We start from the raw sequence: 101,179 nt of genomic DNA on the forward strand, positions 1-101,179 counted from the left end.
CGGTGGCGGCCGTGCGCCGCTTGGCGAGCAGGGGTCGGCACAAGCTGGCGCTTCTGTCGCCGCCGCCCGGGCTGACCTACTATGGCCACACGCTGAACGGCTTTGCCGATGGGCTGAGCGAGGTTGGCGCCAGCGAAATTCCGTTCAACACTGTTTCCATCGACCATACGATCGAGCAGATCAGGAGCCGGACCGCACAGGTGATGCGCCGCGAAAACCGGCCGGACGGCTTCGTCAGCAGCGCTGCCGCCGCGACACTCGCCATCGTCGCCGGCATCGAGGATGCCGGCCTCAAGCTCGGCCGCGACGTCGATGTGGTGTCCAAGCAGTCGTCGGACCTGCTGCACCTGTTCCGGCCGGAATTGCTGGTCGTCAACGAGAACTTCCGGCTGGCAGGCTCAGAGCTTGCTCGTTCCGTGCTGGGCTGGATCGGCGGCGCCGCACCCGGCTCGTTGCAGAGCCTGAGCGCAGCCAGTGACGTTCTTTCGCTCAGCCAGGCAATATCCTAGCCAGACGCACCACTTCCCCACGGCCCGTGGAACGCACCCGGTCCGTCGATGCGCTCGAAACCGTGGGCACCGAAGAAGTCGCGCTGCGCTTGGATCAGGTTGGAAGTGCCGCGGCCCTGGCGGTAGCTGTCGAAATAGGCAAGTGCCGAAGACAATGCCGGCACCGGCGAGCCGGCCTCCGATGCCCTTGCCACGACGCGCCGCAACGACGGGTGCGCCTCCTGCATCAACGAAATAAAGGCCGGCGCCATCAGAAGGTTGGTCGAGGCGCCGCCCTTGCTGAAGGCTTCCGCCATGGTGTCGAGCATCTGCGAGCGGATGATGCAGCCGGCCCGCCAGATCCTGGCGATGGTCGGCATCGGCAGGTTCCAGTTGAATTCCTTCGAGGCGCCGCTCATCACCGCGAAACCTTGCGCATAGGCGGCGATCTTGCCGGCGAACAGCGCCAGTTCGAGGTCTTTCAGCAGCGCGTCCCTGTCACCGGAAATCTTCGTCACGCCGATGCTGCCATAGGCTTTTTCCGCCGCCAGCCGCTCGTCCTTGATCGACGACAGGACGCGCGCCGCCACCGCTGCCTCGATGGCGGTCGCCGGAATGCCGAGTTGCTGCGCCTCGATGACCGACCATTTGCCGGTGCCTTTCTGGCCGGCGCGGTCGAGGATGATGTCGACCACCGGCTTGCCGGTCTTCGGGTCGTCTGATGCCAGCACCTTGGCGGTGATCTCGATCAGGTAGGAATTGAGCCTGCCCTTGTTCCAGTTGGAAAACACCGCGCCGATGTCCTTGGGCCCCATGCCGAGACCGTCGCGCAGGATGCCGTAGATTTCGGCGATCATCTGCATGTCGGCATATTCGATGCCGTTGTGGATGGTCTTGACGAAATGGCCGGCGCCGTCGGTTCCGAGCCACGCCGCGCAGGGCTCGTCATTGAATTTGGCGGAGATCGCGGTCAGCACTTTTTCGACACGCTTCCACGAGTCCTCGGTGCCGCCGACCATGATCGACGGCCCGTGGCGCGCGCCCTCCTCGCCGCCGGACACGCCCATGCCGATGAAAGTCAGGCCCGAGCCCGACAGTTCGGAGAAGCGCCGCATCGTGTCGCGGAAATTGGCGTTGCCGGCATCTATGACGATGTCGTTGGCCGACAGTACGCCGCGCAAGGCTTCGATCTGTTCGTCGACCGGCTTGCCGGCCAGCACCATGATGATGATCGGGCGTGGCGGCCGGATCGCGGCGGCGAGTTCCTCCAGGCTGTAGCACGGCACCACCATGTCCTTCAGCGCGCCCGCATTTTCGACGAAAGCGTCGGTGCGTGCCCTGGTGCGGTTGAAGACAGCGATGCGGTGCCCATGCTCGGCGATGTTGAGCGCCAGGTTGGAGCCCATCGTGCCAAGGCCGATCAGGCCGATTTCGGCTTTTTCCATCGTTTCTTCCCTGCTTTCGGATCTTGTTGGTTCGAGCTCGCGGTTTACCGGGATGCCCATTCTTCGGCGAGATGATTGACGGGCCTTTCGGGCCGCGTCAACCGCCTCGCCGAATTGTGTTGCATCGATTGTCGGTCGAGCTCGTACGAGGCGCTTGGCGGTCCTGCATTATGGCCTGATGTCTACGGGTGCTTCGATCTTCACCATCTCGAAGTCCGAGACAAGGATGTCGATGCGCACCGTCCAGCGGCCGGGCACCGGAATGACCAGATTGTCGACGCGCCAGCTCCCATCGCCGGGCTTGGTCGCGGTACGCTTGAGCGACTCGATGCCGGAATCGGGCTTCGACAGCACCAGCGTCACCTCCTTGGCGTCGAGCGGTCCGAAGTCGCCGGTCATGATGATCATCGAGGCGACGACCGGCCCGGCATGGCCGGGCGTGATGCTGAGATCGGCCATCGCTTGCGGCGCATGGATGTGGACCGAGACCGGTTGCGCCGCCGCGATCGCCAGTGCCCGTGGCGGCGGCGTGAAGCGCCAGCCCGCGGCAACGCCGAAGATTGCCAGCACGATCAGCATTTCGACGCCGATCGAGCGGGCGAGCCTGCGCTGCACTTCCGTCGCTCCGGCCTCGGCCAATGCGGTGAGTTTCCAGCGATTGACGGCGGCGAGCGTGAAGAGAAAGACCAGCAGCCCGAGCTTGATCAGCAACAGTCTGCCATAGGCAGTGCTGACCAGTGCTGCCGGCGTCTGCACCTGGATGATCGCCAGCACAATGCCGGCCACGGCAAGCACGGCCACGGCAGGCAGGATCATGCGTGAGAACCGCCGCAGGAATGGCGCGGCCTCCGCCGATTGACCTTTCAGCGCCAGGCCGAGCGGCATCAATGCACCGGCCCAGAAGGCGATGCCGACGCCGTGCAGGAACACCATCGGCCGTGTCAGCCATTGCGGTTCGGCGGCACTGGCGTGGCCGCTGGCGGCCAGCGCGACCCCCACGACGGCCAGTCCGGCCAGCGCAAATGGCTTGGCGATCGGGCGCGGTCCGGCCAGCGACAGCAGGCCGAGCCCCAGCGCGATCAGGGCGACCAGCACCGTCCAGCCGAAGCTGGTGCCGAGCCCGGTCCGCCAGATGACCGGTTGCGCCAGATGGGAGAGCGGTGCCCCGAGCGCATCCAGTCCCTGCAAGCCGAGCGACAGCGGTGCCGCGATCAGGCCGCCCAGGATTGCAGTTGTAACGAAGCGCTGTCCCGCGCGGCCACCCTGGGTCAGCCAGGCAAGGGTGAAGGCGCCGCCAACGCCGAGGAAAAGACCGATGTAGAGAAAGACCTTGCCGATCCAGATCGCCGACCGCTGCGGCCAGTCGACGGCCTCGGACACGACCGGCGGCTCGCTTGGCGCGCCGATGGAAAACAGCAGCGAGCCGCCGACCGGATGACCGTCGGCGGAAATGACGCGCCAGCTCAGCACATGCGTACCGGACTTGAGTCTCTGGGGATTGTCGATTTCGACCGTCTGGTCGGTGAGGCGGAAGGCGGTCAGCGGAACCGGCGTGCCGTCGGGCTTCACCAGTGTCAGCACCAGCGGCGAGATCGGCTCGCTGAAGGTCAATGAGAATTGTACCGGCGCTTCCGCCAGCACCGCGCCGTCGGCGGGGTCGGTCTTGATCAGCGCGGCATGGGCAAAGGCCGGACTTGTCGAGGCCAGGACGATGAGCAGCATGACCACGGCCAACAGGCCGCCGGCAAGCCGGCTGACGAGCTTGCCGGCCATATGAATCATCCGCCGTGTGGACATCGCGTTCTTGCCATTGCCATGAAATGGCGGCGCATTCCGCGAACGGAGCGCGCCGCCGAAAAGACATTACTATTTCTTCGGCAACAGCTTGATGCCGGGCGCCGGGTTCTCCAGTGCGTCTTCATCCTGCCCCGCTGCCGGGATCTCGATCCAGCGATCGGCGGCACCGTCGCATTCCTGCACCACCGGGAAGTAGAGCTTCTGGCCAACGGAGAGGTCCGCCGTCAACGTCGCGCGAAAGACGAACTCGTCATAGAATTCATCCGGCAGGCTGCCGCCGCTCCAGTCGACTTCCTTGACCCCGTCGGTCACCGGCTGACCGTAGAGCTGGTAGGATTTGTCGTATTTGCCCTTCTTGGTCTGCAGCGTCCAGCCGGGCTTCGGCATCGGCTTCACCGCGATCACCCCCTCCGGAATCTGCACGCGCACGGCGGTCGTCGCCTTGCCGTCGCAACCGTGCGGCACGCGCAGAACAGCCTTGTAGGTCGAGCCGACGGCCGCTTCCTGGGTTTCGAGCGTGATGTGCGCGAAAGCGGCACTTGTCCCGAGGACGAGAAACACGCCGGCCGACAAAAGATACTTGTTCATGATGGTCCCTCTGAGTCAGGAATTGCTGGCCGGATCAATTGGCGTGATCGTCCATGCCGCCACCCATGCCTTCGACGGCGAAGTCGACGCTGCCGGCGCCGGCCTTTTCGAAGGTCAGCGTGGCGGAGAATTTTTCGCCCTGCTTGGGTTGCCGCTTGAGGCCGATGAACATCAGATGATAGCCGCCAGGCGCCAGCGCCACCTTGCCGCCAGCCGGAATCTCCAGGCCGCCGACAACCGGCCGCATGGTCATGACACCGTCCTTGATGCCCATCTCGTGCAGCTCTGCCTTCTCGGAAACATCGGAGGAAATCGACAGCAGCCGGTCCGGCGCACTGCCCTTGTTGGTGATGGTGAAATAACCGCCGGCGACTTTGGCCCCGGCCGGCGTGGCGCGCGACCAAGGGTGGCCGATCTCGAGATCGCCGACCTTGAACTCATGCGCGAAGCCAGTCTGGGCGCCGGCGAACAGCAGCGCAAACGCCAGCATGGCAATGCCGAGACGCGCTTCGAAGCTGCGGAAAATGCCGCCGAGCGTAGGACGCGCGGCGATGCGGAAAAGTTGGGACATGGTTGCTCCATGAAGTGATGGTCGCGCCGTTGCCGGTCGCGAGCCGTTCTGTTCTTTGGATGGGTACGCCCGCGAAAGGTTCCGTCGGGCAAACAGGCTCAGGCCGTTCGCGGCGGCGCGCGTGGGTTCGACGGCGAGCGCTCGCGCGCGAAGTCGAGATGGATGGCTGTCGGAAAGACGAAGGCGACCGTTTCGAAGGAAAGGCTGCCAAGTGCGAGCCCCGCCTCGGACGGCGGCGCAAAGGCCGCCGAAAACATGCCGCAGCCAAGCACGCAGCATGCCGGCAGATGTGACGGCGGCGGGTTGCCGCCAGGAAGCTGGGCCGCACCCTCACGGGTACAGATGACGTTGCCGAAGGCATCGAGTTGCGACGCATTCGGCCCGGTGCCGAAGGCGAACGCACCGAGCGTCGACTGGAGCAACAGCAGATAGGCCGCGACAAGCGCGACCGACATGCTCCACCGTCTCCCCTTCTTGTTCAAATGACTTGCCTGTTCAAACGATCTGCCTCGTCAAGCAATCAACGACAGATACCTACCACGGCAGCCGGAGGTCGAAAATCGCCAAATCGACACTGCGGCAACGCGGCATATCAAGGTTTTTGTGACGCCCGGCTTTCAGGGATCGAGGTCAGCAACGTCTGGCGCGCCGACTTCAGGTGCTTGCGGCAGGCGGCATCCACCTTGCCGAGATCGCGCGATTTGAGTGCCTCGATATAGGCGAGATGCTCACCGATCGCGACCTCGTTGCGCTCGCGCTCCTGTGCCTTGTTCCACTGATAGTGGTAGTGGAAGATCATGGCGATGACGTCGTAGAAATCGACGATGAAGCGGTTGCGCGACGCTCGGTGGATGAGCCGGTGGAAGCGCTCGTCCAGCTCGGAGAATTCGTTGAAGCGGGTGGCGATCTCGCTTGCCAGCAGGCGATGCTCGCCTTCCAGGCGGTCGAGATCGGCCCAGACCGCGCTGTCCTGCGGCAGGGCGGCGAAGGCAGCCGCCGAGCGCAGTTCGAACATTTCGCGGATTTCGGTCAGTTCGAGCGCGAAGGCGCGCGTAAAACCCTTCAGCACCCAATGGCTGTTGCGGCGCTTCTCGATCAGGCCGAAGCGGGAGAAGCGGATCAGGAACTCGCGCACACTGGTGGTGCCGACGCCGATCTCGCGCGCCAGTTCGAGCTCGTTGATCTGCATGCCGGCCTCGGCACCGCCGGCGAGCAGCCGGCGCATGAACGACCGCTCGATGATCTCGGCCAATGTGTCGGTCTCTTCCTCGGGGAAGAAATCCTCGGGACGCGGTTCGCGCAGCACCGTCTTGGCGCGCTTGTTCCAGGCAATCAGCCCGGTCTCTTCCATGCGTGCAAGAATGGTGCGCACTGTGGTGCGGCTGACGCCGAGCAGCGTCCCTAGTTCCGGCTCCGAAGGCAGGCTGCGTGTTTCATCGAGCAGCCTGAGGCACCTGTTATAGGCATCCTTGTAGACGTTGTTGCTCTTCGACATTCCTGACCCGTTGCACGCCGTCGCTTGCGGCTGCTGGCTTGAAGCGCAGTATGACGTTCCCATGACCTCTGAAAAGCGAAATCGCTTTTCGGAACACCCAAGGACATGCGGAACTCCCCGGCGAAAAAACAATTGACGCAAAACTGTTTTTTCACGATAAAAGACATTATCTTTTAACCGGCGCGTGTCAATCCGCCCGCGCATCCCAGGATCACCCAGGAAACCGCCCGTGAACGCCTCCAACAGCATTCTTCTGTCCCCTGCGGACAATGTCGCCGTCGCCAACGGCCGCATCGAGATCGGCACCACACTGCCGGGCGGCGCCGTCGCCGCCGCACTGATCGAGCCTGGCCACAAGGTGGCGATCAAGCCGATTGCCGCCGGCGAGGCCGTGGTGAAATACGCTCAGGCAATCGGTCGCGCGACACAGGACATCGCACCGGGCGAGCACGTTCATTCGCACAATCTGGTCTTCGAATCCGGCCGCTTGCCGGTCGTGCCGCCGAGCGAGGCCGAGCACGCGACGGAGGCCGACCGCGCCCGCACCTTCATGGGCTATCGCCGCGCCGACGGCCGTGCGGGGACGCGCAATTTCATCGGCATCGTCGCCAGCGTCAACTGCTCGGCCACCGTCTGCCATGCCATTGCCGACCAGGCCAACCGCACGCTGCTGCCCAAATATCCAGGCATCGACGGCTTCGTCCCGATCGTCCACGGCCAGGGCTGCGGCATGAGCGGCACCGGCGACGGCATGATGGTTCTGCACCGCACGCTCGCCGGATATGCCCGCCATCCGAATTTCGGTGGCGTGCTGATGGTCGGGCTCGGCTGCGAGGTCAACCAGCTCACCCTCTATGGCCAGAAGGGTGTCGCTGCCGGCAAACGTCATTTCAACATCCAGGATGCCGGCGGTTCGCGCAAATCGGTGGAAAAGGCGATGCTGGTGCTGGCGGAAATCGCCGAGGAAGTCGGCCAGTTGCAGCGTGAGCCGATCCCGGTCAGCGAGATCGTCGTCGGCCTGCAATGCGGCGGCTCCGACGGCATGTCGGGCATTACGGCCAATCCGGCGCTCGGCGCCGCGGTCGATATCCTGGCCGGCGTCGGCGGCATCGGCATCCTTTCCGAAACGACGGAAATCTATGGCGCCGAACATCTGCTCGCTTATCGCGCGGCAACGCCGGAGATCGCGCAGAAGCTCGACGGTTTCGTCAAATGGTGGGAAGATCATGTCGCCAAGCATGGCGCCTCGATCGACAACAACCCGTCGCCCGGCAACAAGCGCGGCGGCCTCACCACCATCCTGGAGAAGTCGCTGGGTGCGGTCGCCAAGGGCGGCCAGACGCCGCTTAACGGCGTCTTCGGCTATGCAGAAAAAGTCACCGGCAGCGGATTGGTGTTCATGGACACCCCCGGCTACGACCCGGTCTCTGCCACCGGCCAGGTGGCGGGCGGCGCCAACGTCATCGTCTTCACCACCGGCCGCGGCTCATGCTTCGGCTGCCGGCCGACGCCGTCAATCAAGGTCGCCAGCAACTCGACCATGTATCACACCATGGAAGAGGATATGGACGTCAACTGCGGCGTCATCGCCTCTGGCGAGAAAACCATCGCCGGCATGGGCCGCGAGATCTTCGAACTGATCGTCGAGACGGCTTCCGGCCGCAAGACCAAGAGCGAGGATTTTGGCTACGGCGACAACGAGTTCGTGCCCTGGCATCTTGGCGCAACGCTCTAACTCTTTGTTTTTACGCAATTCCCAAGGGAGAGCGCTATGCGCTTTTCCTGGAATTGCTCTAGATTGAACTGATATCTGGTAGACTGCCGGGCCGGACAACGGTCGGCAACGGGGAGGTTTTCGCATGAACAAGCGCCGCATCGGTCAGACCGCGCTCGAGGTCACCGAGATCAGCTTTGGCGGCGCCGCGATCGGGGGGCTCTACCGCGCCTGTTCGCGCGAGGCGGCGATGGAGACGCTGCAAGGCGCCTGGGAGGCCGGTCTGCGTTATTTCGACACCGCGCCCTTCTACGGCTTCGGCCTGTCGGAACGCCGCTTCGGCGACTTCTTGCGCTACAAGCCGCGTGATTCCTATGTGCTGTCGACCAAGGTCGGCCGCCTGTTCCGCCCGGTGCCGGACGACCAGGTTCCCGATCACTCCTATGTCGATCCGCTGCCCTTCGCGCTGGACTACGACTATTCCTATGACGGCATCATGCGTTCGGTCGATTTCAGCTATGCGCGGCTTGGCCTGAACAAGATCGATATCCTGTTCGTCCATGACATCGGCGTCTATACGCATGGCGTCGAGAAGACCAAGCTACACTTTCGCGAGTTGATGGATGGCGGCCTCAAGGCACTCGAGGAGCTGAAGCGAGCCGGCGTCATTTCCGCCTACGGACTTGGTGTCAACGAGGTCCAGATCTGCCTCGACGTGATGCGCCGGGCGCCGCTCGATTGCATCCTGCTCGCCAGCCGCTATTCCTTGCTCGACCGCAGTGCCGAAGCGGAACTGCTGCCGCTGTGCCGGGCGCAACAGACGTCGCTGGTCATCGGCGGCGTGTTCAACTCCGGCATCCTGGCGACCGGGCCGGTGCAAGGCGCGCATTTCGACTACCTGCCCGCCAGCCACGATGTGCTCGACCGCGTCGGCGCGATGGAAAGGATCGCCACTGAGGCCGGCTATCCGCTGGCCGCTGCCGCGTTCCAGTTTCCCTTGCATGAACCGGCGGTCGCCACGGTGCTGACCGGCACCGCCAAGCTGGCAAACCTGACCCGCAATCTCGAACTGCTCGACGTCGACGTGCCGGAGACGGAATACGCCAGATACCGCCCCTATACGCTGGTGCAGGAGCTGGCGTGAACTCGCATCCACCGCGGTGTACGGGTGACCCGGGCTTCACATTCTTGCGATCCCATAAAAGAATGAACATTCCATATTGACGAATTTGTGGAATTAATATTCCATGCGTCGGCGGGACGGAGACGGGAGCGTTTGACGGCGGCAGGGGAGGAGCAGCGCGGTGCATCTGGCTCTGCCAGGCCCGCGAAGACTGGTCAAACACCGCTTGCATCGGCCGGGTCGATGCACTATCAAAACATGGCAACTGTTTTTTATTGATAAAGTTCTGTTTGGGCCACGCCTATCCGGACGGAGCTTCCGTAACGTTCACCGGGCGACTTAGGGAGGATTCCTAATGAAATTTGTGACCAGCATTCTCAACCGCCGCGCCGTCATGGCACTGGCAGCAGCGTCGATGCTCGCCGGCGTCATGCATTCGGCGCCGGTTTCGGCGGCGGACGTGACCATTCCGATCATCGTCAAGGACACCACGTCCTTCTACTGGCAGATCGTTCTGGCCGGCGCCCGCAAGGCCGGCAAGGATCTCGGCGTCAACGTGCCGGAGCTCGGCGCCCAGGCTGAAACCGACGTCAACGGCCAGGTCTCGATCCTCGAGAACGCCGTCGCCAGCAACCCGGCGGCCATCGTGATCGCCCCCACAGAGTTCAAGGCACTTGGCAAGCCGATCGATGAAGCCGCTGCCAAGGTCAAGGTAATCGGCATCGATTCCGGCGCCGACTCCAAGGCCTTCACCTCGTTCCTGACCACCGACAACGTGCAGGGCGGCCGCGTCGCCGCCGACGGTCTCGCAGCCGCCATCGGCGCCGCCAACGGCGGCAAGGTCGAGGGCGACGTCGCCCTGATCACCAACGCACCGGGCGCCGGCTCGCTCGAGCAGCGCAAGCAGGGCTTCACCGAACAGCTCAAGGCAAAATATCCGGGCCTCAAGCTGGTCGCCGACAAGTATGCCGACGGCCAGGCCACCACCGGCCTCAACATCGCCACCGACCTGATCACCGCCAACCCCAACCTCAAGGGTATCTTCGCCTCCAACCTGATCATGGCGCAGGGCGTCGGTCAGGCTGTCGCCGAAAACAACCTTGGCGGCAAGCTGGCGCTGGTCGGTTTCGACAGCGACGAGAAGCTGATCAAGTTCCTCAACGACGGCGTGATTTCCGCGCTCGTCGTCCAGGATCCGTACCGGATGGGTTATGACGGCATCAAGACCGCGCTCGCCGCCTCAAAGGGCGAGAAGGTCGAGGCCAATGTCGACACCGGCGCCAATCTGGTGACCAAGGACAACATGAAAGACCCGAAGATCGACGCACTGCTCAACCCGAAGCTCTGAGCCGTCGTATCCAATCGTTTCCGGGGCCTCGCGCCCCGGAAACATCCATTGCCGGCACAAACGGCTTGGCAATCCACAAGCTTAGGCTAGGCTGTTTTCCGGGGCATATCCTTGCCTCGCCGCGTGCCAATCGTGAGACCGATCTGGGAGGATTGTCATGACGTCGACGGCGCAGGAACTGCATCCCGCTCCCGTGCTGGAGCCAGGGCGGACCATCCTCGAATTGCGCGGGCTGGAGAAGCGCTATCCCGGTACCCACGCGCTGAAGCCGGTCAACCTCGCCTTCAAGTCCGGCGAGATCCACGCCATCGTCGGCGAGAACGGCGCCGGCAAATCGACGCTCATCAAGCTTCTGACCGGCGTCATGCCGCGCACCTCCGGAGAAGTGATCTGGGAGGGCCAGCCGGCAGCCTTGGCGACGCCGCATGAGGCAATGGCGCTCGGCATCAATGCCGTGCACCAGGAGGTCGTGCTCTGCCGTCATCTGACGGTCGCCGCCAACATGTTCCTCGGCGAGGAGAATTCGCGCTTCGGCATCCTTCAGCAGCGGGCCATGGTCAAGGAGGCGCAGAAGATCATCGATGATCTCGGCTTCGACCTGCCGGCGCATGTCACGCTGGGCGATCTGACCATCGGCCAGCAGCAGCTGATTGCTGCCGCCCGCGCCACCGTGCGCGGCACCAAATTCCTGATCTTCGACGAGCCGACCGCCTACCTGACCCGCAAGGAGGCCTACCAGCTTTTCACCCTGATCCGCCGGCTGAAGACCGAGGGCGTGACGATCATCTACATCAGCCACCGCATGGAGGAAGTCTTCGAGCTTGCCGACCGTGTTTCCGTGCTGCGCGACGGCACGCTGGTCGGCACCCGCAACATCGCCGAGACCAACGACGCCGAGCTGGTCAAGATGATGATCAACCGCTCGATCGAGCAGGTCTACCACAAGGAGCACTTCACCCCGGGTGCAGCGATCATCGAAGCACGCAACCTGTCGGGCAAGGGGTTTGAAAATGTCTCGATGACGGTCCGCGCCGGCGAGATCGTCGGACTCTACGGCCTGATCGGCGCCGGGCGCAGCGAATTCGTCACCACGCTTTACGGCCGCCACCGCAAATCGGCCGGCCAGGTACTCTGGGAAGGCAAGGACGTCCAGATCAATTCCGAGCACGACGCGATCAAGCTCGGCATGGCGCTGGCGCCGGAAAGCCGCCGTGACCAGGGTCTCTGCCTCAACCTGCCGGTCGGCCTCAATCTCAACCTGCCGATCTACAAGCGCATCTCGAACAATTTGCTGATTTCGAGTGCGCAGGAGAAGACGCAAGCCGATCGCCAGATCGCCGATCTTCGCATCAAGACACCGACGCGGAGCGCGCTGGCTTCCAGCCTGTCGGGCGGCAACCAGCAGAAGATCGTCATCGGCAAATGGCTGGCGCATGGCGCCAAGCTGTTCATCTTCGACGAGCCGACGGTTGGCGTCGATGTCGGCACCAAGGCCGAGATCTACCGACTGTTCGGCGCGCTGTTGTCGAAGGGCGCCGGCATCATCCTGATCTCGTCCTATCTGCCGGAAGTCTATGAGCTCGCCGACACGCTGCATGTGTTCCGGCGCGGCAAACTGGTGGCAAGCCATGGCTTTCGCGCCGCCAGCCACGAAGACGTGTTGACGCAGGCGCTCGCCGAGAAACAAGAAAAGCTGGGAGGACAGATATGAGCACCGAGGCGATTGCTGTCGAGAAACCGAAGCGCAACTATAACGTCCTGTTTGGGCTGACGCTTCTCGCGCTGCTGGTTCTGCTGTGGATCGTGCTTTCCGTGGCCACGCCAAGCTTCGCCTCGGGCAACAACATCGCCAATCTTTTGCGCCAGGGTTCGATGATCGCCATCATGGCGGTCGGCCAGACCTTCGTCATCATCACCGGCGGCATCGACCTGTCGGTCGGCGCCGTGGTCGGCTTCGCCACCGTCGTCGTCGCCATGATGATCAACGCCGGCTTCCCCATCTGGCTCGCCATTCTGGTGACGCTGCTGGTCGGTGTTGCCATCGGCATGTTCCACGGCTTCGGCATCGTCAAGATGGGCTTGCCGCCCTTCATCATCACCCTGGCGACGCTGACCTCGCTGCGCGGCATCGGGCTTTTGATGACCAACGGCAACTCGATCAACATCAACAGCGACACCTTCACGGCGTTCTCACGCAATTCCTTTATCGGCATTCCCAACCTGTTCTGGATGGTCATCCTGGTCGGTATTCCGGCCTATATTTTCCTGCATCACAGCCGCTGGGGCCGGTATTTGTTCTCGGTCGGCTCCAACGCCGAGGCCTCGCGCCTGTCCGGCGTCAACGTCCAGCGCACCATCTACATGGCCTACACGCTGTCCGGCCTGTGCGCGGCTTTCGTCGGCGTGCTGCTCGCCGCCCGCATCGGCATCGGCAACCCTACCCAGGCCGAGGGCTGGGAGCTGCAGGCGATCGCCTCGTCGGTGATTGGCGGCACCTCGCTGTTCGGCGCCGTCGGCTCGGTGCACGGGCCGCTGCTCGGCGCCTTCATCCTCGCCACCATCAACAACGGCGCCAATCTGCTCAACGTCAACTCGTTCTGGCAGCGCATCATCACCGGCGCGCTGATCATCATTATCGTCTACTTCGACGGGCTGCGCCGCCGGGGCAAGTAAGTCGACCTCAATTGACCGCCGGCCCGCCACACATGACGGGCCGGCGATTTCATGACAGATGGATTGAAGCATGAAAGCCGTCGTCTGCCGCTCGCCCGGCGATCTTGTTCTGGAAGACCGGCCCGCGCCGGACGCGCCCGCTCCCGGCTGGGCGCTGGTGGCTGTCAGCCATGTCGGCATCTGCGGCACCGACTATCATATCTTCGAAGGCAAGCACCCGTTCCTCGCCTATCCCCGCATCATGGGCCATGAAGTGTCGGGAACCGTGATCGAGACTGGCGACGGCGTCGATCTCGCCATTGGCGAACCGGTCGTCATCAACCCCTATCTGTCCTGCGGCAAATGCATTGCCTGCCGGCACGGCAAGCCGAATTGCTGCGTCAGGATCGAGGTGCTCGGCGTCCATCGCGACGGAGCGATGTGCGAACGGATCCTTGTGCCGGCACAGAATCTCTATCCGGCCAACGGCCTGTCGCTGGCCGACGCCGCCGCCGTCGAGTTCCTGGCCATCGGCGCGCATGCCGTGCGGCGCGCGCAGGGTCAGCCCGGCGCCCGCACACTGGTCATCGGCGCCGGCCCGATCGGGCTCGGCACCGCCATTTTCGCCCACATCGCCGGGCTTGACGTGACGCTGCTCGACATGAGCAGCGAAAGGCTCGGCTTCGCTGCGAGTGAACTCGGCTTCCAGACTCTCAACGGTTCGCGCGGCGCGGTGCCCGATCTGGTCAGGCAAGCAACCGCCGGCGAAGGCTTCGATGTGGTCTTCGACGCGACCGGCAACACCCAGTCGGTGCAGTCGGCCTTCGCCCATGTCGCGCATGGCGGAACACTGGTGCTGGTCAGCGTCGTCAAGGACGACATCGCTTTTTCCGATCCGGAATTCCACAAGCGCGAGATGACGCTGATCGGCAGCCGCAATGCCTTGCGCGCCGACTTCGACCACGTCGCCGCCTCGATCCGCAACGGCGCCGTGCCCCTGGCCAAGCTCGTCACCCACCGCACCACGCTGGCCGACACGCCACGCGATCTCGCCCGCTGGACACACGAGAAATCCGGTCTGATCAAGGCCGTGATCGAGGTCGGCTGACCCGACGCTCGTGCGAGCGGCGGTGTCTTGGCAGAGCCGCCGAAAGATAGGGGTGTGTTGAGATTCAGGTCAGGCCGGCATCCCCTGAATCTCAGTACACCCTAAAGCGCCGACAATTTGAGCTCGACCCGCTCGGCCGGGAACCGTGACTCTGAAAACTGGATCGGCTGGCCGTCGGGCGTGACGTTGACGGCGACCGTGACCAGCACGATGGCTCCGGGCTGGAGGTCGAGATCGGCAAGGTCGGCGGCATCGGCATGGCGCGCCGACAGCATGGTCGATTGCCGGAGATAATCGTCGATGCCGAAGCGTGCCAGCGATGCGGTGATCGAGCCGGTTTCCACCATGGCGGCATCGATGCCGGCAAAGCGCCTGGCCTCGAACCAGCCGGCAGCCCGCGACACCGGGCGGCCATCGGCTTCGCCGCGCGTTTCCAGCCGGATCACGTCAGTCCCCCTGGCAAGGCCAAGCCCCTCGGCGACGCGATGGCTGGCCGGCTCGACCGACGAGGCAAGCAGGACGGTATGCCGTTCCAACGCCTGCCCTTGCAGGCCTGCCGAAAAGCGTGTGCGCGCGCCGATCGGATAGGACAGCCGCTTGCGCGACAGCACGAAAGTGCCCCGCCCTTGCTCGGCCCGCAGCACCCCTTCCTGCACGAGGGCTGCTATGGCGCTGCGCACTGTATGCCGGTTGACGCCATAACGTTCGGCAAGTGCCACCTCCGGCGGCAGCGCTGCATTCTCGGCGAAATCTCCGATGGCGATCGCATGCAGGATCTTGTCGGCAATCTGCCGCCACAGCGACACACCGCTACGCCGCTCGATGCTGTCCGCTGCCAGTTGCCCGACCATTGATTGCCCCCAGCCGTTTATCCCTGTCATCCACACGTCATGGACTCGCGTTAGATAAAAGGTATAATTTGTATAGTTGTCTATATCAATAGACAAATTTAGACAAGAGGAATGTTGCTCATGCGAGGACAGGAAGCTCGTGACCAGGCCGAGCGCAAGGCCGCCATGGCAACACTGGCGCAATCCAGCGGCGATGACATCGTCCGGCTCTGGAATGAAGCCGGATTGCCTTCCGAAGCCGAGCTGCTGCGCGGCCCCGAGACCGGCCTGATCACCGTGCGCGGCCGCATCGGCGGTGGCGGCGCCCCCTTCAATGTCGGCGAGGCAACCGTCACCCGCGCGACAGTACGGCTGCCATCCGGACAGGTCGGCCATTGCTATGCGCTTGGCCGCGACAAGCAGAAGGCGAGGCTGGCGGCCATCGCCGACGCGCTGTGGCAGGACCCAGCCCGCCGCACCGAGGTCGAGACCGGGCTCATAGCGCCGCTGCGGTCTGCCCTGACCACGGCGCATGAACGGCGCCGCGCCGAGACGGCGGCAACGAAGGTGGATTTCTTCACAATGGTTCGCGGAGAAGACTGATGGACATCGCAGCGCGATCGATCGAGGGCGGCTTCGCCGATCCGGTCTTCAACGCCCAGACCGTGTTCCGCGCCGTCATGGACGCGATGGCGCGGCCGGGCAGCGTGCAGCCCCTGCCCGCCTTCGCCCGCCCGCCGGCGCCGCTCTCGGCAACCGCCGGCGCCGTAGCACTCGCGCTTTGCGACAATGACACGCCGCTGTGGCTCGACCCGGCGTTGCAAGCCTCCGCCGCAATCAAATCCTGGCTTGGCTTTCACCCTGGCGCGCCACTCGCCAACACGCCGGCCGATGCCCATTTCGCTTTGATCGCCACGCCGGCCGAGATGATGGCTCTGGACGGCTTTTCGCAAGGCACGCAGGACTATCCCGACCGCTCCACCACGCTGATCTTGCTGGTGAGTGATCTCGTCTCCGGCGCCCCGCTGCTGCTCGAAGGTCCCGGCATCGAAACCAGTGCCAAGATCGCGCCGGCGCAGATGCCGCGTCATTTCGTCGAGCAGTGGAAGCAGAATATCAAGCGCTTTCCGCGCGGCGTCGACATCATCCTCGCCACATCAGACGGGGTCGCCTGCCTGCCGCGCACCACGCGCATCAAGACGATGGAGGCTTAAAGCATGTATGTCGCGGTGAAAGGTGGCGAAGCCGCAATCGCCAACGCCCACAGCCTGCTTGCCGACCGCCGGCGCGGCGACCGTTCGGTGCCGGCGCTTCGCCTCGACCAGATCGTCGAGCAGCTGGCGCTTGGCGTTGACCGGGTGATGAGCGAAGGCTCGCTCTACGACCGGGAGCTGGCCGCCCTCGCCATCGTCCAGGCGCGCGGCGACCTGATCGAAGCGATCTTCCTGGTGCGCGCCTATCGCACCACCTTGCCGCGCTTCGGCTACTCCAAGGCGATCGACACCGCCACCATGCTGGTCGAGCGGCGCGTTTCGGCGACCTACAAGGACCTGCCCGGCGGCCAGCTGCTCGGCCCGACCTTCGACTATACGCACCGGCTGCTCGATCCCGAGCTTGCCGCCGGCGGCGATGTCGCCGAGCCGCAGCAGCGCGAGACGGAAACGCAAGCCATGCCGCGCGTCTCGGCCATCCTGGCCCGCGAAGGCCTGATCGAGCCGGATGGCGAGATGCCGCAAGACCATGTCCCCGGTGACATCACCCGCGAGCCGCTGGAATTCCCGATGGCGCGCGACATCCGCCTGCAGGCGCTGTCACGCGGCGACGAGGGCTTTCTGCTGGCGCTCGGTTATTCCACCCAGCGCGGCTATGCCCGCAACCATCCCTTCGTCGGCGAGATCCGCATCGGCGAGGTCGAGCTGGAGCTGGATGTGCCCGAACTGCCCTTCGCTGTCCCGCTCGGCAGCGTGCGGGTCACCGAATGCCAGATGGTCAACCAGTTCAAGGGGTCTGCCAAGGCGCCGCCGCAGTTCACTCGCGGCTACGGCCTCGTCTTTGGCCAGAGCGAGCGCAAGGCGATGGCGATGGCGCTCTGCGACCGGGCGCTGCGCGCCAGCGAGTTGGGCGAGGATGTCGTCGCCGCAGCGCAGGACGAGGAGTTCGTCATCTCGCATTCCGACAATGTTCAGGCGACCGGCTTCGTCGAGCATCTGAAGCTGCCGCACTATGTCGACTTCCAGGCCGAACTCGACCTCGTGCGCCGCATGCGCGCCGAATACGATGCCCGCGAGAATCCCGCAAAGGTCGAAGAGAAGCGGGAGGCCGCGGAATGATTCAAGGCCTGTCCCACATGACTTTCATCGTCCGCGATCTCGACCGGATGACCGCGATCCTGGCCGGGATTTTCGACGCGCGCGAGGTCTATGACAGCGGCGCCAGGCAATTCTCGCTGTCGCGTGAAAAATTCTTCATGATCGGCGACATCTGGATCGCCGTCATGGAAGGCGAGAAGCTGCCGGAGCGCAGCTACAACCACATCGCCTTCAAGATCGATGACGCCGATTTCGATCGCTACGCCGAGCGCATCGGCAAGCTAGGGCTCGACATGCGTCCGCCGCGCCCACGCGTCGAGGGCGAAGGCCGCTCGGTCTATTTCTACGACGACAACAACCACATGTTCGAATTGCATACCGGTACGCTCGCGGGGCGGTTGGCCCGCTACGCCAAGGGACTGGAGGCAGCGCAATGAAATCAGTGCACGCCACCCCCATGGCCACCATCACTGGAATGGCCGCCATACCCTCCGCCATAGCCACCACTGCTCCCGGCAACGGTCTCGCCGTGTGCGCTTTCCTTCGGTGCAGGAAGAACCATTCTTCGAAGGGCAAACGCCACTACGCCGGCAAACACCAGCAGCAGAATTCCAAGGTGCACCCATCCGGTTGCGGTCATCTGAGTTTGGCCCTGTTTCCGCGTCTTGGACGCCATTTCAATAGCACCATGTGGATGTGATCGCCATGACCGACATCGCCACCTACAACTTCGCCTATCTCGACGAGCAGACCAAGCGGATGATCCGCCGCGCGATCCTCAAGGGCATCGCCATTCCCGGCTATCAGGTGCCGTTCGCTTCACGCGAAATGCCGATGCCCTATGGCTGGGGTACTGGTGGCGTCCAGGTCACCGCCTCGATCATCGGCCCCGACGATGTCTTGAAGGTCATCGACCAGGGCGCCGACGACACCACCAACGCGGTCTCGATCCGCGCCTTCTTCAAGAAGGTCGCCAATGTCGCGGTGACGACTGATACCGCCAGCGCCACCATCATCCAGACCCGCCACCGCATTCCCGAGCATCCGCTGACCGCGGGACAGGTGCTGGTCTACCAGGTGCCGATCCCGGAACCCCTGCGCTTCCTCGAACCGCGCGAGACCGAGACGCGCAAGATGCACGCGCTGGAGGAATACGGCCTGATGCATGTCAAGCTCTACGAGGACATCGCCAGGCACGGCCGCATCGCCACCACCTACGCCTATCCGGTCAAGGTCGAGGGCCGCTACGTGATGGACCCGTCGCCGACGCCGAAATTCGACAATCCCAAGATGCATCGCTCGCCGGCCTTGCAGCTGTTCGGCGCCGGCCGCGAAAAGCGCATCTATGCGGTGCCGCCGTTCACCGAGGTCGTCAGCCTCGACTTCGAGGATCATCCGTTCGAGGTGCAGACCTTCGACCAGCCCTGCGCGCTGTGCGCGGCCGAGAATGTCTATCTCGACGAGGTCATCCTCGACGACCATGGCGGCCACATGTTCGCCTGCTCCGATACCGACCACTGCGAGAAGCGGCGTGCGGACGGCCACGGAGAGCGCCCAGCAAGGAATCTTGAGGAGCGGGCATAATGGGCACCTCATTCGTCGCGATTGGCGACAAAGGCTTCTGGATGCAGGACTCCGTCCTGTCCCTTTGGCTGCGACTGTTGGCTTTGAACCTGGAAAGCAAGCCAGATCGAGCAGATCCGGTTATGCTGCTGCGCGACGAATGGTTGTGGCAGTCAGAGACTGAGATTGTCGGAACAATGGACGCCCATCTCGACGGAGCCGCAGGCGACGCCGCAACGAAAGCTGCCGTCGTCGCCGCTATCGAGAGGCTGCTCAAAGCACTGTCCCGGCATGGCGACGAGCTCCCTGCATCCACCATGAACCTTCTTGGTTTCACGAACTCCTGGGGGCTGGATTACCAAACAAAGGGCCTGGTTGAGGTCGGGAATGCCTTCCTCGCACTCCTTGCCGGCAAGATCGACAGCGAAGCCAACAGCACTGAATTCATGCCAGGATCCCGCCCATGACCGACGAACCGCTGCTGCGCGTCTCGGCGCTGTCCAAATTCTACGGCTCGCGCGTCGGCTGTGACAACGTCTCCTTCGACCTGTGGCCGGGCGAGGTTCTGGCGGTGGTCGGCGAGTCCGGCTCCGGCAAGACGACACTGCTCAACTGCCTGTCGCCCCGGCTGCTGCCGAGCTCCGGCACCGCCAGCTACCGCATGCGCGACGGCCAGTTCCGCGAGCTCTACCGCATGAGCGAGGCCGAGCGCCGCTTCCTCATGCGCACCGACTGGGGTTTTGTTCACCAGAACCCGGCGGATGGGCTGCGCATGACTGTCTCGGCCGGCGCCAATGTCGGCGAGCGGCTGATGGCGGTCGGCGACCGCCACTACGGCAAGATCCGCGCCACCGCCGTCGACTGGCTGTCGCGCGTCGAGATCGACGAGGACCGCATCGACGACGAGCCGCGCGCCTTTTCCGGCGGCATGCGCCAGCGCCTGCAGATCGCCCGCAACCTCGTCACCGGGCCGCGGCTGGTGTTCATGGATGAGCCGACCGGCGGCCTCGACGTGTCGGTGCAGGCACGGCTACTCGACCTGCTGCGCGGCCTGGTCACCGATCTTGGTCTCGCGGCAATCGTCGTCACCCACGACCTCGCGGTGGCACGGCTTTTGTCGCAGCGCATGATGGTGATGAAGGACGGCCGCGTCGTCGAAAGCGGTCTCACCGACCGCGTGCTCGATGACCCGCGCGCGCCCTACACCCAGCTCCTCGTTTCCTCGATATTGCAGGTGTGACCATGCCGACGCCCCTTGTAGTCTCCGACGTCGCCAAGAGCTTCACCATGCATCTGCGCGACGGCATCAAACTGCCTGTCGTTGCCGGTGTCTCGTTCTCGATCAGGGCTGGCGAATGCACCGTGCTCGGCGGCCCGTCCGGTGCCGGCAAGAGTTCGATCCTGAAGATGCTCTACGGCAACTATGCCGTCGACGAAGGCCAGATCATCGTCAAGCACGACGACGGACTGATCGACCTCGCTACCGCCAGCCCGCGCACCGTGCTTGCCATACGCCGCCAGACCATCGGCTATGTCAGCCAGTTCCTGCGCACCGTGCCGCGCGTCTCGGCGCTGGATGTCGTCGCCGAACCGCTGGTCGAGCGCGGCGAGGAGCGCGAAAGCGCGCGCGGCAAGGCACGCGCCTTGCTGGCGCAGCTCAACCTGCCGGAAAAACTCTGGGCGTTGCCGCCGGCAACCTTCTCCGGCGGCGAGCAGCAGCGCGTCAACATCGCGCGCGGCTTCATCACCGAGCACCCGATCCTGCTGCTCGACGAGCCGACCGCCTCGCTCGATGCCAGGAATCGCGACGTGGTGATCGAACTCATCGCTGCCAAGAAAGCGGCGGGCGTCGCCCTGCTCGGCATCTTCCACGACCACGACGTGCGCGAGGCGGTCGCCGACCGCATCATCGACGTCACCGCTTTCGCCCCCGGAAAAATCGCCGCATGACGAAAAAAACTGTCGGAGACGCCGCTGGTACACCCGACGGCGGATGTACAGAACTCGACGCTCGGCCGCTGGACCGAGATCGCCGACCGCAGCCGGGTTTCGGAAAGCGAACTCGGCGACTATTCCTACATGATGCAGGACTGCGCCGTCTGGTGCGCGACGATCGGCAAGTTTTCCAACATTGCAGCCAGCGTGCGCATCAACGCCACCAACCACCCGACATGGCGGCCGACGCTGCACCATTTCACTTACCGCGCCTCCGACTATTGGGACGACGCCAAGCACGAGAGCGAATTCTTCGCCCAGCGACGCGCCAAGCGCGTCACCATCGGCCACGACACCTGGCTCGGTCACGGCTCGACCATCCTGCCCGGCGTCACCGTCGGCGATGGCGCCGCGGTTGGCGCCGGTGCCGTCGTGTCCAAGGATGTCGCGCCTTACACCATCGTCGGCGGCGTGCCGGCCAAGACGATCCGCGAGCGTTTCGACCGCCGCACCGCCGAACGCTACCAGGCGCTTGCCTGGTGGGACTGGGACCATGCAAGGCTGCGTGCTGCGCTCGATGATTTTCGTTCGCTTGAGGCTGACGCTTTTCTGGAAAAATACGGCGGATAAGCAATTCCAGGAAAAGTGTGGAACGGTTTTCCGTCCGGAATTGGCGGTGAAACCACCGCTCGTATCCATCACATCATTGTCATGGGGTGAGCCCGTTTCATATCCCTGACACAGCGCCGGGGCAGGACGCCATCTTACCTTGGAGATCGCAATGCCTGCTTCTGTCAAACCGTCGCTCGCCGGATTCTTTGCCGGCTCAAATCCGAAGCCGCCGGTGCATCTCGGCACGCGCTACGACACGTTAGGCAATTTCCTGATCGAGCCTGGCAACACGGTCGTCAGTCATCTGGTCGGCGGTTCGCCCTCCGAGGCCCTGGTGCTTGCGGTGCGCGAGAAGATGCTGGCGATGCCCGACGCCGACCGGCTGGCGTTCACGCCCGTCTCCAGCCTGCACATGACGCTGTTCCAGGGCATCATCGAATATCGCCGCCGGTTGCCTTACTGGCCGCATGACGTGCCGCTCGACACCAGCATCGACGCGATGACCCGCCTCTATCTGGAACGCCTGAAGGGTTTCGAGGGCTTCGGATCGTTCAACATCAAGGTGGTCGAGATCGTACCGACCGGCCTCACCGTTGCCGGTGCGACGGACGACGACGTGCGCATCATGCGCGCCTGGCGCGATGCACTGGCAGTGCCGTTGGGCTACCGCCATCCCGACCACGACAGCTATGTTTTCCACATCACCTTCGCCTATCAGATCCAGCGTCTTGCGGATGACAGGGCAGCAGCATGGCAGGACCTGTTCGATGACTCTCTTGCGCTTTTCGAGCAGCAGGCTCCCGCGATCGAGATCAGGGCTCCGGCCTTCTGCAGCTTCAGGGACATGGAGCATTTCGAGGAATTGCTTGTGCTGGGCTGATCGACGCCAACAGGCGCCTGACGCAGCGCCTGTGGGCAGTAACAAAACTGACATCAATCCGACACCGCAGGTTCATGGCGCTGCGCTAGCCAAGGCTAACAGACCCTCAACCGCGACTGGACTGGAAACCACCATGTCAGCCACGCTCGAAATCCGCGGTGTCACCCGACGATTTGGCAAGAACACTGCCGTCAGCGACATCAACATCTCGATCCCGCAGGGTGAGATGGTCGGCATTATCGGCCGTTCGGGTGCTGGCAAGTCGACCCTTCTACGCATGATCAACCGTCTCATCGATCCCAGCCAGGGGTCGATTTTTTTTGACGGCGCCGAGGTCTCCCAATTGCGCGGTTCGCCGCTGCGGCGCTGGCAGCGCGACTGCGCCATGATCTTCCAGCAGTTCAACCTAGTGCCGCGCCTCGACGTGCTGACCAATGTGCTGCTCGGCAAGCTGAACCACCGTTCGACCCTCACCAACATGTTCGGCATGTTCTCCCGCGCCGAATGCGCCGAGGCGGTCGCGGCACTCGAGCGGCTCGACATCGCCCGCACCGCATTGCAGCCCGCCGGCACCTTGTCGGGTGGCCAGCAACAGCGCGTCGCCATTGCCCGCGCCATGATGCAACAGCCCAAGGTGATCCTCGCCGACGAGCCGATCGCCTCGCTCGACCCACTCAATGCCAAGGTGGTGATGGATTCACTGCAGGACATCAATCTGCGCGAAGGCATCACCGTCGTCACCAATCTTCACACGCTGGACACCGCACGCACCTACTGCAACCGCATCATCGGCATGGCTGCCGGCAAGGTCGTCTTCGACGGCCCGCCGGAAGAGCTCAACCGCGAGGCGGTGCGTCTCGTCTATGGCGCCGACAGCAATGGCGGCGAAATCTCCGAGGCCATCACCTCGACCAGCGTTGCCTTCAAGCAAAAGATCGCCGCATCCGCCGGACCGCTCGAGCCCGCTTTCCCGGGATATTGAGAGCGACCTGGATCGCCAGCCCGCGTCAAGGGCACCCGTCAAGATAACGAACGCTACCGGCGCGGGGCCGGAACCTACAGGAGAGATGTCCAATGTTCAGGAAGATGGTTCTCAGCGCCATTTCGGTGCTCGCCATGGCGACGAGTGCGGCCCACGCCGCCGATATGAAGGAATTCCGCGTCGGCATTCTCGGCGGTGAAAACGAAACCGACCGGCTGCGCAACTACCAGTGCCTCGCCGACCATCTGAAGGCCGAATTCGGCTTCGAAAAGGTCTCGCTGTTCCCCGCCGCCGACTATGACGGCGTCATCCAGGGCCTGCTCGGCGGTACGCTCGACTTCGCCGAACTCGGCGCCTCCGGCTATGCCAGCGTCGTTCTCAAGGACCCGAAGGCGGTCACCCCGATCCTCACCACCCAGCAGACCGACGGCGCGACCGGCTACTATTCGATCGGCCTGGCGCTGAAGTCCTCCGGCATCACCGACATCAAGTCGGCCAAGGGCAAGAAGCTCGGCTACGCCGACCCGGATTCGACCTCCGGCTATCTGATCCCGCTGACCCAGATTCCGAAGGACACCGGCGCTTCGAACGAAACCTTCTTCGCTTCGACCCAGTTCAACGGCGGCCACGAGAACAACGTTCTGGCAGTGCGTGACGGCAAGGTTGACGTGGCGGTGGACGATTCCTCCGGCATCGGCGACTTCAAGGACGGCTACACCTCCGGCACCTTCCACAAGGAAGTCGCCAAGGGCGCCGTCGACGCCAACGACTTCGTCGAAGTCTGGCGCTCGGGCCTGATCCCGAACGGCCCGCTGGTCGTGCGCACCGCGCTCGGCGACGAGATGACCGCCAAACTTGCCGACTTCTTCACGCAACTGCCCAAGAAGGACAAGGCTTGCTTCGAAGGCTTCGAAGGCGGCGATTTTACCGGCTACGTCCCGGTGAAGCCGGACTTCTACAACGTCATCGTCGAAGCCCGTAAGGCAGCCATCGGCGGCTAACGGCAAATCAGCAAGGGCGGCGTCGAGAAAACGCTGCCCTTTCTGCATGCCCGATCATGACCCTTTCCGTGACAGTCCATTCAGACGCGACGCACCGGGCAGCCGACGCCTGGCGTCGCCAGACGTCCTTGCGCCGGCTCTACACCGCCATCGGTGTCGGCCTGCTGCTTGTCGCGCTCGGCGGCACCATGTGGTTCGCCGACGAAGCCAATGCCGGGCATTTCTTCGACAGGCTGCCGCACATACTGGATTTCCTGAGCTGGCTCGTCCCCAAGGACTGGAACGATGTCTGGCGGGCGATGTTCGACATCGCCTCCCCCCATGACACCGGCACCCAGGAATTCAACTTTCCGCTCGGCCGCTCCTACATCTGGGGCAGCTTCTATATTCCCGAATATTTCGAGCTGATGCTGACCACGCTGAATGTGGCCTTGGTCTCGACCTTCATCGGCTTCGTCTTTGCCGTGCCGTTTTCCTTCATCGCGGCGCGCAATCTGACACCGCATCCGCTATTGAGGCTTGTCGTCAAGCGCTTCATGGAACTGCTGCGCGCCTTTCCAGAGATCGTCATCGCCGGTCTGTTCGCGGCCATCGTCTCGATCGGCCCGATCGCCGCCATCATCGCCATCGGCCTGCATTCGATCGGCGCATTGGGCAAGCTGTTCTACGAGATCAACGAGAACATCGACATGCGCGCCGAGGAAGGCCTGAGGGCGGTCGGCGCCAACTGGTTCGAGCGCGTGCGCTTTGCCGGCCTGCCGCAGGTGCTGCCCAATTTCATGTCCTACACGCTGCTCCGCGTCGAGATAAACGTCCGCATTTCCACAATCATGGGCGCGGTCGGCGGCGGCGGCATCGGCGAGGAGTTGAAGCTGTCCATTTCGCGCGGCTTCGGCGCCAAGACGCTGGCGCTGGTGCTGCTCCTGTTCACGACGATCTTCATCGTCGATCAGTTCTCCGCCTGGCTGCGCCGCAAGCTGGTTGGCGAGCAGGCATTCGTGATGGGAGCATAGCCAATGGCTGCCATGACCGCCGATGAAATCCAGTCGATCGAGAAGCGCTTCCCGCAGGTGTTCCATCGACCGTTCTACAAGCGCTTCGGGCCGCTGCTGCTGCTTGGCGGCACCTTTCTCTACCTCCTCTACGCGCTGTGGTTCTTCAACCTGCCGCAGGTGATGCGGGAATCGCACTGGGAGCGCCTGCCGCTGTTCCTGACCCAGTGGATCAGCTACGACGTGCAGCCGATCTTCCGCCTCGACGAGCCACAGATCACCGCCAAATACCCGCGCTTTTCCGCGCTGGGCGAGGATCCGCATCCCGACTGGCAAAAGACCAATGCCGACGGTTCGGTGACGATTCTGATCGACGGCGCCGCCAAGTCGGTCACCTTCGACAAGACACAAGCCACGATCATTGCCAACGGTGAGGCCGTGCCGGTCTCGTTGGGTACCGGCAAGCCGCTGATCTCGGGCCCGGTTCCCGATTGGATCACCGCGCATGAGGACGAGGTCGTCGCCGACATGGGCTTTGCCGGCGAGGTCCGCGTCGCCGCCGACCGCGTCAAGATACGCAAGCGCTTTCTCGGCTGGGCGAATTTTGTCTTCGACACGCGCTCGCCCTTCTTCGGCAAGTCGGCAAGCGAAGTCGCTTCGCTGATCGTGTCCGGGCCAGAGCTCAAGCCGGGCACGTCCAATCTGGTGCTCGCCGGCGACAACATCTGGAACAACGCCCAGTGGCAGCATGGCGACGTCTGGACCAAGCTTTTGCAGACCATCGTCATGGCCTTTCTCGGTACCATGCTTGGCGGCATCGTCGCCTTCCCGCTGGCCTTCTTCGCCGCCCGCAACATCACGCCGAGCCGCCTGGTCAACCAGGTGCTCAAGCGCTTCTTCGACTTCATGCGCTCCATCGACATGCTGATCTGGGCGCTGTTCTTCACCCGCGCCTTCGGCCCGGGACCGCTGGCGGGCAGTGCCGCGATCTTCTTCACCGAGATCGGCACGCTCGGCAAAACCTATTCCGAGGCGCTGGAAAACATCGACGACAAGCCGCCCGAGGGTGTCATCTCGACCGGCGCCAATGGCCTTCTGGTGCAGCGCTACGGCGTGTTGCCGGAAGTGGTGCCGGTGTTCATCAGCCAGACGCTCTACCAGTGGGAATCCAACACAAGGGGTGCGACCATCATCGGTGCCGTTGGCGCCGGCGGCATCGGCCTGAAATTGTGGGAAGCGATGCGCACCAACTCCAACTGGGCCAATGTCTTTTACATGGTGCTGCTGATCCTGGTCGTCGTCTTCATCTTCGACAACATTTCCAACTTCCTGCGCCGCCGGCTGAGCCAGACCATCCACGACTACAACAGGATCCAGGCCGAGCAGCGTTAGCCATCCCGGCGCTTCAGGGTGTTGAGATTCAGGTCAGAGCGGCCTCACCTGAATATCGACACGCCCTATGCCGCTTTCTTCCACCCATTCTTGATATGCCTGTAGCCGTCGCGGTAGACGGCTTCCGGACTCTCGGAAAAATCGCGCCACACCTTGGTTGCCGCCGCCAAGTCCTTCAGCGAGCGGCCGAACGCCTCGATCGTCAGCCAGTCGTCATAGCCGCTCTTGCGGATGGCGGAGAACGTTTCCTTCCACGGGATGTTGCCGCGCCCCGGCACGCCGCGATCGTTCTCGGAGATGTGGATGTGGACGACATTCCTGCGGTGTTTTGTATAGGCGCCGATCGGGTCGGCCTCCTCGATGTTGGCGTGGAAAGTGTCGTACATCGCCTTGATGTGCGGCCGGTCGATGGCATCGATATGCTCCGACAGATCCGCCATCGTGTTGAGAAGATAGCACTCGAAGCGGTTCAGCGCCTCGAGCCCGATGGTGACGTTCTGCTTGCCGGCATGGTCACCGATCGCGCGTTGCGAAGCGACCGAGCGCTTCTTCTCGGCAGCTGTCGGCCCGGAGCCGGAAAAGGCGCCTAGCGTCGAATGCAGCGGCCCGCTCAGCGTGCTGGCGCCAAGCGCATCGGCACAGTCGATTGCCCATTTCATGTAGTCGATGCCGGCCTTGCGGGTCGCGGCGTCGGCCGCGATCAGGTTCATCGCCGGATCGCCCATCGCCGAGACAGCGGTGCGCCCGAGCCCGATGCGATCGAGCAACTCACCCAACTTCTTGTAGTCGTCGGGGGTGCCGGCGAAGATCGGTATCTCAACGCCATCGAAACCGGTTGCCTTGATGTCGCGGAGCAACGGCTCGTGTTTCTTCGACACCGCCGTCGTCCACAAGAACATGCACATGCCGATTTTCATCGACGCCCCTCCCCTTGATCCCCCCAGATCCATTCAGCCTAAAGCTTCGTCCAGGCTCCATTCTTCTTCGACGACTTCACGCAGGCCTCGATGAAGGCCATGCCCTCGACGCCGTCCTGAATGGTCGGGAAGACGACATCCCTGCCCGGCTTGCCGCCCTTCTTGCGGGCTGCGCGGATGGCACGCGCGGCCTCCTGGTAGATGTTGGCGAAACCTTCGAGATAGCCTTCGGGATGGCCCGACGGCACGCGGCTGACACGCCCCGCCACCGGCAGCGCGCCGGCGCCGTTGCGGGTGATCAACTGCTTCGGTTGGCCGAACGGCGTGTACCAGAGATAGTTCGGGTCGGCCTGTACCCATTCCAGCCCGCCCTTCGAGCCATAGATGCGCAGCTTCAGCCCGTTCTCATGGCCCGGCGCCACCTGGCTGGCCCAGATCATGCCCTTGGCCGGGTGCGTCTTGCCGGCCGGCTTGAAGCGCAGCATGACGTTGACATTGTCGTCGAGCAACCGACCCGGCACGAAGGCGTCGAGATCGGCCGACAGGGAATCGAGCTCCAGTCCCGAGACGAAGCGCGCCAGATTGTAGGCATGCGTGCCGATGTCGCCGAGCGCGCCGCCGGCGCCTGCCTGTTTTGGATCGCCGCGCCACGACGCCTGCTTCTGGCCGGTGGCGGCGAGGTCTTCGGTCAGCCAGTCCTGTGGATACTCGGATTGCACGATGCGGATGTCGCCGAGCACGCCCTTGGCCACCATCTCGCGCGCCTGCCTGATCATCGGATAGGCCGTGTAGTTGTGGGTGAGCACGAACACCTTGCCGGTCTTCTCGACCACGGCGGCAAGCTTCTTGGCTTCGGCAAGTGTCGTCGCCAGCGGCTTGTCGCAGATGACGTGGATGCCGGCCTCGAGGAAGGCCTTTGCTGCGGGCACATGCACATTGTTGGGGGTGACGATGGCCACCGCCTCGATACCGTCGGGGCGTTTCGCTTCGGCCTTGGCCATCTCCGCGTAGGAGGCGTAGCTGCGATCCGGGTCGAGCCCGAGTTCGGCGGCCGAGGCCTTGGCGCGTGCCGGATCGGAGGACAGCGCACCGGCGACCAGCACGAAATCATTGTCGATGCGCGCCGCGATCCGGTGCACCGCGCCGATGAAGGCGCCTTGCCCGCCGCCGACCATGCCGTAGCGGATCGGGCCGCCTCCCGTTTCCGACTTCGATGCGCCGACCATGTTTCTTCTCCTCGTGTCTGAAATGGCCCTCCGCCTTGAAGGAGGGGCGATCCGCGCAGCGGATCGGGATGGGGTCGTAGAGGTACCTTTCGGACCAGCCTCCATCAAGGGGAGGAAAGCCGCGTTATATTCCCATCATGCCGCGCAGCACTTTCTTGTCTGTGGCGCCGCCGGCAAAGTCGTCGAATGCCTTTTCCGTCACCCGGATGATGTGATGCTGGATGAACGGCGCGCCCTCTGCCGCACCGTCTTCGGGGTGCTTCAGGCAGCATTCCCATTCCAGCACCGCCCAGGAATCATAATCGTACTGGGTCAGCTTGGAAAAGATGCCGCCGAAATCCACCTGTCCATCGCCGAGCGAGCGGAAGCGGCCGGCGCGATTGGTCCAGCTTTGATAGCCGGAATAAACGCCCTGTCGGCCGGTAGGATTGAACTCGGCGTCCTTGACGTGGAACGCCTTGATGCGCTCGTGATAGATGTCGATGAATTCGAGATAGTCGAGCTGCTGCAGAAGGAAGTGCGACGGATCGTAATTGATGTTGCAGCGTCTGTGGCCGCCGACCGCGTCGAGGAACATCTCGAAGGTGGCGCCGTCGAACACGTCCTCGCCGGGGTGGATCTCGTAGCCGACATCGACGCCATTGTCCTCATAGACATCGAGGATCGGCTTCCAGCGCTTGCCCAATTCGGCGAACGCTTCCTCGATCAGTCCGGCCGGCCGCTGTGGCCAGGGATAGAGGTACGGGAAGGCCAGCGCTCCGGAGAAGCTCACCGAGGCCTTGAGGCCAAGGTTCTTCGAGGCCTTGGCGCCGAACTTCATCTGTTCGACTGCCCATTTCTGCCGCGCCTTGGGATTGTTGTGCACCGAAGCCGGCGCAAAGCCGTCGAACTGCGCATCATAGGCCGGATGCACCGCCACCAATTGCCCCTGCAGATGCGTCGACAGTTCGGTAATCTCGACACCGGCGTCAGCGCAGATGCCTTTGACCTCGTCGCAATAGGTCTTGGAAGAGGCCGCCTTCTTGAGATCGAACAGGCGCGCGTCCCAGGTCGGGATCTGCACGCCCTTGTAGCCGAGACCGGCCGCCCATTTGGTGATCGACGCCAGTGAATTGAACGGCGCCGCGTCGCCCGCGAACTGCGCCAGAAACAGTCCAGGGCCCTTCATTGTCGTCGGCATCGGCATCCTCCTCATTGTTCTCGCGACCGAGCATAGCGCCGATTGGAAGCAGGGCCAGCCACTTTGGTCTTTTCGCACCGGACGCTTGTGCGCGCCGCCATTCTGGTATTACCAAATGCAAGGATTTGGTCAAGCCTCGCGATGCGCCGCATGAGCCCTTCGGGCATATGAAAGAGGGATATATATCTCAATATAATCAATGAAATGATCTGGGCGGAAAGTAGCATTCCCACACTTCTTGCCGTTCAGAACAAATTGCTGTAGACCTCGCTCCAGGCCCAATTGGTCGAACCAGTTTGCGAGAAAAGGCTGGGGATGCCTTGGGGAGGAACCCTTGCGTCGCCTTTGGCGATGCATGTCGCAGGCGAACCATAAAGACGAATTTGGGAAGGACAGACTATGCATCTTTCGACGCACAACTGGATGCGGGCGGAACCATTGGAGACGACGCTCAAGCGCATCAAGAAATTCGGCTATGAGTCGATCGAGATTTCCGGCGAGCCCGAGCAGTACAAGACCAAGGAGACGCGGGCCCTGCTGAAGGAGCATGGCATCCGCTGCTGGGGCGCGGTGACGCTGATGCTGGGCGAGCGCAACCTCGCCGCCAAGAACCAGGGCCAGCGCGAGCGCTCGGTGCAGTACGTCAAGGACGTGCTGACAATGGTCAGCGAACTCGATGGCGAGATCATCACGCTGGTTCCGGCGACCGTCGGCAAGGTGGTGCCCGACGGCACCGAGGAGGAGGAGTGGAAATGGGTTGTCGACGCAACCCGTGAATGCTTTACCCATGCCAAGAAAGTCGGCGTCAAGATCGCCGTCGAGCCGCTCAATCGTTTCGAAACCTATCTGTTCAATCGTGGCGCCCAGGCCCTGGCATTGGCTGACGCGGTCAGCCCCGAATGCGGCGTCTGCCTCGACGCCTATCACATCCACATGGAGGAATTTAACGTCCATGACGCGATCCGGCAGGTCGGCAAGCGGCTGTTCGACTTCCATGTCGCCGACAACAACCGCTTCGCCGCCGGCCTCGGCCAGATCGACTGGCCAAGGATCGTCGCCACGCTGAAAGAGGTCGGTTACGACGGCGCGCTGACCAACGAGTTCGTGGCACCCGTCGACCGCACGCCGGCCGCACCCTATCCCGACATGGTCGAGCGCCACCCGGTCGACATCTCGCCCGAACAGCTGAAGTTCATCCAGGATCACGGCTCCAGCGTGCTGACGGAAAAATTCTACACCGATCAGATGCGCATCACCGCCGAAACGTTGCTGCCGCTGATCAAGTAGTCGACCGCCTGTTGGGAATTTGTCCTTCCGCCCTGACCGGCGGCAGGGCTGGGGAAGACCATGCGCATCAAGACCGTCCAAGCCTGGTGGGTCCGCATCCCGATCGAAGCCGCTCGGCAACACCGCAGCGACTTCGGTCAGGTGACGACCTTTGACGCCGCCATCCTGCGCATAGAGACGGATGACGGGCTGGTCGGTTGGGGCGAAGGCAAGAACGCCGCCGGCAGCGCCGGCAACTACGGGGCGCTTGTCCACATGCTGAACCACGAGGTCGGGCCGCAACTGATCGGCCGCGATCCGGCCGACATTGGCGTCATCTGGGAGATGCTTTACAACGGCGTGCGCCACGACAGCGCGGCCCGCGCCGGCCACGCCATGCCGCAACTGGCACGGCGCGGCATGAGCATCGCTGCCATCAGCGCGGTCGACATCGCGCTCTGGGATATTTTGGGCAAATCGCTTGGGGTTCCGGTCTGGCGGCTCCTCGGCGGCCGCAAGCTCGACCGCATGCCGGCGTACGCGTCCGGCGGCTGGGCCGCCGCCGACGCCATCGGCGAGCAATTGAAGTCCTATATCGCCAAGGGCGGCTTCAAGGCGCTGAAGATGCGGGTTGGAGCCATGGATGGCGCCGCGCATGTTTCCGCCGCGCGCGTCCGTGCCGCACGGCAGGCGCTCGGCCCGGATGTCGAGTTGATGGTCGACGCCCATGGCACCTACACGGTGGCCGAAGCCAAGCGCTTCATCCACCTCGTCAACGATCTGAACCTCGCCTGGTTCGAGGAGCCGATCATCGCCGACGACAAGCCGGGCATGGCCGAAGTGCGGGCAAGCGGCGCCGTCCCGATCGCCACCGGCGAAAGCGAGGCGACGCGCTATGCCTTCCGCGACCTCGCCGTGCTCAAGGCCGCCGACATCTTCCAGCCCGATCCGGCCTTCTGCGGCGGCATCAGCGAGGCGATGAAGATCGGCACCATCGCCAGCGCCTTCAACCTGCGCTTTGCGCCGCATCTGTGGGCCGGCGCGCCCTGCTTCTTCGCCGGGCTGCATGTCTGCGCTGCTTCGCCGGCTAGTTTCACAGTCGAATATTCGCTCGGCGCCAACCCGATGATCCATGATCTGATCGAAGAGACTGTCGAAGCCGAGGACGGTATGATAGCGATCCCGGAAAGGCCGGGTCTGGGATTCACCATTTCGGAGCGGTTTCTGGAGGCGCACGCGCAACGCGGTTGACGATGAAAGAAAAGAACCTTCTCGCGGAACTCGCCGCCTACCTGTTCTCCCATTCGGACAAGGAGACCGGCCGAACGCCGTCGGAACGCGAGCTGGCCGAGCATTTCGGCGTCAGCCGTGGCCAGATCCGCGAAGCGCTCGCCATCCTCGAAGCCATGCGCATCGTCGAGCGCCGGGCCAAGTCCGGCATCTACATCGACACCAAGCAGGCCAGCGTCGAGGCAATGGCACTGTTCGCGCGCGCCGGCCTGCCGCTCGATCCGATCCAGATCTACGAGACAGTCGAGTTGCGCAAGATCCACGAGATCAAGGCGGCCGAGCTTGCCTGTTCGCGCGCCACCGAGGAGAATTTCGAGCGGCTGCGCGAAATCCTGAAAGCGTCGGAAGAGCGCATCGCCGCAGGCGAAGGCCTTGCCAGGGAGGATCGCGAATTCCACCTCGAGATCGTACGCGCGACCAAGAACAGCGTCTTCCACAATGTCTGCAGCGTCTACTACATGATGGGCGAGCAGCGCCTGCCGATCTATTTCAACGACCCCGAGCGCAGCGTGCGCTCGCATGCCGAGCACATCCAGATCTATGAGGCGCTGCTGCGCCGCGATGGCAATCTCGCCCAGGCGCTGATGAGCGCTCATCTGCAGGGCGCCGAGAGCTATTGGAAGGGCCTGATCGAGGGCCATGGCGAGGAACCACAAAGCCCGACGCTCGAAAGAGCCTGACCGACATGGCCCGCATCCTCACCACACACCCACTGCATCCGCGCGCCTCGGCCATGCTGGCCGGCGCCGGTGAGCTTGTCGTCGCCTCCGCTCTCGATCCGGCAACGCTGACTGCCGAGGCGAAAAATGCCGATATCGTCATCGTGCGCGCGCCTCTGCCGCCGCAGCTTTTCGAGGGCGCGGCGAAGCTGAGGGCAGCAATTCGCCATGGCGCCGGGCTCGACATGATCCCGATGGAAGCAGCTTTCGCCGCCGGTGTGCTGGTGGCGAATGTGCCGGCGGTCAATGCCCGCTCGGTTGCCGAACATGTCATGTTTGCAGCCCTTGCCCTGCTTCGCAGCTTCCGCATCGTCGACCGTGACCTGCGCGCGAGGGGCTGGCTCGCCGGCCGCGAGCACGCCAACTCCAACAGCGAACTGGCCGGCAAGACCATCGGCATCGTCGGCCTCGGTGCCGTTGGGCAGGCCGTCGGCCATATTGCGGCGCATGGCTTCGATCTGAACGTGGTGGCAACGACGCGCAGCATGCAGCCGGCGCCGGAGAAAGTCGGTTTCCTTTCGATCGACGCCTTGGTCGAGCAGAGCGATATCATCGTTCTGTGCTGCCCGTTGACGCCGGAGACGCGCGGCCTGATCAACCGTGAGCGCATCGCCCGCATGAAGCCCAACGCGCTGCTGATCAACGTATCTCGCGGACCGGTCGTCGATGACGACGCGCTGATCGAGGCTTTGCAGAAACGCCGAATCGGCGGTGCAGCGCTCGATGTGTTTTCGACGCAGCCGCTGCCGCCAAATCATCCCTATTTCAGCTTCGACAACGTCATCATTACCCCGCACATGGCCGGCATCACCGAGGAATCGATGATGCGCATGGGCGTCGGCGCGGCCGGGGAAGCCTTGCTGGTGCTGGCCAACAAACTGCCGGTCAATCTGCGCAATCCCGACGTGGTCGATCACTACCGGCGACGGTTTTCGGCGAGCGTGTAGACATCGCCGTTTAGCCTCATTTTCTGGCGAGGCTCGCTCCCATGTCCAGTCTTCGCTCCGCGTTGCTGTTTCTTGCCGCCGCTTCGACAGGCGTCGTGCCGTCGCTTGCCGCAGCCGAGAGCAGCTATGTCTATTGCGACAACGGGCTGCGCTGCTTCAAGGCGCCCTGCCCGTCGAACAGCGCGCTCGACCTTGCCACCGGCACGATCATCAAGGGCGTGTCGATCGACAGCAGCGGATTGCCGCAGGCCGACAAGGCGATAGCGGACCTTTCAGACGCGCTTTACGCAGGAAAGGTCGTTGTCAGGGGATCGATCGAGCATCGCACGCAGACCATCACCGGCAAGGAATACAGCCTGCCCTGGCTGGTCGCGACCGGCATCGTACGCACTGCCAAGGACAGCGAACGCCAGCACTGTTCGTCGCGCTGATGTTCACAAGGGTCACGGACCAAGCAACCGCTCTGCTTCAGCAGCGATCCGCAGCAGATGGTGGTCATGGCCATTGCGCGCCACCAGCATCAATCCTGCCTGTCGCACCATGCCCGGCATCGGCAGCGAGATCGCACAAAGGTCGAACTGGTTGGCGATCTGCGTGTTGCGCAACAGCAGGCCCTCGGTGCGGGCGCGCAACTCGGCATCCTCGGTCATCGAAACGATGGTCGGCGCCGTCACCGGTGTGGTTGGCAGGGCCAGCACATCGACCGATGCCAGCCGCTCGTGCATGGCGGCGGCAAGTGCTGCGCGACGACGCATTGCCCTGATGTAGACCGGGGTCGGCAGCATTGCCGCCCGCGACAAAGGCCCGCTGACATGTGAGTCGACCGGCACCGGTGCCCCTGTCGCCAGCCAGTCGGCATGGATTTCCGCCCCTTCCATCGCAGCGATCGAGCCACGCTTGGTGGCCGCGCGCATATCGGCAAGCAGGTCGTCGATCGATATGTCCGCCAGGCGCGCGCCTGTCTGCTCGATCTTGCGAAGGCTGCGATCGAACGCCGCGGCGACCGCATTTTCGGTGCCTTCGAAAAGAAGGCCGCGCGGGATGCCTATGCGAAGCCCGGCAAGCGGGAGCGGCAGGTGCAGTGCCGGCAGCTCCTCGCCGGCCATCGCGGCGTCGGCGATCGCGCAAGCAGCGACGCTCAGCGCCAGCGGTCCGATTGAATCCAGAGTCGCGGACAATGGATAGGCACCCGCCAAGGGCACGCGCCGCGCCGTCGGCTTGAAGCCGACGACTCCGTTGAGCGATGCCGGTATGCGCACCGAGCCGCCAGTGTCCGAGCCGATAGCAATGTCGCAGGTGCCTTCACCGACGGAAACGCCGGCACCCGAAGACGAGCCGCCTGGGATGCGGCTGGCATCCGTCGCATTGCCGGGCGTACCGTAATGCTGGTTGTCGCCGATCGCGGTGAAGGCGAATTCGGTCATGTTGGTCTTGCCGATGATCACCGCACCGGCCTGCCGCAGCCGGCCGACGATGGCGGCGTCGCGCCGGGCTGGTGCAGCGGTCTTGAGCATCAGCGAGCCGGCCGTGGTAGCCTCGCCGGCGACATCGAACAGATCCTTGATCGAGACGATGGTGCCATCGAGCGGCCCAAGCGTCACGCCCGCGCGTTTGCGGGCATCGCTGGCGTCAGCCGCGGCCCGCGCGGCTTCGGCATAGAGCTTCGTAAACACGCGTTCTTCGCCGGCACGGGCGGCAAGCCGCGCGAAGATGGTTTCGAGATGATCGCGGATTGATTGCATTTCGGTGTCGGACTCCGGACGCCTTGAACGTCTTAAGGGGTAGGGGCCAGCGCTTGGCTTGCCGAGACTTAACCCGGCGCAGGCGGTTTTGCACCCTGCCGAACACGAGGAAGAACCCGATGCTCTACAAAGGCAGCTGTCACTGCGGCAAGGTCGCCTTCGAGTTCGAAGCCGAACTGACTGGCGCCGTGCGATGCAATTGCTCAATCTGCTCGCGCAAAGGTGCCCTGCTGTGTGCCATCCCGCACGAGACCTTGCAGGTTCTTGCCTGGGGCGATGATCTCGGCACCTACACATTCGGCAACCATGCTATCGCGCACCGCTTTTGCCGAGCCTGCGGGATCCACCCCTTCGCGGAGGATGTCAGCGAAGGCAGCGAGCGTAGCGCCTACGTCAACATGCATTGCGTTGCGGATTTTGACCCATCCACCTTGCCGGTCTTCGACTTCGACGGACGCTCGGTCTGAGCCTGTCGGTACCCCGCCGTATCAGCTCGTTTGTCACCGCATCACAGTGGCATCGGCCCGAAAACCATGATGATTCTCGGGCCGGTGCCTAAAGTCAGGAAGCTATCGGGAGATGGTGAGTACGACGACTACTCGGCCCTGCTTCGGGCCGCGCAGGAACACCACGATAGCCGCCAGCAATGTCGCCGTGCCGCAATAGGCGAAGGCGCTGGCCACGCCGGCATGGTCGACCAGCAGGCCACCGAAGACAGCGCCCAGGGCTATTGCGACCTGGAACGTCGCCACCATCAGTCCGCCGGCGCTTTCGGCCTGATCGGGCGCGGCCCGCACCAGCCAGCTCTGCAGCCCGACCGGAACCGCGCCGAAGGCAAAGCCCCAGACCGCAACCGCGGCGGCAGCGACCGTGGACGAAGCGCCGAAGACCAGCATCGAGGCGGCCGCCGCCGCGATCAGCAAGGGCGCCAGCGCAACGGCTGCCTTGAGGTTGCGTTCGGCGAGGATGCCGCCGGCGACATTGCCGAAGAAGCCGCCTACACCATAGGCCAACAGCACCAGCGAAATCGTCTCGATGTCGAGCACGGGGACCTTCTCGAGGAAGGGGCGGACATAGGTGAAGCCGGCAAAGTGGCCCGAAGCGACGAGCAGCACGACCAGCAGCGCCACCCTGATAGAAGGACGCTCGAGCACATCGAGCAAGGTGCGGAAGCTTGCCACACCCACCGGCGGCAATTTCGGGATGGTGGCCACCTGCACCAGCAGCGCCAGAGCGCCGACGACGGTGGCGATCATGAACGCCGTGCGCCAGCCCCAGATGTCGCCGACATAGGCGCCGACCGGTGCAGCGCAGACCGTCGCCAGCGAAACGCCGGTGAGGATGATCGACATGGCGCGCGGCATCAGCCGCATCGGCACCAGCCGCAGCGCCATCGCCGCCGACATCGCCCAGAAGCCGCCGAGCGCCACGCCGAGCACGACGCGGGCAAGTAGAAGCACGGTAAGCGATGAGGCAAAGGTGGCCAGCAGGTTAGAGAGGATCAGGAACATCGTCAGCATCCACATCACCAGCCTGCGGTCCATGCGCCTGGTGATGATGGCCATGGTGGGCGCGGCAATGGCGCCGACGATGGCGGTCGCCGTCACCGCTTGTCCGGCCACGCCTTCAGTGACGCCGAGATCGCGCGCCATCGGCGTCAGCAGGCTGGCGGGAAGGAACTCGGCGGTAACGAGGCCGAAAACACCAAGCGCGAGCGAGACCACGGCACCCCATGCCGGCTCGGTTCGTTCGTCGGAGTCTGCAGGGCTCAGAAGAGTGGCGTCGATAACACCTGTCGCGGGTTCGGCCATGGTCAGTCTCCGATCTGTTTGCAGCGCCACATAGGGAACGACCGACCGGGGCTCCACCCGGTACATGCCTTGCCATCACGGCTTGGCTATGTGGCCGGTCTCCGATCCTGTTTGCAGCGCAGCATCTGGCTGCAGTGCAACATAGGGAGTGACCGTCTGGAGTTTCCATGCTAGAAACCCCATTATGCTTGACCATTCGTCCAAAATCCCGATTACGGGCGATCCGCTCACCGACATATTGCGCGGGCTGCGCCTTGATGGCGTCGAATACGGCCGCTGCGAAATGAAGGAGCCCTGGGGTGTCCAGTTCCCCGCCCAACCCGGGGCGCGGTTTCATTTCATCGGCCGCAAAGGCTGTTGGCTGAAGCAGCCATCCGGCGAATGGGTGGAACTCAATGCCGGCGATGCGGTGTTGCTGCCGCGCGGCGCTGCCCATGTGCTGGCCAGCGAACCCGGCGCCCAGGCCTGGCCGATCCACGGTTACGAGCTCGAAGAGGTCTGCAAGGACGTCTACTGCACGTCGAACGAAGAGATGTGCGGCAAGGACTGCCAGCCGGGAACGCTGCTGTTCTGCGCCAGCATGTATTTCAACCTCGATGGCCTGCATCCTCTGCTCGGCATGATGCCGGACGTGATGCGCACGCATGAGCTGGAAGCCTATGAGCCGGGCATTCCGCATCTGCTGGATTCGATGGCACGCGAAGTGACGATGGAGCGCGTCGGCTCCGGCGGCATCCTGGCGCGGCTGGCTGACGTGCTGGCCGCCACCGTTATCCGCTCTTGGGTCGAACGCGGCTGCGGTGATTCCAGCGGCTGGATCGCGGCGGTCAGGGATCGAGAGATCGGCCGCGTGCTGGCCGCCATCCATCTCGAGCCGAACCACGACTGGACGGTCGAGTCGCTGGCCAGGATGATGGGCGCCTCGCGGTCGGGATTTGCCGAGCGGTTCGCCACCATCGTCGGCGAAACGCCGGCAAAATATGTCACCCAGGTCAGAATGCACCAGGCACGGCAGTGGCTGGTCCGCGACCGGATGAAGATCTCCGTCGTTGCTGCGCGTCTCGGCTATGAATCGGATGCCGCCTTCAGCCGTGCCTTCAAGCGCGTCATCGGCTCGGCGCCCAGCCACCTTCGCGCCGAGGAACAGGCTGATATCCGCCAGGCCGGCTGAGCAATTCCGGGAAAAGCGTGAAACGGTTTTCCTGGGAAAAGCAAATAGCGCTTTCCCTTGGGAATTGCGTCAAAACAAAGAGATAGAGCGGTTCGCCGTTTCCGTGAAACGGTGAACCGCTCTGGCGTACATTGGCCGTGACGGATTGATTATTCCAAGCTAGAAATCCGCATGGGTTTCAGCTCGTCCAAGACCATCTTGCCGGCCTCGGGCGGCCCTCTGACCGACATGTTGCGTGGATTGCGGCTGGATGGCGTCGACTACGGCCGCTGCGAACTGGGCGAGCCGTGGGCCGTGTTGTTTCCAGCCCAGCAGGCGGCGCGGTTTCACTTCATCGGTCGGCTCGGATGCTGGCTGTTTTCGCCATCCGGGGAATGGTTGAACCTGAAGGCCGGCGATGCGGTGCTCTTGCCGAGCGGCGCCGAGCATGTCCTTGCCAGCGCGCCCGGCGTCCATGCCGAGCCGATCGAGAGTTACAGTGTCGAGCCGTTGCAGGACAATGTCTTCAATGTCTCGAATGGAGGCCATGGCGCGAAGACCTTGCTGTTTTGCGGCAGCATGCACTTCAATCTGGGCGGATCGCACCCTTTGCTGGGCATGATGCCGGATATGATGCGCGCGGGAGAATTGATGGCGGGTGAGCCAGGCATTCCGCACCTGCTGGAAGCCATGGCAAGCGAAGTCACCATGAACCGACCCGGTTCTGGCGGCATGCTGGCGCGGCTCGCCGACGTGTTGGCAGCTTCCATCATCCGTTCATGGGTAGAAAACAGCGGCAGCGACACCACCGGCTGGATCGCGGCGATCAGGGATCGTGACATTGGCCGCGTGCTGGCCGCCATTCATATGCAGCCCGACAGGAACTGGACCGTCGAAGCGCTCGCCCGCGAGATGGGCGCCTCACGTTCGGCTTTCGCAGAACGCTTCGCCGCCATCGTTGGCGAGACACCGGCAAGATATGTCTCCCGGGTGCGCATGCATCAGGCACGGTTGTGGTTGATGGACGAGCGAATGCGAATATCAGTGGTCGCCGCCAGACTGGGCTATGATTCCGAAGCGTCGTTCAGCCGGGCGTTCAAGCGGATCGTCGGCATCGCGCCCAGCCATCTGCGCACCGTCAACGGCAACTCCGAACAACATTGAGGTCATACCGAACCGCTGCCGTAGGCTGCCGGATTTGGATGAATTGCCAAGCCTTCCGGACGCAACGTCATTGCCGCGCTGACTGCATGCAATAGCTTGCCATTGCACAGCAAATGAGGGGTCGGCGGCAAGTCGACTCAGGAGGAGAGCCGATGCCAAATCATCTGAAGGTCCTGGCGCTCGCCGCCATGCTCGTGGTCCCGGGGCGCGCCTTTGCCCTTGAAGACAGCTACATGCCGACCGACAAGATTCCCTATGTCGCCGAGGCACCGGACCAGCCGCAGCGCCTCGGTGCGCTTTGGGGTGAGCGCGCCAAGGGCCCGGCAGGAACCTTGCTGAAAGTCCCGGGCAACTGGCGTGCTCCTGTTCACGCGCACACCGCCGACTATCGCGCGGTGGTGATCCAGGGGCTGTGGGCGCACTGGCAGATGGATGGTGGCGAAGCGACCAAGGTCGAGCTGCCTCCCGGATCCTACTGGACCCAGAAGGCTGATGAGATGCATGACGACGCCTGCCTGTCGGACACGGAATGCGTAATCCTGCTGATCAACGACACGCCTTATGAGACCTACCTGCCGAAATAGACGAGGTTTTGCGGCCTATGACGCGTGGCGCAAATTGACGCCGCTGCCCTTGTCGAACAGCACCACCTTGTCGGGATTCCAGGCAAAGCGGACCGGCTGCTCGATGGCGACATCGGTCCTCGCCGGCACGGTGGCGCGCAACATCGCGTCGCCGACTCGCAGCGTCAGGATCTTTTCGACGCCATGGTTCTCGACATCGTGGACACGCGCCTCGACCGGCGCGCCGCTCTCCAGATAGACGTCCTCGGGACGAATGCCGAAGACGAGCGGGCGACCATCGGTCGCCGCGCCCGCCGCCTTTGGCCCCCCAAAAGCCTGGGCTCCCCCTGAAAAAGGCAGTTCGAAGTTCAGCGGCGCCATCACCGCGCGGCCATTCACCAGTTTGCCGTCGATCAGGTTCATCGGCGGCGAGCCGACGAAGCTTGCCACATAGGTGTCGCGCGGATTGTTGTAGATCTCGTTCGGCGTGCCGGTCTGGACGATGCGGCCGTGGTTGAGCACGCCGACCTTGTCGCCCATCGACATCGCCTCGATCTGGTCGTGGGTGACGAACAGGAAGGTGGCACCAAGCTGCATCTGCAGGTTCTTGAGTTCGGTGCGCAGCGCCTCGCGCAATTTCGCATCGAGCGCCGACAGCGGTTCATCCATCAGGAACACGCGCGGTTTGCGCACGATGGCGCGGCCGATCGAAACGCGCTGCATCTCGCCACCTGACAGCTTGTCGGTCTTGCGATCGAGCAGATGCTCGATCCTGAGCGTGCGAGCGGCGCGGTCGACGCGGTCCTTGATCTCGGCGTCAGGCAGCCTGCGGATCTTCGGCTTCAGCGGGAATTCGAGATTCTCCCGCACCGTGTAGCGCGGATAGAGCGAGTATTGCTGCAGCACCAGCGCCACGTCGCGCTCGGCCGCACCCCAGTCGGCAACGTCGACGCCGTCGATGAAGACCTGGCCTTCGCTGGGCTTTTCCAGCCCGGCGATAAGCCGCAGCGTCGTCGTCTTGCCGGCGCCCGTCTCGCCGAGCAGCACGAAGAACTCGCCATCGGCGATGTCGAGATCGAGCCCGGTCAAGGCAGTATGATTGCCGAATGTCTTTGAGATGTTTTTCAGCTGGATATGGGCCATCAGAGTCTCACCCCCAGCGACTTGCCGCTTGCCGTGTCGAAGAAATGCGCCTGAGCCGGATCGATCCTGGCAAACACCTTCTCGCCGGGACCGGCGACGAAGCCGCTCTTGGTGCGTGCGCGCAGCATTTTTGAGCCGACCTTGAGGTCGACGATGTCGAAGGAGCCGAGTGGCTCGACGATCTGCGTCTCGACCGGCAGGAACCCATCCGCCGCATCGCGGCGGATGAGGACGCCTTCCGGCCGGATGCCGAGCGCCAGCTGCCCGCCGGCATGGCCGTTGAGCTTAGACAGCAGCGCCCGTGGGAATTCAAAGCCGGCGGCAGCCCCGCCGACGGTCACCGAGACCGCGGACGCCGTCTCGGTGACCGCCGCGTCGGCGACATTCATCACCGGACTGCCGACGAATTGCGCCACGAACAGATTGGCCGGGTGCGAATAGACCTCGTCCGGCGTTCCCACCTGCTGCAGCACGCCTTCATGCATGATGACGATACGGTCGGCGAGGCTCATCGCCTCGATCTGATCGTGCGTGACATAGATGGTGGTCGAACCCTGCTTGATGTGCAGCCGCTTGATCTCGGCCCGCATCTCCTCGCGCAGCTTGGCGTCGAGCGCGCCGATCGGCTCGTCCATCAGCATCGCCTTCGGCCGTCGCACCAGCGCCCGGCCGATGGCCACGCGCTGCATGTCGCCGCCCGAAAGCGCCGACGGTTTCTTGTCGAGCAAGTCTGATATCTGCAGCGTCTTGGCGACCGAGCGCACCTCTGAGTCGATCTCGCTCTTGCTCTTGCGGGTGGCGCGCAACGGAAAGGCGATGTTCTCGTAGACGCTCATATGCGGATAGAGCGAGAACGACTGGAAGACCATGGCGATGTCGCGGTCGGCGGCCTTCAAATGCTGGATAGGCTTGCCGTCGATGAGGATGTCGCCCTCGTCGATCGTTTCCAGCCCGGCGACGGCACGCAAGGTCGTCGTCTTGCCGCAGCCCGACTGACCGAGCAGAACGATGAACTCGTTGTCGTTGATCTTCAGGTTCAGGTCCTTGATGACCTGGACGGCGCCGAAGAATTTCTGGACGCCGCGAAGCTCGATCTGGGTCAATGCTGTGCTCCCGGATTTCGCACCTGGCCGGTGCCGGTCTTCTCCTCTGGCGCGATCTTCGAGGTGATGTTGAAGCCGATCAGCCCGATCAGGATGATGGTCAGGCCATATGTGTGCAGCAGCATGTTCCACGGCTGGCAGAGCGCGACGATGCCGAGCACCATCAGCACCTGGCTGCCCGGCTCCAGATATTTCTGATTGATGGCGCGAAAGCTCATTTGCGGATCGCTCCGAAGGACATGCCGCGCAGCAGATGGTTGCGGAGCAGGAAGGTGAAGATCGCGACAGGCAGCAGGAACAGGAAGGTCCCGGCGGCGATCACCGACCAGTCCGGCAGGCCGGAGCCGACCTGGCTCGGGATGAAGGGCGGTGCTGTCTGGGCACGGCGGCTGGTCATGATCAGCGCGAAGGCATATTCGTTCCACGCCGTGATGAAGCAGAACACGGCGGTGGCGGCGATGCCGGTTGCGGCCTCGGGCAGCACGTTCTTGAAGAAGGCCTCCATGCGCGTGTAGCCGTCGACGAGGGCTGCCTCTTCATACTCTTTCGGGATCTCGTCCATGAAGCCCTTCATCAGCCACACCGAGAAGGACAGGTTGAAGGCGGTGTAGAGGATGATCAGGCCGACATGGGAATCGTTGAGCCCGACCGCCCGGTACATCAGGAACATCGGGATGGCGACGACCACCGGCGGCAGCATGCGCGTCGACAGGATGAAGAACAGCAGATCCGCCTCTCCCTTCACCTTGAAACGCGAAAAGCCGTAGGCGGTGAAGGTGCCCATGCCGACCGCCAGCACTGTCGAGGTTATGGCCACGATCAGCGAGTTCAGGAAGCGGCTTGGATATCCCGACCACTGCACCTGGCCCTTGCCGTCACGCACGATCTTTTCGCCGCCGTCGAAGACAACGCGCTCCCACCATGGAGCGGCTGCATACTCCTCCGGCGACGCTGGGTTGCGCATCTGCGAGCGTTTGGCGAACAGCTTGACGAAGGGCGATATTTCCGGCTGGAAGACGACCGTCGGCGGGATGGTGGTGGCGAGATTGCGCGGCTTGAACGCCGTCGAGGCAATCCAGTAGATCGGCGCCAGGAAGATGATCGTCACCAACAGGACGGCGACGATGGCGACACGGTTGAGGCCGATTTCGGAAGAAGTGCGCACGGCAGCCATCTCAGCGCTCCTTCACCTTGTTGAGGTATTTGACATAGATGTTGGTGATCGCCAGCACCATGATCAGGACGATGTAGGCGAGTGCGCAGGAACGCCCGGTCTGCCATTCCTGGAACGCCATCTTGTAGAGCCGGATCGAGATCAGTTCGGCCGTCGGCTGGCTGGTCAGGATGTAGGCGAGGTCGAAGGTCTTGAACGCCTCCATGGTGCGGAAAATGACCGCGATCATCAGGATCGGCGCGACCAAGGGCAGCGTGATGCGGAAGAAGGTGTAGAACGGCCCGGCCCGGTCGATCGCCGCCGCCTCATAGAGATGCTTCGGCACCGCCGAGAGGCCGGCCAGCGACAAAAGCATGACGAAGGGCGACCACATCCAGATGTCGGTCAGCGCGACGGCATAGAGCGCCATCTTCGGATCCGACAGCCATTCGAAGGTGCCGAGGCCGAGCGCATAGTTGATGATGCCGAAAGACGGATCGTAGAGCAGTTTCCAGAACAGGCCGACGACCGCCATCGACAGCATCATCGGTAAAAGCAGCAGCGTCGTCAGCAACCCCTTCAGCGGGATGTCGCGGTTGAGCAGCATCGCCACGCCGAAGCCGACCAGCAGTTGGCCGGCGACCGAGATAATGACGTATTTCGCGGTGATGGCGAAGTTAGACCAGACATACGGGTCGTTGAGCAGGTCGCGATAGTTCTGCAGTCCGACGAAATTCGCCGGCGCGTTGGTCGACGCGCGAAAGTCGGTGAAGGAATAGCCGAGCGAATAGATCAGCGGAAAGATGTTGAAGACGATCAGGAACAGGACCGTCGGGATGATGAAGAGGTTGCGGATCGAAATGTCGCTGAGGCCGCGCGCGGCCGCTCTTGAAGACCTGTCCAGTGTGGTGATCATCGTGGTCGCCAAGACCCTGCTCCCGTTTGCAGAAAAAGAAACGGAGGAGGCACCAACGCCCCCTCCGTGAAACATGATTGTTACTGACCGCGGCCGTACTTCTTGAAGGTCGCGTTCCAGTCAGCCGCCAATGCGTCAAGCGTTTCCTTGGCGGTGCCTTCGCCGCCGATCATGTAGGGGTAGACGCGCTGGTTGAGCTGCTGCAGCAGTTCGGCATATTCCGGCACCGCCCAGAAATCCTTCACCTTGAACATGGTCTCGTAGAAGGCCTTGTTGTACGGCGTTGCGTTCTGGAATTCAGGCGACTTGAGCACGGCGGCACTGCAGGTGTAGCCGCCAAGCGCTGCCCACTTCTTCTGGGTCTCGTCCTTGATGAACCATTCAAGGAACTTGATCGACTCGTCCTGCTTCTGCGAGTAGGACACGATCGAGATGCCTTGCCCACCGAGCGCGGCGAACTGGTCGCCGTTCGGGCCGGGAGGATTGGCAAAGAAGCCGGTGTTCTTGGCGTTCGGGTTCGACGCTTCGTTGATCAGCGATGGGAAGAACGCAAAGTAGTTCATGCTCATCGCGGCCAGGTTCTCGGTGATCGCCTGGTTGTCTTCGACGAAGAACGCCTTGGCCCAGCCTGGAGGCGTGAACTTGTACAGCTCCTTGTAGGCGTCGAGCGCCGCGACCGCCTTGTCGGAGTTGATGAAGCCATCGACCTTGTAGGTCGAATAATCACCCAGTTCGCCACCGTAGGAGAACAGCGCGTTCTCGAAGCCCATCGCCATCGCGTCATAGGAATTGTCTGTGTAGATGGCGATGCCGTATTTTTTCTGGTCCGGCCGGTAGAAGAATTCGGCGATGTCGCGCAGCGCCTTGAAATCCTTCGGCACGTCGAGATCGTAACCGTACTTGGCCTTGAAGGCTTCCTTTTCCTTCGGATCCTCGAACCAGTCCTTGCGATAGGACCAGCCGACGGCGTCGCCTTCAAGCGGGATGGCCCAGTACTTGCTGCTGCCGCCCGGATATTCGGCGTAGTACTTCACCGTCGCCGGTGCCATCACGTCGCCGACCTTGTGCTTGTTGAAGAAGTCAGTCAGGTCGACATAGTGGCCACCGGTCGAGCCGGCACCGAGCCATTGCGAGTCGCCGACGACCATATCATAGGCATCGCCATGGGCATTGAACTCGGTGAAGGCCTTGGTCTGGAAGTCGGGCCAGGGTGTGGTCTCCACAGTGATCTTGACGCCGGTTTCCTTCTCGTACTCGTTGCCGAGCTCCTGCAAATAGTTGGCCGGATCCCATTCCGCCCAGAAGATGGTGAGTGACTTTTCCTGCGCGTAGACGGACGTTCCGCAGGCAAGCGTTAAGCCGATACCAGCAAGCACGCTGGTCACAAACTTGCGCATAATGATTTCCTCCCTTGTGCGCATTCTACCTTGTCATGCGAGCCGGCAACGGGGCCGGCCCTGGTAGTTCCTCCCGTGATCGCACCTTTCCGGTTTCGGGCCTCCTCGCCCTGCCGGAAAATGGATCGCAGCCCTCACTTTCGATCCGCTTTTCTGCTCCAATCTGGTATTACCAATCTTGGCTGCACGTCAAGCCCTATCTTGGCAGCTCGACTTGGCCATTGCTATCGGATTTCGGCTTTATCTGCCTGTTTTACCAAGATTTTCCTACTCAGTGATACGCGCAGGTGTTGTCCGGCACCCCGCACTGCGGTTAATATCGGTAATCGGCATGCCAATCTGGTCGAACCAGATAGGCGCTATTTCACGACCGCCGCCGGATCGATGCTGTCTCCTTCACCGATGGATTCCGCGACCGCCACGCGCACCAGCGCCCCGGCCGCCCACTGCGCGACCGACATCGTCCTGCGGCTGTCCAGCCCCCATATATCCTTGAGCACGATCAGCACCTCGACGCCAAAGATCAGCGACAGCGCCTGGGCCAGCCGCTTGAAGTCGCGCGGCGGCAAGCGGCCCTTGAGCGGCGCTATCGCCGCCTGCAGCAAGTCGATGCGGTGGCCGCGCGTGAAGGCCGGCTCGCCGCCCAGCGTACCGGCCTGGCGCCGCGCCCACTGATCGAGCGACAGTTTCAATGCCGCCTTGAACGTTGCCTCGAAGGCCTCGATGCGCGGCATGGCGGTGTCGATCAATTCGACGACCCGGCGCTCTGCATCGACGGAGGTCGATTGCCAGGTGAGGATTGGTCCGAGCCCCTCGTCGACGACAGCCTGCACCAGCGCGGCCTGGCTCGGAAAATAACGATAGGCGGTGGCACGGGAAACCTGTGCCGCCTCCGCGACCTCGCTGACCGACGGCGTGACGCCCGCCTGCATCAGCCTTGTCGCTGTCTCCAGCATCAGCCGTTTCGTGCGCGCGCGCGGCCCACGCTCCAGCGCTGGGCCGCCTCCCCGCTCGGCGTCGTCGCTCGCCGTGGATTGTTGACGTGAGACATTCATGTCAATACGATACGCGCGTCTCAAAAATTTGCAATGACCTTCGCATCGTCGAGCGGCCGGGCAATGAGCGGTGGAGCGCAGCATTGCGCCCACCTGGATTGGGGAACGCAATGAAGCGCATCTATGTGGTGGGCACCGCTGACACCAAGGGCGAGGAACTCGCCTTCCTAGCCGATGCCATCGCCACCGCGGGCGCCGCCGTTTGCCGCGTCGATGTTGGAACGCGCGACGCGACCATCGCCGTGGACATCACCGCGGAGGAAATTGCCGGCCACCACCCCGGCGGCCGTAACGACGTGCTCGGCGGCAACGACCGTGGCGCCGCGGTCGCCGCCATGGGCGTCGCCTTCGCCCGCTTTGCGCAATCGAGAAACGACATCGCCGCCATGATCGGCATTGGCGGCGGCGGCGGCACTTCGATCATCACATCGGGCATGCGTGCGCTGCCGCTAGGCTTGCCCAAGATCATGGTCTCGACGCTCGCCTCCGGTGACACAGCACCCTATGTCGATGTCTCCGACATCGTCATGATGCCATCGGTGACCGACATGGCCGGGCTGAACCGTCTGTCCCGTGTCGTCTTGCACAATGCCGCCCAGGCGATATCAGGCATGGCAGCCAGGCCGGCGCCGCCGCCCGACGGCAAGCCGTCGATCGGCCTCACCATGTTCGGCGTCACCACGCCTTGCGTGACCGCCATCGCCGACCAACTCCGTTCGACTTATGACTGCATGGTCTTCCACGCCACCGGCGCCGGCGGCCGCAGCATGGAAAAGCTGGCCGACAGCGGCCTGCTGTCCGGCGTCATCGACATCACCACGACGGAAGTCTGCGACCTCTTGTTCGGCGGAGTGCTGCCGGCGACGGAGGATCGTTTCGGCGCAATCGCCCGCACCAGGTTGCCTTATGTCGGCTCGGTCGGCGCGCTCGACATGGTCAATTTCTGGGCGCCTTCGACCATCCCGGAACACTATCGCGGCCGGCTGTTCTACGAACACAATCCGAATGTCACGCTGATGCGCACCACGGCACAGGAATGCCGTGCGATTGGTGAATGGATCGGCGCCAGGCTCGCTCTCTGCGAGGGGTCGGTGCGTGTCCTGATCCCGGAAAAAGGTGTCTCGGCGCTCGACATTGAAGGTGGCGCCTTTTTTGATCCGGAAGCCGACGCCGTTCTGTTCGAAGCCATCGAGCGCACGATCAAGCCGAATGACGCGCGCCGCGTGATGCGCTTGCCGCTGCACATCAACGATCCCGAATTCGCCAAGGCCGCGGTTGCGGCTTTTCTCGACATCGCCAGACAGTGAGGTCCAAGAACATGCCCGCCATACCGCGCAAGGACATACTGAAGAAATTCAGGGGAATGATCGACAAGGGCGTGCCGATCGTCGGCGGCGGCGCCGGCACCGGCCTGTCGGCCAAGGCCGAGGAAACCGGCGGCATCGACCTCATCATCATCTACAATTCCGGCCGCTACCGCATGGCCGGGCGTGGCTCGGCCGCCGGACTGCTCGCTTATGGCAACGCCAATGAGATCGTCAAGGAGATGGCCTACGAGGTGCTGCCCGTGGTCAAGAGGACGCCGGTGCTGGCCGGCGTCAACGGCACCGACCCGTTCGTCATCATGCCGCTGCTGCTGGCCGAGCTGAAGACGATGGGCTTTTCCGGCGTGCAGAATTTTCCCACCATCGGCCTGTTCGACGGCAACATGCGGCGCAGTTTCGAGGAGACCGGCATGGGCTTCGGGCTGGAGGTCGACATGATCGCCGAGGCGCACAAGCTCGACCTTTTGACCACGCCCTATGTGTTCAACACCGATGAGGCCCGCGCCATGACAAAAGCCGGCGCCGACATCGTCGTCGCCCATATGGGGGTGACGACCGGCGGCTCGATCGGCGCCACCTCGGCCAAGTCGCTCGACGACTGCGTGCAGGAGATCGACGCCATCGCCAATGCGGCGCGTTCGGTGCGCAAGGATGTCATCCTGCTTTGCCATGGCGGGCCGATCTCGATGCCGGACGACGCCAGATACATACTCGATCGCTGCAAGGGCCTGCACGGTTTCTATGGCGCCAGCTCGATGGAGCGACTGCCGGCCGAGGCGGCGATCGCCCGGCAGACGGCGGATTTCAAGGCAGTGACACTTGGTAGAAATACCACGAAGAAAAAGGGATGAGACGATGACCGACAAGAGCAAGATGTTTGTCTATCCGAAGGACGTCAGCGCCTTCGGTTTCGACTGGGGCCGACTGGCGCTGACGGTGGCGCCCGAAGTGAATGGCGCGACGCGCTTTTCCGGCGGCGTCGTCGACCTGCCCTCAGGCAAGGGCCACACGCGCCACAATCATCCCGGCGCGGAGGAAATCATCTTCGTCATCTCAGGCAACGGCGAACAGATGGTCGAGGACGAGAAGGGCAATCCGGTGGTCGAGAAGGTCGGCCCGGGCTGCACCATCTATGTGCCGGAAAGTCGTTTTCATTCGACGCTCAACACCGGTGACGGACCGATGCAGCTTTTCGTCGTCTATTCGCCGGCAGGGCCGGAACTGGTGCTGCGCGAGCTACCGGATTTCAGGTTGCTGCCGCCGGGCGGCAAATAGCATTTCCGGGGCAGCGCCTGCCATCCGCTATCAAGCCCCACCCCTGTTCCAACCCCGGCCCCGGTCGCCGAACATCACGTAACCGGTGTCGGTAACCGCCAGCGTATCCTCAAGCTTGATGAAGCCGCGCGTCGGGTGCAGCATGGTCGTCTCGACCGACAGCACCATGTTCTTTTCCAGCGGCTTTGCCGCATAGGTGCCTTCATAGGTCACCGGATGGTTGGTCATCAGGAATGGCGCCTCGTGCGTGATCAGCCCCATGCCGTGGGCGAAGAAATCCGTATAGGGCGCGACCTTCGACGCCTTCAGCACGGCTTCGGCGTGGGAAATCATGTCGCCGCCCAGCGTGCCTGCCCTGACCTTGGAAAACGCAGCCTGCTGCACCGTCTCGACCTCGGCCAGCAGGTCTTCGAGTTCGGCATCCGGTTCGCCAAGAATGCCCATCCGGCACAGGTCGCCAATATAGCCATGATAATTGCCACCGGAATCGATCGACAGCACCTCGCCCTTCTTCCACGCTTGCGGTGAGGCGGCTCGGTTGTGGCTGGAGCCCAGCGTCAGCAGGCAATATTCGAAATGCGCGCCGCGATTGGTTTCCTCGCGCCGAAGCTGCTCGATCATCTCGGCCTTGGTCGTTCCTTCGCCTGCCCAGGCAATGGTTGCCAGCATGGAATCGGTGATCAGTTCGGAGGCGGTGCGCAGCTTCTCCAGTTCGGCATCAGTCTTGATGGCGCGCATGCTCTCCAGCATGGCGGTCGCATCGATGAGCCTGGCATCCGGCAGCGCCTTGCGGATCAGCGTGTAGGCGTCCGACGGCAGGAAGCCGGGCTCGATGCCGATGCGGGCGCCTGCCTTGCCGATTGTCTGCAGATGTTCGACCGCGAGGTTGGCCGCGTCGAGCGTGCCCCAGCAGGCGGCGTGCAGCGTCGGTGTCCAGAACGGGTTGTTCTGATGCTCGCCGCCTTCCATCCGGTTGCCGATATAGGCGGCGTGGTCCGGTCCGCCCTTCTCGTAGATGACCACAGGCAGATAGCGGCTGTGGCCGATCGCATCCATGGCGGCGAAAAAGATGAATTTGTAGCCGCCCAGCAGATATTGCGTGTTGTGCTTGGAGGTCGCCAGCAGCACATCGATGCCGGCCTCCTCCATTAGCCCATCGACCCTTGCCTGGTCGAACGGGATATTGCTGACGGCATTCTTGCCCGGAGCAATGTTCATCTCTCTCTCCCTGAATTGCCTGGCCGGTCTGCCCGATCGCTGTCGGGCCTGGCTCCGATCCTTTGGCGGCGATCAAATCTGCACCATTTTGCCCGCTCTGGTCTAGCCAGAAACAGGCGAAATAGCACCACTCGACAGTCACCAACTCGTCATCCGTCACATACTTATCAATCTGGTCCTACCAGATCGATCGAATTGAACCACTTCCTCCAAACTGGTCCAGCGGACGAAAATTTCAAAGCCAAGCAAGGATGCGCCAATTCCGTCTCTGGCGAAACCCTCGGCAAGGCTCATAATCGCCAGCAAGGACGTTGGCTGCTCGCCAGCGTTCGAGGGGTACTGGCGCACCCGGCCGGGTCGCGGAGAGGACGGAGTTCGATCATGTCAGGTTTCACGATTTCCAGACGCACGATGCTTGCCGGCTCGGCAATGCTGCTCGCTTCCACCGCCATGCCGATATCAGGCTGGGCGCAGACACCGAAGAAGGGCGGGCGCCTGGTGCTGGCCGCCGATTCCGAGCCGCGCAACCTCAACCCGGCGATTGTCGCCTCCAATGGCGTCTTCTTCATCTCGAGCAAGATCGTCGAAACGCTGGCCGAAGCCTCCTTCGACGGCAAGGACGGGCTTGCGCCACGATTGGCATTGAGCTGGGAAGGCGCTGCCGACGGGCTCTCTGTGACGTTCAAACTGCGCGACGGCGTCAAATGGCATGACGGCAAGCCGTTCACCTCGGCCGATGTCGCCTTCTCGGCGCTGCAGATCTGGAAGCCGCTGCAGAATCTCGGTCGCACCGTGTTCAAGGATCTCGCCGCCGTCGACACACCGGACGATCTTACTGCCGTGTTCAAATTCGCCAAGCCGACCCCGTTCCAGCTAATCCGCAACGCGCTGCCGGCGCTGAGCAGCGTGGTGCCGAAGCACGTCTACGAGGTGGGCAAGATCGAGGACAATCCGGCCAACAACGCGCCCATCGGCACCGGCCCGTTCAAGTTCGGCGAGTACAAGGCCGGCCAATATTATCGGCTGACGAAGAACACGGATTACTGGGGCACGGACGAGCCCTATCTCGACGAGATCATCTACCAGGTGCTGCCGGACCGCACGTCGGCCGCGAGCGCGCTCGAAGCCGAGGAGATCCAGCTCGCCGCCTTTTCCGCCGTGCCGCTGGCCGACCTCGACCGCATCTCCAAGGTGCCGGGCCTGAAAGTGATCTCCAAGGGCTATGAAGGGCTGACCTATCAGCTCGTCGTCGAGATCAACCACCGCCGCAATGAGCTTGCGGACCTCAAGGTGCGCCAGGCGATCGCGCATGCCATCGACAAGGATTTCGTCGTCAAGACGGTGTTCCTCGGCTATGCCGCCACCGCCACCGGTCCGGTGCCGAAGAATGATCCGCAGTTCTACACCGCCGATGTGCCGACCTATGCCTTCGACGTCGCCAAGGCCAATGCACTGCTCGACGAGGCCGGCTACAAACGAGGCGCCGACGGCAACCGCTTCTCGCTGAAGCTGTTGCCGGCGCCCTATTTCAACGAGACCAAGCAGTTCGGCGACTATCTGCGCCAGGCGCTCGCCGCCATCGGCATCGACGCCCAGCTGGTCAACAACGACTCGGCCGCGCACATCAAGGCCGTCTACACCGATCACGCCTTCGACCTCGCCGTCGGCCCGCCGGTGTTCCGCGGCGACCCGGCAATCTCCACCACCATCCTGGTGCAGAGCGGCATTCCCGACGGCGTACCGTTCTCCAACCAGGGCGGCTACAAGAACGACGCGCTCGACGCGCTGATCGCCAAAGCCTCCGAGACACTCGACACCGCTGCCCGCACCGACCTCTACAAGGAGTTCCAGAAACAGGTGGCCGCCGACCTGCCGCTGATCAACGTCGCCGAATGGAGCTTCATCAGCGTCGCCCGCGACACGGTCGGCAACATCGCCAACAATCCGCGCTGGGCGGTATCGAACTGGGCGGACACTTATTTGGCGGGTTAGCAAGATCCACACGGGATGCTTGCGCATCGTTTGGGCGAATGCTCATCATCGGCCATGAGCGTTCTTTCACGCCCCCCTCTGTCCTGCCGGACATCTCCCCCACTTGGGGGGAGATTGGCTACCATCGCGGCTTTCGCCAATCTCCAACACCGCAGGAGCGAGCGAAGTGTCGAAGCTGCCGATCTCCCCACTCGTGGGGGAGATGTCCGGCAGGACAGAGGGGGGCGCCGTAGAACGCCGCGCTGGGAGCTTGGCCTTCCCGGCGATGCCGCACGCACATGATCCGCGCCCTCATCCTCCTCCGTCGTCGCCTCGTCGGCAGCGTCTTCGTGCTGCTGATCGTTGTCATCGGCACCTTCCTGCTGCTCGAAGCCGCGCCCGGCGATGCGGTCGACGCCTACATCGTCTCGACCGGCGGCGACGCCGGCATGATCGAGCTGTTGCGCCATCGCTGGGGCCTCGACCAGTCGGAACTGACGCGGCTGGCCAACTATCTCTGGGCGCTGCTGCATCTCGATCTCGGCCAGTCGGTGACATTCTCCAGGCCGATCCGCGACGTGATCCTCGAGCGGCTGCCCAACACGCTGCTGTTGATGGTCAGCGCCACCGCGCTCTCCTTCGGACTGGGCTCGGCTCTCGGCATCTATGCCGGCGCCAGCCCCGGCAGCGTCCGCGACCGCTTCCTGTCGATCGGCTCGCTGGCGCTCTATGCCGTGCCGGGTTTCTGGCTTGGCCTGGTGCTGATCGTCGTCTTTGCCGTCGACCTGCGCTGGTTGCCGATCGGCGGCATCGAGACCCTGGCGTCTGACAAGACCGGGCTCGACCGTGCCGCCGATATCGCCATCCACCTCGTGCTGCCGGTGGCAGCGCTGGGCTTCATCTATCTGGCGCTTTATCTGCGCATGATGCGCGCCGGCATGGCCGAGGTCTGGCGGCTTGATTTTGTCCTGGCCGCCCGCGCCAAGGGGCTGTCGCGCCGCCGCATCGTGCTCGCCCATGTCGCCCGCAACGCGCTGCTGCCACTGGTCACCATGCTCGGGCTGCAGTCAGCGCAGATGCTCGGCGGCAGCGTCGTCATCGAGAGCGTGTTTTCGGTTCCGGGTCTCGGCCGGCTGGCGCAGGAGGCGGTGGCAGCGCGGGATACTCCATTGCTGCTCGGCATCATCCTCGTCAGCGCCGTGCTGGTCATCGTCATCAACCTGCTCGTCGACATCGCCTATGCCTTTCTGGATCCGCGCGTCGGTGCCAGCGAGGCGGGCGCATGAGCCCCGTCCGACGTTTCCTGCGTACGCCCGAAGCAGTCGCCGGCGCCATCCTCCTGGCGGCGCTGTTTGCCATGGCGCTGTCGGCGCCGCTGCTGTTTCCCGGCGACCCACAAGCCATTGCCGGGCCAGCGCTGCTGCCGCCGTTTCAAGACTGGTCGCTGCCGCTCGGCACCGACCGGCTCGGCCGTGACGTGCTGGCCGAGCTTTTCCACGGCGCCCGCACATCGCTTGCTGTCGGGCTGGCGGCAGCGGCGGCGGCGCTCGCCATCGGCACGGTGGTCGGCACGCTGGCCGGCTTTGCCGGCGGCCTCGTCGACGAGGTGCTGATGCGCATCACCGACGCCTTCCAGACCGTACCGAGCTTCCTGCTGGCGCTGGCCTTTGTAAGCGTCGTCGGGCCGTCGCTCGGCGTCGTCGTCATTGCCATCGCGCTCGGCACCTGGACCGGCCCTGCGCGTGTGGCGCGCGCCGAAGTTCTCTCCATTCGCGAACGCGATTATGTTGCCGGGGCCAGGGTCATCGGCATGCATCCGCTGGCGATCGCCTTTCGCGAGGTGCTACCCAACGCCTTGCCGCCGGTGCTGGCGATGTCATCGGTCATCGTCGCCGCTGCGATCCTCACCGAAGCGGCCTTGTCCTTCCTCGGCCTCGGAGACCCGAACCGGGTGACCTGGGGCGGCATGATCGCCGAAGGCCGCGCCGTGCTGCGCACCGCACCCTTCCTGTCGATCGTCCCGGGCATTGCGCTGGTGCTGACCGTGCTCGGCGTTTATCTCGCCGGTGAGGGCATCGTCGAAACGACGGCTGTGAGAAGAGGCCTGTCGTGACCGCCCTGGCTTCGATCCGCGACCTGACGGTGACCTACCGCCGCGACGGCAGCGACGTGGCGGCGCTGAAACATGTCAGCCTCGACATCGTCGCCGGCGAACGCCTGGCTATCATCGGCGAAAGCGGTTCTGGCAAGAGCACGCTGGCGTTGGCGATTGCCGGGTTGTTGCCGGCATCGTCCAGGGTTGAAGGCCGCATCGATTGGTTTTTGCCCCCGTTGGGCGCGAGGGATCGCCAACCATCCACCCTTGCTGGAGACTATAAGCCACTAGGCGGCCGTGACATCGGCTTCGTCTTCCAGGATCCGTCCGCCAGCCTTGATCCGGTGATGGCGGTCGGCAAACAGATCGCCGAAGTGGCATACACCCACCTCGGCCTCACTTGGCCGCAGGCGTACGCGAAGGCGAAGAACCTGCTCGAACGCATTCGCCTGCCAGACCCGGAGTCGGCCTTGCGGGCTTTCCCGCACCAGCTCTCCGGCGGCCAGAAGCAGCGCGTGGCGATCGCCGCCGCGATTGCGGCAGGTCCGAAATTGCTGATCGCCGACGAGGCCACCAGCGCGCTCGACACCATCGTGCAGGCCGAGATCGTCGCCTTGATCCGTCGGTTGGTGGCCGAGGACGGCATGACGCTGCTGTTCATCAGCCACGACATCGCGCTGGCGGCCGCGCTTGCCGAGCGCATCGCCGTGTTCCGGCACGGCAAGTTGGTCGAGCTTGGCGAGACGGCCCAGATTGTCGGCGCGCCAGCCCAGGCCTATACGCGCGCGCTGCTCGACGCCGATATCGGCCTCGACGCCGCGCCGCTGGTCGGCCGAGCCGGGCTCAACGCATGAGCTTGCTCACCGTTTCCAACCTCACCAAACGCTACCGTCGCGGCGGCAAGACCATCGCCGCCGTCGACGATGTCTCCTTTCACATCGACCCCGGCGAGACGTTGGCGCTGGCCGGTCCCTCCGGCAGCGGTAAGTCGACGATCACGCGGCTGGTGCTACGACTGATCGAGCCGGACGCTGGGCGCATCGAATTCGAAGGCAATGATTTCCTGGCTTTGAGTGGTGCTGCCCTGCGTACGCGCCGCGCACGCCTGCAGATGGTGTTTCAGGACCCGCTTGCCGCCTTCAATCCGCGCGCCACCGTGGCGCGTGTGCTCGACGATCCCTTGCGCATCCACGGCATCGCCTCCCGCTCCGAGCGCCCGCGCCGGATCGCCGCCTTGCTGGAGCGCGTCGGGCTGACGGCCGATCTCGCCCCGCGCGCCATTCATGAAATCTCCGGTGGCCAGCGCCAGCGCGTCGCCATCGCTCGCGCCATCGCGACAAAACCGTCGCTGATCGTGCTCGACGAGGCGGTGTCGGCGCTCGATGTCTCGGTGCGCGGGCAGATCCTTGAACTGCTGCTTGACCTGCAACGCCAGGAACGGATCGCCTATCTCTTCATTTCACATGATCTCGGCGTGGTCCGGGCGATCGCCCACCGTGTAGTCCTTCTCGATGCCGGCCAGGTTGCCGAGAACGGTGATGCCCGCGCCGTCGTCGACGCGCCGCAATCGGCCATCGGCAAGGCACTGGTAGCGGCAGCACCGAGATTGAACCGGACCAGACCATGATCCCGAACCGAAGGGCCGCGTTAGCGAAAAGTGGAACCCGGTTTTTCGGACAGATCATGGTCAAGCAACAAGCCAGGACGCATCATGACCGACCCCGAAGCCAGAGTCGAAAAATTGTCGCGCGAACTCGATTCCGCCTTTCGCAACCGAGCCGATCTGTACCGTCTGTTCTTCGACGAACTGACCGGAGAGCTGGGCGCCGACCGGGCGGAGGCGATCATGATCCGCGCCATCGAGCAGCGCGGCAAGGAAGTGGCCGCAGCCGCCTTCGCCAACTTCGGCGCCAACGACGCACGCGCGATCGGCGAAGCCTTCCTGGCGGTCAGTCCGGACGGCGGCCGCATGTATCCGACCGAAGTCGAACGCAGTGATGACCGCATCGCCTTCAAGGTGAAGCGCTGTCCGCTGAAGGACGCTTGGGTCGAGGCCGGTGTCGGCGGCGAAAAGCTTGCCACGCTCTGCCGCATTGCCGGCGCCTTCGACCGCGGCCTGTTTGAAGCGACCGGCGTGCGGTTCGACAACGTCACTTGGACACCGGGCCACGGCTCTGGCTGCTGCCACATCGCTCTGACAAATAGGACCAGCGGCCAAGAAGCAGACGAGGCCGGACGCGCCTCACCCCAGTTGATGGGCATCAGCGACGCCGACGCTGTTGGGAGAGAAGCCGGACAAGGATGACAGTCAGGCCCTTCCTTGCTCTGATCGAGTGCACGAATCGGCCGACGGCGGCTTATTGAGGGGAGACGACAATGCATGTCGTGACATTGCTGAAAGCTGAGATGTTCGACGTCGAGATCGACGGCAGGCCGGCTTCGATCGCCGAGGCTTTGCCGAACTGGAACCCGCATGACCGGTTCGGCCTGGTGATCGACGACGCGCTTGGCGGCATCGGCGCGACCCATCTGCTGCAGATCGCCATCACCTCGTTCTACGACGTCAAGCCGAGCCGCCGCACCGAGCTGACGGTCTAACCGGAAATCTATGCCTTCCACATTGGCAAGGGCTACGGCGCCCACGCTCCCTATGATTTCTGGCCGGCGCGGCGCGAGGTCATCACCTCGCGCGATCACCGCGAGGTTCTCGATGCCATCAACGATCGCGGCATCACAAGGCTTGCCGTTCCCGATCGCCAACCGCGCGAGGTCGTGCATCGGCCGAAGGAAGTCGACGCGGCGCTCGACCGCATCGCTTCGGCATTCGTCTACAGCCCGTCGGGCCGCCTAGCGGACCCGGATCTCATCATTTCAGGCAACGACAAGCGAACCGAATACAATCCCAACAGCGCCTTGCGGCCTCGCTACACCGACAGCCGGCCGGCTTCGGTTTCGACGGCGGCCAAACCGGTCAAGGAGGTTGATCCGTCCTACCAGGAATGGCTGCGCAAGCGGGAGCACGACCTGACCAGCGACGAACGCGCCTTTGTCGAACGCCGCCGCGAAGCGCTGAGAAAGGACGGCCTCGTCACCGAAACCTACCGGCGTGTCGGCGTCCGTGAAGCCTTGACGCGCTTGGCATCGGCCGGGCTTGCCTGAGCCTTCGATCAGTAGCCGACGGTAAAGCGCTGTCTGATGTGGGCCGGCTTCTCGATCTCGTCGACCATGACGATGGCATAGTCCTCGAAGGAAATGCTGCTGCCCTTGTCCGAGGCGAGAAGCGTGTCCTTGCCGAGGCGGAATTGGCCGGTGCGCTCGCCGGGGCTGAACAGCGCGGATGGCGACAGGAAGGTCCAGTCGAGGTCGCCGACCGTCTTCAGCCTCTCCAGGAAGTCGGCGCCCTTTTGCGCTTCGGCCTTGTAGATCGCCGGGAATTCCGGCGTGTCGACCAGCCGCTTGCCGGGTGCGACTTCAAGACTGCCGGCGCCGCCAACGACAAGATAACGCTTGACGCCGGAAGCGCGAACCGCGGCGATCAGCGTGTCGGCATCGCTGTCCAGAAAATGCACCGCGCTGATCACCACATCATGGCCGCGGATCAGGTCGGCGAGACCTTCCTTGTCGAAGACATCGCCCTTCCTGGCCGTCACACCCGGCAGCGCCGCGATCTTCTCCGGATTGCGGGCGATGCCGGTGACCGCGTGGCCGCGATCGGAGAGTTCTTTGAGGATGCGCGAGCCGGCGGCGCCGGATGCGCCGATGAGAGCGACTTTTGCCATGTCTGTTTCCATTTCCTGGTTGGAGGTCGTTGATTGATGGGATCACGCCGCCGCGATGTGAGCGACGAGATTGTCGAAGCTGCCGAACAGCGCGTTCGAACCGATAAGCCGGGGCGTATCGTCGCGGATGACCGCCAGCGAGGGCACGCCATCGGCATGCAGGCTCTGGAACAGCGCGCGGCCGCGGCCGACCAGCTCGCGATGGGCCGTCATCAGCCCTTCCGTCGGCGCCTTCAGCATGGCGCCGGCATCCGCCATGCCTGCGGCGCCGAGCACGTGGGCAACGCCGTCGATGGTCACGACGTCACGGCCGTCGACATAGCGCGCCCGCTGGATCGCCTTCAGCGCGGTCAGCCTGCGGCTGGGATCTTCCAGGCCGGCGGCGCTGATGCCGAGGGCGGCGGCATGGGAGTCCAGCAAGGTGCCGCGGACCTTGAGGACATTGTGCTGATAGGCCTGCGTGAACTTCTGTCCGGTGAGCCGCTCGATGCGTTGATCGTTCGCCCAGGCGTGGGCGGCAAAACCTTCATCCATCGGACGCGCGCCCGCACCCGAAAACAGACCGGTCGGCAGCAGCTCGACACGCAAACCGCTGGCCGACAATCTGTCCAGCATCGGGGTGGCGCCATAGCACCAGCCACAGAGCGGATCGAAAAGATAGGTCACTTCTGAATTGCTCATAATCGCTGTCATCTTTGTTACGGGATACCGGCTGCTAGGCCTGTCGAGTGTGTTGGCACACCGATGACAGACGGTGGTCTTGCGATAAATGGCGCCCAATAATACAAACTGTCTGATCAGATCAGACAAAGGCCGTCGCCTTGACCGAACTTCTGAACCTCAACCGGCTCGCCTACTTCACCACAGTGATGGAAACCGGCTCGTTCACCGCGGCGGCTGACCGGCTTGGTGTCGCCAAGGCCGTGGTCAGCCACCAGATCGGCAAGCTCGAGGAGGAACTCGGCGCAACGCTGCTGCAGCGCACGACGCGGCGTGTCACGCCGACCGAAGAGGGCCGCCTCTTCTATGATCGCGCGATGATCATCCTGCGCGAGGCGGAGGCGGCCTATGGCGAAATCTCGCACGGAGCGGTCGAACCGAGTGGAACGCTGCGGCTGACCGCGCCGCTCGACTACGGCACCAAGATGGTGGCTCCCGCCATGGCGGCCTATCTGAAGACCTATCCGCACATGCGCGTCGAGGCGATCTTCGACGACGCGGTGAGCAAGCTGGTCGACGAGCAGATCGATCTCGGCATCCGCGTCGGCTGGCTCACCGATTCCTCCAACCAGGCGCGGCGCCTGGGCACGATACGGCAGATCGTGGTGGCGAGTCCCGGTTTCGCGGCAAGCCTGCCGCACGACGTGAGCCCGCGCCAGGCAAAATCGCTGGCCTGGGTCGGCAACGCCCAACTGCGCGGCGTCGGCCAATGGCTGTTTTCCAGGCATGGCGAAACCATCCTGACCGACCTCAATCCGGTCATCATGTGCGACAAGAGCCCGGCTGCCCACGCCTGCGTGCTCGCCGGCATCGGGCTCGGCGTATTTCCCGATTACAGCGTCAGCGGCGATATCGCCGAGGGACGGCTGGTGCCGGTGTTTGCCGACTGGAGCTTGCCCACCGGCGGCATCCATGCCGTCTTTCCGCCGGCCCGGTTCCGGCCCGCCAAGGTGCGCGCCTTCGTCGAATTGCTCGCGGCTGCCGAGAAAAAGCGATCGCGCGGCCTCGCAATGGCGTGAGTCTATCCGCCGCGCAGGATCGTCAGTAAAGGCTTACGCTTACATGAACCGCGCCCCCCTGAGGGGATTCAAATGCGTGGGCGACGGTCGGCTGGATACAAAAACAGCCCGGGCTGGGCCGGGCTGTTTTTGGATTTGGTTGCGGGGACCTGCAACCCCTTTTGTCATAGCATCCTCAGTATTTTGATTTTGGTCGGGTTTGGCGAGTTCGAGGATGCCGAACAGCTCGCCGCGTAGCTCCGCAAGCACTGCCCCGCGCTTGTCGCCGGGCGTGAGGACGATCTCTCCGATCAACGAGCGCAACACCTCGGCGGCCGGACGTCCCTCCTCGTGGTCGGCAAGCGCTTGCGTGAACTGCTCGACCCGCTTGCGGTAGAGAGTGGCTATGTTGGGATGCAGGTCGGGCACGTCAGTGAACGCCACCGCCAGACGCGCGGTGATCTCCGCCTTCTGTCTCTCCAGATCTTCCATTCTCGCTTTCATCGAAGGTTGATACAGGCCATCCTCGATCGCCGCCATAATGCCGGCGATAGCGCGCTCGATCTTGTCGAGCGCCTTGCGGTCCTGTTCGCCTTGCGCGAGACGCTCCTGATTGAGGCGGTTGGTCTCTTGGGCGTACGCTCTGATCGCCTCGGCCACGGCATCGGCCGAGACCAGCCTTTCCTTCAACCCCGAGAGGACACGCTGTTCGATCTTCTCACGGGTGATGGTGCGGGCATTGTCGCAGATGCCCCGGCGCTGGTGGTTGAGGCAGGCATAACGATCGCGTGTAAACAGGCCGTAGCGCCCGCCGCAGCAGCCGCAGATGAGCAAGCCCGAAAGGAGGGAGACTGGCCGCTTCATGGTATGCAGCTTCCCGGCCCGGGCCTTGCGCGTGGCGATCGCCACCGCCTCGAACTGGCTGGCGATGGATTTCTGTCTCTCCTTCACGGCTTGCCACAATTCGTCCTCGACGATCCTGAGATGCGGCACCTCGGTGCGGATCCATTTGATTGCTGGATTGGCCCGCGACACGCGCTTACCCGTGGCAGGATCCTTGACGTAATGCAGGCGGTTCCAAACCAGCACGCCGGTGTAGAGCTCGTTGTTGATGACGCCGGTACCCCGGATTACATGCCCGCGCACGCTGGTATCGCCCCAATGCCGGCCGAGCGGGCCGGGAACGCCCTCCTTGTTGAGGTCCACGGCAATCGCCTTCGGGCTCTTGCCGGCAGCAAATTCGCGGAAGATGCGGCGCACGATGGTCGCTTCCTCCGGCACGATCGCGCGGTCTCCCCGGACGGGATCGCCTGCGCTATCCAGTTTCTTCACCACCCGGTAGCCGTAGCACAGCCCGCCTCCAGCCTTACCCTTCTCCACCCTACCCCGCAGGCCACGATGGGTCTTGAGGGCAAGGTCCTTGAGGAACAGGGCATTCATCGTGCCCTTGAGGCCGACATGCAGTTCGCTGATCTCTCCCTCGGCTAAAGTGACGATGGTAACGCCGGCGAATTTGAGGTGTTTAAAGAGGGTGGCGACATCTGCCTGGTCGCGGCTGATGCGATCGAGCGCCTCGGCCAGCACCACCTCGAAGCGGCCGCGCTGGGCATCGCGTACCAAATGCTGGATACCCGGCCGCAGCACCGTGCTGGCGCCGGAGATCGCGGCATCCTCATAGGTTCCCGCCACGCTCCAGCCCTCACGCGCCGCCTGCTCGCGGCACAGCCTCAACTGGTCCTCGATGGAGGCATCCCGCTGGCTGTCGGAAGAATAGCGTGCATAGAGTGCGACACCGGTCATGGCGGCGGATCCTCTCTTCTGTTCCCAAGGGGTTTGCCATTCGGCCCCCTGCCCTCTCCCTCTCGGCGACCCGGCCGATTGTCGTTGGCCGCCAGCCCCGCCTCGAATGATTCCCGCGCCAGCTGCCGGCCGATCAGCCGGGCGATATCCAGCACCACCCGATCCAGCTTCAATGCCGCCACGTTTTCAGGGCGCCCCTCAGGGTCTACGAGGTCGCCGTTGTCGTTCGCCGGAACCAACGCCTGTGGGCCAGTCCTGATTTCCTCTGCCATCGCGGTCGCTCTCCCAACGGTGGATCGACCCAGCATTAAGAAGCCTCCGGACGGCGACGAAAAGCTCGAAGTTCATCTCGTAGGGCCACAGCGTGCAATGACTTGCGCCGTGCGGTTTCGTCTCGATCGTCAAGGCGGGCGGCAGGCGACAAGTGGGAACATCCGGCTGCGCCTTCCTCCTTCAACGCCGCGACCAGCTTGACTGCGGACTCCCAATGCTTGGCGACATCGCTCCGCGTCCCTTCCCGGCCGGCGACTAACCGGCAGCCCTCCCGCGATCACTTTTAGGTCACGCAGAACGGAAGCTATGTGCGGCCACGGGAAGTCGGTAGGGTCACCAATGTCCCGATCGGCACCGACGATCATTTCTAACTTGGCGATGACGCCGATGAGCGACGTTGCCACGACCTCAGGGATCGAATCTTGGAGCTTAAGGAATAACCAAAGCCAACCTGCCCTCGACCGGCATGGGTTCGGCGGACGTTCCAATCTCCTGCTTTGAGTCGACGATCGCCAGTTCCTCCCCCAATGCGGAGATCAAAGCCGACACACGGCCGCGCACCCGTGGATGAAGTTGCACCAGCCCTTCAATCAGGCGTCGTCCTTCCGCGCTGGCAATAAAATTGATTCGCTCGTCGGCCGGCAGCGGCGGAGCGTCACGATCGGTCTCATTGTCCGGCAGGCCTGCGAAGAAACGGCCGACCGGAACACCTAGCGAACTAGCGATCTCGTAGAGCATGGATGCGCTCACGCGGTTTCTCGCGTTCTCATATTTTTGAAGCTGCTGAAAACTGATGCCTATAGATCGGGCAAGCTGGGCCTGCGATACATCCGACTGCACGCGAACCGCAGCGATCTGCCTGCCCACATATTGATCAGCAGGGTGCGGACCACTCTCGATTCCATCGTTTACCGGTGCGTTGAGGACGCTGCGGCGCCCTGGCTCCGCAAATGCTTTTCGGAACTGCATCAGTCGCTCCATGTGTAGAGAGTTTGTCTCGGTAAGCCCCGCGAAAATCACCAAACCGACGAATGATCGCGATTTCGGTACCTTATTGCCGAAGTTCAGCTCGAGACTTTCTGCTCTCTAATCCGAGCTATATCGTCTAAGTGTCTGCTCCAAAAAGAAGTGAGTGATTTCAGCGGGTTGTGATTCTGTCGGATTGCTGAGATTCGACGGAGATCATGATGCCCTGGACCGAAACCACTCGCCCTCACTATGAACGGCGCTGCCCGCGCTACGCAAGCGACCTGACGAACGCGGAGTGGGCGCTGATCGAGCCGCTGATGCCGGCGCCGAACCGGATCGGCCGGCCCCGCAAGACGGACCTGCGCGAGGTTGTGAACGCGCTGCTTTACATGGCGTCGTCGGGCGGAGCATGGCGGCTTCTGCCGAAGGACTTCCCACCGTTCTCGACGGTGCAGAAGTACTTCTGGCGCTGGCGGGACGAAGGATTGCTGCGCGCCATCAACAATGAACTCGTCATGGCGGCGCGCGAACGCGAAGGCCGGGAGGCAAGCCCGTCCGCCGGCGTCATCGACAGTCAGAGCGTGAAAACCACCGAAAGCGGCGGCGTTCGTGGCTTCGACGCCGGCAAGAAGATCATGGGCCGCAAGCGGCACATCGTCGTCGACACGCTGGGCCTGCTGGTCGGCGTCGTCGTTCACGCCGCCGACATTCAGGACCGCGACGGCGCCCCGGCCGTCCTGAAATCCATCCTCAAGCGCTGGCCGTGGCTGCGCCATGTCTTCGCCGATGGTGGCTATGCAGGGCCGAAACTGCGGGGCGCCCTGCAAAAGATCGGCAAGTTCACGATGGAGATCATCAAGCGATCGGACAGCGCCAAGGGCTTCGAGATTCTGCCACGCCGATGGGTCGTTGAGCGGACCTTCGCATGGCTGGGTAGGTGCCGTAGGCTGGCAAAGGACTTCGAGCGGTCCATCGAATCCGCACAGGCCTGGGTCCTCATCGCAAACATCCGCATGCTTACCCGACGGCTCGCAAGGGCCTGAAAACACGGCGGTCATTCCGATTCAGACACTAAGGCCGAGCGGATCTGTGGCCACGGGGGCTCATTGTCATGTAGCGAATACTCCCCTTCCCTAAGCGCTGCATTTAGCTTGGCGGCTATACCGGCGAGCGACGTTGCAGGAACTTGGGATAAGGCTTCGAGTAATTCCTTCGCCCGCTCGCCAGCCTCGCGCTCAGCAAGTAAGGCTGTCGAATAACCAATCTCCCTAGCGGCGGCATCCCAGCGCGCCTGATTGGCTACGATTTCAGCTTCAGCTTGGGTGCGGGCCACTGTGTTAGCCGGACGAACACCGAGCAATTCCTGGAGGGCTTCAACGGAGTGAACTGTCACGCTCTCTCCGTCGGACAAGGTAACTGTCGTGCAAGGGAAGCCAACGGTCTCGATAAGTACCCTCTCCAGCCGCTGCTGCTGATTGCAAAGCCGTTCAGCCTCTTCCCAAGCCGCCTGCCATCGTTTCCACACCGCCACCGCAGGATCAATGGCGTCATCACCCTCCAAGTCGATGCGAGCGAACGATGTAGCCGGCGTCGCTGCCATTGCGGTTGCCGTTCCCGCAAGCACCTTCCTGCGGGTGACGAAAGGCAAAGTCGTGTTATTGTCGGAATCAGCCATGATCCGAGCTCCCAGAAGCTTGGGCGTGGTCAGGCTAGGCATGGTGCGTCAACACCGCGTCTAGCCGCGCCCCGGACCAAAGGCCAAGGGTATCCACTGATACCTTTGGATCATAACGCAATGATCTAAAGGGATCAAATAGAAATTGGTGACAGCAGCACAAATGCGAGCGGCTCGAGCGTTGATAGCTCTCTCACAATCGGAGCTTGCCCGTAGGGCTGGTGTTTCTATTCCGACGGTAAAACGATGTGAGAGCGACAGTGAGCGCGCCGCCGTCGTCTCCGATGAAACTCAGGACAAAATCCGTGCTGTTCTTGAGGCCGAGGGTGTTGAATTTACGAATGGCAATCATCCGGGCGTGAGGTTGCGGCGACCGTGATCGACTACGAATGAAGTAACGTCTGGTGGGCTGGCGTCGAGTTGGGGCGAGACGCGTGGCGGCCAATCAGACGAGTTGCGAAATGGCCGCCCGAAAATAGACTGACCACCTTCAGCGTCCATATCGAGAATGCGGACGTTCAAGTTAGCCAGACCAAGGTCTCAATCTGCCCCGAGGCGGTCACTCGTGTACTGACGCTGGCCAACTCCGCCGATCAAAACCACCATCCAATCCGGATATCGACTTACCCAAGACGTAAGGATTTCAGCCATTCCAGCGTCTTGATGACGGGCGCATTCGGTCGGTCCGCTGGGATAAGGGGCGGTTGATCCAAATCCAAAACCGAGGCCGTCATATCATTGGTGGTTATTTCCCAGGCGTTGATAACGGACAGATTGTGCTTGCCGATAGGCAGGTCGAAAATAGGTTTGGGCTGCGCCAGCTTACTTGGCAGGTGGGCAGGAAACAGCACGTACCGACCGTGACGCGTATAGTCTGCGAGGAACTGATCAAGGTTCTGCGTTGAACTCGGGTACATGCGATTGATGCGCGACACAAATCCGATGATGTTCCCCTCCGATATGGGAACATTGTCCGGATTTTGACTGACCATCACGGCATAAGCAGCGGGACTATCGCGTGATATGCCGCGAACGATCGTAATTCTGAGATCGTCTTTGACGTCGTCATCGCCGTACCGCTTACGCCATGACTTGAAGATGTCTTTAGCAGCCGAAGGATTCTCGTACGCGAGTCCCAGCATGGGAGGCTGCATGTCGGGGCCGGGCGGGGACCACATGAAGAGGGTGCCGTTCCATTTCGCCTTGTCCCACTTCTGCGTATCGATGGGCGAGATCCAGCGCATCTTCGAATGGTTGCCTTTGGCCGCATCGCGCATTTCTTTGGGCGCGAGGCCTTCGCCGCGCTGCATTTTGCCAAACGTCTTGATCGCCTCGGGAGCCGGTGCGGGGGACCATGCTTCCGTGCGTTTGACCTCATAGGTGGAATCGGCAGGATCGATCCAATCACCGAGTGAAAGCTGCGCGCGATCACCGTGCAGATTACCGAGCATGATGGGAACGTTCGAGAACGTCAGCGCGCGATCTAGGGCGCGTTCATCTTCGAACAGCGCCTTACCCCACGCCTCGGCATCCTGAGGCGCGGCGAAGCGAAGGAAGATTGCGAGTACGGCATCCCTCATCCAATGCGGAAACGATAGCGCATCCTCTTTGGTCTTGTATTCCATGACCATTCGATGCGTGATCGTGCCAATGGGCTCGCCCTCCACATCGGCAAACGTCAGAATGGGGCTGAGGCCGACGGCGTCGGACGGTGTAATCCGCAGTTGCAAGTGGTCCACCTGAGGCAAGATGCGGTGATCGAGACTCGTGGCAAGCAAGGCTTCCAGTGACCCGAGGACAGCCTCACCAATGCCGATGGAGACAAGATTGTTGGCGCAAGCCAACTCGATGCGGCATCCGAGCACGTTGGACGAGAGCGTGACGGTTTCCCCAAGGGCGAAGTCTGGAACCGGATAATCCGCTTTCACGCCGTGATCGCGCAGGTCTCGCATGAAGGTCTCAGCGCCTTCGGGGGGTTTCTTGTTCCGGTATCCAGCCTTGCGTTCTCAGGATGTCTTCATTGCCCATCAGGTAGAGCAGAGCGGTGCGCGACATCGGCAGTGCGAGCCGTTCGAGCGCGTCGGGAAGTTGAGCGATGTCGCCCAATTTATCGACGGGTGTTTGCAGAAGCAGTGATGCGATCTGCATCATGTGCGCCTCTTGCACCTTGCCCAGGCGGCGGCGCTGCCCTTCCGTGCGCGCTTGTGCTTTGCGAACGATCATTTCCAACTCGTGCGCACTTAGGATCTGTGGAACGCGACCGAGCTTGAATTCAGTATCGAAGTACCTGGACAAGACCGAAGCCCGCAGCGCGCCAATGCTCCCATACCTTTTGAAAACCGAGAATTCCTGACTGACGGCGGCGAGGGTGTAATTCCTTGCAGCCCACAGCAGTCCGACTTCCTCGAAGGCGAAACCTGCCCCTAGCGAGGCGGCGATGAGATCGTCCTCGTACTCCTCTTTGATGAGCAGCGCGACGGCACGGCCAAACCAGCGGATAGCGTCATAGGGCAGTCCCTTTGCTAGCTTCTGGTACGCCCGTTGAACATTCTTCGTTGCAGCCTCGCCTTCGCCGCTGCGTGCCGCGAGGGCATCGGTTATGGTCTCGAACAGCGTGTCGAATTCGTCGCTGTCAGCGATGAACTCGCCGATTTGTGTGAGGGCATCTGCGATGCTCGTGAACGGGAATGTTCCTAGCCCTTCGGCTCGTTTGATAACGTCGGTAAACGAGACCCAGATGTCCTTGAGCGGGTCGTCGCGATGCTCAACTCCTTTTTCGGAGACACGAGTCATCAGTAACATGGCTTCAGCATGTAGCGCGTTGTTGGGACGATTGGTTTGCACCGTCAAAGCTTCCAGCGCAGACTTAAGCGCGGCGGTGCGGTCCTTGAGCTTTCCTTTCGATGCGTCCATCGAGCCCGAGTGAACGCTCACGCGTATCACGGGCAGAAGATTGCTCAGACGCTCCAAGTCATTTGCATCGTCGGAACCGAGAGCGAGACGCTCGACATCGTCGTAGAGTTCAGACGTGCGAAGGTGGTCCTCATGCCAGAAATGGGAGGTCCATGCCCACTCGTAGGCAATCGCGAGTTCGAGCTTTTTGATGTTGTTATCTCGCGCGAGACGGAGTGCGCGATCGAAACGCCCGTTCACGTCGGCGCTCGAATGCTCCAATCCTCGAGCCACAAGCGCGGCACGCCGCGCATCTTCGACCAGCGCGGCAGGTTGCCCCTGATACTGCGAACCGTCGGCGATCTTTGCCTCAAGAGCATCCAGCTCCGACGCTCGCTTGGTATCACTTGGCCCCAGCTTCGTGGTTTGCTTCTCCGTGCCCTTGCCAACACCAAGCTCCTCGACGGCAATGGCCATACTGCCGTGTTTGAAGACGCGGTCGAGGAGCCATGTGCGATCCAGAATGGTGACTGAAATGCCGTGCTCCTTAACCAGTTCGTCTTGCAGGTCGGCCGACTTCTTCGCGGGAACGAACTGGTTTGTGACGCAGATGATCTGATCGTATTCACGCTTAGTGCCCGCGATGGCGGCGACGTCAGCCTTAATTTTCGAGCGCCAAGTCTTCTTGGCGCTGAATGCGAAAGCCTTACGCTCGCCGGCCTTGTCATTGTCGGGCACGAACCAGCGCGCAGAGATTTCACTCGATACGGGGAATGTCTCTGCGTCGGTCTTACCGTCGCCCCCGCCAACCGGACCCGTCTGAGGACGAATATTCGGCGCGATGAATTTCTCGCAAAGGCGCTGCGCGAAATTCTCGAATGCGGTTTCGTCCTTCTGATTAGTGAGCGTCTCGAGGTGGTAGGATAAGACCTCGCGCTCGACCTCGTATTCCACTTCGGACACCGAGTCGGAGAACAAGTCGGGGTGGCGGTCGCGCATGTAACGCGACGGCGCATACTTGAGTTTATCGGGTGAGGCCGTTGTTTGTTCGGTCATAGGCCTAGAGTACAGGATGCCGCACCGCTTAAGAAATGGGGATCAATATGGTATGGGTATCAATCCCCAACCTTCCATATCTGTCGGACGCAAGCATGACTCTGCTTTCCTAACCCCGCTCGTCAGGAGCGGCCGGCTCGTTCCGCCCCCTTTCAGCCACCGCGAATGCCCACGGGCAATGACCATTATGGGGCGCCAAGCGGTCTGGCGGCTGTCGGCGCATCTATCGAAACCCATGCACTACTGGAATGAGGCGCGTACCAGATATTCATTACCTGACCATCCGCGCGCCGGCCACATCAACCCGTCAACATCGTCGATTGAAGAACTGCCTGCATATGCTCTGCGAGGTCGAGTTCGCCGCGCGCCTCGATCTTTAAAAGATATCGGGCCTTGGCCAGGCGATCCCCTTCTTCAACGGCAGGATAGCCGCAGATGGCGAGCAGCGCCCTCTCCTCTTCCCAGCTGGCTCTGGCGCGGTCGCTGCTGCGACCGCCTATCTCGTGCAGAGCTTTGCCGAACTCAGCATAGGCTGCCATGTGCGCCGCAATCAGCGCTCGCAGATAACTGGACGGCTCTTGGTCTCGCGTCGGCGGCTTTGCGCCAAGCGCCGTTGACGTCATCGACGAGGCGACGACTGCGCTGCCGGAGTGGAAGAGCAAGGCGCGGCGGTTGATCCTAGACATGGCAACCTCTCCATTTGTTTTGATGGCGATCAGGCCAGTGGCGTAAAAGCCATCAGACCGTAACACGACGGTTTGTGTATTCGTGTCAGGATGGCTGGATCTCTGGCAGTCGAGAGCCAGTGCGGCTGGGCGATGCACAGTGCCTGCATCTCGAAAAGGATGCCGCGTCCGACCGCCCTGCGGAAGCTTCGATTGGGCGCGGGCTTGTCGCGACCGAGCGCTTCCATTGGGCGGTGAAGCCTATGTATTCGCCACGCGGAGGATGACGCCAGCCGACAAGCCTGCGCTTGGCTGCCATCCTACGGCCGGCGCTGGCGACGTCGGCTCTACGTGCCGTAGGTGACCGCCCTGCTGCAGCGAGCTGTTCGCCGATCGCGGGCAACCTCAGGCTAGGTCGGCGAGGCTCTAACGTGGTCTTTCCAGCAGTTCGTTATCTGCCGACGAGCTGCTTCTCAATATCAGGCTCGACCACGCCCACCTTTGCCTCCCCCGGCCCCCACTAACGCCAGCTGGGCGGCCACACATCTCCCTAAACTACGGACGAAGAACGAAAATCGAAGATCTCGGGAGGTGTAGGAAAAACCCGCACCTCGCGAAAATTGGGAATAACCTATTGGAATAACACGACCGCCACAGCCCGCACCTCGCGGCCTTTTATCTAGCCGTCCTAATCGGTTGTGCTTTGCGAGACTTGACATCCACCGTCGTTTCTCCTCAATGCCGCGACAATACACGAATATCTTCTCTGCGATACCATCCCGCGTTCTGACGTCGAGTCCCGATGCGCCGTGCAGTTTTCCACGTTCTGCGACCGGGTAGTTGCGCTGCTTATATGCAGCACTGCAACCGTCGTGGCGCACTTTTCCATCGGTCCGACGGAGCGGCGTCACAAGCAATCGAGCGTGGTCCGGCCGTATCGCGATCGGCGCGGCCGTAGGCAGGATAACGTGCGTTCCGTCGTTCCTGTTCTGCATCGGTCCTCATCCGCCGGAGCGGATCCCCTTGTGTCAGATAGCGCCCATCACCGTACCGACGCCATGCGTTTCAACTTCCGTTGCGCTGCTCATCGACATGCACCCAGAAGCTTGCGGGCGTTGCCGTGCGCGCGCTGCGAGGTGTCGGCCGCGGCCGCCGCCAGATCGCCGACATGGAACGTGCCGTCGCTCCACAGCGCATGCATGATCACTGCCAGCTTGCGCGAACCGGCGACGCAGGCCTTACAGTAGCAGCAGCGTTTGGTGATCGCCTGACCAGCTCCTGACCCAGTCGGGTCTATTAAAGCGCGTCATCAGGTCCGACGCCGGCTCATAGCGCGCGCAGCACGTCCGCGTCGCCAGCTTCGAGATGCGCACCCGAACGTCGATCGAGGAACCGGATGCGCCGCGACGTCAGCCCGAAGTAGAGCGCAACATCGCACGAGCGTAGAAAGTACGACGGATCCTCGATCGCCGTCATGAACGAGGGCGCCGTCACCGGGCCCACACCTGGAATGGCCATGAAGCGATGGCAAGTCTCGTTTGCGCGACGATTTCACGACGAGATCGTGCAGCCGGCAATACTGTCGCCACAGCGGGGCGCGCGCCGAAGCATGGCGTCCATCGGCTCAGCCGACAGGCCGACAGCGGATCCTTCGCCACAGGCGTGCGCACCGCCTGGTCGAAGTTCCCTCGCCGGACCTCGCTTAGACGGATGCCAGACGACTTCAGCGAGTGCCGGATGGTGGTCTCCAGGTCGATGAACTTGGCTTTCAGATTGCGCCGGTGAATCAGCAGAAGCTTCATCCGGTAGCAGCTTTCTGACTCGGCGGAACCAACCTGTGCGCATCAGATGAGCGGCCCAATGCGTCGGCCTTGTCGGTGCTGTTGCGCTGCGCCGACACATCGCGGCGGGAACATGGACGGTCTCAAGGCAGATGGCCGGCAAGCCGTGGTCGGGGCTACTGCTCAGGCGAGACTACGGTTCGGTGTACCTCACCCTTGCCGTCGCGCTCAATGCGATGGGTTGCATTGATGCTCAAGAAAAGCGGACCGTATTGCTGTTCCAGTTGCCGCCGCCCGCTCGCTGTTAGAATTACAGCCTGACCGTTCCCGCATAACTCGGTGTCGCGCCTATCTGTGGTGTCGGTCCCATCAATCCATAAAACGGTACGAGCAACGATCGATCCGTCCGAATCAAGAAGCTCCAACGGAGTCGCTCTCGAGCGCGACCAACCTAGAGACCTGGCAGTGAATGGACAAATCGTGATGATGGATTCGCCCAAATCGCCAAAGATATTGCTTGGAATGCGGCAAATAAGCTTGCTTTCCTTCTCCCGGTAGAGAGGCCGGAGATCGTCCAATTCGACGAGACATGGCAGGCCCTCTATGCCGTCTGTCAAGTCGACCTGTACAGGAAAGACCAGCCGTGAGCATTCTGCCCTCTCGCGCCACACTGTCACTCTGGAAAAGCTTTTCTCGGCAAGAACAAATTGTCCGGGGATCACAGCTGAACAAAGCGAGCCTTCCGCGGCCTCTAGCCATTCCTCGTGCCTGACGCCTCCATGTTCTCGGTGGGGCAAATCGGGCTGCGGCACCCAATCAGGCCTCGGCTCGGGTTCAATCGCGAATCCTGACAACGATGGGCCTCCGATTTCAGCCCAGACCGTTGGGAAAATCCGCGGATCGACCGCATTCGCAAGCGCCAACTCGTTGAGCATCTTCCCAAACCCCCGCACAGCTGCCATTGGCAAGGGTCGACGGAAAGTGAATTGCAGCGTCATTCGCCGTAGGCTGGCCAAAATGGTATCCTCTGCCTCCGGGCCGAACGCAGCTCGCCCGCCTTCCTTCCTCATGAAATCAGCACATCGCCGACGCAACAAATCCAACGATACGTCACAATGATCAGCTAGTATCCGAAACGGAAACCGCAAGAATGCTGTCCATGTCCACGGATCATCTGACCAAACTGGGCGCTGGCCGGGACCAAGCCCTGGGGGCGGATCAAAATCCATCGCCTGATCGGAGTCTGTTGTGACCAACCGGTAAAATGCCGGCAGTGGCACCGTAGCGTGCTCTTCCAACGGCTCGCCAAGATGAACGAGCACGCGCTTGGCCTGACTGGAGACTACGAAGTCATCGTTAGACGCAGCGCATTTGGCCTCGGCCACCAAAACGTCGCGCAAGTGAGAGACATCTCGGAGCCTAAAGATTAGAGCCGCTGCCTCCCTATGACCGTCAGATTGCTGCTTCAGCAACCCTAAGAATGTGGCAAAGAAGCGCTCGCCTCCTCCCCGGCACGCAATCAGAGAGGCGGCCGCCCGCCCATGGTGCAGAATTGTAGGACACGAGAAGCCGAAGGCCTTAACGACAATGAACGCCAACAAATCCGAACAACTAGCGATGCCGGCGATGGGTTCAACGGGCCCTGCAAGCCGATACTCGCGGTATTGCCGCAAGTGCTGTTCGGTTTCGATCCACAGCGCTTCGTGTGGCATCTCGACGGTGACCTGCTCTAAAACCGTGTCTAGGTTGAGAAAAAGCGCGGGGCCAGAAGTCTGGCCTGTCGTGAGCTCGCCCAGAAGGACATCGTAGCCCTTCTCGCGCCCTGCATCGCCTTCCAACTCGATCCGCAGCCTTTGCAACTCGAGTTTTTCGCCGCCCATAAAGGATGACCAATAGCCTGTGATGGCAGCCTTCTCGGCTTTAACAAATAGGCGAAGCGCGCCGGCACGATCTCCTAAATCCATCAACCTTCTTGAGCATGCCACCATCAACTTAGCATCTCGGTCCAAGTGTGGACGAACAGCCAGAAAGCCCTCGATTTCCGATTTGGACGCATTGTTGGCAAGGCGCTCCGCAGCTCGGCCATAGGAATAATCCAGCCCTTCTCCGCGTTCGGATAGCCCATCTCCATGCGCCAGTAGTTCGGCGAAGGAGGAAACCTCAATATCGAGTGAAATCCCGGCCGAAACCCCATCTCCCGGCGAGCGAGGCGCGCCGTGCTCTACTCTCGAAAGGTGCTGGACGGCTTCGTTTGCGCGCTTCAGCGACTCAGCAGCCGTGAGGTTGGTTTCCGGAGCGACAGAAACAATCAGGTCCAGCAAAGCCACCCGTTGCGAGGCCGGGCACCACCGCATGGCCGCCGCGATAAGCTTCTCTACTGGTTTCGCGCGATCGGCAGCGCTCAAGGCATTTAAACAAGCCGGAATGCACCGATTTAGCTTGTCATGATAAAAAGGAACAACCAGCCTGCCAAAGGCATCCAAGACAGATGCCGCCAAGCAAGCATCGTGAATGGCAATCGACGCCAGCACCGAGTCGACGAGCCTCGCCCACGAGACCAGATCGCTTTCAACTAAACGCGAAATGATGCCAGCTGCGGCGCGCGGCGCCGCGCCGACGCCGAGCAGCAAATCCGGAATGAGCCGCATCGCTGTTTCGTCGCCTTCAGTTTCGTCCATGCCAAGAATAAACCTGGCAAACTCCAGTGCATGGGCCTCGGCCCTAGCCGGCGAAGCTTTGCAGGCGTCAACGAACGCCGCAGCCCAGAATGTGTATTGCGGCTCCTTTTTCGCTCGAAGCCAGTAACCAAAAGTGTCCCGATGCATCTCCCGCAAAACTGCGTGTGCCTCGGGAAACAGCCCGACGTTGGCGAATGCTCGCGCAAAATCGGCCTGCGATTCAACGACCTCCTGTGGGGTTCGCCCCTCCAGAATGGAAGGTTGGGTGCTTTCGATACGCTTCCTGGCATTCTCAACATCGCCGTCAGCTTCAAAAGCAAGCGAGGCAAATTTCAACCGGAAGGCTGTCGATTCGGTGAGATTGCCGCCTTCCTCGACCTTTTCGTCGATGAATGCGATTGTTTCCTTCAGCGCCTCGGGACCAAGAACACGTGCGATTCTCAGTAGCGGACGGGGAAGCCAGCCAAGCGCGGAAAAAAAGCGATATCCCTGAAAATCGCTGCTATCGGGCCGAGCGCTGGCAAAAAACAGGATGATCCTCTTAAGTTTGGCGGCTATCTGTCCAGCATTCTGCGGTTTCGCTTTTGCGCGTAGTTCGCCAAGTTCCCGAATCCGTTTGTACGCATTAGCTAAGAGCGCGCTTCGTTCACTACCCGGGGCAAGGGGCGCTTCGGGAACCTTTGTTCCGGTGAGTTCGCCCAAATGCACGATGTCGTAAATCTCCCTGCATCGGTCTTTGACGCTATCATCGTCTAAGCGGGGAATGGTTAGCGTAGCAGCAAAGCGGGCGGCTAGATTGGCGGCGCCGGCCTTCTCCGCGATAAAGCCTGCCGCTAGCCTCCAAGATGAATGAAGCGTGTTCAGTTCGGGCATGGCCACCGCGCGTTCAAGGCGATCTAATGCCAGAACGTCGTCGCCGTCATCCGCTGCCGCCATTGCCGCCTGTATAATCAGGCATGCCATATCGCAGGCGGTCAACGCCAGCTTGTCTCGAAGGGTTTCGAGGTCGGTGTCGGGATGATCTCTAACAGCACCAAGTGCGAGCCGAAATTTGAGGCCCCTTCGGTCGGCGGCGCCATCGTCGTCCGTGAAGTGCGGCAATTTGATCGACATGGAGTCGACAAGTGCCACGAGCTTATCGATCGGCCGGAACCTCTGTGCTCTCTCGATCCAGCCCAACGCCTCCTGCATGTCCACCTGGTGGTTAAACCCTTGTCCGCCAAGGAGTAATTCAAGGGGTTCGTTCGCTTCGAACACCTGCCTTGCAGACCCTTTTTCCCCTGCCGCCCACAACTCGTCCACCAGCCTCAGCCAGCCTTTGCCCGCCGACCCATTTTCCAACGCATGTTTGATGGCGAGATCGAGATCGCCAAGATCGAGAAAGAGGTCAACAAGATCGAGATCGCGTGTGGCTTCAAGACGGTATTCGATCTCCTTTGAGATCAGCAGCTTGTTTAGGAGCATCACGCGATCTCTCGTGGGCCGTACCGCAGCATAAGTCAGCCGAAGGTCATTGTTGATTTCGCTAGATGGTCTGAACGCGGCAAGCGAACGGCGAAAATAATCCGGCGTGCCAATTTGCAGGACGGCAGCATTGTCACCGGCGCGAGCACGGTAGCGCAATTCCATCCAATGCTGGAAATCTTCCACCGGAGCGGCTGAGGCGATCTCCGCCAGAAGGCTGTTAAAATTCTTCTCAATGTCGGGATCAGCCTTCCCAAACCTTTTCCCCGTGGATGCGGCGACGAAAAGTCGGAAGCTATTGTGGAATATAGCAACGCGCCCATTGTCGCGCTGTGCGAGCAGGAAGCCTGCTTTCTGAAGAAGGTCCTCCACGGCCGTATCCGAAGACGCACACGCCAATTGCTCGGGTGAGAGATCTCCATCCGCGCGCGCCAAAACCCCCAAGGCCGACTTTGTCGAATCAGCGGTTTCAAGCTTCGCCCACACACGCTCGTAGATTTGCTCTAGTGAGCGACCGAGACCGTTCGCGTGAGAGAGAATCCCGGCCGCCTCTTCGCCCGAGGTGGAACCTTTCAGTGCCTCAATGAAGTAGCGGGCCGTCAGCGGATGCCCTCTGCAGGCGTCGAACAAGTCCGCGCGTTCAACAAAGCCGGGTAGCCCGGCGGCCGTTGCCATCTCAAAGATTGCGCTTTTGGAAAGTGGATCTATGGCAACGTGTCGGTCCGGTTCATTTGCCTGCTGAACGATCGTCGGGTGCAGGTCTGCCAGTTCCAGCCTTTGGGTACCAAGCAGGAACAGAACGCCATCTGGCACCGCGTTAGCGGCGGGAAGCTCCTTCAGGAAACTGGAATCCGGGCTCTCCTCGCGCGGCACGTGATCAAGCCCATCAACAACGATAACGATCTTTCGACCTGTTTCCCTAAAGTGCCTACTGGCTTGGTCGAGCTGCCGCCTGAGCTCTGACCTCAAACTGGCGAGATCATCCTGGGCGAAACGGGATCCGAAAAATCCCTGATTTTTCAGTTCTGCAATCAGATCGTTCAGGAACTCACCGGCTTCCGCACGGCCTAAGCCATGTCGTTGCTCCGGATGAAAGGCAAGGTAGCGCGAGATGCCATAGTCTGCGGTGGAGTAAATACCGCGCTGCAAAAGCGTGGATTTCCCGGTCCCTGGTGGACCGCATAGCGCGATGTATCCGCGGGACGCGTTGTTTACCGCCTCAAGCAGCCTGGCTTCCGTGCTAGCATTTTCTTGAAAATCCGAGGGAACAGGAAATTCATGGATATTGAATTGGCTTAGCCTGCTGCGCCAACCGAGCTTTTCAATCAACTCGTTCTCGGACCATACACGTTTCGACCCTGCTGTGGCGACCAGCGTCGGAAGCAGGTTCCTTATCGCCTCGATCCGCCTCCGGTCTTCGGTTGAAAAGTTTTCGATCCTGTTGCGGTCACGCTCGGTTGAGTCACACAGCTGGAGGCTCATAAGAAATCGAAGGAACCGTGGTTCGTCCAATCCGGAAAGAGATTGAAGCTCGAGAAGCTTCGCTTTCCATATCGAATTGCCGATCAGATCTTGGCTAAGATCGTGCCGTGATACGAAACGGGCGAACTCAGCGCTGTGCTGGACGCCGGCGGCCCCGCGATTAGCCAGCGACGCATCGTTGGTGCTGAAAAGACCCGCAAACACATAAGTGAGCCGGATCTTTCCTTCGCCGAATTTGAGTTCCAAACTAGCCCACGCATCGGCCATTTTGCGAATGAGCTGGTCTGCCGTCAGCGCGGTAGCGAGCACGACGTATCCAGGGTTCAGCTCGGTCTTGATTTGCGTCGCGTGTACTTGCTGCCTGGCGTGAACGAGCAAGTCATCGAAAATGCCCGCCGATGGTTCGGCGATTGTGACTGCTTCGAGATCGCCATCCTGCATCAGCCGATACAGGCGACATGCTGAATATTCATATTGTTTCCAGTACCCGCCGATGGCGGCGACTTCGCCGGATGCAGATGATTTCCTTGGGGAATGAGATTGCGCCACCGAGTCCCGCCTTTTGAAAAGTTTATGATAGTGCGGATCGCAGAACAAACCAAGAATGCAGATACTTTATCCCCCAGGGCGCGCTTACGCCTGACAAGCGAGACGCGCACAGCCAGCCAGGGCAATGTTGTCCTGCGCAGGGTGAACCTGCTGCGGCATTTGAATCTCAGTCGAGCTATGACCTTCTCTCCCACCTAGCCCGCTGGCGTGCCCTTTCGCTTGCCTAGAGAAATACATAGTGATCGCTGACGATTCCCCTCCCTAACCAATTCTGCACAGTCGTCGCGAATGAGCGGCGGCGACGCGACAATCGTTTGCGTAACCTCCAGTATGAGGACTTGGTGCGAGGTGCCCGAGCCGCAATACGCATGGCACATTTTTGATGTCAAAGATCTATCTGTTGAATCGATCTAAGCAAGCCACCAAGCCGCCAAACAATGCCATAGGGCCAAACGTCAGCCACGTGACCGTACCTACGCGCAACTATTCGACAACTGTTGCCCAGCAAGAATGAGCCGGTACCGGTGTTGAATTTAGGACGTTGCTTAGCCTTATGCCAGAAGGAGAAATTCAATTCCGACCCCGAGTGGATTGTGGTGGCAAAATCCGGTTCTCAAACCGCTGGACAATATCGCGTGTAAGAATAGTGTCTCGATGTAGGGGGTGACGCTGCTCGCGTCATGGGGGAGGTACGAATACGCGTGGCGCTGGCTCCGACGGCCGAACAGATTACCGTGCAAGAGGTGCTTGCGAAGTTCGAGGCCGAATTCGCCCCGGTGGCGCGAGCGGTCGAGGATGGCGAGTTCGCGCTTTGGGTTGGCTCAGGGATTTCGAGGCAGGCGCCCAATCTCGGCAACCTGATTGAGCGGGCGTTCGACTATCTCCGCGAGAGAGCAGTCGATCCGGCGACGGCGGCCAACTATATGCCGGCGCTTGAGGAGGCACTTGTGCTTGCCGAAGTCGAACCGGCAAGTGTAGAGGCCCAATTCGGACAGGCACTCGCAGCCTGGCCACAGCATGATGATATTATCAATCGGCTATGGACCAATTATTCGCGCGTCCTCGACATTCGCATCGCCGGACAGGACGCGGACTTCGTCCTGTGGGAAGCGATTGACGTCCGGCGTGCATTCGAGCATCCAGCGCCTCCTGCTGCGGAGCATTTGTGCATTGCCGTACTTATCCTTGAAGGCGCCGTCCAGGCAGTTGCGTCAGCCAACTGGGACGGCTTCATCGAAGCGGCGATCGAGCGTGTCAGCAACGGCGTTCCAGGCGTCCTCCAGGTCGTTGTCGATCCCGACCAACTTCGTGGGCCTGTCGGCCGAGCGCGGTTATTGAAGTTCCATGGATGTATCGTGTATGCGGCCCGTGAACCGCTGACCTTCAGACGATATCTTACTGGCAGCCGCACCCAGATTATGGACTGGCCAGAAACCGCCGCATTCGCGGCGATGCGCAACGAGGTTGTTGGCCTTGCGACGACCCACAAAACGTTGGTACTCGGACTTTCGATTCAGGACAACAATCTACAGACGATCTTTGCGCGAGCGAAGGAAGTTCATGCTTGGCCTTGGCCGTGCGCACCGCATGCCCCAGCGCATATCTTCTGCGAGAATACGATCCAGCAGGGCCAGCGCGATGTGCTGCGTCTTTCATACGGCGACGGATACAATCACGATCCCGCGGCCGTCCATGAGGCCACCCTGCTACGCGCTTGGGGCGAGAAGGTTTTAATCGCTTTGGTCCTGAAGCTAATAGGGGACAAGCTCACACGATTGATGGAGCTTAGCCTCAATGCGATGGGAAAAGGCCCGATTGCGGCTGTACTCGATCCTCTGATCAAATCGCTCCGGGACGACATCGCTGGCCTAGCTGTACCCGTGCCTGGGAGCAAGGACCGGACCGCGTTTACGAATCTGGCCATCGCGCTGTGGTCGCGGATGCTCTCGCTGTTCCGTGGCGGGGTGCTTCCGGCAAATCCTGAAGCTTATGAGGCCTTGACCAGTTCAACACTGAACTTGATTGCCGCCGACCAGAATGCCCAGGCCATGGGGTTGGGGCGGCTTGGGGTCGCTCTTGCGCTCCTACAATACGGACGCGCAGCGGGACATTGGCAACTCAGTCAGCCGACATCCAGCGACCTGATCTCGGGGGCGATGACCGCCAAGGCATCCCGCCCGGGAGCGGTCAATCGCCCGCTATTTCTCGTCAAGTCGGCGACGGACGCCATTGCTCTGCAAAGCGACGGCGCTTTTGCGAACGACAATGCGATCGTCGTCCACGCCGATGATACCTGGCATCGCATGACAGGCGGTAGCGCAAGTGCGCGTCGGGTGCGCGCAGCTCCTGGACGAACTGGGCGAGTCGGCGAGATACATGTTAGCCTTGGCGACCTACTTTCGCGTTGTGGTGATGCAGTGATGCTCCAACAAGAATTTCTTTCGGAGATGATTCTGTGACTGGCTCGCCCCTTGTGCAAGCAGTTCAAGGCCGGCTTCACAGCGCCGGCTACAGCGATCTGTCGACTCCCTTCAAAGTTGCCGGGGTCGAGTTTGCATTCACTGGGGCGATGCGCGGGCGCGATGGTCGAGCCCTCGATCTTGTCCTGCTCGTAGACACCACAACTGGGGATTTCGGCGACCGTGATGGTGGACGCGTTCGCCAGCGGATAGAGGCATTGAGTCGAGCGCTCGACGTCACCGGATCACGCTATGTCGTTACCGCCATCCTGGCGGGTGCCGTGCTGGCTAGTGGGGTCGAGGCGCTGTCAGAAACTTGCCGTGTCCTACAGGTTGAAGGCATTGCCTTGAATGCCGAGGGCAGGCCTGCTGATCCCGTTGCTGAGCGTCAGCTTGATGATCGAATCCGTATATTGCTGCCGTTGACGCTTCCCTTGTCGATGCCGGACAACCAAGTTGGCGGCGGCGCGGCGATGGATCAACTCGTTCAAGCGCTGCCCGCCGGTACGAGCAAAGTGGTTGTCGACGCCGTGATAAACGCCTCAACAGCTGGAGAGCAGGCCGTCGCCGATGCAGTGGCGCTCGTAATCGGCGGTGCGTTCGAATCTCACCCGGTGGAAGATCAAGAATGAGTGACCTCATCCTCAAGAGCCTCGACGTCACAAATTTCCGCAGCATCCGCGGCCATATCCATGCGCCACTCGACGCCAAAGTCGTGCTTCTCCATGGAGAGAACGGCGCTGGGAAGACGAGTTTGCTGTCAGCAATTGAGCTCGCACTAACCGGAGGCGTGCAGTCGCTTGCTAGCGCGGATCCAGAGTATGAGAAGCAACTGCTTTTCCGGTCCGCGAGCGAGGGTAGCATCTTGCTTCGGACTCTCGAAGAAAAATTCGAGCGGACCTTCAAGGCGAACCTGAACGCGAATGGTGTCGAATCAGTCGACGCGCTGGATGAGAAAGAAGCGGCCTTCTTCAGGGAGCGTGCGTTTTTGCCCCAGTCGCTGCTCGGTCAACTGCTCCAGATCTATCAAGATGCCGGGAACGATGCGTCGTCACCGTTGGCGCAGTTTGTTGGCAAGCTTCTGGGGCTCGACAGGTTGGATGCGCTAGAGGCTGGATTGAAGCCGCTCGTTGACGTTCGCAATGTCCGCAAAATCGTCGACGGCTGGCAGGCAACTGAGAACGAGAAGACGCGGCTCGATCGTCTCCTAGCTGATGAGCAGCAGAGACGCGACTCTTTGAATGAGCAAATACAGAGCGCGCTCCTCGAGCTCACGAACCTCTGCTCGTCGCTCGAGTTTTCCGTTAAAGTCGGCGAGGACACACTTGACGAAGTCACCGAGGCGCTTGGAAAAACCAGTGACTCGGATGCCTTTGCGCAGCTGACTGATCAGCAACGAAGGCTTGCGTCGATCAACCGTGAGATCGATGAAGCGCAAAGCGCGACTGGTTCTGAGGCTCTACCTTCTCCTACCAATGCAGAAGATGCCAGCAAGGAGTTCGCACGCTGGGATGCAGAATATGGCCCCCGCGTTACCAGCCTTCGCGGTACTGTTGAAAGCATGCTTCCCAACATCTCAATGCCCAGCGATCTGTCACAGTTCGCCGACGAGGCGGTGAAGCGTCTCCGTACCGAGCAAAATCAGTTGACGGGGCGCGTGTCGCAGGCCCGGGCGGAGATTGCGCGGTATGCCACGGCTCAGGATGAGCGCGACGTCGCGCTTCGTCAGCGCGACACGATTGACGAGGAGCTGGCCCGTTTGTCTAGTAGCGCGGGCAGTCTCGGTTCTGTGCTGGCAGAGATGACATCGTTTCTCGTCGATGACATCTGTCCGGTTTGCGACCGGAATTTCAGCGAGGTCAGCAAGGGCTCGCTCGCAGAACATGTCCATAGCAAAGTGCGGGCTCTATCAGCATCGGCGGAGCGGCTGCTGACTTTAGGCCGCACCCGCGGCGAGGTTCAGGTCACGATCGAACGTCTTGACCGGGAGATTGAATCGATCGCTGCACGCCGGCTGGAGGAGAATGTCGTTGCCGAGTTAGACCGGCGACGAGCCTCGATCGAGGCGCTAATCGTAGACATTGAGGACATGATCGAAACGCTACAGGCGGGGGCACGATTGCGCGCTGCCGACATCGCCGCAAGGCGCGCAGTGAGCGGATCCCAGTCACGCCACGTCTCCCTGGCCGCCGCGCGCGAAACATTGAGCGCATTTGCAGTCTCCATCGGAACAACTGCTCTTGACGAAGGCGAGTCCTTTCAGGCTGCAGCGTCTAGGCTGGAAGAGCTGCTAAGCGCCCAGGTCGCCCGGTTGGAAGGCCGCCTCTCGATGAGGCGCAGCGGAGCGACTCATCTAGACAACATCCGCTCCGCGATGACTCGCCGCCAAGGAGTCGACACCGAGATCTCCAGCGACTCCGCATCTTGGAAGAGTGCCGATCTGGCTCTTGAGCAAGCGCAGGGGTTGCGCGATCAAGGCCTAGCGATCCGGAGCGCTGTCGACAAGATCCGGTCGGCCATCATTCGCCGGGAGTTCAATGACCGTCTCAATCGCCTGTGGCGGGATCTGTTCGTTCGGCTGGCGCCTAGCGAGCCGTTCGTGCCAGCTTTTCGCATTCCGCAATCGTCCACCCAGAGACTTCAACCTAAGCTCATCACCGAGCACCGTGATGGTGGCGAGGCCGGCGGAACGCCAGGCGCCATGTTGAGCGCTGGCAATCTGAACACGGCTGCGCTGACTTTGTTCATTGCACTGCATCTTTCCGTGCCGAAGGAACTGCCTTGGTTGGTTCTTGATGATCCGGTGCAGTCTATGGACGACGTCCATATTGCCCATTTCGCCGCGCTGCTGAGAACCCTGTCCAAGGAACACGGCCGGCAAGTTGTGATAGCGGTTCATGACCGTCAGTTGTTCGAGTATCTGAAGCTGGAGCTTAGCCCGGCATTTCCCGATGACAGCCTTTTAACGCTTGAGTTATCCCGTGGACCGCGCAGAGATAGTGTATGCCTGTCGACGCGGCTTTCGTACAAAGAAGAGACGGCCCTCTTTGTGGCTGCCTAATGGCGCATCCGGTCTGTTAGGGCAAAATGGCGAGTTCCAAATCGCCACTCTTCATAAATCAACTGAGCCACGTTAGCCCGAAGGTGTTCAGGCTACCTTCGAGGCGCAGCAAAGACTCGGCGACGATCCCATTGAAGGAATCGCGCTTCGCACCGCTAAAAAGAAGGTGACAATTTCGGTTAGGATTGGATCGGCAGCCATGACGGTAGCCATGACGGTAGCCATGACGGTAGCCATGACGGTAGCGTATGCCGATATGTTGAAGGATGGCAATTAATAGCTTGCAGTCGATCTCTCCTTTTATCCACCGGCTTTGACAATGTATTGTGCGCGCAGTCCGAGGGGACACCCAAAAATGCGTACCGTCTATCTTGATCAGAACCAATGGATTGCATTGGCGCGAGCAGTCAAACGGCCAGAGGATCATCCGGCCTTGCGATCGCTGCCAAGGCGCATTCGTGAGGAGGTCGACGCTGGGCGACTAAGGATCCCCCTGACCTTCGCCAATGTATACGAAACACATAAGATCAATGATCCCGAGCGGCGTAGCGACCTAGCCATAGTGCAGGCCTTCCTGAGCCAGGGGACCGTGTTTCGAGGCAGGCGTCGCCGGCGAGAGGTTGAGATCGGCCAAATTATCGCAAGCCTCGTGCAGCTCCCACCTAGCGTCCTTGCAGATGATTGGTTTCTTTCGAGGATATTCTTCGAGGGGGCGGCCGAATCGGACGTCATCTGCCAAGAAGTCGGGGTATCGGAACGGGTGGTGGAGTCGATCCGCAGCCGGCCCGCCGAGAGCCTGTATGATTATCTGGTTGGCACGCCGGATGCGGTCAGGACAGAAGCAGTCAAGAAGTTTTCAGCCGAATCCGAGCGTTTGCGTGCGATGGTCGAAGAGCGCCGGCAAAAACATGCAGCAGAAAACCTCGCTATGCGGCGCAGGATTTACAGCGCCTTGATGATGATCGACGACATAGACCTCATCCTGAGAGTTGCAAACGAAGTCGGTGCGCCTTGGAAGCAGATCGCGGACATTGGCAGCAGCAACGCGCGACGGATCATGAACGAGGTGCCGACATACCACATCGAGCGGGAAATCGCGGTTCGACTTGAGGCTCAGACTCGGCCCATCGAAGAGAATGATTTTCGCGATATGCAAACGTTCTGCACTGTAATTCCGTATGCGGACTTGATTGTCGGCGAAAACCAATTCGTCAATCTCGCCCGACAGGCCAGGCTGGATGAGAAATACGATACACGCATGGCAACCAGCCTCTCAGCGCTTGACCAGGCTTTGGACGATTGGGCTGGCCAAACTGTGGCCTAGTTCGTTCGGCCGATCCCAATCGGAAGGTCAAGAATGAATGGGCGCTATATGAGGGCGGCAAACTTATAAACTAATTCTTTGTCCAGCGATTCCCATGGGTAATGCTGAATCGATGCGCTGTGGTGGTAACTTTGACATGCTAGTGGCTGCGCCTTGAGCTGCGAATGATGGAACTTGTTCAAGTCAACCGCATTCTGGACGCAGTAGGTCCGAGGCATTTTCCTGAAAATATTGACCGAGCAGCGCTGTTGCGCGGCCTTGAGATATGCGCTCAGTGGTATCGAGAGGCGCTGCGGTACAGCACAAAGAAGAGCGATCTGCAGCACCGAGAACGATTGGCCGCCATTTCGAAGACAACGAAACGACTTCGTCATTTGCTCGACGACGAGAGCAAGGCCTGTGAGCTAAATAGATCAACCACTCTGCATCTTTTAGAGATGAACGATATCCAAGAACGGCTTGCAGCTCTGATCAAGGCGACAGAACGACATCTCTCCCAGAGAGAGATACGAAATGGTCCGCACACTGCGTATCAGCAAAGCTTTCGAAAATGGAGCCCATTTGAATGGCTCGTCGGCCGTTGGCTTCCACTGGTGTACATGGAAGTTGGCATGGAAGATCCTGGTGGCCTGGAAGCGTTGGTTGCAAAGGACAGCTCATATATTCGATTTGTCCTGGCAACACTAGCAGAGCTGGACGTCACCAGTGGGACAACAGCTTATTCTCGTTCATCTGTGATCAAGGCAATCCGATTGCCGTTTACCGGCAAGGTTCGCCGTAAAGGAGCGAGCCAGGTCGACCGGTACCTCTACTGGCGCGTTCAGCTTCTCCGAAGCGTGATGAATCCGCATCTCAACCTCGACACAGACCAAGATGCCTTGGGCAAAATCTCGTAAGAATGAGTTTTTTGCCCAAGTGTCAGCATGACAAGATGGCTCGAGTGGTGAACGAGGATCGTCTGCATGAAGCGAAAGCGCGTAGGAAAGCGAAAGCTGCCGCTGGCCCATCACACGCAAACGTGCAGAGAGATAGGATTCCTCGGCCGCCTTCTCGGCGACTCTTGTGAAAGGGCCGGGAATGTAGCCGGTACCGTCGTCGTTATTTCGATGCTTATGCTAGTGCTTCTCACCGTGTATCAGCTTGGGAATGCTGCCTACGCAGACGAGTGGAGGCAACTCTTTGTAGCTCTAGTCACGGCCGGCCTAGGTTTTTTGTTTGGGCGCAGGGTATAACGCTGCCTCAGGCTGCAGAACCCGAGCGCAACTTTTCAGATCAGCTTATGCGTATCTCGCGGAGACGAGAGCACCCGCAAGATGGCCGACCACCCTGTCATAGCAAGGAGGAGCGTATGTCGGCCCCGAACTCTGCAAGCAATTCTATCATGGCGGCCCTTGAGCAATTCGAGGCGACGGAAGCCAATCTCGTGAAGCTCGAGCGGTTATGGGACGAGATAGTCGCAATTATTCCAACCGGAGTCGTATTCGGCGAGAATGTTGAATACGAGGATCGTGCCCGCGCCTTCGATCTGCTCCTCGCGAGCCTTCCAGGTATCAGAGGGTGGAAACCGACTGCGACACCGCCGGACCTCGACGGCCTCGCACAGAGCCGACTAGACGCGATGGAGGTCGATGAGCCGAGTGCGCACGTTGCCGTCGAACGCTGGGTCGAGGAGCCCGGACGTGAACTTCGGGAGTATCGGTTCCGATTCAACAATACCCGCAAGGCGCTGATACGCGACGCGCTCATTGGGCTGATTGATCAAATCGATGCCGACATTCGGGCGGCTCGTGCTGGCGTGGCCGCAGGTGCAGAACCTCAGCAAGAGCTTGATCGCGAAGTGTGGAGCGGCATGCGTGAACACATGAAGCAGATTGAAGTGCTGCTCGGCTCAAGCGTGAAGAAGCCTGCGCGGTGGTCGGGCATGATGCGGCATATACATTTCGGACATGTCGGTGATCTCCACGATATCGAAGCGATGGACTGGCCGGATGTGAAGAATACCTTGCGGAAGGGCCTCTACGGCGTCAACGAGGCAGTTCCTGTCCAGGTGGACGACCTGTCGGCATTGGTCGCTGCCCGGCCGACTGGCCCGATCACGACAGCACTGGCGTGGTCAAAAATCGATGACCAAGCCTTCGAACGTCTGGTTTTCACGCTTATCAGCGACACTGCCGGCTATGAGAATCCGGAATGGCTCATGCAAACGAGGGCGCCCGACAAGGGTCGGGACCTGTCAGTGACGCGTGTTATCCAAGATGAGCTGTCGGGTACGCTTCGCCTTCGTGTCGTGATTCAGTGCAAGCACTGGACGAGCCGCAGTGTCAGCCTCGCCGACGTCTCGTCGACAAAAGATCAGATGGCGCTATGGCCGAACCCACGGGTTGATGTGCTAGTCATAGCCACCAGCGGCCGGTTCACTGCCGACGCCGTTGCCTGGGTTGAACAGCACAATGCAAATGGTGGTTCGCCCCGCATCGAGATGTGGCCGGAGAGCCACCTCGAGCGCCTCTTGGCGGCTCGACCAGCAATTATCGCAGAGTTTGGCCTGCGGGGGCATTGATTGGCGGTCGCGTTCTTCCATTCCTTGCTAAGAGTCAAGGAGCACGGACGAAAGCCCATCTGCGAGGAGCTAACCTAGTTGGATGACCGCGGAGTGGCGGGGGCCATCGTAATATTGCTCGGATCGATGACGAGGGTCAGCTGGTGGGCGGCTGCTTGGTCAACGCCATATTCGTCGAGGTCAGCGACATCCGGCCTCACGTCCAGTGCCTCGAAGCTGCTGGAGCGAAACCGCCAGATCGCATCGTCAGTTTGTTCAAAGAACACCTTCGCGCTGTAGGTCAGCGCGACGTCTGCAAAAGAGCACCTGTTGAAATAGAGCCCTTCTATGGGACCAGGCAAATTCGCGGCGCCGAGAGATTGAAACTCAAAGCGAGCCAGTGGCTTGGGATTGAGGAGTATGTCGACGGCCATCCGGGCATCGTTAGCCTCCCAGAATGCGTCGAAATCAATGGTCGCAGTGGAGTGCTGGCCGGCGATGGCGAGCAGACGCTGCCATCCATCCAAGAATTCCGAAATGATCGGCAACTCGCCGAGATAGGGGCCGGTGATCGGCTGATCGACGGGCAACGAAACCGCAGGAATGCTCGCGTTTCCGGAAATGGTCAACATCGCCCGACCGGTTGCCATCAACGCGAGTGCTCGGATTAGGTCGGCCCATTGATCAAGCGAGCGTCCGACTCCTTGGATGGCCGCAACCGTCTCGAAGTTCAGCCCACCAGACGTCAGGCGGATAATGAAGTCGGCGTGCCTGATGAGCAGTTCGGGTTCGTTGAGGCCCACAAGAGGAGGGCCGATGAACATTTCGCCCTCGAACCGCGCCGCCGAACCAAAGCCCTGTCCTCTGACTGAGATTTCGCACGGCCCGAGGGTTGGCGGGGTCAAGCGGATCTCATCGATGTCATCAAAGAGCGTCCCTCGATAGGGCAGCCGGATCCCGAAGCGATTATCGAAGACGCGAAGCTCGCGCGGCTGCAAGGGGACAAGACCGAGCAGCATATTGCTCAGGTGCTGCGGACCCTTGTCGATGGCGGTTGAGAACCGCGTATAGATGGCGCCGAGAGGGAATTGATGCGGAATTCGGCTCGGAGTGGTGCTGAATGACGCTGATGATCTGATTTGGTTGGGGATGAGAGCGCGGGATGCGCCGACAGGAGCCCGGAGGGCGACTGAGGCGCATCCCGCGCTGCGTCCGCGCATGCTACATGTGCGGAGCGCTGCAATCAGACATCGACCCACTACCACGTAAACTCGATGTCCTATCCCAACGGCCCGTGTGAGGGGACTTGCAGGTCCCCGGGCACTGATGCCGACTGGTTCACGGTATGCGCCAGCATAATGGCATTGGCGCATTCCGTCGAGCTTTTCCCCGCAATCCCGACGGCGTTCCGAGAGGTTCGCCGCCGCAATGCAAACCGGTCGTTTCTTTCTCTGCGCACGGTGCCGCTCACAGGTCTTGCTTTGCCGGCATTGCGATCGGGGTCAGCGCTTCTGTGGTTCTGACTGCGCCCATGAAGCCCGCCGTGACAGTCTGCGTGCGGCGGGGCTGCGCTACCAGAACACCCGCCGGGGCCGCTTTGCCCACGCCGACCGCTCCCGCCGATATCGCCAGCGCTGCAAAAACAACGTGACGCATCAGTCTGCACCTTGTCTGCCGGATGGTTCACGACTGAACGCGCCCCTGATCGACGGCACCGTCGCACTGGACGACGTCACCGCTGAAGCGGTGCCATCGATCCCTCCGGCTCCGTGCTGCCGGCGCTGCAGTTGTCGGCTGCCGCCGTTCTTTCGCGGCGGCTTCGTGCGTCGCCGAGGGGCCTATGTCCGTCAACACGACTATGGAGACCCAACCGATGACCATATCCGCCGAGAAGGAAGCGATGATCCTGCGCCTGTACCACGTTGAGAGGTGGCGCTGTGGAACGATCGCAACGCAATTGCATTGCCACCATACGACGGTCTTCCGGGTTCTGAAGGAGGCCGGTCTGCCCCGCCACAGGCCGGTGATACGTCCCGCCGAGGTCGACCAGTATCTGCCGTTCGTCCAGCGGACGCTTGAGACATATCCAGACCTGACCGCCAGCCGCCTGTACGGGATGGTGCAGGAGCGCGGCTACAAGGGCTCGTCCTCCCACTTCCGGCATATGATCGCGCTCCACCGTCCGCGCAAGGCTGCGGAAGCGTTCCTGCGTCTGCGCACCCTGCCGGGCGAGCAAGGCCAGGTCGACTGGGCGCATTTTGGTCACATCGAAATCGGCAAGGCTCGCCGCCCGCTGATGGCCTTCGTCATGGTGTTGTCCTACTCGCGCGACATCTATCTGCGCTTCTTTCTTGATGCCCGCATGGAAAACTTCCTGCGCGGCCACGCCGGTGCGTTCAACGCCTGGAATGGTTTGCCCAGGGTGCTGCTCTATGACAACCTTAAGAGCGCTGTGCTTGAGCGTCACGGCGATGCCATCCGGTTCCATCCGACACTTCTGGCCTTCGCGGGCCATTATCGCTTCGAGCCCCGTCCCGTCGCCGTGGCGCGGGGCAACGAAAAGGGCCGCGTCGAGCGCGCCATTCGCCACATCCGGGAAGCCTTCTTCATCGCCCGCAAGTTCAAGGACCTCGACGATCTGAATGCCCAGGCCGAACAATGGTGCCGCAACCAGGCCGCCGACCGGCCATGCCCCGAGGACCGGACGATGACGGTTCGTCAGGTGTTTGCGCAGGAGCAGCCCATGCTTCTGCCATTGCCCACCAACCCGTACCCCATCGAGGAGCAGATCGCCGCGAAGGTCGGAAAGACACCCTATGTCCGCTTCGACCTGAACGATTACTCGGTTCCCCATACTCATGTCCGGCGCACGCTCACCGTGCGCGCCGATCTCGCCCAGGTCCGGATATTCGATGCCGCCACGATGATCGCCAGCCACCGCCGCAGCTACGACCGGGGCCAGCAGATCGAAGACCCCCGGCACCTCAAGGCGCTCGTCGCCGTCAAGCGCGAAGCGCGCCAGCATCGGGGCCTCAACAGTTTGACGCGCGCCGTGCCGGCCTGCCAGAAACTGATGATCCACGCCGCCGAGCGCGGCGCCAATATCGGCGCGATCACCAATGCCATGCTCAAACTGCTCGACCTCTACGGCGCCACCGAACTCCAGGCCGCCGTCGAAGATGCCTTGCAGGCCGGGGCCTCTCATTCGAGATCGGTTCACGTCGCGCTCGAACGCCGCCGGATCGCGCGTGGCGCTCCACCGCCGGTCGAAACAAGGCTGCCGGAGCATGTCCGCAAAAAGGATACGGTCGTACAGCCCCACAAGCTCGACCGTTACGATCAACTCACTTCCGCAGGCAACGACGATGAATAATCCCGGCATCCTGTTCAACCGCGCCAGGGCGCTGCGCCTCAATGGCCTGATCGCCCACTGGGACGAAATCGCCGACGCGCCGTGGCTGGCCGCCGTGCTTCAATGGGAGGAAGAAGAGCGCTCCGACCGCTCATTGCGGCGACGCATGCGCGCCGCCAGGCTTGGCCACTTCAGGCAACTGGCCGATTACGACTGGAAATGGCCGCGTCGTATCGATCGCGCCGCCATCGAGGAACTGATGACGCTGTCCTTCGTCAAGGAGGCCGCCAACATCGTCCTTATCGGCCCTAACGGCGTCGGCAAGTCCACGCTCGCTCTTAACGTCGCCTACCAGGCGCTGGTCGCCGGCCATTCGGTCCTCTTCCGCACCGCCAGCGAAATGCTCGGCGAGCTCGCCGCCATCGACAGCGATTCCATGCTCCGCCGAAAGCTGCAGTACTATGCGGCGCCCGATATCCTGGTCATCGACGAGGTCGGATATCTCTCCTATTCCAACCGTCATGCCGATCTGCTGTTCGATCTCATCAGCCGCCGATACGAGAAACGCTCGACCATCGTCACCACCAACAAGCCCTTCGCGCAATGGTCGGAGGTCTTCCCCAATGCCGCCTGCGTCGTCAGTCTGGTCGATCGCCTTTTGCACCATTGTGAGGTCATTCCCATCGAAGGCGATTCTTACCGCTTCAAGGAAGCCTCCGAGCGCTCGAAGGCGCAGCGTCAACAACGCACCAGCCACCCCGCTGACGAAAAGGAGCCTGCAGCATGACCGGAAATCCTCATCAGCCGTCCGGTCTCGGGCGTGGAATCCAGTTCATCGTCAATGCCGAATGGACACCCGAGCAAGCAGCCGCCGTCTTCGAACTCCTCGACGATCTGCGAGACTGCATCTGGAGCCGTTACGCTCCCCACATCCAGCAGTTTGTCCGTCACCAACAAGCCCATGACGATCAGCACCCTTCCAGCGACGAGCAGACAGGGCAAAAGCCCCATCCTCTCGATCCCTCCTGGTAAAAAATACAAAGCGGCCCCATCGGGCCGCTTTCTCCTCCACAATCCTCGGCACCATTTGTCCGCGCTTTCTCGCAGCCGTTAACAACCCTCGATCCAAAGCAGCGCCTCGGCTTCAAACTGGCCATTTTCGTAGCCAAGCTCAGCGAGTTGGCGTTGCTTTTCGATGGTATATCTAGCGGGGTTGTCGTCGCAGGCCGACAATAGCGCAGCGCGAAGTCCGTCAGGGGTTGGTTCAAAGCGTTTGCCTGTTTTCTCATAGTCATAGCTGATGTCGGCGTGGTTGATATCCATCGCCTTTCGAGCTTCTGCCGCGCGAAGCCGTCGCAAGACACGCGCCAGTTCGTTGCCAATTAGATGGACGATATATCCCGATTGCAATTCGCCATCGTCCCTCATGCGAAACACTATGATGATCGCAGGGCGCGGATCTTTGGCCAGCCGATCGATCGCAGACAAACTGAGCCGGATGCGGTTGCCGGATCGTCCCAATGTCGATTTGAGCTGAATACGGGCGGCATTCGTCGGGCGTTGATCGAGCGAGAGATGTTGGCCGGCAGGGGGCATCGGGAACTCGACAATAAAATCCCAACCCATCACATCGACGACGCTCTTGTTACAGTAAAGCCGAGCGCGTTCGCACAGCACCTCGAACTGGCGCTCCCCGATACGGCCGATGCGGTCGGAATCTAATTCGCTTTCCATTCAACGCCTCTTGATTGATCTCAATGGGTCGGCCTAAGGCCACTCGAACACACTATTTGTGGTCTTCCGGCAGCTCCTCAAACCAACTATTCGAAGGTCGATAGCGTCTTTACAATGAGGCAATGACGCTCGAAAAACGCAAATATCCTGGTGAGCTAGCATCTCCACAGCAAGTTCACGCCCTGGCGGAAGAATACCGCGGAGCAGCAAGGCTTCTCCTTCAGCTGGGTCGACACGGCAAACCACTTACACGAGCGCCATTCAGAATGGCGGCAATCCATGCGATCGAGCTCTATCTGACTGCGCTCCTGCTCCACTTTGGGCTCAGTTCCAATCAGATCCGCAAGATGCAGCACGACCTGTCAGCGCGGACGGAGCAGTCCTTGGAGACGGGGCTGCACCTTCGCGCCAAAACCGCAAAGCATCTTCAGTCGCTCAGCCAGAACCGGGAATATCTCGTCACCCGTTACGGCCCGGAACTCGCAGCAACGGTCTCGCAAATAAACCGTCTCACCGCCACTCTCGAAGAGGTGGCGACAAAGGTCACTATGTTGATCACGCTGCCTCCGAGAAGGCCGAAGCAATCACAGTCGGCTGCCGACGAGCATCAAGGCCGTCCAGAAACCCCCTCTCCGCCTTCACGCCAACCTGATGAGGTCGTGCAGGAAGTTAAACCGAAGCGCAGAGCAAAAGCGCGCTAGGGGCAACGGACAAGCTGCGGCAGCAAATGGCCGGCGACTGCTGAGATTTGTCGGCACGCAAGGTGGCCTTCTACGATGATTTGGAACATCTCAACCTGTTCGTGATATTGGGCCTTCCGCACCAGTTGCTTACGGGGCGTATCGAATGTGGCTTTGACCAAATTGCTATCTGGCCACTCGCGCACCTACCGGCCTGGTTTCTTTGCGCGGATGTTTCCAGCCGGAAAATGGAAGCTGACCCTTGACCCGAAAAACTCGGGACATTTCCGGCTGGCTCAAGATAGCGAGGTAGTGCTTAGCTGCCTCGATATCGTGTCTATTTCCACCAGCAAGGCCCTCTTATGGCACACTGTGGAGATCCGAGCTCGCAGCAGGACAAACACTTTATCGGCACTATCGGGTGACGCGGCCGCAGAACTGACTGCGGACCTTCATGCCTTCATCAACACTCACCTCTTCGGGCTTATCGCCACCGAGAAGGAGCGCCTGCTCGATGTCGACGACAGGCTTCGGCAGATCACCGAAGGCAACAGACAGTATCTAGGGCAGGCCGATCTGGGCAGGGCCATTGCTAGCGTTCCCGGAGCTGCGGCGGCTGCCCTCTCTCACCCGCTTCTGAACCCAGACCTGATGCCGGGAGCGCTCAAGGCCTCCCTCCCGGCCTCGTTCTCCATGATAACGGATCCGGGCGTCCGCCATGCCTACAACGAGGCCTTCGTCAGCTCGGAATTGATCAAGTTCCGGTCGTTCTTTGACGATCTCGACAGGCGCTCGTTTTCCGACCAACAGCGCGAGGCCTGTATTCGCCTGGAGGACAACAACCTGCTGGTAGCCTCGGCAGGGTCAGGCAAATCCGCGACGATGGTCGGCAAAGTCGCCTACGCCCTGGAGAAGCAACTCTATCGGCCCGACGAGATCCTGCTTCTGGCGTTCAACAGAAACGCGGCCGATGAACTCAGGACGAGGATCTCCGCCCAGCTGCAGGTTGCTGAGGACGCCTTGGAGTGTCGCGTCACGACGTTTCACGCGCTTGGGCGCGGAATCATCGAGGAGGTGGAGGGCCGACCGCCTCAGCTCGCCAACTGGGTGGATCATCCCGCTGGCGAAACCAAGGTCATCGAGGCGATCATTCAGAACCTTGTCGAGAGTGATCCGGAATTCGCCCGGATGTGGGCCGAGCTTCTCGTTGTGCATCCCAAGGCCGACATACCGATTGAGGTATTTGACGGGCAGGTCGACTATCGGCGCTACGTGTCGGACCGCCTTCGAAAGGGTAGCGCCACGATCGGTTCTCTGTCCGGCGTGATCGTAAAGTCGTTGCAGGAACAGAAGATCGCCAACTGGCTTTGGCTGCATTCCGTCACCTTCGAATACGAACGGCAGATTGCAGTAGCGGAAAATGGTGACGCGGTCCGCCATCTGCATCCCGATTTCTACTATCCCCAGACCGAAACCGTGCACGAGCATTTCGCGCTCAACGCCGACGGAAGCTCACCCTTTGCAGACTATGCCCAGCACGCCGAGAACAAACGGCAGGCATATCGGCGCGATGAGATCGATTTCTTCGAGACGACTTCCGCTCAGGCCAGCAACGAGACCCTTCTTAGCGCGCTCGAATCCGAACTAGCACGGCGCTCCATACCTTTCGAGCGCAAGAGCTACGCCGACATCATCAAGGCACTCGATCCCGTGGTGATCAAGCACTATCACCAGCTGATATCGACCTGCTTGAAGCACATACGCGCCAGCCATCTCACGCTAGACATGCTGCTCGAACGCGCCAAGACCTTGCACGACAAGGAGCGTGCGAAGCTATTCGCGCGCGTGGTCTGGATGATCACTGATGGATATTCCCGAAAGCTCGAAGAAACCAGACGGATCGACTTCGATTCCATGATCGGGGATGCCGTCCGGCTGGTCGAGACCGGCCGATATCGAAGCCCCTATTCGCTGATTCTCGTGGATGAGTTTCAGGACATTTCCGAGCCGCGTGCTAACCTCATTAAGGCGCTCAAGCAGCAGAAAGCGTTTAGCAAGGTGTTCGCGGTCGGAGACGACTGGCAGTCGATATATCGCTTTGCCGGATCCGACATCACTATCTTCACGCGGTTCGAAGCGAATTTCGGGACCAGTTGGCAGGGGCGCCTGGAGCAGACGTATCGCTGTAATCAGCTCATTGCCGAAACGGCCGCCAAGTTTGTGCAGCGCAATCCCGAACAGATCAAGAAATCAGTCCGCTCGACGCGCCCGGCCGTCCCGCGATCGATCCGGGTCATTCCCATTGATGATAACCGCGACAAGCCGGATTTCGCGGTGGCTTGTAAGCGCCTGCTCGAACGGCTTGATGTCGCTCTGGGTGGCATCGCCAACCGGTGGCGCGACGAAAAGCGCGGCAAGCTCAAGGTTCTGGTTTTGTGGCGCTACAACGTCCTCGATCCTTTCGAAGGAAGACCGCCGTCCTTTGCCAATATTGAAGTGGCCGGGCTGTCGTTTCACCGCGCCAAGGGCCTAGAGGCCGACTATACGGTCCTGCTCGATGTGAGCGAGGGTAACTACGGCGTGCCTAGCCGCATCGAGGATGATGAGCTGCTGAACCTGGTCATTCCCCGCCCCGAAACCTTTGCCTATGCGGAAGAACGACGTCTGTTCTACGTGGCGCTGACGCGTGCCAGCCGAGGCGTCTATATGCTCACCAATCGCCGTCAGCCATCCCGCTATATCCATGAGCTTTGCGAAATTGCCGGTGACGAAGTCCGCTTCGAGACGATTGAGGGAGCAGCACTAAGTCAGTGCCCAGCTTGCCTCGTCGGCCAATTGGTTGAGCGGCGCAACAAAGACGGATCGATGTTTCGTGGATGCAATCAGTTCCCCGAGTGCGAACACACCGATCCCGCAACCGTAGTCCGTGGGCGACGCACGCCTCCAACGCGCTCGTAGCGACACTTTAGAAATTGCTTAGCGTCGGAAAATGCCATGACCTTGGGCGATGAACGCTCGAGCTCCCTGCAAGGTAGTGCATGGCAGACTAAGGCGCCAGCCTGGAAGCGCCAGTGGCGATAATCGTCGGAATCAGATGAAATGCGACGTCAGGAGGAGGCGGGACGTGCGGATGACGAAGTCGCCTAGATATTTCGGCGCATGGGGCAATGTGCCTACCGATGGCGACGTGCGGCCTTTCAGCATGCTCAATCCGTCGGGAGGTGACATCAACCGGACCAACCGCCGTCATCACTTCATTTCGGCCGTCTATATGGACGGCTTTGCGGATGATAGCGGCAGAGTGCAGGTCTACCTTTGCGAGGCGCCTGGTAACCCGCTGCCGCCGATGAGTCCCCGGGCCATCGGATTCGAGCGAGACTACTATTCCCAGAAGCTTCCAGGAGGTGACCAGGACAACCACCGTTTCGAGGATTTGTGGAACACAATCGAGACCGTATGGCCGGAGACGGTGCGGGCGCTCGCGGCACGCCGCCTGTCAACAGCCATCTCCTTTAACGTGCTTGGAATGCAAACGATCATGCGTGCGCGCGTTCCGGCGACGCGAGATCGACACGCGCTCATGATCGAGGCCAAAATTCGCTGCGAGCACAAGATCGGTGAGGAACTCGGCCTCCTTCCTCCGCAGCTCGAGCGCTACACGGGCCAGTTCGACACCGTGCCGGTAGGCGTCAACCCACACGAGACGCTGCTGGCGATGAAAGGCGAGTTCAAAGATTTCGGCGACCTCTGTTTCCGCCTCGGCTTCGAGGTGCTTCACAACAAGACAAGCATCCCTTTCCTGACATCAGACAATCCGGTCTGCAGCTATGATCCACGTCAGCCGCTCCATGCGCGCACGCCGTACGAGCATCCCGGCGAGGTCGAGCTGATCTTCCCGGTTTCGGCTCACATGCTCGTGCGCGGGTCCAGCAAGCGGGGGCCGGTGAACGTGATCTCGCGCCATCGCGACATCTCCGACAGTCGCAGGGTGCGGCAACTCAATCGCACGATTGCGCAGTTTTCCTATCGCATGACGATCGGCCAGGATCGCTCGAGCGATGACTTGATCCGCGCCCATGGCGCTTTGGTGCCGACCATCACCACAAAAGTGCGTCGGCTTGGGAAAGAGGTGCAAATCATCTGTCGCAATGTTTTCGGTCCCCGGCCGACGCTCTCCCAATATATCGACACGCCCGAGAAGGCCGCGCGCCTCGAGGCCAAAATGGCCGCCGCATCGAGCCACCCGGACCCGGCTCCCGAATGACCGGATTGATGGAAGCGCTTCCGCGATCAAACCGGCCGGTGGCGGTATCACTGACAGGTCAAGGGCGGCATTTTGCGCCAAAGCGTGCCCATGACAACCACACGTTGTGTCTTTTAAACGGGATTTCCCGATGGAGATAGCAAAGCTCTCCGAGCTGAAAAAGCTGCGGCATCTCAACGTCGAAGCCTTGAACGGCCGAGCCATCAACATGATGGCGCTCTGGGAAGACGGATCCTGGCACCTCTGGTTCCCGACCGCCGATGGCACGTTGATGGAGATGCATCCGGTTGACGCCGCCCATTCGGTCTATTGGGGTAAAAGCGCAGCCCGCGACGAAGACGTGCGGTTCAGCCTCTTCGAGATATTATGGCAGCGTGCGAGTTTTCCAGATGTCGTGCCGTTGATTCATGCGATCGCCGACGATTTTCATCTAATGGCTGCCAGTGCGGCCAAGCTCGAGCACTTTCACGCGCACGCAAAAGACACCGAGGGCACACTGGTCAGTTCCTTCGTGAGGAGTGAGCTTGAGTACATCCTCATCGTTGCGAGATCGGTGTTCGACCTGACGCAAGAGGCCCTTTCGCGCTGCTGGAACAATCACATGGTTTCGCTCGACCCCGAGGCCGAGGCCATAAGGCGTAGGCATCCTCTGCCAGCGAGCTTTGCAAAGGTCCTCTATCGCGCGAAGGTGGCTCGCACGTCCGCAAATCTAGTTGCTGACTACGCTCTGCCACCATCCTTGGCGCAAACCTATCTGGACTATGAGCCGTTCTTCTCGAGGCTGCGCGAATTGCGCGACGGCATCATCCACGGCATCTCGCGCAACAATGGAATCTTCGTGACGGAGAAGGGCTTTTGTGTCGTTCCTACAATGCGACCTTTTTCTGATTTCCCATGGAAGGCAGAGCACCATTTCAACGAGAGCATCGTCTCGTTGAAGCCCTGGATAGCACATATCGTCTCGGGCACGATCGACGCCTGCTCGGCCCTTTTGTTCAGCCTCGCTAACTCAACGCAGTTGCCTGGGGACATTGCAGAAGGCTATCGTGTGTTTCTCCGCGATCCTGCCAATGGGGCCTTGCTCCGGTTGCTAGAAGCAGAGACTGGTGATCAAGTCTGGTGGTCTCGCACAACGGAGTCGCTACAGCCCACAACCAATCCCTAGGGGCCGTGGGCCAACGATCGGAGCCCTCTCTCGGCGTATGGTTCCAGGCCTAACTATTGGTGCCGTGTTCCCCGGAACGCGAAAACCCGCCCCGGTCAGACCGGGACGGTTATTGATTTATGATAGAATTGGTTGCGGGGACAGGATTTGAACCTGTGACCTTCAGGTTATGAGCCTGACGAGCTACCGGGCTGCTCCACCCCGCGTCACCTTTGGATGTAAGCCCAAGCAATAGGATGGCCTACAGATAGGTCGATGTCTCACCAAATGAAAGGGCCGCTTTCGCGGCCCGTGTTCCCGTTGGCGGGCCTGTTCGTAAGGAGAAGATTTTCTCACCGTCCAGTTCGATACTGGATGTGAGATCAACGTGCGTTTAGCAGACCTGGCAGCGACCTACTCTCCCGCGTCTTGAGACGAAGTACCATCAGCGCTGGAGCGTTTCACGGCCGAGTTCGGAATGGGATCGGGTGCAGCCGCTCCGCCATAACCACCAGGTCGGCAAAACGCACGTTGTTCGAGAAGCTTTTTGAGCGAAGAGCTCTGCGTGAGATAGCCAATAGGGGTTAACCTATCATGCTTTCTCGGAGCTGTTCGCTGGTCTTTGTTGTGCTTTCACATCTTCTGGCGGCAATCCTTCCGATTGCGCCGAGATGGGCATAAGGAATGAGAACGATCAAGCCGATCGAACTATTAGTACCGGTAAGCTTCAAGCGTTGCCGCTCTTCCACACCCGGCCTATCAACGTGGTCGTCTTCCACGGTTCTCAGGGAATACTCGTTTTAAGGTGGGTTTCCCGCTTAGATGCCTTCAGCGGTTATCCCGTCCGGATATAGCTACCCTGCTATGCGGCTGGCGCCACAACAGGTCCACCAGAGATCCGTCCATCCCGGTCCTCTCGTACTAGGGACAGATCCTTTCAATATTCCTACACCCACGGCAGATAGGGACCGAACTGTCTCACGACGTTCTGAACCCAACTCACGTACCGCTTTAAATGGCGAACAGCCATACCCTTGGGACCTGCTCCAGCCCCAGGATGCGATGAGTCGACATCGAGGTGCCAAACAACCCCGTCGATATGGACTCTTGGGGGTCATCAGCCTGTTATCCCCGGCGTACCTTTTATTCGTTGAGCGATGGCCCTTCCACGCGGGACCACCGGATCACTATGACCGACTTTCGTCTCTGCTCGACTTGTCAGTCTCGCAGTCAGGCAGGCTTATGCCATTGCACTCAGCGAACGATTTCCGACCGTTCTGAGCCCACCATCGCGCGCCTCCGTTACTCTTTAGGAGGCGACCGCCCCAGTCAAACTACCCACCATACATTGTCCCGGACCCGGATAACGGGCCGCGGTTAGACATCCATAGTAATAAGGGTGGTATTTCAAGGGTGGCTCCACCTGAGCTGGCGCCCAGGTTTCAAAGCCTACCACCTATCCTACACATGCCACTACGAATGCCAATGTAAAGCTATAGTAAAGGTGCACGGGGTCTTTCCGTCTAACCGCAGGAACCCCGCATCTTCACGGGGAATTCAATTTCACTGAGTCTATGCTGGAGACAGCGGGGAAGTCGTTACGCCATTCGTGCAGGTCGGAACTTACCCGACAAGGAATTTCGCTACCTTAGGACCGTTATAGTTACGGCCGCCGTTTACTGGGGCTTCGATTCAGAGCTTGCACCCCTCCTCTTAACCTTCCAGCACCGGGCAGGCGTCAGACCCTATACGTCGTCTTGCGACTTCGCAGAGCCCTGTGTTTTTGATAAACAGTCGCTACCCCCTGGTCTGTGCCACCCTCCTCTACTTGCGTAGAAAAGGGTCACGCTTCTTCCGAAGTTACGCGTGCAATTTGCCGAGTTCCTTCAGCATAGTTCTCTCAAGCGCCTTGGTATACTCTACCAGACCACCAGTGTCGGTTTCGGGTACGGTTTATAAGGAGGAGCTATTTCCTGGAACCACGCAGCAGCCCGTTCAATCCGATAAGATTGGACTACCTCAATGATCCGTCACTACCTCCAAGCCCACGAATATTAACGTGGTTCCCATCGACTACGCGTTTCCGCCTCGTCTTAGGGGCCGGCTAACCCTGCTCAGATTAGCTTTAAGCAGGAACCCTTGGTCTTTCGGCGGGGGAGTCTCTCACTCCCCTTACGTTACTCATGTCAGCATTCGCACTTCTGATACCTCCACCACCCCTCACGGGTATGGCTTCATCAGCTTACAGAACGCTCCGCTACCGCTCGTATTGCTACGAACCCTAAGCTTCGGTGTATGGCTTTAGCCCCGTTACATTTTCGGCGCAAAGACCCTTATTTAGACCAGTGAGCTGTTACGCTTTCTTTAAATGATGGCTGCTTCTAAGCCAA

The 101,179-nt window shown here is 61.5% G+C and carries 88 protein-coding genes, 1 tRNA gene, 2 rRNA genes and 1 pseudogene (2 of these 92 running past the window's edge); 56 read left to right on the top strand and 36 right to left on the bottom strand.

What is annotated here, in order from left to right:
• Positions 1 to 509: the 3' end of a LacI family transcriptional regulator gene (locus tag ACFSOZ_RS27330; RefSeq protein ID WP_379103079.1), read on the top strand. The gene continues 544 nt to the left of window position 1, outside the view; only the last 509 of its 1,053 coding nucleotides appear in the window; its start codon lies off the left edge, out of view; its stop codon occupies positions 507 to 509.
• On the opposite strand, the gene gndA is transcribed toward ACFSOZ_RS27330, so the two are convergent.
• The 6 genes from gndA to ACFSOZ_RS27360 all read right to left on the bottom strand — a co-directional run bounded on the left by gndA (position 506) and on the right by ACFSOZ_RS27360 (position 6,384).
• Positions 506 to 1,933 (bottom strand): NADP-dependent phosphogluconate dehydrogenase, encoded by a 1,428-nt coding sequence (gene gndA / locus ACFSOZ_RS27335; RefSeq protein ID WP_379103081.1) that lies wholly within the window; start codon positions 1,931 to 1,933, stop codon positions 506 to 508. The two genes, ACFSOZ_RS27330 and gndA, sit on opposite strands and share 4 nt — an antisense overlap.
• Before the next feature lie 168 nt (positions 1,934 to 2,101).
• Positions 2,102 to 3,706, bottom strand: a complete 1,605-nt coding sequence (locus ACFSOZ_RS27340) for a copper resistance CopC/CopD family protein (RefSeq protein ID WP_379103083.1) — start codon at positions 3,704 to 3,706, stop codon at positions 2,102 to 2,104.
• Positions 3,707 to 3,799: 93 nt separating this feature from the next.
• Entirely contained in the window at positions 3,800 to 4,318 is a 519-nt protein-coding gene (locus ACFSOZ_RS27345) for a YcnI family copper-binding membrane protein (RefSeq protein ID WP_379103085.1), read from the bottom strand.
• A 34-nt stretch (positions 4,319 to 4,352) separates the two neighbouring features.
• On the bottom strand, positions 4,353 to 4,889 hold the full coding sequence (locus ACFSOZ_RS27350; RefSeq protein ID WP_379103087.1) for a copper chaperone PCu(A)C: 537 nt from the start codon (positions 4,887 to 4,889) through the stop codon (positions 4,353 to 4,355).
• A 98-nt stretch (positions 4,890 to 4,987) separates the two neighbouring features.
• Positions 4,988 to 5,344: a DUF2946 family protein gene (locus ACFSOZ_RS27355; RefSeq protein ID WP_379103089.1), complete on the bottom strand. Its 357-nt coding sequence runs from the start codon at positions 5,342 to 5,344 to the stop codon at positions 4,988 to 4,990.
• 137 nt (positions 5,345 to 5,481) lie between these two features.
• A complete protein-coding gene (locus ACFSOZ_RS27360) occupies positions 5,482 to 6,384 on the bottom strand; it encodes a GntR family transcriptional regulator (RefSeq protein ID WP_379103091.1) in 903 nt (300 codons plus the stop codon).
• Positions 6,385 to 6,613: 229 nt separating this feature from the next.
• Between ACFSOZ_RS27360 and ACFSOZ_RS27365 the strand changes: the two genes are divergently transcribed.
• The 6 genes from ACFSOZ_RS27365 (at position 6,614) to ACFSOZ_RS27390 (ending at position 14,329) form a co-directional block, all read left to right on the top strand.
• Positions 6,614 to 8,119 carry a UxaA family hydrolase gene (locus ACFSOZ_RS27365; RefSeq protein ID WP_379103093.1) on the top strand — a complete coding sequence of 502 codons (1,506 nt, stop codon included), beginning with the start codon at positions 6,614 to 6,616 and terminating at the stop codon, positions 8,117 to 8,119.
• 124 nt (positions 8,120 to 8,243) lie between these two features.
• Positions 8,244 to 9,242 carry an aldo/keto reductase gene (locus ACFSOZ_RS27370; RefSeq protein WP_379103094.1) on the top strand — a complete coding sequence of 333 codons (999 nt, stop codon included), beginning with the start codon at positions 8,244 to 8,246 and terminating at the stop codon, positions 9,240 to 9,242.
• Positions 9,243 to 9,576: 334 nt separating this feature from the next.
• Complete coding sequence (locus ACFSOZ_RS27375; protein WP_379103096.1) at positions 9,577 to 10,569, top strand: ABC transporter substrate-binding protein; 993 nt, start codon at positions 9,577 to 9,579, stop codon at positions 10,567 to 10,569.
• Between the two features lie 157 nt (positions 10,570 to 10,726).
• On the top strand, positions 10,727 to 12,280 hold the full coding sequence (locus tag ACFSOZ_RS27380) for a sugar ABC transporter ATP-binding protein (RefSeq protein ID WP_379103098.1): 1,554 nt from the start codon (positions 10,727 to 10,729) through the stop codon (positions 12,278 to 12,280).
• The gene (locus ACFSOZ_RS27385) at positions 12,277 to 13,242 is read left to right on the top strand and encodes an ABC transporter permease (protein WP_379103100.1); all 966 of its coding nucleotides are present in this window, start codon (positions 12,277 to 12,279) and stop codon (positions 13,240 to 13,242) included. The genes ACFSOZ_RS27380 and ACFSOZ_RS27385 overlap by 4 nt, the downstream gene beginning before the upstream one ends.
• Positions 13,243 to 13,312: 70 nt before the next feature.
• A complete protein-coding gene (locus ACFSOZ_RS27390; RefSeq protein WP_379103101.1) occupies positions 13,313 to 14,329 on the top strand; it encodes a zinc-binding alcohol dehydrogenase family protein in 1,017 nt (338 codons plus the stop codon).
• Between the two features lie 101 nt (positions 14,330 to 14,430).
• Here ACFSOZ_RS27390 and phnF read toward each other — a convergent pair whose 3' ends face one another.
• Positions 14,431 to 15,180 (bottom strand): phosphonate metabolism transcriptional regulator PhnF, encoded by a 750-nt coding sequence (gene phnF / locus ACFSOZ_RS27395; protein WP_379103104.1) that lies wholly within the window; start codon positions 15,178 to 15,180, stop codon positions 14,431 to 14,433.
• A gap of 120 nt (positions 15,181 to 15,300) precedes the next feature.
• Here phnF and phnG point away from each other — a divergent pair, with 120 nt between their 5' ends.
• The 14 genes from phnG (at position 15,301) to phnE (ACFSOZ_RS27465) (ending at position 26,825) form a co-directional block, all read left to right on the top strand.
• Positions 15,301 to 15,762 carry a phosphonate C-P lyase system protein PhnG gene (gene phnG / locus ACFSOZ_RS27400; RefSeq protein WP_379103106.1) on the top strand — a complete coding sequence of 154 codons (462 nt, stop codon included), beginning with the start codon at positions 15,301 to 15,303 and terminating at the stop codon, positions 15,760 to 15,762.
• Positions 15,762 to 16,373 (top strand): phosphonate C-P lyase system protein PhnH, encoded by a 612-nt coding sequence (gene phnH / locus ACFSOZ_RS27405; RefSeq protein WP_379103108.1) that lies wholly within the window; start codon positions 15,762 to 15,764, stop codon positions 16,371 to 16,373. Before phnG ends, phnH begins: the two co-directional genes overlap by 1 nt.
• A 3-nt stretch (positions 16,374 to 16,376) precedes the next feature.
• On the top strand, positions 16,377 to 17,489 hold the full coding sequence (locus ACFSOZ_RS27410; protein ID WP_379103110.1) for a carbon-phosphorus lyase complex subunit: 1,113 nt from the start codon (positions 16,377 to 16,379) through the stop codon (positions 17,487 to 17,489).
• A complete protein-coding gene (fosX, locus tag ACFSOZ_RS27415; RefSeq protein WP_379103112.1) occupies positions 17,486 to 17,905 on the top strand; it encodes a FosX/FosE/FosI family fosfomycin resistance hydrolase in 420 nt (139 codons plus the stop codon). The genes ACFSOZ_RS27410 and fosX overlap by 4 nt, the downstream gene beginning before the upstream one ends.
• A 268-nt stretch (positions 17,906 to 18,173) precedes the next feature.
• Positions 18,174 to 19,052, top strand: a complete 879-nt coding sequence (locus tag ACFSOZ_RS27420; RefSeq protein ID WP_379103114.1) for an alpha-D-ribose 1-methylphosphonate 5-phosphate C-P-lyase PhnJ — start codon at positions 18,174 to 18,176, stop codon at positions 19,050 to 19,052.
• Entirely contained in the window at positions 19,052 to 19,498 is a 447-nt protein-coding gene (locus tag ACFSOZ_RS27425) for a hypothetical protein (RefSeq protein WP_379103115.1), read from the top strand. The genes ACFSOZ_RS27420 and ACFSOZ_RS27425 overlap by 1 nt, the downstream gene beginning before the upstream one ends.
• Positions 19,495 to 20,271 carry a phosphonate C-P lyase system protein PhnK gene (gene phnK / locus ACFSOZ_RS27430; RefSeq protein ID WP_379103117.1) on the top strand — a complete coding sequence of 259 codons (777 nt, stop codon included), beginning with the start codon at positions 19,495 to 19,497 and terminating at the stop codon, positions 20,269 to 20,271. Before ACFSOZ_RS27425 ends, phnK begins: the two co-directional genes overlap by 4 nt.
• Positions 20,272 to 20,273: 2 nt before the next feature.
• Complete coding sequence (phnL, locus tag ACFSOZ_RS27435; RefSeq protein WP_379103119.1) at positions 20,274 to 20,981, top strand: phosphonate C-P lyase system protein PhnL; 708 nt, start codon at positions 20,274 to 20,276, stop codon at positions 20,979 to 20,981.
• A gap of 9 nt (positions 20,982 to 20,990) precedes the next feature.
• The gene (locus ACFSOZ_RS27440; protein ID WP_379103259.1) at positions 20,991 to 21,596 is read left to right on the top strand and encodes a DapH/DapD/GlmU-related protein; all 606 of its coding nucleotides are present in this window, start codon (positions 20,991 to 20,993) and stop codon (positions 21,594 to 21,596) included.
• Positions 21,597 to 21,747: 151 nt separating this feature from the next.
• The gene (locus ACFSOZ_RS27445; RefSeq protein ID WP_379103122.1) at positions 21,748 to 22,458 is read left to right on the top strand and encodes a DUF1868 domain-containing protein; all 711 of its coding nucleotides are present in this window, start codon (positions 21,748 to 21,750) and stop codon (positions 22,456 to 22,458) included.
• Between the two features lie 133 nt (positions 22,459 to 22,591).
• Positions 22,592 to 23,440, top strand: a complete 849-nt coding sequence (gene phnC / locus ACFSOZ_RS27450) for a phosphonate ABC transporter ATP-binding protein (RefSeq protein ID WP_379103125.1) — start codon at positions 22,592 to 22,594, stop codon at positions 23,438 to 23,440.
• A 92-nt stretch (positions 23,441 to 23,532) separates the two neighbouring features.
• Positions 23,533 to 24,441: a phosphonate ABC transporter substrate-binding protein gene (phnD, locus tag ACFSOZ_RS27455; RefSeq protein WP_379103127.1), complete on the top strand. Its 909-nt coding sequence runs from the start codon at positions 23,533 to 23,535 to the stop codon at positions 24,439 to 24,441.
• Between the two features lie 56 nt (positions 24,442 to 24,497).
• Positions 24,498 to 25,454: a phosphonate ABC transporter, permease protein PhnE gene (gene phnE / locus ACFSOZ_RS27460; protein ID WP_379103130.1), complete on the top strand. Its 957-nt coding sequence runs from the start codon at positions 24,498 to 24,500 to the stop codon at positions 25,452 to 25,454.
• A gap of 3 nt (positions 25,455 to 25,457) precedes the next feature.
• Positions 25,458 to 26,825 carry a phosphonate ABC transporter, permease protein PhnE gene (gene phnE / locus ACFSOZ_RS27465; RefSeq protein WP_379103132.1) on the top strand — a complete coding sequence of 456 codons (1,368 nt, stop codon included), beginning with the start codon at positions 25,458 to 25,460 and terminating at the stop codon, positions 26,823 to 26,825.
• Positions 26,826 to 26,890: 65 nt separating this feature from the next.
• Here phnE (ACFSOZ_RS27465) and ACFSOZ_RS27470 read toward each other — a convergent pair whose 3' ends face one another.
• The 3 genes from ACFSOZ_RS27470 to ACFSOZ_RS27480 form a co-directional block, all read right to left on the bottom strand.
• Positions 26,891 to 27,742 (bottom strand): sugar phosphate isomerase/epimerase family protein, encoded by an 852-nt coding sequence (locus tag ACFSOZ_RS27470; RefSeq protein WP_379103134.1) that lies wholly within the window; start codon positions 27,740 to 27,742, stop codon positions 26,891 to 26,893.
• Positions 27,743 to 27,780: 38 nt separating this feature from the next.
• Positions 27,781 to 28,968 carry a Gfo/Idh/MocA family protein gene (locus ACFSOZ_RS27475; RefSeq protein ID WP_379103136.1) on the bottom strand — a complete coding sequence of 396 codons (1,188 nt, stop codon included), beginning with the start codon at positions 28,966 to 28,968 and terminating at the stop codon, positions 27,781 to 27,783.
• Between the two features lie 124 nt (positions 28,969 to 29,092).
• Positions 29,093 to 30,148, bottom strand: a complete 1,056-nt coding sequence (locus ACFSOZ_RS27480; RefSeq protein WP_379103138.1) for a sugar phosphate isomerase/epimerase family protein — start codon at positions 30,146 to 30,148, stop codon at positions 29,093 to 29,095.
• A 399-nt stretch (positions 30,149 to 30,547) separates the two neighbouring features.
• Between ACFSOZ_RS27480 and ACFSOZ_RS27485 the strand changes: the two genes are divergently transcribed.
• The 5 genes from ACFSOZ_RS27485 to ACFSOZ_RS27505 are packed head-to-tail and all read left to right on the top strand — an operon-like array spanning position 30,548 to position 34,801.
• Positions 30,548 to 31,435, top strand: a complete 888-nt coding sequence (locus ACFSOZ_RS27485; RefSeq protein ID WP_150832139.1) for a sugar phosphate isomerase/epimerase family protein — start codon at positions 30,548 to 30,550, stop codon at positions 31,433 to 31,435.
• Positions 31,436 to 31,495: 60 nt separating this feature from the next.
• Positions 31,496 to 32,665, top strand: coding sequence for a mandelate racemase/muconate lactonizing enzyme family protein (locus tag ACFSOZ_RS27490; protein WP_379103140.1), 1,170 nt, complete (start codon positions 31,496 to 31,498; stop codon positions 32,663 to 32,665).
• A gap of 2 nt (positions 32,666 to 32,667) precedes the next feature.
• Positions 32,668 to 33,384: a FadR/GntR family transcriptional regulator gene (locus ACFSOZ_RS27495; protein ID WP_379103142.1), complete on the top strand. Its 717-nt coding sequence runs from the start codon at positions 32,668 to 32,670 to the stop codon at positions 33,382 to 33,384.
• A 5-nt stretch (positions 33,385 to 33,389) separates the two neighbouring features.
• On the top strand, positions 33,390 to 34,370 hold the full coding sequence (locus ACFSOZ_RS27500; protein WP_379103144.1) for a hydroxyacid dehydrogenase: 981 nt from the start codon (positions 33,390 to 33,392) through the stop codon (positions 34,368 to 34,370).
• A gap of 41 nt (positions 34,371 to 34,411) precedes the next feature.
• Positions 34,412 to 34,801: a hypothetical protein gene (locus ACFSOZ_RS27505; RefSeq protein ID WP_379103147.1), complete on the top strand. Its 390-nt coding sequence runs from the start codon at positions 34,412 to 34,414 to the stop codon at positions 34,799 to 34,801.
• Positions 34,802 to 34,813: 12 nt separating this feature from the next.
• Here ACFSOZ_RS27505 and ACFSOZ_RS27510 read toward each other — a convergent pair whose 3' ends face one another.
• A complete protein-coding gene (locus tag ACFSOZ_RS27510) occupies positions 34,814 to 36,112 on the bottom strand; it encodes an amidase (protein WP_379103149.1) in 1,299 nt (432 codons plus the stop codon).
• A gap of 119 nt (positions 36,113 to 36,231) precedes the next feature.
• On the opposite strand from ACFSOZ_RS27510, the gene ACFSOZ_RS27515 reads away from it, so the two are divergent.
• Positions 36,232 to 36,579: a GFA family protein gene (locus ACFSOZ_RS27515; RefSeq protein ID WP_379103151.1), complete on the top strand. Its 348-nt coding sequence runs from the start codon at positions 36,232 to 36,234 to the stop codon at positions 36,577 to 36,579.
• Positions 36,580 to 36,681: 102 nt separating this feature from the next.
• On the opposite strand, the gene ACFSOZ_RS27520 is transcribed toward ACFSOZ_RS27515, so the two are convergent.
• Complete coding sequence (locus ACFSOZ_RS27520) at positions 36,682 to 37,923, bottom strand: MFS transporter (protein WP_379103153.1); 1,242 nt, start codon at positions 37,921 to 37,923, stop codon at positions 36,682 to 36,684.
• 184 nt (positions 37,924 to 38,107) lie between these two features.
• On the opposite strand from ACFSOZ_RS27520, the gene ACFSOZ_RS27525 reads away from it, so the two are divergent.
• The 3 genes from ACFSOZ_RS27525 (at position 38,108) to ACFSOZ_RS27535 (ending at position 40,821) form a co-directional block, all read left to right on the top strand.
• Positions 38,108 to 39,094 (top strand): AraC family transcriptional regulator, encoded by a 987-nt coding sequence (locus tag ACFSOZ_RS27525; RefSeq protein ID WP_379103155.1) that lies wholly within the window; start codon positions 38,108 to 38,110, stop codon positions 39,092 to 39,094.
• A gap of 171 nt (positions 39,095 to 39,265) precedes the next feature.
• The gene (locus ACFSOZ_RS27530) at positions 39,266 to 40,237 is read left to right on the top strand and encodes an AraC family transcriptional regulator (RefSeq protein WP_379103157.1); all 972 of its coding nucleotides are present in this window, start codon (positions 39,266 to 39,268) and stop codon (positions 40,235 to 40,237) included.
• Between the two features lie 152 nt (positions 40,238 to 40,389).
• A complete protein-coding gene (locus ACFSOZ_RS27535; protein ID WP_379103159.1) occupies positions 40,390 to 40,821 on the top strand; it encodes a DUF4437 domain-containing protein in 432 nt (143 codons plus the stop codon).
• Between the two features lie 15 nt (positions 40,822 to 40,836).
• Here the strand turns inward: ACFSOZ_RS27535 and ACFSOZ_RS27540 are convergent, their stop codons facing one another.
• From ACFSOZ_RS27540 to ACFSOZ_RS27570, 7 genes are all read right to left on the bottom strand, one after another.
• A complete protein-coding gene (locus tag ACFSOZ_RS27540; RefSeq protein WP_379103161.1) occupies positions 40,837 to 41,943 on the bottom strand; it encodes an ABC transporter ATP-binding protein in 1,107 nt (368 codons plus the stop codon).
• Positions 41,943 to 43,046 (bottom strand): ABC transporter ATP-binding protein, encoded by a 1,104-nt coding sequence (locus tag ACFSOZ_RS27545; RefSeq protein ID WP_379103163.1) that lies wholly within the window; start codon positions 43,044 to 43,046, stop codon positions 41,943 to 41,945. Before ACFSOZ_RS27545 ends, ACFSOZ_RS27540 begins: the two co-directional genes overlap by 1 nt.
• Positions 43,043 to 43,264: a hypothetical protein gene (locus ACFSOZ_RS27550; protein WP_379103164.1), complete on the bottom strand. Its 222-nt coding sequence runs from the start codon at positions 43,262 to 43,264 to the stop codon at positions 43,043 to 43,045. Before ACFSOZ_RS27550 ends, ACFSOZ_RS27545 begins: the two co-directional genes overlap by 4 nt.
• On the bottom strand, positions 43,261 to 44,220 hold the full coding sequence (locus ACFSOZ_RS27555) for a carbohydrate ABC transporter permease (RefSeq protein ID WP_379103166.1): 960 nt from the start codon (positions 44,218 to 44,220) through the stop codon (positions 43,261 to 43,263). Before ACFSOZ_RS27555 ends, ACFSOZ_RS27550 begins: the two co-directional genes overlap by 4 nt.
• A 1-nt stretch (position 44,221) precedes the next feature.
• Positions 44,222 to 45,127, bottom strand: a complete 906-nt coding sequence (locus tag ACFSOZ_RS27560; RefSeq protein ID WP_027043351.1) for a carbohydrate ABC transporter permease — start codon at positions 45,125 to 45,127, stop codon at positions 44,222 to 44,224.
• Positions 45,128 to 45,195: 68 nt separating this feature from the next.
• Positions 45,196 to 46,512, bottom strand: a complete 1,317-nt coding sequence (locus tag ACFSOZ_RS27565; protein ID WP_379103168.1) for an ABC transporter substrate-binding protein — start codon at positions 46,510 to 46,512, stop codon at positions 45,196 to 45,198.
• 359 nt (positions 46,513 to 46,871) lie between these two features.
• Positions 46,872 to 47,567 carry a TetR/AcrR family transcriptional regulator gene (locus ACFSOZ_RS27570; protein WP_379103261.1) on the bottom strand — a complete coding sequence of 232 codons (696 nt, stop codon included), beginning with the start codon at positions 47,565 to 47,567 and terminating at the stop codon, positions 46,872 to 46,874.
• Positions 47,568 to 47,677: 110 nt separating this feature from the next.
• Between ACFSOZ_RS27570 and ACFSOZ_RS27575 the strand changes: the two genes are divergently transcribed.
• Genes ACFSOZ_RS27575 through ACFSOZ_RS27585 form a run of 3 tightly spaced genes read left to right on the top strand, consistent with a single transcriptional unit; the run spans position 47,678 to position 50,167 of the window.
• Positions 47,678 to 48,874, top strand: coding sequence for a Tm-1-like ATP-binding domain-containing protein (locus ACFSOZ_RS27575; protein ID WP_379103170.1), 1,197 nt, complete (start codon positions 47,678 to 47,680; stop codon positions 48,872 to 48,874).
• Positions 48,875 to 48,885: 11 nt separating this feature from the next.
• Positions 48,886 to 49,743 (top strand): phosphoenolpyruvate hydrolase family protein, encoded by an 858-nt coding sequence (locus ACFSOZ_RS27580; protein WP_379103172.1) that lies wholly within the window; start codon positions 48,886 to 48,888, stop codon positions 49,741 to 49,743.
• Between the two features lie 4 nt (positions 49,744 to 49,747).
• Entirely contained in the window at positions 49,748 to 50,167 is a 420-nt protein-coding gene (locus ACFSOZ_RS27585; RefSeq protein WP_379103174.1) for a cupin domain-containing protein, read from the top strand.
• Positions 50,168 to 50,197: 30 nt separating this feature from the next.
• On the opposite strand, the gene ACFSOZ_RS27590 is transcribed toward ACFSOZ_RS27585, so the two are convergent.
• On the bottom strand, positions 50,198 to 51,385 hold the full coding sequence (locus tag ACFSOZ_RS27590) for a M24 family metallopeptidase (RefSeq protein WP_379103175.1): 1,188 nt from the start codon (positions 51,383 to 51,385) through the stop codon (positions 50,198 to 50,200).
• 381 nt (positions 51,386 to 51,766) lie between these two features.
• Here ACFSOZ_RS27590 and ACFSOZ_RS27595 point away from each other — a divergent pair, with 381 nt between their 5' ends.
• From ACFSOZ_RS27595 to ACFSOZ_RS27630, 8 genes are all read left to right on the top strand, one after another.
• Complete coding sequence (locus tag ACFSOZ_RS27595; protein WP_379103177.1) at positions 51,767 to 53,377, top strand: ABC transporter substrate-binding protein; 1,611 nt, start codon at positions 51,767 to 51,769, stop codon at positions 53,375 to 53,377.
• 278 nt (positions 53,378 to 53,655) lie between these two features.
• Positions 53,656 to 54,642, top strand: coding sequence for an ABC transporter permease (locus ACFSOZ_RS27600; protein WP_379103179.1), 987 nt, complete (start codon positions 53,656 to 53,658; stop codon positions 54,640 to 54,642).
• A complete protein-coding gene (locus tag ACFSOZ_RS27605) occupies positions 54,639 to 55,469 on the top strand; it encodes an ABC transporter permease (protein WP_379103181.1) in 831 nt (276 codons plus the stop codon). Before ACFSOZ_RS27600 ends, ACFSOZ_RS27605 begins: the two co-directional genes overlap by 4 nt.
• Entirely contained in the window at positions 55,466 to 56,305 is an 840-nt protein-coding gene (locus tag ACFSOZ_RS27610) for an ABC transporter ATP-binding protein (RefSeq protein WP_379103183.1), read from the top strand. Before ACFSOZ_RS27605 ends, ACFSOZ_RS27610 begins: the two co-directional genes overlap by 4 nt.
• A complete protein-coding gene (locus tag ACFSOZ_RS27615) occupies positions 56,302 to 57,078 on the top strand; it encodes an ATP-binding cassette domain-containing protein (protein WP_379103185.1) in 777 nt (258 codons plus the stop codon). The genes ACFSOZ_RS27610 and ACFSOZ_RS27615 overlap by 4 nt, the downstream gene beginning before the upstream one ends.
• 84 nt (positions 57,079 to 57,162) lie before the next feature.
• Positions 57,163 to 57,756 carry an L-2-amino-thiazoline-4-carboxylic acid hydrolase gene (locus ACFSOZ_RS27620; protein WP_379103186.1) on the top strand — a complete coding sequence of 198 codons (594 nt, stop codon included), beginning with the start codon at positions 57,163 to 57,165 and terminating at the stop codon, positions 57,754 to 57,756.
• A 71-nt stretch (positions 57,757 to 57,827) separates the two neighbouring features.
• The gene (locus ACFSOZ_RS27625; protein WP_379103188.1) at positions 57,828 to 58,049 is read left to right on the top strand and encodes a hypothetical protein; all 222 of its coding nucleotides are present in this window, start codon (positions 57,828 to 57,830) and stop codon (positions 58,047 to 58,049) included.
• 174 nt (positions 58,050 to 58,223) lie between these two features.
• Entirely contained in the window at positions 58,224 to 58,610 is a 387-nt protein-coding gene (locus ACFSOZ_RS27630) for a hypothetical protein (RefSeq protein ID WP_379103190.1), read from the top strand.
• A gap of 8 nt (positions 58,611 to 58,618) precedes the next feature.
• Here the strand turns inward: ACFSOZ_RS27630 and ACFSOZ_RS27635 are convergent, their stop codons facing one another.
• Together ACFSOZ_RS27635 and ACFSOZ_RS27640 are read right to left on the bottom strand one after the other, a co-directional pair.
• A complete protein-coding gene (locus ACFSOZ_RS27635; protein ID WP_379103192.1) occupies positions 58,619 to 59,230 on the bottom strand; it encodes an NAD(P)-dependent oxidoreductase in 612 nt (203 codons plus the stop codon).
• A gap of 42 nt (positions 59,231 to 59,272) precedes the next feature.
• Entirely contained in the window at positions 59,273 to 59,911 is a 639-nt protein-coding gene (locus ACFSOZ_RS27640) for a DsbA family protein (RefSeq protein ID WP_379103194.1), read from the bottom strand.
• Positions 59,912 to 60,051: 140 nt separating this feature from the next.
• Here ACFSOZ_RS27640 and ACFSOZ_RS27645 point away from each other — a divergent pair, with 140 nt between their 5' ends.
• Positions 60,052 to 60,969 carry a LysR family transcriptional regulator gene (locus ACFSOZ_RS27645; RefSeq protein ID WP_379103195.1) on the top strand — a complete coding sequence of 306 codons (918 nt, stop codon included), beginning with the start codon at positions 60,052 to 60,054 and terminating at the stop codon, positions 60,967 to 60,969.
• 39 nt (positions 60,970 to 61,008) lie between these two features.
• On the opposite strand, the gene ACFSOZ_RS27650 is transcribed toward ACFSOZ_RS27645, so the two are convergent.
• From ACFSOZ_RS27650 to ACFSOZ_RS27660, 3 genes are all read right to left on the bottom strand, one after another.
• Positions 61,009 to 62,748 (bottom strand): recombinase family protein, encoded by a 1,740-nt coding sequence (locus ACFSOZ_RS27650; RefSeq protein ID WP_379103197.1) that lies wholly within the window; start codon positions 62,746 to 62,748, stop codon positions 61,009 to 61,011.
• Positions 62,745 to 63,020, bottom strand: coding sequence for a hypothetical protein (locus ACFSOZ_RS27655; protein ID WP_379103199.1), 276 nt, complete (start codon positions 63,018 to 63,020; stop codon positions 62,745 to 62,747). Before ACFSOZ_RS27655 ends, ACFSOZ_RS27650 begins: the two co-directional genes overlap by 4 nt.
• 430 nt (positions 63,021 to 63,450) lie before the next feature.
• Positions 63,451 to 63,990 (bottom strand): helix-turn-helix domain-containing protein, encoded by a 540-nt coding sequence (locus ACFSOZ_RS27660; protein WP_379103201.1) that lies wholly within the window; start codon positions 63,988 to 63,990, stop codon positions 63,451 to 63,453.
• Positions 63,991 to 64,208: 218 nt separating this feature from the next.
• Here ACFSOZ_RS27660 and ACFSOZ_RS27665 point away from each other — a divergent pair, with 218 nt between their 5' ends.
• Positions 64,209 to 65,033, top strand: coding sequence for an IS5 family transposase (locus tag ACFSOZ_RS27665; protein ID WP_379092658.1), 825 nt, complete (start codon positions 64,209 to 64,211; stop codon positions 65,031 to 65,033).
• A gap of 11 nt (positions 65,034 to 65,044) precedes the next feature.
• Here the strand turns inward: ACFSOZ_RS27665 and ACFSOZ_RS27670 are convergent, their stop codons facing one another.
• The 6 genes and pseudogenes from ACFSOZ_RS27670 to ACFSOZ_RS27695 form a co-directional block, all read right to left on the bottom strand.
• Positions 65,045 to 65,665 (bottom strand): hypothetical protein, encoded by a 621-nt coding sequence (locus ACFSOZ_RS27670; RefSeq protein WP_379103203.1) that lies wholly within the window; start codon positions 65,663 to 65,665, stop codon positions 65,045 to 65,047.
• Between the two features lie 623 nt (positions 65,666 to 66,288).
• Positions 66,289 to 67,617: a hypothetical protein gene (locus ACFSOZ_RS27675; protein ID WP_379103205.1), complete on the bottom strand. Its 1,329-nt coding sequence runs from the start codon at positions 67,615 to 67,617 to the stop codon at positions 66,289 to 66,291.
• Positions 67,618 to 67,624: 7 nt separating this feature from the next.
• A complete protein-coding gene (locus tag ACFSOZ_RS27680) occupies positions 67,625 to 69,613 on the bottom strand; it encodes a hypothetical protein (protein WP_379103207.1) in 1,989 nt (662 codons plus the stop codon).
• A 299-nt stretch (positions 69,614 to 69,912) separates the two neighbouring features.
• Positions 69,913 to 70,299 (bottom strand): hypothetical protein, encoded by a 387-nt coding sequence (locus tag ACFSOZ_RS27685; protein WP_379103209.1) that lies wholly within the window; start codon positions 70,297 to 70,299, stop codon positions 69,913 to 69,915.
• Between the two features lie 1,063 nt (positions 70,300 to 71,362).
• A pseudogene (locus tag ACFSOZ_RS27690) lies at positions 71,363 to 72,225 on the bottom strand (transposase); the annotation flags it as partial.
• Positions 72,226 to 72,235: 10 nt separating this feature from the next.
• Positions 72,236 to 78,232, bottom strand: a complete 5,997-nt coding sequence (locus tag ACFSOZ_RS27695) for an ATP-binding protein (RefSeq protein WP_379103211.1) — start codon at positions 78,230 to 78,232, stop codon at positions 72,236 to 72,238.
• A gap of 701 nt (positions 78,233 to 78,933) precedes the next feature.
• Between ACFSOZ_RS27695 and ACFSOZ_RS27700 the strand changes: the two genes are divergently transcribed.
• From ACFSOZ_RS27700 to ACFSOZ_RS27725, 6 genes are all read left to right on the top strand, one after another.
• Positions 78,934 to 80,691: an SIR2 family protein gene (locus ACFSOZ_RS27700; RefSeq protein ID WP_379103213.1), complete on the top strand. Its 1,758-nt coding sequence runs from the start codon at positions 78,934 to 78,936 to the stop codon at positions 80,689 to 80,691.
• Positions 80,688 to 81,323 (top strand): hypothetical protein, encoded by a 636-nt coding sequence (locus ACFSOZ_RS27705; RefSeq protein WP_379103215.1) that lies wholly within the window; start codon positions 80,688 to 80,690, stop codon positions 81,321 to 81,323. The genes ACFSOZ_RS27700 and ACFSOZ_RS27705 overlap by 4 nt, the downstream gene beginning before the upstream one ends.
• Complete coding sequence (locus ACFSOZ_RS27710) at positions 81,320 to 83,752, top strand: AAA family ATPase (RefSeq protein ID WP_379103217.1); 2,433 nt, start codon at positions 81,320 to 81,322, stop codon at positions 83,750 to 83,752. The genes ACFSOZ_RS27705 and ACFSOZ_RS27710 overlap by 4 nt, the downstream gene beginning before the upstream one ends.
• 355 nt (positions 83,753 to 84,107) lie before the next feature.
• The gene (locus tag ACFSOZ_RS27715) at positions 84,108 to 85,076 is read left to right on the top strand and encodes a hypothetical protein (RefSeq protein ID WP_379103219.1); all 969 of its coding nucleotides are present in this window, start codon (positions 84,108 to 84,110) and stop codon (positions 85,074 to 85,076) included.
• A gap of 164 nt (positions 85,077 to 85,240) precedes the next feature.
• Positions 85,241 to 85,972, top strand: coding sequence for a hypothetical protein (locus ACFSOZ_RS27720; RefSeq protein ID WP_379103220.1), 732 nt, complete (start codon positions 85,241 to 85,243; stop codon positions 85,970 to 85,972).
• A 452-nt stretch (positions 85,973 to 86,424) separates the two neighbouring features.
• Positions 86,425 to 87,636 carry a restriction endonuclease gene (locus ACFSOZ_RS27725; protein ID WP_379103222.1) on the top strand — a complete coding sequence of 404 codons (1,212 nt, stop codon included), beginning with the start codon at positions 86,425 to 86,427 and terminating at the stop codon, positions 87,634 to 87,636.
• 74 nt (positions 87,637 to 87,710) lie between these two features.
• Here ACFSOZ_RS27725 and ACFSOZ_RS27730 read toward each other — a convergent pair whose 3' ends face one another.
• Positions 87,711 to 88,634 (bottom strand): hypothetical protein, encoded by a 924-nt coding sequence (locus tag ACFSOZ_RS27730; protein ID WP_379103225.1) that lies wholly within the window; start codon positions 88,632 to 88,634, stop codon positions 87,711 to 87,713.
• A gap of 854 nt (positions 88,635 to 89,488) precedes the next feature.
• Here ACFSOZ_RS27730 and istA point away from each other — a divergent pair.
• Genes istA through ACFSOZ_RS27745 form a run of 3 tightly spaced genes read left to right on the top strand, consistent with a single transcriptional unit; the run spans position 89,489 to position 91,999 of the window.
• Complete coding sequence (gene istA / locus ACFSOZ_RS27735) at positions 89,489 to 90,988, top strand: IS21 family transposase (protein ID WP_095090534.1); 1,500 nt, start codon at positions 89,489 to 89,491, stop codon at positions 90,986 to 90,988.
• Entirely contained in the window at positions 90,981 to 91,754 is a 774-nt protein-coding gene (istB, locus tag ACFSOZ_RS27740; protein ID WP_095090157.1) for an IS21-like element helper ATPase IstB, read from the top strand. Before istA ends, istB begins: the two co-directional genes overlap by 8 nt.
• A complete protein-coding gene (locus tag ACFSOZ_RS27745) occupies positions 91,751 to 91,999 on the top strand; it encodes a hypothetical protein (RefSeq protein ID WP_379103227.1) in 249 nt (82 codons plus the stop codon). Before istB ends, ACFSOZ_RS27745 begins: the two co-directional genes overlap by 4 nt.
• A 78-nt stretch (positions 92,000 to 92,077) precedes the next feature.
• On the opposite strand, the gene ACFSOZ_RS27750 is transcribed toward ACFSOZ_RS27745, so the two are convergent.
• Positions 92,078 to 92,701: a hypothetical protein gene (locus ACFSOZ_RS27750; RefSeq protein WP_379103229.1), complete on the bottom strand. Its 624-nt coding sequence runs from the start codon at positions 92,699 to 92,701 to the stop codon at positions 92,078 to 92,080.
• Between the two features lie 122 nt (positions 92,702 to 92,823).
• Here ACFSOZ_RS27750 and ACFSOZ_RS27755 point away from each other — a divergent pair, with 122 nt between their 5' ends.
• The 4 genes from ACFSOZ_RS27755 (at position 92,824) to ACFSOZ_RS27770 (ending at position 98,810) form a co-directional block, all read left to right on the top strand.
• Positions 92,824 to 93,402 carry a HEPN domain-containing protein gene (locus ACFSOZ_RS27755; protein WP_379103232.1) on the top strand — a complete coding sequence of 193 codons (579 nt, stop codon included), beginning with the start codon at positions 92,824 to 92,826 and terminating at the stop codon, positions 93,400 to 93,402.
• A gap of 153 nt (positions 93,403 to 93,555) precedes the next feature.
• Positions 93,556 to 96,339 (top strand): UvrD-helicase domain-containing protein, encoded by a 2,784-nt coding sequence (locus ACFSOZ_RS27760; RefSeq protein ID WP_379103234.1) that lies wholly within the window; start codon positions 93,556 to 93,558, stop codon positions 96,337 to 96,339.
• A 172-nt stretch (positions 96,340 to 96,511) separates the two neighbouring features.
• The gene (locus tag ACFSOZ_RS27765; protein ID WP_379103263.1) at positions 96,512 to 97,645 is read left to right on the top strand and encodes a DUF4238 domain-containing protein; all 1,134 of its coding nucleotides are present in this window, start codon (positions 96,512 to 96,514) and stop codon (positions 97,643 to 97,645) included.
• A gap of 130 nt (positions 97,646 to 97,775) precedes the next feature.
• Positions 97,776 to 98,810 (top strand): hypothetical protein, encoded by a 1,035-nt coding sequence (locus ACFSOZ_RS27770; RefSeq protein ID WP_379103236.1) that lies wholly within the window; start codon positions 97,776 to 97,778, stop codon positions 98,808 to 98,810.
• 129 nt (positions 98,811 to 98,939) lie between these two features.
• Here ACFSOZ_RS27770 and ACFSOZ_RS27775 read toward each other — a convergent pair.
• The 3 genes from ACFSOZ_RS27775 to ACFSOZ_RS27785 all read right to left on the bottom strand — a co-directional run.
• A tRNA-Met gene (locus ACFSOZ_RS27775) sits at positions 98,940 to 99,016 on the bottom strand.
• Between the two features lie 174 nt (positions 99,017 to 99,190).
• A 5S ribosomal RNA gene (rrf, locus tag ACFSOZ_RS27780) occupies positions 99,191 to 99,305 on the bottom strand.
• A 174-nt stretch (positions 99,306 to 99,479) separates the two neighbouring features.
• Positions 99,480 to 101,179, bottom strand: a 23S ribosomal RNA gene (locus ACFSOZ_RS27785) (it continues 1,106 nt past the right edge of the window).

This window comes from Mesorhizobium newzealandense (assembly GCF_042682145.1).
GTDB lineage: Bacteria > Pseudomonadota > Alphaproteobacteria > Rhizobiales > Rhizobiaceae > Mesorhizobium > Mesorhizobium newzealandense.

What these genes read in the sequence shown, in the direction of transcription:
- ACFSOZ_RS27360 (WP_379103091.1), bottom strand. Translation starts at nt 6,384, where the DNA reads ATGTCGAAGAGCAACAACGTCTACAAGGATGCCTATAACAGGTGCCTC.
- ACFSOZ_RS27370 (WP_379103094.1), top strand. Translation starts at nt 8,244, where the DNA reads ATGAACAAGCGCCGCATCGGTCAGACCGCGCTCGAGGTCACCGAGATC.
- ACFSOZ_RS27495 (WP_379103142.1), top strand. Translation starts at nt 32,668, where the DNA reads ATGAAAGAAAAGAACCTTCTCGCGGAACTCGCCGCCTACCTGTTCTCC.
- ACFSOZ_RS27615 (WP_379103185.1), top strand. Translation starts at nt 56,302, where the DNA reads ATGAGCTTGCTCACCGTTTCCAACCTCACCAAACGCTACCGTCGCGGC.
- phnK (WP_379103117.1), top strand. Translation starts at nt 19,495, where the DNA reads ATGACCGACGAACCGCTGCTGCGCGTCTCGGCGCTGTCCAAATTCTAC.
- ACFSOZ_RS27595 (WP_379103177.1), top strand. Translation starts at nt 51,767, where the DNA reads ATGTCAGGTTTCACGATTTCCAGACGCACGATGCTTGCCGGCTCGGCA.
- ACFSOZ_RS27725 (WP_379103222.1), top strand. Translation starts at nt 86,425, where the DNA reads ATGTCGGCCCCGAACTCTGCAAGCAATTCTATCATGGCGGCCCTTGAG.
- ACFSOZ_RS27535 (WP_379103159.1), top strand. Translation starts at nt 40,390, where the DNA reads ATGCCAAATCATCTGAAGGTCCTGGCGCTCGCCGCCATGCTCGTGGTC.
- ACFSOZ_RS27675 (WP_379103205.1), bottom strand. Translation starts at nt 67,617, where the DNA reads ATGCGAGACCTGCGCGATCACGGCGTGAAAGCGGATTATCCGGTTCCA.
- ACFSOZ_RS27550 (WP_379103164.1), bottom strand. Translation starts at nt 43,264, where the DNA reads ATGAGCTTTCGCGCCATCAATCAGAAATATCTGGAGCCGGGCAGCCAG.
- ACFSOZ_RS27340 (WP_379103083.1), bottom strand. Translation starts at nt 3,706, where the DNA reads ATGGCCGGCAAGCTCGTCAGCCGGCTTGCCGGCGGCCTGTTGGCCGTG.
- ACFSOZ_RS27375 (WP_379103096.1), top strand. Translation starts at nt 9,577, where the DNA reads ATGAAATTTGTGACCAGCATTCTCAACCGCCGCGCCGTCATGGCACTG.
- istA (WP_095090534.1), top strand. Translation starts at nt 89,489, where the DNA reads ATGACCATATCCGCCGAGAAGGAAGCGATGATCCTGCGCCTGTACCAC.
- ACFSOZ_RS27625 (WP_379103188.1), top strand. Translation starts at nt 57,828, where the DNA reads ATGCATGTCGTGACATTGCTGAAAGCTGAGATGTTCGACGTCGAGATC.
- ACFSOZ_RS27350 (WP_379103087.1), bottom strand. Translation starts at nt 4,889, where the DNA reads ATGTCCCAACTTTTCCGCATCGCCGCGCGTCCTACGCTCGGCGGCATT.
- ACFSOZ_RS27635 (WP_379103192.1), bottom strand. Translation starts at nt 59,230, where the DNA reads ATGGCAAAAGTCGCTCTCATCGGCGCATCCGGCGCCGCCGGCTCGCGC.
- ACFSOZ_RS27670 (WP_379103203.1), bottom strand. Translation starts at nt 65,665, where the DNA reads ATGGCTGATTCCGACAATAACACGACTTTGCCTTTCGTCACCCGCAGG.
- phnH (WP_379103108.1), top strand. Translation starts at nt 15,762, where the DNA reads ATGGACATCGCAGCGCGATCGATCGAGGGCGGCTTCGCCGATCCGGTC.
- ACFSOZ_RS27585 (WP_379103174.1), top strand. Translation starts at nt 49,748, where the DNA reads ATGACCGACAAGAGCAAGATGTTTGTCTATCCGAAGGACGTCAGCGCC.
- ACFSOZ_RS27745 (WP_379103227.1), top strand. Translation starts at nt 91,751, where the DNA reads ATGACCGGAAATCCTCATCAGCCGTCCGGTCTCGGGCGTGGAATCCAG.
- phnE (WP_379103132.1), top strand. Translation starts at nt 25,458, where the DNA reads ATGGCTGCCATGACCGCCGATGAAATCCAGTCGATCGAGAAGCGCTTC.
- ACFSOZ_RS27425 (WP_379103115.1), top strand. Translation starts at nt 19,052, where the DNA reads ATGGGCACCTCATTCGTCGCGATTGGCGACAAAGGCTTCTGGATGCAG.
- ACFSOZ_RS27600 (WP_379103179.1), top strand. Translation starts at nt 53,656, where the DNA reads ATGATCCGCGCCCTCATCCTCCTCCGTCGTCGCCTCGTCGGCAGCGTC.
- ACFSOZ_RS27485 (WP_150832139.1), top strand. Translation starts at nt 30,548, where the DNA reads ATGCATCTTTCGACGCACAACTGGATGCGGGCGGAACCATTGGAGACG.
- ACFSOZ_RS27505 (WP_379103147.1), top strand. Translation starts at nt 34,412, where the DNA reads ATGTCCAGTCTTCGCTCCGCGTTGCTGTTTCTTGCCGCCGCTTCGACA.
- ACFSOZ_RS27355 (WP_379103089.1), bottom strand. Translation starts at nt 5,344, where the DNA reads ATGTCGGTCGCGCTTGTCGCGGCCTATCTGCTGTTGCTCCAGTCGACG.
- ACFSOZ_RS27770 (WP_379103236.1), top strand. Translation starts at nt 97,776, where the DNA reads ATGGAGATAGCAAAGCTCTCCGAGCTGAAAAAGCTGCGGCATCTCAAC.
- phnC (WP_379103125.1), top strand. Translation starts at nt 22,592, where the DNA reads ATGTCAGCCACGCTCGAAATCCGCGGTGTCACCCGACGATTTGGCAAG.
- ACFSOZ_RS27570 (WP_379103261.1), bottom strand. Translation starts at nt 47,567, where the DNA reads ATGAATGTCTCACGTCAACAATCCACGGCGAGCGACGACGCCGAGCGG.
- ACFSOZ_RS27555 (WP_379103166.1), bottom strand. Translation starts at nt 44,220, where the DNA reads ATGGCTGCCGTGCGCACTTCTTCCGAAATCGGCCTCAACCGTGTCGCC.
- ACFSOZ_RS27565 (WP_379103168.1), bottom strand. Translation starts at nt 46,512, where the DNA reads ATGCGCAAGTTTGTGACCAGCGTGCTTGCTGGTATCGGCTTAACGCTT.
- ACFSOZ_RS27510 (WP_379103149.1), bottom strand. Translation starts at nt 36,112, where the DNA reads ATGCAATCAATCCGCGATCATCTCGAAACCATCTTCGCGCGGCTTGCC.
- ACFSOZ_RS27575 (WP_379103170.1), top strand. Translation starts at nt 47,678, where the DNA reads ATGAAGCGCATCTATGTGGTGGGCACCGCTGACACCAAGGGCGAGGAA.
- ACFSOZ_RS27605 (WP_379103181.1), top strand. Translation starts at nt 54,639, where the DNA reads ATGAGCCCCGTCCGACGTTTCCTGCGTACGCCCGAAGCAGTCGCCGGC.
- phnF (WP_379103104.1), bottom strand. Translation starts at nt 15,180, where the DNA reads ATGGTCGGGCAACTGGCAGCGGACAGCATCGAGCGGCGTAGCGGTGTG.
- ACFSOZ_RS27490 (WP_379103140.1), top strand. Translation starts at nt 31,496, where the DNA reads ATGCGCATCAAGACCGTCCAAGCCTGGTGGGTCCGCATCCCGATCGAA.
- gndA (WP_379103081.1), bottom strand. Translation starts at nt 1,933, where the DNA reads ATGGAAAAAGCCGAAATCGGCCTGATCGGCCTTGGCACGATGGGCTCC.
- phnD (WP_379103127.1), top strand. Translation starts at nt 23,533, where the DNA reads ATGTTCAGGAAGATGGTTCTCAGCGCCATTTCGGTGCTCGCCATGGCG.
- phnE (WP_379103130.1), top strand. Translation starts at nt 24,498, where the DNA reads ATGACCCTTTCCGTGACAGTCCATTCAGACGCGACGCACCGGGCAGCC.
- ACFSOZ_RS27660 (WP_379103201.1), bottom strand. Translation starts at nt 63,990, where the DNA reads ATGCAGTTCCGAAAAGCATTTGCGGAGCCAGGGCGCCGCAGCGTCCTC.
- ACFSOZ_RS27665 (WP_379092658.1), top strand. Translation starts at nt 64,209, where the DNA reads ATGCCCTGGACCGAAACCACTCGCCCTCACTATGAACGGCGCTGCCCG.
- ACFSOZ_RS27525 (WP_379103155.1), top strand. Translation starts at nt 38,108, where the DNA reads ATGCTTGACCATTCGTCCAAAATCCCGATTACGGGCGATCCGCTCACC.
- ACFSOZ_RS27685 (WP_379103209.1), bottom strand. Translation starts at nt 70,299, where the DNA reads ATGTCTAGGATCAACCGCCGCGCCTTGCTCTTCCACTCCGGCAGCGCA.
- ACFSOZ_RS27345 (WP_379103085.1), bottom strand. Translation starts at nt 4,318, where the DNA reads ATGAACAAGTATCTTTTGTCGGCCGGCGTGTTTCTCGTCCTCGGGACA.
- ACFSOZ_RS27475 (WP_379103136.1), bottom strand. Translation starts at nt 28,968, where the DNA reads ATGGTCGGCGCATCGAAGTCGGAAACGGGAGGCGGCCCGATCCGCTAC.
- ACFSOZ_RS27540 (WP_379103161.1), bottom strand. Translation starts at nt 41,943, where the DNA reads ATGGCCCATATCCAGCTGAAAAACATCTCAAAGACATTCGGCAATCAT.
- ACFSOZ_RS27715 (WP_379103219.1), top strand. Translation starts at nt 84,108, where the DNA reads ATGCGTACCGTCTATCTTGATCAGAACCAATGGATTGCATTGGCGCGA.
- ACFSOZ_RS27410 (WP_379103110.1), top strand. Translation starts at nt 16,377, where the DNA reads ATGTATGTCGCGGTGAAAGGTGGCGAAGCCGCAATCGCCAACGCCCAC.
- ACFSOZ_RS27590 (WP_379103175.1), bottom strand. Translation starts at nt 51,385, where the DNA reads ATGAACATTGCTCCGGGCAAGAATGCCGTCAGCAATATCCCGTTCGAC.
- ACFSOZ_RS27640 (WP_379103194.1), bottom strand. Translation starts at nt 59,911, where the DNA reads ATGAGCAATTCAGAAGTGACCTATCTTTTCGATCCGCTCTGTGGCTGG.
- ACFSOZ_RS27480 (WP_379103138.1), bottom strand. Translation starts at nt 30,148, where the DNA reads ATGCCGACGACAATGAAGGGCCCTGGACTGTTTCTGGCGCAGTTCGCG.
- fosX (WP_379103112.1), top strand. Translation starts at nt 17,486, where the DNA reads ATGATTCAAGGCCTGTCCCACATGACTTTCATCGTCCGCGATCTCGAC.
- ACFSOZ_RS27720 (WP_379103220.1), top strand. Translation starts at nt 85,241, where the DNA reads ATGATGGAACTTGTTCAAGTCAACCGCATTCTGGACGCAGTAGGTCCG.
- ACFSOZ_RS27385 (WP_379103100.1), top strand. Translation starts at nt 12,277, where the DNA reads ATGAGCACCGAGGCGATTGCTGTCGAGAAACCGAAGCGCAACTATAAC.
- ACFSOZ_RS27580 (WP_379103172.1), top strand. Translation starts at nt 48,886, where the DNA reads ATGCCCGCCATACCGCGCAAGGACATACTGAAGAAATTCAGGGGAATG.
- ACFSOZ_RS27380 (WP_379103098.1), top strand. Translation starts at nt 10,727, where the DNA reads ATGACGTCGACGGCGCAGGAACTGCATCCCGCTCCCGTGCTGGAGCCA.
- ACFSOZ_RS27515 (WP_379103151.1), top strand. Translation starts at nt 36,232, where the DNA reads ATGCTCTACAAAGGCAGCTGTCACTGCGGCAAGGTCGCCTTCGAGTTC.
- ACFSOZ_RS27730 (WP_379103225.1), bottom strand. Translation starts at nt 88,634, where the DNA reads ATGCTGCTCGGTCTTGTCCCCTTGCAGCCGCGCGAGCTTCGCGTCTTC.
- ACFSOZ_RS27420 (WP_379103114.1), top strand. Translation starts at nt 18,174, where the DNA reads ATGACCGACATCGCCACCTACAACTTCGCCTATCTCGACGAGCAGACC.
- phnG (WP_379103106.1), top strand. Translation starts at nt 15,301, where the DNA reads ATGCGAGGACAGGAAGCTCGTGACCAGGCCGAGCGCAAGGCCGCCATG.
- ACFSOZ_RS27750 (WP_379103229.1), bottom strand. Translation starts at nt 92,701, where the DNA reads ATGGAAAGCGAATTAGATTCCGACCGCATCGGCCGTATCGGGGAGCGC.
- ACFSOZ_RS27500 (WP_379103144.1), top strand. Translation starts at nt 33,390, where the DNA reads ATGGCCCGCATCCTCACCACACACCCACTGCATCCGCGCGCCTCGGCC.
- ACFSOZ_RS27650 (WP_379103197.1), bottom strand. Translation starts at nt 62,748, where the DNA reads ATGACCGGTGTCGCACTCTATGCACGCTATTCTTCCGACAGCCAGCGG.
- ACFSOZ_RS27445 (WP_379103122.1), top strand. Translation starts at nt 21,748, where the DNA reads ATGCCTGCTTCTGTCAAACCGTCGCTCGCCGGATTCTTTGCCGGCTCA.
- ACFSOZ_RS27520 (WP_379103153.1), bottom strand. Translation starts at nt 37,923, where the DNA reads ATGGCCGAACCCGCGACAGGTGTTATCGACGCCACTCTTCTGAGCCCT.
- istB (WP_095090157.1), top strand. Translation starts at nt 90,981, where the DNA reads ATGAATAATCCCGGCATCCTGTTCAACCGCGCCAGGGCGCTGCGCCTC.
- ACFSOZ_RS27390 (WP_379103101.1), top strand. Translation starts at nt 13,313, where the DNA reads ATGAAAGCCGTCGTCTGCCGCTCGCCCGGCGATCTTGTTCTGGAAGAC.
- ACFSOZ_RS27765 (WP_379103263.1), top strand. Translation starts at nt 96,512, where the DNA reads ATGACGAAGTCGCCTAGATATTTCGGCGCATGGGGCAATGTGCCTACC.
- ACFSOZ_RS27530 (WP_379103157.1), top strand. Translation starts at nt 39,266, where the DNA reads ATGGGTTTCAGCTCGTCCAAGACCATCTTGCCGGCCTCGGGCGGCCCT.
- ACFSOZ_RS27470 (WP_379103134.1), bottom strand. Translation starts at nt 27,742, where the DNA reads ATGAAAATCGGCATGTGCATGTTCTTGTGGACGACGGCGGTGTCGAAG.
- ACFSOZ_RS27655 (WP_379103199.1), bottom strand. Translation starts at nt 63,020, where the DNA reads ATGGCAGAGGAAATCAGGACTGGCCCACAGGCGTTGGTTCCGGCGAAC.
- phnL (WP_379103119.1), top strand. Translation starts at nt 20,274, where the DNA reads ATGCCGACGCCCCTTGTAGTCTCCGACGTCGCCAAGAGCTTCACCATG.
- ACFSOZ_RS27680 (WP_379103207.1), bottom strand. Translation starts at nt 69,613, where the DNA reads ATGACCGAACAAACAACGGCCTCACCCGATAAACTCAAGTATGCGCCG.
- ACFSOZ_RS27755 (WP_379103232.1), top strand. Translation starts at nt 92,824, where the DNA reads ATGACGCTCGAAAAACGCAAATATCCTGGTGAGCTAGCATCTCCACAG.
- ACFSOZ_RS27710 (WP_379103217.1), top strand. Translation starts at nt 81,320, where the DNA reads ATGAGTGACCTCATCCTCAAGAGCCTCGACGTCACAAATTTCCGCAGC.
- ACFSOZ_RS27620 (WP_379103186.1), top strand. Translation starts at nt 57,163, where the DNA reads ATGACCGACCCCGAAGCCAGAGTCGAAAAATTGTCGCGCGAACTCGAT.